Origin of the sequence: Kribbella sp. NPDC023972, from assembly GCF_040639075.1 — a bacterium.
Classification (GTDB): Bacteria; Actinomycetota; Actinomycetes; order Propionibacteriales; family Kribbellaceae; genus Kribbella.
On record NZ_JBEZZH010000008.1, the window covers coordinates 74,091 to 189,433 of the forward strand.

The following is a 115,343-nucleotide window of genomic DNA, read 5'->3' on the forward strand; positions in this document are numbered from 1 at the left end:
CTTTTTGGTGACCTCGCTCCGCTCCGTCACGGCACGTCCTCGCTTCGCTCCGGGCGCGGATGAGGCACCAGACGCGCTGTGCTTTTTGGTGACCTCGCTCCGCTCCGTCACGGCACGTCCTCGCTTCGCTCCGGGCGCGGATGAGGCACCAGACGCGCTGTGCTTTTTGGTGACCTCACTCCGCTCGCTCACGCACGTCCTCGCTTCGCTCGGGGCGCGGATGAATGGCCGCGTTCTGAGATGAACTCGCTTCGCTCGTTCATGCCTGCCCCATTCAGGCCTCGTGGTCGCCGCTGTGCTCGTCCATCAGGATCCTGCCGTCGTGCCGCACGGTCTGGATCCGCACGCTGCCGTCATGGAACTCGTGCCTGATCCGGCGGCACCCACACGCATACCGGACGTCGTCCATCCGGAAGCCCTCGAAGTCGTCCTCCTCGCTCCGGTCCGCGTCACCCATCCGCCCACACGGCGCCCGCTCCGCGGTCAAGTGCGTTCTGGTCCCGGACATCAGCCACCTCCAGACCCATCCAGGTGTTTGTGACTCACATCACACCTCGATAGTGCGCCTCTGGCTCCCCAGCGGGCAATGCCTCGGACTCAGCGGGAGAACTGCCAGCGGATCTGGTCGCTGTCGGGGAGCACGATGACGGTTCCCTCGCCCACCTTCCAGCCGTCGTGCACGAAGAACATCCGCCCGCCTGAGCTGATCAGCAGCCGCAGGCCGGTCGTTCGGTAGTGGAGCACTTTGCCGCCTTCGGTGACCGGTGTCTCGGTCACCCCGCCTGCATCGAGGCCCAGCGGCGAACTGCTGAATGCGGTCACCCTGGGCAGCTCGGGCACCTTTCGCTCAACCTGCGCCGCATACCCCCGGCCGACGATCGTCGCGTAGTCGGACACCGCCCAAAACAGCGCCGAGGTCACGACGCCACCCACCAGCAGCAACCGCAGGGCCCGATGCCACGACGGCTGGGCGGAGGTCTCGGCGGAGGCACTCGTCGCACTCCGGAGCGAGGCGCCGTACGCCGCGACGACGGTGCCGCCGGCGATCGCGAGCGGCGCGAACAGTTCCGCCGATCCGAACACCAGCGCCAAGCCGACCGTGACCAGGCCGGCGATGAACGCGAGCCGACCAGCTCTTCGCAGGACTGATCGACTCTCGGTACGACGAAGTGCGCTGCCGATGCGCCGATGCAGGGCCAGGCCGGCTAGTGCGAGCGCGGCGATGGACAGCAGCGGGAGATAGAGAGTACTGATGCTGTGCAGGGCGTAGTCCTGTGTCGAGTAGCCGAACAAGCTGACGTCCAGCCCCATCTCGGCGGCCTGTGTCTCACTCCGCGCCCAACCGAAGTAGAACATCAAAGCGGTCGCGATCGTGAGCGGCGGCCCCAGGGTCGTCACGACCGACAACACCGCCCGCAGCGGCGACTCACCGTCGGATTCCGGCGGATCCGAACGCGCGGCCGGTGGCGCGGGCTGCTGCGGCGTGCTCGACGGCTCAGTCATCCGGTCTGCTCGGCCGTCTCGGCAGGCGACGATTCCTCGGTGGGCTCGTCGGTTGGCGACGCCTCGTCGGTCGTCGTGGGCTCGCCCGTCGGTTCCTCGGTGGGCTCACGATTCTCGTTGTCCTTGGCGCCGCACTTCGTCTCGCCTTTGAGCCGCTGGAACTTCACCTTCGGCTTCTGACCGGGGTGCGCCTCGTGCCACGCCAGCGCGCGGTTCATCAGTCCCTTGACCAGCGGCGTCAGACAGTCGTGGCCCAGCGCACCGGGATCGGCGTTGGCCTTGGCTTCCAGGATGGCCCAGTCCTTCGCCTTGCCGTCCACCGCGGCCCGGCACAGCGCCACCATGGCCTGCCCGAACTCCGACTTCCCGCCGTCGCCCGGGTCATCGCGCAGGTAGCTCCTCAAGTCCGAACACTTGCCCTTGGCAAGGTAGTTGTACGCCGGCCAGGTCGGCGTCGGGAAGGTCGGATCCTTCGGGCCGAAGGGCACCCACGAAAGCCAACCCCCGCCGTCATCCTTGCCCCCGCCGTCCCCCTTGCCGCCGCCGTTGCTCCCGGAGCCCGGCGGACTGCCTCCCTCCGGCAGCGTGTCCTGACCGCATCCAGCCAGTACACCGAGCACCACGACCGAGATGACCCATACGCGAACCCGATGCCCCATCGTGACCAACCCCCAGAAACCGTCGAAGTCCCAGGGTGCCCGGGCGGTTGCGGAGCGTCAACGCCCTTTTGGGCAATGTTGGGGCACTAGGGCTTGGACTCGCGCCACTCGCGCTCGAAGGGGAGGCGCCAGGCGCGAGGGGCGATCAGTTGGTGGATGGCGTTGGGGCCCCAGGTGCCAGGCTGGTACGGCTTGACCGGGGGTGGGTCGTCCAGCAGCAGGGCGGACCGGTCCCAGAGGGATTCGATGCCCTCGGCGGTGGTGAAGAGGGTGTGGTCGCCGCGCATCGCGTCCAGGATCAGACGCTCGTACGCTTCCAGTACGTCGCCCGCGCTCTCCGTCTCCTGGGTGGAGAACTGCATCGACAGCTTCTCCAGCCGCATCCCGGGGCCGGGGCGCTTGCCGTAGAAGGACAGCGACACCCGGGACGAGTCGGCCAGGTCGAAGGTCAGGTGGTCCGGGCCTTGCGACCCGACGCCGGAGCCGGCCGGGAACATCGTCTTCGGGGCCTCCTTGAAGGCGATCGAGATGATGCGCATCCCCTCGGCCATCCGTTTGCCGGTGCGCAGGTAGAACGGCACCCCGGCCCAGCGCCAGTTGTCGACCCCGACCTTCAGCGCGATGAACGTCTCGGTGTCGGAGTCCGGTGCGACCCCGTTCTCACCTCGGTACCCGCTGTACTGGCCCCGGACCACGTCGGCCGGGTTGATCGGCAGCATCGAGCGGAAGACCTTGTTCTTCTCCTCCGAGATCGCCCGCGGCTCCAGCGCGGTCGGCGGCTCCATCGCGACGAACGACATCACCTGCATGAGGTGCGTGACGACCATGTCCTTGAACGCGCCGGTCGGTTCGTAGAACGTGGCCCGCTGGTCCAGCCCGAGCGACTCGGGGATGTCGATCTGCACGTGGTCGATGAAATTGCGGTTCCAGATCGGCTCGAACAGCCCGTTCGCGAACCGGAAGGCGAGGATGTTGAGCGCCGCCTCCTTGCCCAGGAAGTGGTCGATCCGGAAGATCTGCGACTCGTCGAACGTCTCATGGACGAAGTTGTTCAGGTGGATCGCGGTGGCCAGGTCGTCGCCGAACGGCTTCTCCATCACCACCCGGGCCCGCTCGACCAGGTCCGCGTCGCGCAGCATCGCGATCACAGCCTGCGCGGCCTTCGGCGGCACGGACAGGTAGTGCAGCCGGCAGGTGTCCGGCCCGAGCAGCGCCTCAGCTTCCTTCACCGCGGCCGCGAGCGCCTCCGGCCCGGCCGTCACGGGCACGTACTCGAGCCGCTCGGCGAACTGCGTCAGCTCCTGGTCGCTCATCCGGTGCGTGCCGAACGTCTCCACCGCCTCGCGCGCCCGGGCCCGGAACTCGTCCGACGTCAGCTGCTCGGTGGCCATCCCGATGATGCGTACGTCGGGCGCGAACCTGGACAACTGCAGATACGCCAGCCCCGGCAGCAGCTTGCGCTTGGCCAGATCCCCGGTCGCCCCGAACAGCACGATCACATGGGGTGCGAGCGGCTCCTGGTCCCGGCGCGACGGGCGCGATCCCGCCGCCGGGTAGGCGATGGTCTGGATACGGTCAGGCATGCAGTCCTCCCACGGACACCGAGCCACGTACGCCGAAGCCGACACCGAAAGTGTAGGCATCCCGCCGGTCAGCTCGACCATGCGCAGCGGCCCGCCGTTCACCACGGCGCCATCGACCACGTACGGCTGGATCCGGTCGTTGCCGTCGGCACCGTCGCGCCCGTCCCCGGCCGGGTCGGCGTACCGCTCAGCTGCTGGGGGCGGACTGCCACAATCCGAGCATGTTGCCCTCGCAGTCCTCGAAGTACGCGGCGAAGCCCATCTCGCCGACCGCGAACTTGGCCGCGACCGTCTTGCCGCCGCGCTGCTCGATCGCTTCCAGGGCCGCGTCGGCGTCGTCGACCTCGATGGTGATCACCGGCCGCGTGGCCGGCGCTCCGGCCCGCTCGAACATGCCGCCGTTGATGTAGCCGGGCTCGCTCGGGTAACCCTCCTCGGTCACCGGCCCGGTCGACACACTGGTGTACTTCAGCTCCGGCATCGTGTTGACCTGCCACCCGAACACGTCGGCGTAGAACGCTCGGGCCCGGTCGCCGTCGTCGTACGGAACCTCGAAATGCACTACTCGTCCGGTCATCGTGTCGTCCTCCCCTTGCTGCCGGCGATCCGTCCCCTTCGACGCTAGTCCGCCGCGGATGGAAAGCGAACAGACACCGGGCGGAAAGCGCTGACCGATTCACTGCCGGGTGTTCGGACAACCGACTCGGGAGGGCATATGACATCGAAGCGATTGCTGGCGAGCGCGGGCGCCGTACTGCTGGCGGCCACCGGTCTGACGATCGGCGTTGACCAGAGCGCGAGCGCCGCGACCTGCTACGGCGGTGCCGAGACGTTCAAGAAGGCGGAAGGCGCCAAGTACGTACCCGGCTCGGGCTGGTACAAGACCACGAGCAGGTGCAACGACATCAACATCAAGGTCGCGCGCGAGGGGATGTCGCGCGGCCGCAATGTCAGGGTCTGCTTCGAGAACGGTGGCTGCCAGTCGGCCTACAAGCTCGCCACCGTCAACGAGTGGACGGTGATCGCGACGAACGTCAAGGACGGCACCACGTTCCGGTTCCAGTTCGAGACCGCTCCCTCAGCCGCCGGCGCGTGGGCGGCCTGACCGACACGGCTGAGGCGGCCTGAGCTGCGGGGCCCTCGGGTAGGACGTGCTCGGGGCCGCCGGCGTTTACCTTGGGGGTGTCTGTTTCCGGCGGGCTGTTCGTCGGTGGGGTGAGACGCTCCGGAGGAGGACCGTGAAGTACTTGCTGATGATCTGTGGTGACGAGACGGCCGAGGCGCACGCGAACGACGGATGTGGCGGCTGGTCGGAGGAGATGGAGCAGCGCGGCGTGGTCGCGGGCGGAGCCGGGCTGCGGCCGCCGTCGGAGGCGACGACGGTGCGGGTCCGGAACGACGAGCTGCTGCTGACCGACGGACCGTTCGCGGAGACCAAGGAGCAGATCGGCGGGTTCGTGATGATCGACTGCGCCGACTTGGACGAGGCCATCGAGATCGCGGCCAAGCATCCGGCGGCGGGCTACGGCACGATCGAGATCCGCCCGATCCTGGAGCCGCCACCGGGGGTTGCGTGACCTTCGAGCAGATCTACCGGCAGGAGTGGGGCCAGGTGGTCGCCACACTGATCCGCCTGACCGGTGACTGGGAGCTGGCCGAGGAGTGCGCGCAGGAGGCCTTCGCCGCCGCCCTGGAGCGTTGGCCGCGGGACGGCGTACCGGACAAGCCCGGTGCCTGGCTGACCACCACCGCACGCAACCGTGCGGTCGACTGGCTGCGCCGTGAGACTGTCGGCGCCGCCAAGCTGAAGGAGCTGGCTGTGGTGGGATACGAGTCCGGCCAGCCGTACGACGTACCCGATGACCGGCTGCGGCTCATGTTCACCTGCTGCCATCCGGCGCTGGCGATGGAGGCGCGGGTGGCGCTGACGCTGCGGACCCTGGCCGGACTGAGTACGGCGGATATCGCACGCGCGTTCCTGGTCCCGGAAACGACCATGTCGAAGCGACTGACCAGAGCCAAGCAGAAGATCCAGCACGCCGGCATCCCGTACCGCGTCCCGCCGGCACACCTCCTGCCCGAGCGGACGCCCGCCGTACTGGCTGTGCTGTACCTGCTGTTCAACGAGGGGTACTCCGACGTCGTCCGCAGCAACCTGAGCGGTGAGGCGATCAGACTGGCCAGACTGCTCGTGCAACTCATGCCGGACGAGCCAGAGCCCGCCGGACTGCTCGCACTCATGCTGCTGCATGACGCACGGCGTGAGACCCGGCTGACTACGGACGGCGTACTGGTAACCCTGGAGGACCAGGACCGCACCCGCTGGGACCACGCAGCGATCACCGAGGGCGTCGACTTGCTGGACGCAACCCTCCGCCGAGGCTCACCGGGTCCCTATCAAGTGCAGGCCGCCATCGCCGCCTGTCACGCCACCGCGCGTACGGCGGCCGACACAGACTGGCCGCAGATCGCCGCACTGTACGGCCAGCTCAAGCAGACCCCAGTGGTTGCCCTGAACCGCGCAGTCGCCATCGGCATGGCGGACGGCCCCGCAGTCGGGCTGAAGCTGGTTGACGAGCTGGCAGCTGGTCCACTGGCCGATTACCACCTCCTCCCCGCGACCCGAGCCGACTTCCTCCGCCGCCTCGGCCGCCACTCCGAGGCCGCAGCGTCGTACCGGCAGGCGATGGAACTGGCGTCGACGGACGCCGAGCGCCGCTACCTGAGGAAACGGCTGGAGGAAGTGTCTGTCTGAGCGGGACCCGTTCGTCGGTGGGGTATGACAGATATCAGAGTCGCCATCGCGGGGGAGCGGACCGACCTCGCCGCGCTGCTGGCCGGCCTGCCTGCGGAGGACTGGGACAAGCCGACGTTGTGTGCCGGCTGGCGGGTCCGTGAGGTGGTCGCCCACATCACGATGCCGTTCCGGATGTCCATGCCTGGGTTCGTGCTGGGAATGATCAAGGCCCGGGGAAACTTCGGCCGCCTCGCCGACCGCCAGGCCCGCCGGGACGCCGCCGAGCTGTCGGCGGTCGAGCTGACGGAATCGCTGCGGCAGAACATCGACCATCCGTGGAAGCCACCGGGCGGCGGGTACGCAGGCGCGCTGTCCCACGACGTCATCCACGGGCTGGACATCACTGTTGCCCTAGGCATCGACCGCCGGGTGCCGGAGGACCGCCTGCGCCACATTCTCGACACCATGAAGCCCCGCCAGCTCCAGTACTTCGGCGTGGACCTCAGCGGGATCCAGCTCCGCGCCACCGATCTCGACTGGAGTCACGGCACCGGCGACGAGCTCCTGACCGGCACGGCCCAAGACCTCCTCCTCGTCCTGTGCGGACGAACCCTCCCGACGGGCCACCTAGCCGGCACCCCTGCCGACCGCTTCACCAAAGAACTCGTCGGATGACCATCAGCTCGCTCGGGGCGATCTGAGAGCTCAGTGGGGGAGACCCTGCCAGAAGTCGCAGTTGTGATTGGCGGCGTACGGCATGGGGCGATGCCGCTGCTGGACAGGCCCGGTACCGTGTCGGACCGGTTGAGAGTAGGCCAATGTGGACGGACAGGTCCGTTGGGGTTGCCGGTAAGCAGCGAAGGCCGACCAGGAGCCGATCATCTGTGCCAACAGGCGTTGCTGCTCTCCGGTGAGCCGCGGGTAAGGGTTCTGGGGCATGTTGACGGTCCAGAGGTACGGCAGGTCCTGGCTGTGATACGCACCCAGCGGGAACCGTCAGGTAGGCCCCCGCTGTCCTCGGCGAACTCGTAGGCAGACACCGGCAGACGTGCGGCAGCCGCCTGGGCGGTACCCGGCGCAGCAGCAGAGCAGGTTTCCGGAAGAAAACTTGCGCCCGGCGACCAAAATCCTCCGAAAAGCAGCGGGTAGGTGGCCGAAAAGTCAGCCCCATCGCCGCCCCACGACTCGATCCTCACCAACATGATCGCGTGGCCCCCACCACCCACAGCAACCCCAGCGCGCACCAGACAACCCACAGCAACCACAGACAAGGGGGGTCCGGGGGGCGAAGCCCCTCCGGGCGGGGTGTGGGGGTTGCACCCCCACAAAACACGACGGGCGATCAATCCCCGCGCTCTCCGCAGGCACAGATCGCCCAGATCGTCCGCGCCCCCGGCAGGATTCGAACCTGCGCACCCGCCTCCGGAGGGCGGTGCTCTATCCCCTGAGCTACGGGGGCTCAGGAACGTGCAGAACAGTAGCAGGAAACTCGGAGGAATCCCGAATCGGGTCACGGTGCGTCGGGTGGGTACCGGAGGCCGGGGCCGGGGTGACCCTGACGGGACCCTGGAAGGGCGGTGCGCGGGGATCGTGTCCGGTCAGGACGGAGTCATAGTGGTTGTAAGCCCATCAGTGAAAGGAATCGGTTCCCATGGCTAGCACTTTGGTCCGCCCGTCCAACGGTCGCATGATCGGCGGTGTCTGTGCCGGGCTGGCTCGCCGGTTCGGTATGTCGCCGAACAAGATGCGGCTCATCTTCATCGTCAGCTGCTTGCTGCCCGGCCCGCAGGTCCTCATCTACCTCGTGCTCTGGGTCCTGATGCCGTCGGAACGCTGACCCCGGCGGCCGCCTGCCCGGGCGCGACATGGCAACCTGCTCCTCATGAGAGCAGGCAGTTGGCGCTGGGTGGGTGCGACTGCAGCCGCTCTGCTTCTCGTCAGTGGCATAGCCGGCTGCCAGGTGGGTCCCGCGCCACCCGGTCCAGCTGAGCTCCGGACCGGGCCGCCGCCGTGGGACGCGCCTCGCGACGCGGTGTCGTACATCGACAAGGCCGGTTTCGAGCGACTCCCGCTCGATTTCTCCGGCCCCTCGCCGTACACCTTGACCCTGTCGGTCACCGTGGACGGCGCTCCGGTGCAGATCCCGGCCGGTATCGGGGTCGACCGCGTCCGGGCCGAGCAGGCCGCCGTACACACGCACACCACCGACGGCCTCGTGTACGTCGAGGCCAAGACCACGGCCGAGCGCCCGACTCTCGCTCAGTTCTTCACCCTCTGGGGCATCCGGTACGACGCGAAGTGCGTGGGCGACGCGTGCAAGGGCCTGACCGTCGTCGTCAACAACCAACCAGCTGCATGGGACGCACCCCTCAGCCCCAAAGCACACATTCAAATCACCGCCCGCCACTGAAAGTGCAATCACTGCTACTCTTTCTGCTAGCACCGTCCGCAGAGAGGAGCTCGAGTATGGCGGCAATCACTGTGCGAAGCCTCGACGACGACGTGAAGCGCCGGCTGCGCATCCGGGCGGCGCAGCATGGCCGGTCGATGGAGGCCGAGGTGCGAGCGATCCTCGTCGACGCCGTGGCCGAGGATGAAGAGCCCAAGAACTTCTTCCTCAGGCTCCACGAGCGGTTCGCCGCGATCGGCGGGGTCGAGCTGGACATCCCGCCGCGGACTCACGAACACCGAGTGGTCGAGTTCGACTGATGATCGTCCTGGATACCAATGTCGTGTCGGAGTTGATGAAGGAGTCTCCGGACGCGGCCGTCTGGCACTGGCTGAGCAGCAATCTGGGCGAGGAGATGTACACGACGGCGATCACCGCCGCCGAGATCCACCACGGCGTCGAGCGGATGCCGACCGGACGCCGGCGCAAACAGGTGCGGGAAGCCGCCGCGGAAGTCTTCGCGCTGGTCGAGGACGAGGTCCTGTCATTCACCGCGGAAGCCGCGATGGCCTATCCGGTCGTCATGGCCGACCGGCGTCGGGCCGGTCTGCCGATCGCGCCGCTGGATGCGCAGATCGCGGCAATCTGCCTGGTGGAGGAAGCGGCGCTCGCGACTCGGAACACCGAGGACTTCGCCCGGACCGGTGTGGAGCTGATCAACCCCTGGGAGTGACTTCCGTACCGGGCTGTGGATGGTGAGTCAAGGGTTTGGGCGCCTGGCCATTAGGCTGATCCGGTGACTCCGGAACAGCTCGCTGAGAAGATCCTGCAGGCCCTGGCCGCGCTCGCCGACGACGGCACCATCACCGTCGAGGGCGGGCTGCCGCGCGAGCTGAAGGTCGAGCGACCCAAGAACCCCGAGCACGGGGACTACGCCACCAACGTCGCCATGCAGCTGGGCAAGCGCGCCGGGCTGAACCCGCGCCAGTTCGCCGAGCTGCTGGCCGCCAAGCTCACCGACGACGACGCGATCACCGCGGTCGAGATCGCCGGGCCGGGTTTCATCAACATCCGGGTCGCGGCCGATGCCCAGGGCAAGGTCGCGCAGGCGATCGTGGACGCCGGCCCGCGCTACGGCTACACCGACACCCTGCACGGCCAGACGGTGAACCTGGAGTTCATCTCCGCCAACCCGACCGGCCCGCTGCACCTCGGTCACACCCGCTGGGCGGCGGTCGGCGACGCCCTCGCCCGGGTGCTCACCGCGGCCGGTGCCGTGGTCACCCGCGAGTTCTACGTCAACGACCGCGGCGCCCAGATGGACAAGTTCGGCGCCAGCCTCCAGGCGGCCGCGCACGGGCACAAGATCCCCGAGGACGGCTACCACGGTGAGTACATCATCGAGCTGGCGCAGCAGATCGTCGCCGAGGTCCCGGACCTCTTGACGCTGCCGGAAGCCGAGCAGACCATAGCCTTCCGCGAGGCCGGGTACGAGCGCCAGCTCAAGGAGCAGCAGTCCCAGCTCGAGCACTTCCGGACCAAGTTCGACGTCTGGTTCTCCGAGCGCAGCCTGCACGAGCAGGACGGGGTCGGCCACGCGATCGACAAGCTGCGTGCGCAGGGTCACCTGTACGACGCCGACGACGCGCTGTGGATGCGGACGACCGACTTCACCGACGACAAGGACCGGGTGCTGATCCGGTCGAACGGCGAGCCGACGTACTTCGCCTCCGACGCCGCGTACTACGTGAACAAGCGCGAGCGTGGTTTCGACGTCTGCATCTACCTGCTCGGCGCCGACCACCACGGGTACGTGAACCGGCTGAAGGCGATCGCGGCGTGCGCGGGTGACGACCCCGAGCACAACATCGAGATCCTGATCGGGCAGCTGGTGAAGATCCTCAAGGGCGGCGAGGAGATGCGGCTGTCCAAGCGGGCCGGCACCATCGTCACGCTGGCCGAGCTGGTCGAGGAGGGCGGTGTCGACCCGCTCCGCTACACACTCTGCCGCTACCCGGTGGACTCCCCGCTGACGCTGGACATCGAGGAGATGACCCGCCAGGTCAGTGAGAACCCGGTCTACTACGTCCAGTACGCGCATGCCCGGCTGGCCTCGATCCTGCGCAACGCCGACGAGTTCGGCATCAAGCTGGACGAGTTCGACCCGGGGCTGCTCAGCCACGAGCGTGAGGGCGACCTGCTTCGCGCGCTGGCCGAGTTCCCGCGCATCGTCGCCACCGCCGCCGAGCTGCGCGAGCCGCACCGGATCGCCCGGTACCTGGAGGACACGGCGTCGGCGTTCCACAAGTTCTACGACAGTTGCCGCGTGCTGCCACGCGGTGACGAGGAGGTGGAGCCGGTGCACAAGGCTCGCCTGACCCTGGTCGGTGCGACCAGGACCGTACTCGCCAACGGGCTGGGCCTGCTCGGCGTCTCCGCTCCGGAGCGGATGTGAGGGCGCACGAGGCGGGCGTGCTGCACGCGGACATCGGCCACCGCGGCCCGGGCTGGCTCCGCGCACCCCGTGACGTCAACGACCTGGTTCCGCAGCTGTGGTCGTCCACGGCCAAGAAGACCGCCGAGGGTTCGCTCGTCGTCGGTGGCGTCGATACCCGTGACCTGGTCGCCGAGCACGGCAGCCCGGCGTACGTGCTGGACGAGGACGACTTCCGCGCCCGCGCCCGCGCGTTCAAGCACGCCTTCAAGGACTTCGACGTCTACTACGCCGGCAAGGCGTTCCTGTGTACGACGGTCGTCCGCTGGGTGATGGAGGAGGGCCTGAACCTCGACGTCTGCAGCGGGGGAGAGCTGGCCGTCGCGCTCCGGGCCGGTGCCGATCCGAAGCGGCTCGGTTTCCACGGCAACAACAAGTCCGAGCAGGAGCTGGCCCGCGCGCTCGACGCGGGGGTCGGCCGGATCATCGTCGACTCGCTGTTCGAGATCGACCGGCTGATCGAGCTGGCCCGCGAGCGCGGCGTGGTCGCCACGGTGATGGTCCGGGTGACCGCGGGCGTCGAGGCGCACACCCACGAGTACATCGCGACCGCGCACGAGGACCAGAAGTTCGGTTTCTCCATCACCTCCGGGGCGGCCTTCGAAGCCGTTGCCCGAGTCAACGAAGCACCCGAGCTGGAGCTGCTCGGGCTGCACTCGCACATCGGTTCGCAGATCTTCGACTCGTCCGGGTTCGAGGTGGCCGCGAAGCGCGTGATCGCCTTGCACGCAAGGGTTTCCGAGGAGCTCGGCGTGGACATGCCGGAGCTCGACCTGGGTGGTGGGTTCGGTATCGCCTACACCACCCAGGACGATCCGTCCGACCCCGCGCAGCTCGCCACCGAGATGGGCAAGATCGTCGAGCACGAGTGCCGCGCCTTCGAGGTCGACGTACCCAAGGTTTCGATCGAGCCCGGTCGCGCGATCGTCGGCCCGGCCGTGTGCACCGTCTACACGGTCGGCACGGTCAAGGAGGTCGAGCTCGACGCCGGCGCCTGCCGCACCTACGTGTCGGTCGACGGCGGGATGAGCGACAACATCCGCACCGCGCTGTACGACGCCGACTACTCCTGCACGCTGGCCAACCGGTACTCCGACGCCGAGCCGACCCTGGCCCGCGTCGTCGGCAAGCACTGTGAGGCCGGTGACATCGTGGTGAAGGACGAGTTCCTCCCGTCGGACGTGCGGCCCGGCGACCTGGTCGCCGTACCGGGGACCGGGGCGTACTGCCGGTCGATGGCGAGCAACTACAACCACGTACCGCGGCCACCGGTGATCGCGGTCAAGGACGGTCACACGCGGATCGTCGTACGGCGCGAAACCGAAGACGACCTGCTACGCCTCGATATGGGGGACGAGTGAACGACAAACCCTTGAAGATCGGCCTGCTGGGCTGTGGTGTGGTCGGCACCGAGGTGGTCCGGATCCTCACCGACCAGGCCGACCACCTCGCCGCCCGCGTGGGCGCCCGCCTGGAGATCGCCGGCATCGCCGTACGACGTCCTGGACGCGCCCGCGACATCGCCGTCGACCCGGCGTTGATCACGACGGACGCCCAGGCACTGGTGTCGCGCGGCGACCTGGACGTGGTGATCGAGGTGATCGGCGGGCTGGAGCCGGCCCGCGGCCTGATCCTGTCCGCGCTCGAGCACGGCGCCTCCGTGGTCACGGCGAACAAGGCACTGCTGGCCGAGGACGGGCCGACGCTGTTCGCCGCGGCGGAGAAGTACGAGCGCGACCTGTACTTCGAGGCCGCCGTGGCCGGCGCGATCCCGATCCTGCGGCCGCTGCGCGAGTCGCTGGCGGGTGACGACGTGACCCGGGTGATGGGCATCGTCAACGGCACCACGAACTACATCCTGGACAAGATGGACACCACCGGCGCCGGGTTCGACGAGGCGCTGGAGGAGGCCCAGGCCCTCGGGTATGCCGAGGCCGACCCGACCGCTGACATCGAGGGCTTCGACGCGGCCGCGAAGGCGGCGCTGCTGGCCAGTTTGGCCTTCCACACCAGGGTTTCCATCGCCGACGTGCACCGCGAGGGCATCACCGAGGTGTCCGCCACCGACATCGCCTCGGCCCGCGAGATGGGCTGCGTGGTGAAGTCGCTGGCGATCTGCGAGCTGGACGAGGTGACCGACTCGGTCAGTGCCCGTGTCTACCCGGCGATGATCCCCGCGACCCACCCGCTGGCGAGTGTCCGGGACGCTTACAACGCCGTATTCGTGGAATCCAAAGCGGCCGGCCAGCTGATGTTCTATGGTCGTGGTGCCGGCGGCGCCCCGACGGCCAGTGCAGTCCTCGGGGATCTCGTGTCCGCCGCGCGCAACCGGCTCAAGGGTGTGCCGGGGGTCGGCGAGTCGTCGTACACCCAGCGAGCCGTGCGGCCGATGGGCGACGCGATCACCCGCTACCACGTGTCGTTGGACGTGGCCGACAAGGCCGGTGTGCTGGCGGCGGTGGCCCATGCCTTCGCGGAGCACGACGTGTCCATCCAGACCGTCCGCCAAGAGGGCCGGGGCAGTGACGCGCAGCTGGTGGTGGTCACCCACACCGCGACCGACGCCGCGTTGTCCGCGACCGTGGAGACCTTGCGCGACATGGACATCGTTCGGGAAGTCAGCAGTGTGATGCGGGTAGAAGGCGAGTAGACGGAATGGCCCAGCAGCGGCGTCATCAATGGCAAGGCGTGATCGAGGAATACCGGGACCGGCTGCCGGTGTCGGCGGACACTCCCGTGGTCACGCTCGGCGAGGGCGGGACGCCGCTGGTGGCCGCGCAGTGGCTCAGCGAGCAGACCCACTGCGAGGTCTGGCTCAAAGTCGAGGGCAACAATCCGACCGGCTCGTTCAAGGACCGCGGGATGACGGTCGCGATCTCACTGGCCGCCCAGGCCGGTGACAAGGCTGTCGTCTGCGCGTCGACCGGCAACACCTCGGCCTCCGCCGCCGCGTACGCCGTCCGCGCGGGGCTGATCCCGCTGGTGCTGATCCCGGCCGGCCGGATCGCGAAGGGCAAGCTGGCGCAGGCGATCGTGCACGGCGCGCAACTGGTCTCGATCGACGGCGGGTTCGACGACTGCCTGCGGATCGTCCGCGAGCTCGGCAAGCACTACCCGGTCGCGCTGGTGAACTCGGTGAACCCGGTCCGGCTGGAAGGCCAGAAGACGGCCGCTTTCGAGGTGTGCGACGCGCTCGGCGACGCGCCGGACCTGCACCTGTTGCCGGTCGGGAACGCGGGCAACATCGCGGCCTACTGGAAGGGTTACCAGGAGTACGCGAAGGACAAGCTCGCCACCAGGACCCCGCGGATGTGGGGTTTCCAGGCCGAGGGCGCGGCGCCGATCGTGCGCGGCGCGATCGTGGAGACGCCGGACACCGCGGCGACCGCGATCCGGGTCGGCAACCCGGCGTCCTGGACGCTGGCCGAGGCCGCCCGGGACGAGTCCGGCGGCCGGATCGAGATGGTGACGGACGAGCAGATCCTGACCGCGCAGCGTGAGCTCGCCGCCCATGAAGGCGTGTTCGTCGAGCCCGCGTCGGCGGCCGGCGTCGCCGGACTGCTGCACGCGAAGGCTCAGGGCTGGCTGGACGGCGGCTCGACTGTGGTGATCACTGTCACAGGCCACGGCCTGAAGGACATCGACACCGCACTCGACCACGCCAAGGTGATCGAGTCCCCGGTCACCCCTGCCGAGACCGACGCCGTCGCCCGCGTCGCCGGCCTGATCTGACGGGGGAGTGGTGGAGACCACGGACGACCGCCGGCCCTGCGACCAGGTCCGGGTTCGGGTTCCGGCGACCAGTGCCAACCTCGGTCCCGGCTTCGACGCGTTCGGGCTGGCTTTGACCTTGTACGACGACCTGATCGTCACGCCAGGTGGTTCCGGCGTCACGGTCGAGGTGACAGGCTGCGGTGAAGGCGAGGTGCCGCTGGACGAGTCGCACCTCGTGGTCCGGTCGATCCATCGCGGTCTGGAGGCGCTGGGCGCGACAGTGCCCGGATTCACGCTGCGGTGTGAGAACCGGATCCCGCACGGCCGCGGGCTCGGTTCGTCGTCGGCCGCGATCGTCGGCGGTCTCGCGGCGGCGTACGGTCTGGCCGGTGAACCGGTCGATCGGGAGCGGCTCGTCGTACTGGCGAACGAGATCGAAGGGCATCCGGACAATGTGGCCGCGGCCGCGCTGGGTGGGTTCACGATCGCTTGGACTGAAGGCGAGAGCGGGCGCGCCATTCGGCTGGGCACCGTGGACGGACTGGCCGCGGTCGCCTACGTACCCGACAACCGGGTGCTCACCAAGGAGGCGCGCGGGTTGCTGCCGGGCGTCGTACCCCACGGTGATGCGGCGGCGAACTCGGGGAAGGCCGCGTTGCTGGTGGCGGCGTTGACGGAGCGTCCGGAGTTGCTGCTGACCGCAACCGAGGACCGGCTGCACCAGGAGTACCGGGAGCCCGCGATGCCGGAGAGCCTGGCGCTGGTGCACAAGCTGCGAGGGACAGGCTTGCCGGCGATCGTGAGCGGTGCCGGGCCGACGGTCGTCGTACTGGGCCGCCCTGATGGGACCTCTGCCCGATCAGGCAAAACCGCAGGTCAGAGCTCGTTCCGCGGTGCGCCGCCGGCGCCGGACGGCTGGACACGGTACGACCTGGGGATCGATCCAGTCGGCGTGCAGGTCTGGTCCATGGAGGCGGGATAGCTCGCCGGCGGGGCCGGGAATGAGTCGGGACTGACACGCGTTGTACCCCTCGAGTCAGCGGAACGACCCGTAGTGGTGCTAGTCTCGACTCACCCGATCCCCTCCAGGTGATCGGTGAACTCTCGTCACGATCCGGGCTGTGCTCCCGGCACCCTGTGTTGTGTGGCGACCCTCCTGTGGATTTGAACTTGCGCCGCCTGCGCCGGAGCTGTCCGGGGGGACTCAGATCGAGCGAGAGCCTCTTGTACCCACGTCACCGCCGCCGCCGGAACTGTCAGCGCAGCGTCGGTCGTGGGTGATGAAACGGTCGATGGGCGGCATCCGTCATCGACGATCCGTGTGGGAAGGACCTCACGTGACAGAAACTGTTGAAGCCTCCAGCGGAGCCGGCACCACCCCGGCCCCGGGTACCGATGCTGCGGCCACCACCGCGACGCGTCGCCGGAAGGCCGGAGGCGGCCTCGAGGGCATGCTGCTCCCCGAGCTCAAGCAGCTCGCCGGGACGCTCGGCATCAAGGGCACCGGCGCACTGCGCAAGGGCCAGCTGATCGAGGCGATCAAGGCCGCCCAGGCCGGTGGCTCCACGGGTGCTTCGCGCCCGAAGGCGAGCCAGCCGACCCTGGACGAGGGTGCCGCCGAGGCGCCCGCGGCCAAGGCCGACGCCCCGGCCAAGCGCGAGGGCGGCAGCCGCCGGACCCGCGCCGCGGCCGAGAAGGACGCCGGTCAGAACGGCGCCGCGGTCGCCGAGAAGAAGGACGTCGCCGCCAGGAGCGCCGCCGCCGCGCCGGCCGTCGCCGCTGAGGCGCCCGCGGCCGAGGTCGCGACGCAGAACGGCACCGCCGTCGCCGAGCCGAAGGCCGAGCAGACCGCGGACAACCGCTCCGAGGACCGCGGCGACCAGAGCCGGGACGGCCGGAGCCGGGACCGCAACCGTGACAACCAGCGGGACAACCAGCGTGACGGGCAGACCCGCGACAACCGCGGCGACACCCAGAACCGCGACGACAACCGGGACAGCCAGAGCCGCGACGGCAACCGCGACAACCGGGGCGACCGCGGTGAGCAGAGCCGCAACCGGGACAACCGCAGCGACCAGAACCGGGACACCCAGAACCGGGACGGCAATCGCGACAACCGCGGCGACCAGAACCGCGACAACCGCGGCGACCAGAACCGTGACAACCGCGGCGACCAGCGGAACCGGCAGGACCAGAACGACCGCGGCGAGGACGGCGAGGGCCGTCGCCGGCGCCGCCGGGGCCGCGACCGGGACCGCAACCGCGACGGCAGCCAGACCGGTCGCGACACCGGCCGCAACCGCGGCCGCGGCGAGCGGTTCGACCCGGAGCCGACGATCAGCGAGGACGACGTCCTCGTCCCGGCGGCCGGCATCCTCGACGTACTGGACAACTACGCGTTCGTCCGGACCAGCGGCTACCTGCCCGGCCCGAACGACGTGTACGTCGCCCTGTCGATGGTCAAGCGGTACGGCCTGCGCAAGGGTGACGCGATCACCGGTGCGGTGAAGCAGCCGCAGGAGGGTGAGCGCAAGGAGAAGTTCAACCCGCTGGTCCGGATCGACACCGTGAACGGGTCGGACCCGGAGATCGCCAAGCAGCGGCAGGACTTCAACAAGCTGACCCCGCTGTACGCGACCGAGCGGCTCCGGCTGGAGACCGAGCCCGGTGTGCTCACCACCCGGATCGTCGACATCGTCAGCCCGATCGGCAAGGGCCAGCGCGGCCTGATCGTCTCGCCGCCGAAGGCCGGTAAGACGATGGTGCTGCAGGCGCTGGCGAACGCGATCACCACGAACAACCCCGAAGTGCACCTGATGGTCGTGCTGGTGGACGAGCGGCCCGAAGAGGTCACCGACATGCAGCGCACCGTCAAGGGCGAGGTCATCGCCTCGACGTTCGACCGGCCGGCCGACGACCACACCACGGTCGCGGAGCTGGCGATCGAGCGCGCCAAGCGCCTGGTCGAGCTGGGCCACGATGTCGTCGTGCTGCTCGACTCGATCACCCGGCTGGGCCGGGCGTACAACATCGCGGCGCCGGCCAGCGGCCGGATCCTGTCCGGTGGTGTCGACTCGTCGGCGCTGTACCCGCCGAAGCGGTTCTTCGGCGCGGCCCGCAACATCGAGGACGGCGGCTCGCTGACCATCCTGGCCACCGCGCTGATCGAGACCGGTTCGAAGATGGACGAGGTCATCTTCGAGGAGTTCAAGGGCACCGGCAACATGGAGCTGCGGCTGCGCCGCGAGTTCGCCGACCGGCGCATCTTCCCGGCCATCGACGTGGTCGCCTCCGGTACCCGCCGCGAGGAACTGCTGATGAGCAAGGACGAGACCCAGGTCGTCTGGAAGCTCCGCCGGGTGCTGTCGGCCCTCGACGGCCAGGCCGCCCTGGAGCTGCTGATCGGCAAGCTCAAGGAGAGCAAGTCGAATATCGAGTTCCTGCTCCAGGTGAACAAGACCACCCCGTCCACGGGCGGCGCCCGCAGCACCGACGACGGCAACTGAGCGCAACAGGTGACGGGTGCGGCGAGCCGCCGTACCCCTCACTTGCGCCTGGACAGAGGCCCGATTCGCCACTCCGAGGCTCCGAGTGGCAAACTTGTCTGTTGGTTCCGGTTCACGTTCGCACCGCGCGGGCGACCCGGGGCACCTGAGACCTAGGAGATCCCTTGAAGAGCGACATCCACCCGACGTACGTCGACACCACGGTGACCTGCACCTGTGGCGCCACGTTCACCACGCGCTCGACCGCGGAGAACGGCGTGATCCACGCCGACGTCTGCTCGCAGTGCCACCCCTTCTACACCGGCAAGCAGAAGATTCTCGACACCGGTGGCCGGGTCGCCCGCTTCGAGAAGCGGTACGCCAAGAAGTAGCTTTCTCACCGCGCGCCGGTCCGCGAGTTCACGCTCGCCGGACCGGCGCGCGGTTTGTATTGGCAGCACCGGTTTCGAAGGGAGGAGTGCGATGTTCGAGGCGGTTAAGACGCTCAAGGCCGAGTACGCCGAGCTGGAGCGGCAGATGTCGGATCCGGCGCTGCACTCCGACCAGGCCAACGCCCGCCGGGTCGGCAAGCGGTACGCCGCGCTCGCCCCGGTGGTGCGCACGTACGACGAATGGCTGCAGACCGGGGACGACATCGAGGCGGCGCGGGAGCTCGCGGCCGAGGACCCGGCATTCGCCGAGGAGGCCACCAAGCTGGCCGCCCGCCGCGAGGAGCTGGCCGAGAAGCTGCAGGTGCTGCTGGTCCCGCGCGACCCGAGTGACGACAAGGACGCGATCCTCGAGATCAAGGCCGGTGAGGGTGGCGACGAGTCCGCGCTGTTCGCCGGCGACCTGCTGAAGATGTACCTGAAGTACGCCGAGTCGCAGAACTGGAAGACCGAGGTGCTCGACTCGGCCGAGTCCGACCTGGGCGGGTACAAGTCGATCACCGTCGCGGTGAAGGCGAAAGGCACGCCGGAGCCGGGTGAGGCGCCGTACGCGAAGCTCAAGTTCGAGGGCGGGGTGCACCGGGTCCAGCGGGTGCCGGTGACCGAGTCGCAGGGGCGGATCCACACCTCGGCGGCCGGGGTGCTGGTGCTGCCGGAGGCGGAGGACGTCGACGTCGAGGTCGACCCGAACGACCTGCGCATCGACGTGTTCCGGTCGTCCGGCCCGGGTGGGCAGAGCGTGAACACGACCGATTCCGCGGTCCGGATCACCCACCTGCCGACCGGCATCGTGGTGTCGATGCAGAACGAGAAGTCCCAGCTGCAGAACCGCGAGCAGGCGATGCGCGTGCTGCGGGCCCGGCTGCTCGCGGCCGCGCAGGAGGCCGCCGACCAGGAGGCCTCGGACGCCCGGCGGTTGCAGATCCGGACCGTCGACCGGTCCGAGCGGATCCGAACGTACAACTTCCCGGAGAACCGGTTCTCCGACCACCGGGTCGGCTACAAGGCGCACAATCTCGACCAGGTCCTCGGCGGCGATCTGGCGCCGGTGATCCAGGCGCTGACCGAAGCCGATCTGGCCGCCCGCCTCGAGGCCGTCGACAGCCAGTGAGCACCGAAGAACCACGCCCCGACACTCCGTTCCGGGGCGGGGGAGTGAAAGTCTTGCTCGCCGAGGCTGCGGCGCGGCTGCGCGAGGCAGGTCTTGCGTCGCCCGACTTCGACGCCGCCGAGCTGCTCGCGTTCGTCACCGGCTCCAGCCGTCTGAACCTCGCTGAGCCGACCGGCGATCAGCTCCGCCGGTACGACGAGTTGATCGTCCGTCGCGCCTCCCGCGAACCACTGCAGCATCTGACCGGTACGGCGGCCTTCCGCTACCGGGAGCTGGCGGTGGGGCCTGGTGTGTTCGTGCCGAGGCCGGAGACCGAGGTGATGGTCGGCTGGATCCTCGACAAGCTGGCCGGTGTCGAATCGCCGCTGGTGGTGGATCTGTGCAGTGGCTCAGGTGCGATCGCCGGCGCGGTGGCGACCGAGCGGCCGGACAGCGTCGTACACGCCGTGGAGCTGTCGCCGGAGGCGTGTTTGTGGGCTCGTCGCAACCTGGCCGGGACCGGCGCTGTCCTGCATGAGGGTGACATCGACGGCTGCCTGCCTGAGTTCGACGGCCGGGTGGACGCGGTGATCAGCAATCCGCCGTACATCCCGCTGACCGCGTGGGAATCCGTTGCCGCGGAGGTCCGCGATCACGATCCGGCGCTGGCGTTGTGGTCCGGTGACGACGGCCTCGACGAGATCAAGGTGGTCGCGGCCACGGCGGGCCGGCTGCTGAAGTCCGGCGGATGGTTCGCCTGCGAGCACGCCGACGTCCAGGGCGAGTCCGCCCCGGCCGTCTTCACCGCGACCGGCCTCTTCACCGAGGTCCGCGACCAGCTGGACCTGTCCGGCCGCCACCGCTTCGCCACGGGCCGACGGATCTAGGCCTGGCCAGGTCCTGTTCGCGAATCATCCCGATCGGCCGCTCGGGCTGCTGACGCCGGATGATCCGGCAACCGACCAGGCAGTGTTCGGCGCCCGGCACTCGGACGACCTCGACGTCGCGCACGGCCAGATCGCGGGTCGAGAAGATCCGGTCGATCGACCGCCCGTCGGGCGTCGTCGCCGGCGGCGGATCGCCGAAGCCGTCGACCAGGCCGCCGGCCACGTTCGCGAAGGCGATCCGCATCCCCTATTCGTACACGACGAACTCCGGACGAGGCTTGAGGGCCAGCACCTGGGCCGGTGTCATCAGCGGGCCGTGGCGGGTGTCTTCGACCCGGAACAGCTTGAAGCCGGCGTGCACCCCGGCGGGCAGACGTTGGGTGAGCTTGGCCCAGGTCTGGAGCTTGTCCGCGCGGGCACCGATACCGTCCACCGACTTGATCGTGACCACGCCCGGATGCTTCTTCAGCGCCTGCTCACCGGTCACGATCCTGGGCGACAACTGGTGAAAGACGAACACCTTCTCCGGCAGCTTGTGCGTCCGCACCAGCTCCGAGAGGTACGCCGCGATGGCGTCGAGCTCGGCGCCCGTCGTCCGGCCGAACACGCGGCCGGGGACCTGGTTCGGCCCGACCGCCCACTCCGGATCGAACGCGAGCCCGACGTCGGGCTCCTTGAGCCAGCGCTCCAGCCGCTTCACCTCGGGCAGGATCTTGGCCCGGCCGGGCTGGACGTCGAGCAGCAACAGCATCCGGTGCTTGCGGGCGACGGTCAGGTACTCCTGGATCTTCGCGTCGGGTAGCCGGCCGCGATACATCCCGTCCTTGCCGGGTGCCGCCTTCGCGACCACCGTGATCAGCTCCATCACCGGCAGTGGTGTGCGGCCGGCGGCGTACGCGCGCGACACCTTCTCCAGCCTGGCCGCCTTCGTCTCCAGGTCTTTGTCCAGCGGGCCGAGGGCGGGGGAGCCGGGCAGACCGACGTACCCGACGAGCTGGTACTTCGGGAAGATCGTCCGGCCGCCTCGCGGCAAGTCCCCGCGAGCCGGTGGCGGCGGAGGCGGAGTGCTCACTGATGGACTGGCCGACGGCGTTGGACTCGTAGCACTTGGTGCAGCTGCTGCTGAACCCGGCTCGTCGCTGCAGGCCGCCGTGGCCAGCAACAACCCGAACACCGCCACTACTCCTGGAACACTCCGCACCCACCTAGGGAACCATGCGCGCCCCAAGAACCCGAGCTAACCCTTCGCGACGTACTCGTCGATCTCGGTGAGCAGCGCGTTCTTCACCGAGTCCTCGGCGAAGGACACCCGGACGGCTGTCTTGGCCAGCTCGGCCACCCCGGCCTCGTCCAGCTCCAGCAGCTCGGCGGCAACGGCGTACTCGTTGGTGAGGTCGGTGCCGAACATCGGCGGGTCGTCGGAGTTGATCGTGACGACCAGCCCGGCCTCGACCATCGCGCGCAACGGGTGTTCGTCGTACGACGCGACCGCACGGGTGGCGATGTTCGACGTAGGGCTGACCTCGAGCGGGATCCGGTGCTCGCCCAGGTAGTCGACCAGGGCCGGGTCCTGCATGGTCGACGTACCGTGGCCGATCCGCTCGGCCCGCAGCACCCGGACCGCGTCCCAGATGGTCTCCGGCCCGGTGGTCTCGCCCGCGTGCGGCACACTGTGCAGCCCGGACGCGATGGCAGCCTCGAAGTGGGGCTGGAACTGCGGCCGCGGTACGCCGATCTCCGGGCCGCCGAGGCCGAACCCGACCAGACCTTCCGGCCGGATCTTCGTCGCGATCCGCAACGTCTCCTCGGCGGACGGCAGGCCGGCCTCACCGGCGATGTCGAAGATCCACCGCAGCGTGATGCCGAGCTCCTTCTCGGCCGCGATCCGCGCGTCCTCGATCGCCTCGCAGAACGCCTCCGCCGCGATCCCGCGCATCACCGAGGTGTACGGCGTCACCGTCAGCTCGGCGTACCGCAGGTTCTGCCCGGTCATCTCGCGGGCGATCTCGTAGGTGAGCAGCCGGACGTCGTCCGGGGTCTTGATCAGGTCGACCACGGTCAGATAGATCTCGACGAACTTCGCGAAGTCGTCGAACTTGAAGTACTCCGCCAGCGCGGCCGGGTCCGCCGGCACCGGTGACTCAGGATGCCGGGCCGCGAGCTCGGCGACGATCCGCGGCGAGGCGGATCCGACGTGATGGACATGCAACTCGGCTTTTGGCAGGCCAGTCAGGAATTCACGCGTCACGGTCATGGGGCCTCCCGGCCTGGACTGAGGAGCGGAGGGAGCGAAGCGACTGGAGCGACGAGGGAAGGCCGGGAGTCAAGGCCCCATGACCCGCCGTGCCGGAGGCTCGGCAATTCAAAACAGTCATGACGGGGATCCTAGGGACGTCCGGCTCGTCGTGCCGGGAAGCTGACAATCATTTGTCAGGTCGGCCGTGGGCCAGCCCGAGTGGAGCCGCGAGGTGCGTGAGTGGCACGATTCGGTGCGTGAGTGAGCGCTTCGACTTCACCGGTGACGAGCTGGCACCGGCCTACCGCGCGGCCGTGGACGCCATCGAGGCCGGCGACCTGGTCGTCCTTCCGACCGACACGGTGTACGGGATCGCCGCGGACGCCTTCAAGTCCGACGCGGTCCAACGGCTGCTGGACGCCAAGGGCCGCGGCCGGGACATGCCGCCGCCGGTGCTGATCTCGGTGGTCGAGTCGCTGGACGCGCTCGCCACCGACGTCCCCGAGTCGGGGCGCAAGCTCTGCCAGGAGTTCTGGCCCGGGCCGCTGACCGTGATCTGCCACGCGCAGACGTCGCTGATGTGGGACCTGGGGGAGACCCACGGCACCGTCGCGCTGCGGGTGCCCGACCACGAGAACACCCGCGAGCTGCTGTCCCGTACCGGTCCGCTCGCGGTCAGCTCGGCGAACCTCAGTGGTCAGCCGGCCGCGCTGGACGTGTACGACGCCGAGGAGCAGCTGCAGGACTCGGTCGCGGTCTACCTCGACGGCGGTACGGCGACCGGCGGCCAGCCGTCGACAATCGTCGACATCACCGGCGACACCCCGCACGTGGTCCGCCTCGGCGCTCTCACCCTCGCCCAGCTCCGCGCCGTCGTCCCCGAGGTCACCACCGACCTGGAGGACGAACAGGACGAGAAGCCCGCGGAGGAAAAGTCGGCGGACGAGAAGCCTGTCGACGATGAGAAGCCCGCGGACGACAAGCTGGTCGAGGACGAGAAGCCCGCTGACGAGAAGCCGGTCGAGGACGAGAAGCCCGCGGACGAGAAGCCGGTCGAGGACGAGAAGCCCGCTGACGAGAAGCCGGTCGAGGACGAGAAGCCCGCTGACGAGAAGCCGGTCGACGACGAGAAGTCGGCCGACGAGAAGCCGGTCGAGGATGAGAAGCCAACCGAACCGGCGGCTGCGGCGTCCAAGTCCGAGGAGAAGGACGAGAAGCCGACGGAACCCGATGTGAGGCCTGCGGACTAGTGCGCGAATACCTGCTGGTCCTGTTCGTGGCGATGGCCACGACGTTCCTGCTGACCGGTGTGGCCCGGCAGATCGCGCTGCGGTACGGCGCCGTCGCGAAGGTCCGGGCCAGAGACGTGCACAAGGTCCCGATCCCGTACTTCGGCGGCATCTCCATCCTCGGCGGCCTGATCGCCGCCTTCGCCGTCGCCTCCAGCCTGCCCTTCCTCGGCGACAGCCTGCAGGTCGCCCACGACGCACGCGCGATCCTGATCGGCGGCGTGGTGATCTGCGCCGTCGGCGTGGTTGACGACCTGTACGAGCTGGACGCGATCACCAAACTGGCCGGCGAGGTCCTCGCCGTCGGCGTGATGGTTGTCCAGGGCATCCAGTTGTTCTGGCTCCCGCTGCCCGGCGGCGTGATCTCACCACCGCCCGCGCAGCTCGCGGTTCTCACCGCCGGCATCCTGCTGGTGTCCTGCAACGCGGTGAACTTCGTCGACGGCCTGGACGGCCTGGCCGCCGGGGTGACCGCGATCGGTGCGACCGCGTTCTTCACCTACTCGTACCTGCTGAACGTCGAGCAGAACCTCGACCGGGCGACCACCTCGACCCTGATCACCGTCGCGCTGGCCGGCGCCTGCCTCGGCTTCCTGCCGCACAACTTCTTTCCGGCCAGGGTTTTCATGGGCGACTCCGGCGCCCTGCTGATCGGCCTGATGCTGGCCGCGTCGACGATCAGCCTGACCGGCCAGATGGATCCGAACGCGGTGCCCTACGAGCCCGGCGGCTCCAGCCTGCTCCCGGCGCTGCTCCCGCTGATCCTCCCGATCGCGGTCCTGGCGATCCCCGCGCTCGACCTCACGCTGGCGTACATCCGCCGTACCAAGGCCGGCCGCTCGCCGTTCGCCGCGGACAAGCTGCACCTGCATCACCGCCTGATGCAGCGCGGTCACTCGCACCGCCGGGCCGTCCTGCTGATGTACCTGTGGACCGCCTTGATCGCGTACGGCGTGGTGGTCCTCGGGCTGGTGCTGTTCTGGTGGACCGCCCTCATCGTGCTGGCCGTCGCGGTCACCGCGGTGCTCCTCACCACCGGCGTTCCCCGCCGCTCCCGCAAGCCGCTCGCCAAGGTCTGACCAGGACCGGACGGGGACCTGGCGGGGACCAGACCACTGGGCATCGTGGCCTACCGATAGGGTGTGGCTGTACAGCGGCAGGGACCTGGTTTTGCTGACCGTGCAGACTTTGTGCTAGTTTTCACAAGCACCAGCAAAGAACAGTGACACCCCTGACCCCGCCCATCGACGACCGGGCCGCGAGCCCCGGTCGCCAGCAGGACGGAACCACCAGATGGCTCCCTCGGCCCACAGTCCGAAAGTCGCCGGCCAGGCCACCAGGCACCCGGCGCTGGCAATGCTGCGTGGCGCACTCGTCGCCGCGACCGTCGTCGGCGTGAACGCCGCGGCCGTTTCCACCGTCGCGGCCGGCTTCGAGGGGCTGTGGGGTGCGCTGCTCGGCCTGGTGATGGTGATCGTGTTCTCCGGCGCCGGCCTGCTCGCGCTGCACCTGTCCCGTCGTACGACGCCGACCGTGCAGCTCGCGGTCGCGATGGCGTCGTACACCGGCCGGATCGCGATCTTCGGTGGCCTGCTCGCCCTCGCGCTGAACTCCGAAGGCCTGGCTGAGCACGTGAATCTGACCGTGCTCGGCATCTCCGCGATGGTGGTCGTGATGGGCTGGATGGCCGGCGAGATCTGGGCCTGGTCCCGGCTGCGCGTCCCGATCTACGACCTGGACCGGGAAGTGACCGCATGAGCACCGTGGGTGACCGTTTTCCTGCTGTCGTGGAGGTTACGGGTGCCGATGTGACCGGATCTGTTGCGTCCTGGTACCTTTCGGATGCCAATGAGCGAGCATCAGGATCCGAAGCCATCACCCGGGAATGCGGGCGACGGCTGGCGGGTCCTGTCCTACTTGATCGGCGGTGTCGCGGTGTACGGCGGCATCGGGTTCGGGTTGGATCGCCTGCTCGGCACCCAGTTCCTGCTTCCGGTGGGCATCGTCCTCGGTGCCGGGCTCACCATCTTGATGTTGCACTTCCGGTACGGGTCGCGGTCCTGATCCCCGCGGGGATCGATCGCATCCACGCCGGGTCTGACGTTGTTGACCGCCATGCCCTGAGCCGCCCTGCCCTTAGCCACAAGGCGTCCGACTTGAGCACGACGCGAGAGGAGACCCGGTGATTGCCGGCGTTTCAACCGAGTTCAACCCGCCCGGTCCGCAGAACTTCGAGACACCCCCGATCTTCCACGGTGTCGACTGGTTCACCAAGCCTGTGCTGGTGGCCGCGTTGTCCGTCGTGGTGATCGTCTGGTTCTTCTGGGGTGCGTCCCGCAAGGCCGCGATCGTGCCGAGCAAGCTGCAGTTCGCCGGCGAGCTCGGCTACAACTTCGTCCGGAACTCGATCGCCCGCGACGCGATCGGCAGCAGCCAGCACATGAAGTACGTGCCGTACCTGTGCGGCCTGTTCTTCTTCATCCTGCTGAACAACGTCGCCGCGTCGATCCCGCTGATCCAGTTCCCGACCTTCAGCCACATCGGCTGGGCCTACGTGGCCGCGGTGATGAGCTGGGTGATCTACAACGCGGTCGGGATCAGGAAGCACGGCGCCTGGGGCTACTTCAAGCACCAGACCATGCCGGCCGGTGTGCCGATCTGGCTGATGCCGCTGATGATCCCGATCGAGTTCATCTCGAACATCCTGGTCCGGCCGATCTCGCTGAGCCTGCGGTTGTTCGCGAACATGTTCGCCGGTCACATCCTGCTGCTGGTGTTCGTGCTCGGCGGCGAGTACATGGTCCTGCACTCCGGCAGTATCGCGATCGGCGGCGTCGGCATCATCACCTTGCTGATGGCGCTGGCGATCGCCGGGCTGGAGCTGTTCGTCCAGTGCATCCAGGCCTACATCTTCGTTGTCCTGACCGCGCAGTACATCGGCAGCGCGATCGCCGACGACCACTGATCCGCACCACCGGTTCCACCCACTGACCCGTAGTAACGGAAACCCGGATAGCCCCTATCCGTACCGAAAGGAACACACTGCAATGACCGCACTCGAGATCTCCGGTGACATCGCGGTTCTGGGCTACGGCCTTGCGGCCATCGGCCCTGGCGTCGGCGTCGGCCTGATCTTCGCAGCAGTCATCAACGGCACCGCGCGCCAGCCGGAGGCACAGAGCAAGCTGCAGTCGATCGCGTGGATCGGCTTCGGCGTCACCGAGGTGCTCGCGATCATCGGTATCGCCCTCGCCTTCGTGTTCAAGGGCTGACCCAACCCCCTGACTGACAGGACTCAGAGATGCAGACCTTACTTCTGCCGCTGACAGAGGCCGCGGACGAGGCGCCGAGCCCACTGCTGCCGCACACGGCTGAGATCATCTTCGGTTTCGTCTTTCTGGTCCTGCTGGCCATCGCTTTCGCCAAGGTCGTCGTCCCGAAGTTCGAGAAGGCGTACGCCGATCGGACCGCGGCCATCGAAGGCGGGATGAACGAGGCCAAGCGGGCCCAGGCCGAGGCGAAGGCGGCGCTGGACAAGTACAACGCGCAGCTGGCGGAAGCCCGCCAGGAGGCTGCGAAGATCCGTGAGGACGCGCGTGAGCAGGGTGCGCAGATCATCGCGGAGATGCGTGAGCAGGCGAACGCCGAGGCCGAGCGCATCGTGACGCACGCGCGGACGCAGATCGACGCCGAGCGGGCCCAGGCGGTCGCCTCGCTGCGCAGCGAGGTCGGCCACATGGCCACCACCCTGGCCGGCCGGATCGTCGGCGAGTCGCTCGAGGACGAGGCGCGTCAGCGCCGCACCGTCGAGCGGTTCCTGGACGAGCTCGAGGCGTCGGAGTCCGCACGTCAGGCCGTCGGAACGGACGGCTGATGCGCGGCGCGTCGCAGGAGTCACTCGCCCGGGCCGAGGAGGCCCTGGCGGGTGTCACCGCCACCGAGGAACTGGGCGCCGAGCTGTTCTCGGTCGCCAAGGTGCTGGACGGCAACGGCGCGCTCCGGCGGGCCCTGACCGACCCGTCCCGGCAGGCGGCGGCGAAGGCCGCCCTGGCCGAGCAGTTGTTCAGCGGCAAGATCTCCGCCCAGGCGCGGGAGATCCTGACCGCCGCGGTGTCCGGCCGCTGGGTCGGCAGCCGCGATCTCGGTGACGCGCTGGACCGGCTCAGCGTCGAGGCCGAGATGGCGTACGCCGACAACCGGGGCAAGCTGGACGACGTGGAGGACGAGCTGTTCCGGCTGGAGCGGGTGGTCGCGGTGGAGCGGGCGCTCAGCGAGAAGCTCAGTGACCGCAACATCCCGATGGCGCCGCGGCAGAAGCTGATCCGCGGCTTGTTGCAGAGCAAGGCCGACGCCACCACGGTCCGACTGGCCGAGCGTGCGGTCGACGGCCGGGGCCGGAGCTTCGCCGCTTCGCTCCGCTCGTACCAGGTCGCCGCGGCGGCCCGGCGCAACGCCAGCGTCGCCACCGTGCGGGTCGCCACCGACCTGTCCGAGGCCGACCGCACCCGGCTCGCCGAGGCGCTCGGCCGGCAGTACGGCCGGGCGATCCAGCTGAACGTGATCGTCGACCCGAACATGGTCGGCGGCGTCCGGGTGGACATCGGCGACGAAGTGATCGACGGAACCATCGCGGCCAGGCTCGACGAAGCGCAGCGGCGCATCGCGGGCTGACCCCTAACGACATAGCCAGGCGCTAAGGGTCGGCAAAGCCTTTAGAGCCCACAACAGGCCAGCAAGGTCAAGGAAGCAGGAAACACAATGGCTGAGCTCACGATCAGGCCGGAGGAGATCCGGGACGCCCTGGATCAGTTCGTCAACGAGTACCAACCGGCCGAAACCAGCCGGGAAGAGGTCGGCACGGTCGTCGACGCCGGTGACGGCATCGCGCACGTCGAGGGACTGCCCTCGGCGATGACCAACGAGCTGCTCGAGTTCGAGGACGGCACCCGGGGGATCGCACTGAACCTCGACGTCCGCGACATCGGTGTCGCCGTCCTCGGTGAGTTCGACGGGATCGAGGAGGGCCAGCAGGTCCGCCGGACCGGCGCGGTGCTCTCGGTGCCGGTCGGCGAGGGCTACCTCGGCCGCGTCGTCGACCCACTGGGCAAGCCGATCGACGGCCTGGGCGAGATCAAGGACCTCGAGGGCAACCGTGCCCTCGAACTGCAGGCGGCCGGCGTGATGGACCGCCAGGAGGTTCGCGAGCCGCTGCAGACCGGCATCAAGGCGATCGACGGGATGATCCCGATCGGCCGCGGCCAGCGCGAGCTGATCATCGGCGACCGCAAGACCGGCAAGACGGCGATCGCGGTCGACACGATCATCAACCAGAAGGCCAACTGGGAGTCCGGCGACCCGAAGAAGCAGGTCCGCTGCATCTACGTCGCGATCGGCCAGAAGGGCTCGACCATCGCCGCCGTCCGCGGCGCGCTGGAAGAGGCTGGCGCGATGGAGTACACCACCATCGTGGCCGCCCCGGCGTCCGACCCGGCCGGCTTCAAGTACGTCGCGCCGTACACCGGCTCGGCCATCGGCCAGCACTGGATGTACCAGGGCAAGCACGTGCTGATCGTCTTCGACGACCTGACCAAGCAGGCCGAGGCCTACCGGGCGATGTCCTTGCTGCTGCGCCGCCCGCCGGGCCGCGAGGCCTACCCGGGTGACGTCTTCTACCTGCACAGCCGCCTGCTGGAGCGCTGCGCGAAGCTGTCCGACGAGCTCGGCGCCGGTTCGATGACCGGTCTGCCGATCATCGAGACCAAGGCCAACGACGTGTCGGCGTTCATCCCGACCAACGTCATCTCGATCACCGACGGCCAGATCTTCCTGCAGTCCGACCTGTTCAACGCCAACATCCGTCCCGCCATCGACGTCGGTATCTCGGTGTCCCGGGTCGGTGGCGCCGCGCAGGTCAAGGGCATGAAGAACGTGTCCGGCTCGCTGAAGCTGGACCTGGCCCAGTTCCGCGCGATGGAGGCGTTCGCGATGTTCGCCTCCGACCTCGACGCGACCTCGCGCCGCCAGCTCGACCGTGGCCAGCGCCTGGTCCAGCTGCTCCGCCAGCCGCAGTACTCGCCGTACCCGGTGGAGGAGCAGATCGTCTCCATCTGGGCCGGTACGAAGGGCCACTTCGACGAGGTGCCGGTCGACGACGTGCTCCGGTTCGAGCGTGACTTCCTCGACTACCTGCGGCGGGAGAGCAAGGTCCTCGACAGCATCCGCGAGTCCGGTCTGTTCGACGACGACTCGGCGCAGGCCGTGACCGAGGCGCTGGACGCGTTCAAGCCGACCTTCCAGACCTCCGAGGGCAAGCTGCTCGGCACCGAGGCTCCGGCCGAGGCGATGGCCGAAGAGGACGTCGAGCAGGAGCAGATCGTCCGGCAGAAGCGGGGCTGATCGACCGTGCCAGCCAGTCTGCGGGAGCTGCGTGAGCGTCGGGCCTCGGTCTCGACGATCAAGAAGCTCACCCGTGCGATGGAGCTCATCGCGGCGTCCCGGATCGTCAAGGCGCAGCAACGCGCCCAGGCGGCCGGTCCGTACGCGCGCGAGCTCACCCGTGCCGTGTCGGCGGTGGCGACGTTCTCGAACGTCGACCACCCGCTGACCACCGAGAAGCCGAACCCCAAGCGGGCCGCGGTGCTGCTGATCACCTCCGACCGCGGTCAGGCGGGGGCGTACTCGGCCAACGTGATCCGCGAGGGCGAGCGGCTGAACCAGTTGCTGCGCGACGAGGGCAAGGAGATCGTCCCGTTCATCAGCGGCCGCAAGGGCATCGCGTACTACACCTTCCGGCAGCGGGAGGTCGCGCAGTCGTGGAGCGGTGACTCCGACAACCCGGGCTTCGCCCGGGCCCGGGAGATCTCCGACGCGCTGATCGAGGCCTTCCTGACCCCGACCGAGGAAGGTGGCGTGGACGAGATCCACGTCGTCTTCACCCGGTTCGTGTCGATGCTGACCCAGCGCGCGGACGTGATCCGGTTGCTGCCGCTGGAGGTCGTCGAGGGCGAGGAGCCGCCGGCGGCCGACGACGTACTGCCGCTCTACGAGTTCGAGCCGTCTGCCGAGGACGTGCTGGACGCATTGCTGCCGAGGTACGTCGCCAGCCGGATCCACTACTGCATGCTGCAGGCGGCCGCCTCCGAGTTGGCCAACCGGCAGCGGGCGATGAAGTCGGCGACGGACAACGCGCAGGAGCTGATCGAGAAGCTGACGCGCGACTTCAACCAGGCGCGTCAGGCGCAAATTACCCAGGAAATCAGCGAGATCGTCGGTGGCGCCGGTGCGCTGGCCGACGCTTCCGCCGGGAGCGAGTGAGAGAGATGACTGCCACGGTTACCGAGAAGAACAACGAGGCCGGCGCCGCGGGCGTCGGTCGCGTCGCCCGGGTGATCGGCCCGGTCGTCGACGTCGAGTTCCCAGTGGACGCGATGCCCGAGATCTACAACGCGCTCGAGGTGGACATCACCCTCGGCGAGGACACCCAGACCATCACCCTCGAGGTGGCCCTGCACGTCGGCGACAACATCGTCCGGGCCATCTCGATGAAGCCCACCGACGGCCTGGTCCGCGGCGTCGAGGTGCGCGACACCGGCTCCGCGATCTCCGTGCCGGTCGGCGACGTCACCAAGGGCCGGGTCTGGAACGTCACCGGCAAGTGCCTGAACCAGGACGAGTCCGAGTTCGAGGTCACCGAGCGCTGGCCGATCCACCGCAAGGCGCCGGCCTTCGACCAGCTCGAGTCGAAGACCGAGATGCTGGAGACCGGCATCAAGGTGCTCGACCTGCTCACGCCGTACGTGCAGGGTGGCAAGATCGGCCTGTTCGGCGGTGCGGGTGTCGGCAAGACCGTTCTGATCCAGGAGATGATCTACCGGATCGCCCACAACTTCGGTGGTACGTCGGTGTTCGCCGGCGTGGGCGAGCGGACCCGTGAGGGCAACGACCTCATCAACGAGATGGAAGAGGCCGGGGTCTTCAAGGACACCGCGCTGGTGTTCGGCCAGATGGACGAGCCGCCGGGCACCCGGCTGCGGGTCGCGCTGTCGGCGCTGACGATGGCGGAGTACTTCCGCGACGTCAAGCAGCAGGACGTGCTGCTGTTCATCGACAACATCTTCCGGTTCACCCAGGCCGGTTCCGAGGTCTCCACCCTGCTCGGCCGGATGCCGAGTGCGGTCGGCTACCAGCCGAACCTGGCCGACGAGATGGGTGTGCTGCAGGAGCGGATCACCTCGACCCGGGGTCACTCGATCACCTCGATGCAGGCGATCTACGTCCCCGCGGACGACTACACCGACCCGGCGCCGGCGACCACCTTCGCCCACCTCGACGCGACCACCGAGCTCTCCCGCGACATCGCGTCGCGTGGTCTGTACCCGGCCGTCGACCCGCTGGCCTCCTCGTCGCGGATCCTCGACCCGCAGTACATCGGCCAGGAGCACTACGACGTGGCCGTCCGGGTGAAGCAGATCCTGCAGAAGAACAAGGAACTGCAGGACATCATCGCCATCCTGGGTGTCGACGAGCTCTCCGAAGAGGACAAGATCACCGTCGCCCGCGCGCGCCGGATCGAGCAGTTCCTCTCCCAGAACACCTACATGGCGGAGAAGTTCACCAACATCCCGGGCTCCACCGTGCCGCTGAAGGACACCATCGAGTCCTTCAAGAAGATCACCGAAGGCGAGTGCGACCACATCGCCGAGCAGGCGTTCTTCAACGTCGGTTCGCTCGAGGACGTCGAGCGCAAGTGGGCCGAGCTTCAAAAGGAACAGTGACTGACATGGCTGTTTCTGATACTGAGAGCGGCAAGCACCTCGAGGTTGCCCTCGTCGCGGCCGAGCGGACGGTGTGGCAGGGACAGGCCAAGATCGTCATCGCCCGGACCACGGACGGTGACGTCGGGATCCTGCCCGGCCACGCGCCGCTGCTGGGCCTGCTGCAGGGTGGCACCGTCCAGGTGCGGACCGTCGACGACGAGTACTTCGTCGCGGCCGCACCCGACGGCTTCATCTCGGTGGCGAACGACCGGGTCTCGATCCTGGCCGAGAACGCCGAGATGGGTCACGACATCGACCTGGAGGAGGCCCGTCGTGATCTCGAGCGGGCGCTGGCCACCGGTAGCGACACCGAGGGCGCCCAGGAAGACCTCCGGCTCGCCGAAGCGAGGGTGATGGCCGCCGAGAAGGCGGACTGACCGGGGCGGTGGGGTGGGGCCGGATTGGCTCAGTACCCACCTGTCATAATTGAACATCGTCACTGACAGTACGGTTCTCCGGCAGTGCCCGGGGCAGTAGCGGACCATGGGCACTGGGAATGGGGTCGGCAAGGTATGAGGATAGTCCTCGATGTCGTCGGGGTCTGTCTGCTTGCCGCCGTACTGCTGATCATCGCCTTCGCGTGCCGCCGTCGCTGGTTGTCCAGGGACGGCGGCACGTTCGATTGCAGCCTCCAGCTGGCGGAGAAGGAGCACGGCCGCGGCTGGGCCCTCGGCCTGGCCCGGTACGTCGGTGACGACCTGCAGTGGTTCCGGGTCTTCAGCCTCGCCTGGTGGCCCAAACTCGTGGTCAACCGCCGCCAGCTGGAAGGCGTCACCACCCGCCGGCCGATGGGCAACGAACCGCTGGTCACCTACGCCGGCCACGTCATCGTCGACGCGAAACTCCGCGACCGCACGGTCCATTTCGCCATGACCGAGGAAGCCCTCACCGGCGTCCTCGCCTGGATGGAATCCGCCCCACCCAGCAGCCAGACCTACCACTGAGGGCAGGTCCGGCCGCCGCCGGGGTGGGGTCTCAGCGCACCGCGCCGTAGATGTTTTGGTCGAGGCCTCCGGCGTTGGGGCAGGTGTCGGGGCCGAAGGTGCCGTCGGGGTTGGCGGCGCGGCATTGGAGTACGTCGAAGCCGTCCGTGCCGTCGATCGGGTAGCGCGGATCGGTTCCGGGGACGACGTCGCGGTGGTCGGTCCAGGTCATGAACGCGGTCGTGCCCGAGGCGGCGATGTAGTTGTAGTCGCCGAAGAACGGCACGTCGCGGTCACCGAACTGCTCGTACTGCGGCATCGTGCGGACCGTGCTCACCTCGCCGACGGTCCAGGTCGCGCCGGCGTTCGCCGAGCGGGCGTAGAACGCGGCCAGCCCCGGGCCTGCCGCTACCGCGCCCGGTGGGTTCGCTGCCGTCGCGATGTTCCCGACCGGCACGCTGCGGAAGTCACGTCCGCCGGGGCCCCTCGCGCCGTCGAAACGGCTGTCCTGCCAGACGGCGTGCAACCGGCCGGACTCGGCCGCGATGTCGGGGAAGTACTGGTGGCCGCGCGCCTGCGGATCGATCCGTGCCGGCGTGGACCAGGAAGCACCGCCCGTCGTCGTACGCAGGAGGTAGATCGCCGCCTGGCTGCCGACACCTTGGCTGATCGTGCCGTACGTCGTACCGGTCGAGGTCTGCGAGCCGGGGACGCTCCCGTCGTACACCACGAACACTTCGTTCGGATTGCCGGAGGTGGTCGGGTCAGCGGTGATGCGGACCTGCGAGTTCACCCGGTGGAACACGTACCCGGACTGGCAGGCGAGCGGTCCGTCACCGCAGTCGCGCGCGAACGCCCGTGGCTCCGGGCTCGCACACGCGCCCAGTGTCCCGTCGCCGCGCAGGCAGGCGGCGTACTTCGCCTGGCCGTAGGCGGGAGCCGAGACCGTCTGGTCGCCCGGGTCCCAGCCGATGAAGCCGGTCGCCACGGCCGGCTTGGTGAACGACGTGCCGCCGTTGGTCGACTTCACCCACGCGACCGCGTTGCCCTGCATCTGGCCGCTGGTGGGACGGAACTCGAACTGCCGCCAGGCGACGTACACGTGACCGCTTCGGGTGACCGCGATGTCGCAGAACTGGCTGCCGTGCACCGACTCGGAGATCTTCTGGCTGCGGAATGTCTGACCGCCGTCACTCGACCGCGCCAGGAACACGCCGTTGTTCGGGCCGCTGGCGGTGAACCGCGCCCAGCACACGTAGACGTTGCCTTCGTACGGGCTGTCGGCACCGCGGTCCACTTCGAGCTGGATCTTGTCGTGGAACAACCCGCGGAAGATCGGGCTGGGCGTACCGCGTTCGACCAGCGTCGTGAACTGGTACGACGGAGCCGGACCACTCGGCCACGCGTACCGGGCGACCCAGATCGAGCCGAGCGCGGGCCGGTCCCGGTTGAAGCCGATGCCCGCGTAGTACAGGTGCCTGTCGTTGTCCCAGGCCTGCACCGGGTCTCCGGCGTTGCTGACACCGATCCGCTGGAGCGGCGACGTCGTACCGGCTGGTGACGTGTCACCCGGGTAGCCCGGCAGCAGGCTGTTGGTCCAGGACGTGCCGCCGTTGCCCGAGTAATAGAAACCGGCCCAGGTCCCGCCGGTTGTAGGGACGGTGCAGTAGTCGTTGGACCCGGACGACATCAGCAGCGGATTGTGCGGGGCCACGCTCGCGGCGGGCTCGTTCTGCTGCCTGTTGTTCGTCGAGCAGGCGGCCAGCACCGGATCGGTGCCCCCGTCGTACCGCACATACGCGCGGTCGCTGACTTTCACGTCACCCGGTGCCGCACCGGCTGGTACGGACGCTAGCGACGCCACCACCCCGGCGCATACCACACCGGCCACCACGAAACGCCTCACGACCTCACCCCCTGTGAAGGAACCCCTCCTCACAGGAGACGTCTGGCCCTAGGACCTGTCAACGGCCCAGAGTGAACCGGAAACGGTGCCGACGAGCCTGCAGGTCGTACGGCGGCAGGATCGGTGCACCGCTGGTCGGGCTGCCAAGGCCGTGCTGGAGAGCGTCGAGTGTCACCCATACACGATCACTCGGCGTGAGGTCATCAGTATGCTCCGCAGCCGCGAGTTCGGCGGTGGTCCACCGCCTGACGGTCAGTGCGAAGACCGGGTCACCGGTCAGCGTCAGTTTCCCGGCGATGCCTGACAACTCGGCCCAGCGAACGTCGGCCCGCGCACCGTTCTCCTGCGGGTAGAGGTAGGGGATCTGGAGGTCGTCGACGGTCGACGTGTAGCGCCCGACGCGCGCCGCCGCCCGAGAGTCCGGATAGGCCTGCCCCGGCCCCAGCCCAAACCACGTGACCTGTCTGAAGCCCGCGGGCAATCCAAGCGTCACCCCCACCCGAGCCCACGGCACCGTCCAGGGCCCAACCGGCTCCACCTCGACGTCCGCGCTCAGCCGCTCGCCGTCCGACGTCCAGCGGTACGTCGTCAGCACGCGAGCGTCGGTCGCGGCCGCCCCCACCATCGTCACCACCACCAACGCGTCACCGTCTGCCTCGACCGAGACAGTCCGATACCGCAGCCGATGCACCCCCGCCTGCGCCCACCGAGTCTTCCGGTCCAGCGTGGTCGCATCCCAAGTCCGCGCATCGTGCTGAGTAGGCGCCCGCCACAGTTCGAGAGGCACATGCTCGACATCCCACGCCTGCAACCGGATCAATCGCCCACTCCGCTCACAGAACTGCCCCGGGCCGAGCCCGATCCGGCCGCCGCGCTGCCGTTCCGGCCGCGCCGCGGGAACGGAGGAGAGGGGCGAGGCCGCCGTACCACCGAGCGGCGGCTCCGCCGGCTGGACTCGCGCCTGGGTGAAGGCGACCTCGTGGCCTGCATTGGCCCAGGCGGTGTCATCGGTGAGGACGGCTCGGATTGTCAGCCACCGCTCGCGGTTCTGCATCGGAGTGCGGAAGGCGGGCAACGTGACGCTCGCCTCGCCGCCGGCCGGGATGGCAGGCAGCTCGAACGATCCCCGCTCGACCGCTTCACCCTCGTCGGCCAGCTCCCACTGGAATGACAGGTGGGTCGTGTCCAGGACGTCGTACCTGTTGACGATCCGGAGGGCGTCCGCATCGATGTGCAGGTGCACCGGCTCGAAGGCTTTGCGGACCTCCAGCAGGACGGGCTGTGGGGCGAGGTCCGGGAAGACCAGGCCGTCCAGGACGTAGGTGCCGTCGTGGAGTTCCTCGCCGAAGTCGCCGCCGTACGCGTAGCTGCCGTCCGGCCGCTGGATGCCGTGCTCCATCCACTCCCACAGGAAGCCGCCCTGGCAGCGTTCGTACCGGTGGAAGAGTTCCTCGTACTCCGGCAGCCCGCCCGGACCGTTGCCTCCGGCATGCGAATACTCGCAGAGCACGAACGGCATCGCCCGCCGCCGGGCATCCAGCCGGGGATCGTCCAGCGGCTTCTCGGCCCGCTTCCCGATCGCCTCGACCTCCGCGTGCGACGCGTACATCCGGCTGTAGACATCGACGTCCGCACAGGAGAGATCGCCCTCGTAGTGCAGTGGCCGGGACGGATCACGCTGACGCGTCCACTCGGCCATCGCGGACAGGTTGCGCCCGACGCCGGCCTCGTTGCCGAGCGACCACATGATCACCGACGGATGGTTCTTGTCCCGTTCGACGAGGCGGCGCATCCGGTCCACCGACGCGGCCTCGAACGCCGGGTCGTCGGCCGGGTTCCCACGCCACCCGAGCAGGAAGAAGCCGTGCGTCTCGTAGTCGCACTCGTCCATCACCCAGAACCCGAGCTCGTCGCACAACTCCAGCAGCCGCGAGTCCGGCGGGTAGTGACTGGTCCGGATCGCGTTGATGTTGTGCTGCTTCATCACCAGCAGCTCCTGCCGCAGCCGGTGCTCCGGTACGACGCGACCCAGCATGGGATCGTGCTCATGCCGGTTCACCCCGTGGAACAGCACCCGGCGGCCGTTCACCGTCAGTACGCCGTCCACGATCGCGACGGTGCGGAACCCGATCCGCAGTGACACGGTCTCGTCCGGCGTCTCGACCACGGCGTCGTACAACCGCGGCACCTCGGCCGACCACGGCTCCACATCCGGCACGGTCACCGACTCACCCGCAGCAAAATCGAGCCCCAACGAAGGCACCCGCACCACAGCACCCGGCACCGACTCGACCAGCAGCGTCCCAGCGCCGGTCCGGTGGTCGTAGTCCGCGTGCACGAACACGTCGGTGATCGAACGGCGCGCGAGCAGCGTGACATCGCGGAAGATCCCCGGCAGCCACCACATGTCCTGGTCCTCGAGGTAGCTGCCCGACGACCACTGATGCACACGCACCGCCAGCACGTTCCGTCCAGGCCGCAGTACCGCGCTCACGTCGAACTCACTCGGCAGCCGGCTCCCACGGGTCACCCCGAGCTCCACACCGTTCAGCCACACCCGCGCACAAGAGTCGACGCCGTCGAAACGCAGTACCGAAGGCCCATCCCATGGCGCCTCGAACACCAGCCGATAGTCCCCGGTCGGGTTCTCATCCGGCACGTACGGCGGATCAACCGGAAACGGATACGGCTGGTTCGTGTAGATCGGCCGCCCGAACCCATGCATCGGCCAACTCGACGGCACCGGGAGCGTGGCCCATTGAGAGTCGTCGAAGTCCTCCCGCTCGAACCCGTCCGCCGCCTCGGCCACCGACTCCGCGAAGTGGAACCGCCAACTCCCGTTCAGGCTGATCGAGGGTACGTCGGAGCGGACAGCGGCCCGTGGCGGCAGCACGCCGTACCCGGGTCCAGCGTTTTCGTAGTAGGTCATGGGGCCTCCCGGCCTGGACTGAGGAGCGGAGGGAGCGAAGCGAGTGGAGCGACGAGGGAAGGCCGGGAGTTGAGGCCCCATGACCCGCCGCGCCGAAGGCGCGGCCATAAACACAGCTAGCATGCTGGGCATGACGACGGCGAGTGCGGGACAGGGGCCGCGGGCGGGCCTCCGGCGGCAGCCGTCGGCTGATCACTTGAGGCTGCTCACCAAGGTCGCGAAGCTCTACCACGAGCAGGGCGTCCGCCAGCCGCAGATCGCCGCGCAGCTGCACATCTCGCAGCCGCGGGTCTCCCGGTTGCTCAAGCAGGCCGTGGTGGCCGGCATCGTGCGTACGGTCGTCATCCCGCCAAGCGGTGTCCACACGGAGCTGGAGGACGCGGTCGAGCAGCGGTACGGCGTGCGGGAGGTGATCGTCGTCGATGCCAGCGGTGAGGACGACGCACACATCATCCCGGCGCTGGGCGCGGCCGCCGCGGTGTACCTGGAGACGACGCTCACCGGCGGCGACCGGATCGGCATCTCGTCCTGGAGCTCCACGCTGCTGGCGACCGTCGAGTCGATGACACCACGGCCGACGCAGGTCGCCGAGGAGGTCGTTCAGGTTCTGGGTGGCGTTGGCAATCCGGCCGCGCAGGCTCGTGCGGCCCGGTTGATCGGCCGGCTGGCGGACCTCACCGGCGCCGCGCCCGTCCTGCTGCCGGTGCCCGGACTGGTCGGCAGCGTGAGCGCCAAGCGAACCCTGGTGAAGGATCCAGCGGTCAGCGAGGTGATGGAAGCCTGGTCCAGACTCACCCTGCTGCTGGTCGGGATCGGCAGCCTGGAGCCGTCGCCGTTGCTCCGGGAGAGTGGCAACGCGATGACCGCCGAGGACCAGAAGATGCTGCGCGACCAGGGCGCGGTCGGTGACATCTGCCTGCGCTTCTTCGACGAGCACGGCAAGCCGGTCCGGTCCGAGATCGACCAGCGCGTGCTCGGGCTGTCGGCGGCTCAGGTGCGCAGCGACGACGTCCGCAGTGTCGGCGTCGCGGGTGGCATGCGAAAGTACGCCGCCATCCGCGCAGCCCTCCTCGGTCGCTGGGTCGACGTCCTCATCACCGACCGCACCGTCGCCGAGCGGTTGGCGGCGGACTGACCTAGCGAGCATCGATCCACACAGTCATCGGACCGACCGTCCGGTTCGCCCACGCGTAGTAGGGGATCGCGGTCAACGTCCGCCCGTCCCGCGCCGGTACGTCGACTGTCGTCACCCCACCGAGCAATTCCGGCCGCTCCCGCTCCACCAGGTCACCGGGCACGACAGCGGTCTGATCGAGTACGACGTCCTGGTCGAGCTGCTCGAAGCAGTACACCAACGGCCCACGCTCGATTGCCACACAACCCCGCACCGAGTCGATGCGACAGTCGGGCGTCGTACGACGTGCCTGCACCGGCAACTCCAGCACCACCGCGTCGCCGACCGACCAGCTCCGACGCAGCGGACCCGCCGGCTGCTCGACCCCGTTGACCGTCAACGTGCAGCCGTCCGCCCACGCGGGAATGCGAAGCCCTAGCGTCCACGGCTCCCCGGGCGACTCGGTCACGCGCACGGTCACCGTGCCGTGCCACGGATACCGCGTCTTCATCTCGAACGCCACCGGCCCAGCCGGGAGCTCCGCGGTCACCGACGCCGGCGCATAGAGGTGCACCTGCACCCCGTCGTCGTCCGAAGTCGCGACCAGTTGGTCGAGGGCCGACAGGGTCCGCATCACGTTCGGCGGGCAGCACGCCGTACCGAACCATGGCTGCCGCCCGGCCACCGCGGAGCGCTGGTCGTCGGCGAAGGCGTGCTGACGCACCTTCAACGTGTTCACGTAGAAGAACTTGTCACCGCTCAACGAGACGCCTGAGATCACCGCGTTGTAGAGGGTCCGCTCGATCAGATCGGCGTACTGGCTCTCGCCGGTCGCGAGCAGCAACCGCCAGCTCCACTGGACGCTGGCGATCGCCGCGCACGTCTCGCAGTACGCCGCATCCGGCGGCAATTCGAACGGGTCGCCGAACGCCTCGCCGTACCAGCGCGACCCGACTCCGCCGGTCAGATACAGCTGGCTCTCGACCATGGTCCGCCAGGTCAGTTTCAGGGCCTCCAGCAAGGCTTCGTCCCCGGTCTCGACCGCGACATCGGTGGCACCCGCGGCGAGATACAACGCCCGTACCGCGTGACCGGCGAGTGTCCGCACCTCCCGCACCGGCAGATGGTCCTGGAAGTACGCCGGCCCGTGGTGACCCGGCGGCTCGAGCAACCCGTGACCACGTGCTTCGACGAAGTACGACGCCAGTTCGAGGTACGCCGGCGTACCCGTCTCGCGGTACAGGTCGACAAGCGCCATCTCGATCAGCGGATGACCGTCGATCCCCTCGAGCCGGCCGGGACCGAACGTCGTGCAGAGCAGATCGGCGAAACGGGTCGCGACCTCCAGCAACGTGTGATCCCCAGTCGCGCGCGACTGCGCGACGGCGGCCTGCAACAGATGGCCGGCGCAGTACAACTCGTGGCCTTTCTCCAGGTCCCCGAACCGCTTGCCGCCGAGCACCAGGCGCGTGTAGCTGTTGAGGTACCCGTCCGGCTCCTGCGCCGCGGCCACCAGCGCGCTCACAGACTTCTGCCAGTCCGCGAGCGCGGCAGACGGCGACCGGGTCTGTTCCCAGGCGACCGCCTCGAGCCACTTGTAGACATCGGTGTCGGCGAAGAGCTTCCCGGCGAACCCGTCACCGGCTGGTTCGTGCCCGGCGGCCCGGCGCAGGTTCCGCAGCGTTCCGGTTTCCTCCAGCCGGCGAGCCGCGGCCGGGATCGTCACGTCGCGGTTGATGTCCTGGCGCTCCCGCCAGAAGCCGCCGGTGATCTTCACCGCGCCGAGGGGGAGTCGGTGCTGTGCTGGATTGATCCTTCGCTGCGCTCGGGATGACATGAGGGAAGGTAACCACTGCCCGCCAGCATCGAGCAAGAGTTCAGTGCAAACGATTGCCGTCGGATGAGTCGCAGACTGCAAACGATTGCGGAAAGCCGTTGTCATGCTCTTGACATCGTCGCGAAATCTCCGTGACCATGAGGCCGTCGTTCCATTCGAAGCTGACTAGATATTCAGATTCTGGTCAGTGCAGCAGCCGCCCCCTGCCGAAAGTGAGGCACGGAAACGATGACCGAAGCTTCCACCGGCTGGACCCGCCGCGGGTTCGTTGCCACCTCCGCAGCCGTCGGAGCCGCCGCCTCCCTGGGCATCACGGTGCCGGCGCAGGCCCGGACCGCCAGAGACCGGGTGCCCGCGTTCCCCGGTGCCGAAGGTGCCGGCAAGTGGTCGACCGGAGGCCGCGGCGGAGCTGTCTACGAGGTGACCAACCTCAACGACTCCGGGCCGGGCTCACTCCGCGACGCCGTGTCCGGCTCGAACCGCACCGTGGTCTTCCGGGTCTCCGGCACCATCGAGCTCGAGACCGGCCTGGAGATCGCCGGCAACAACCTGACCATCGCGGGTCAGACCGCCCCCGGCGGCGGCATCTGCTTGTCCGGACGCGGCACCAGTATCAAGGGCGGTGCCCACGACATCGTCATCCGCTACCTGCGGTTCCGGCTCGGCGATCGCAACGCGGCCGCCGACGACGCGTTCAACACCAACGTGCCCGGCTCGGTCAGCCCGCAGATCCGCAACCTGATCATCGACCACTGCTCGTTCAGCTGGGCGGTCGACGAGTGCCTGTCGCCGTACGGGAACTTCGACGTCACCATCCAGTGGTGCATCATCGCCGAGGGTCTCGCGCTGTCCGCGCACCCGAAGAGCCGGCACGGGTACGGCGGGATCTGGGGTGGCGAGCGGAACAGCTACCACCACAACCTGATCGCCCACCAGGGCGGCCGGCAGCCGCGGTTCGGGTACACCGAGAACATCAACCTCGAGGTCGACCACCGCAACAACGTCGTCTACGACCACGGCCACACCTCGGTGTACGGCGGTGAGTGGGCCAACGGCATCAACATCGTCGGCAACTACTACAAGCCCGGCCCGAGCACCCTGGCCGAGGTCGCACCGGTCATCGTGAGCGCGAACCGCGGTGGCCAGTGGTACGTGGCCGGCAACCAGGTCGTGGGCCATCCGGACGTCACCGCGCACAACCGTCGCGGCATCCGCTACCCGATCGGCGGCATCAACGAGCTGTCCCGGCCGCAACCGTTCGCGGACGAGCTCGACACCCAGTCCGCGGCCAAGGCGTACGACGCCGTACTCCAAGGTGCCGGGGCCACCCTGCCCAGGCGCGACGCGGCCGACGCCCGCATCGTCAACGACGCCCGCAACGGCACCGGCCGGCTGATCAACTCGCAGAAGGAGGTCGGCGGCTTCCCGGTGCTGGTCTCGACCGAGCCGCCGGTCGACTCCGACCACGACGGCATCCCGGACTGGTGGGAGAAGGCGAACGGCCTCGATCCCAACGACCCGACCGACGCCCAGAAGATCGCGCCCAACGGTTACACCTATCTGGAGAACTACCTCAACTCGATCGTTCCCGACCCGGTCGGCAACCCGACGGTCCGGATCACCAGCCCGACGCACAACGAGGTGATCGCGGGCCGGACCGCGCCGACCCTGACGATCGATGCATCCGCAGCCGCGGACAAGGGCGGCGAACTGGCCGCGGTCGAGTTCTTCGTCGGCGACCAGCTCATCGGCACGGCGAACGCGGCGCCGTACCGGGTCGACTGGAAGAACGTTGCTGATGGCACCTACTACCTGACCGCGCGGGCGACCGACCGCAACGGCACGTCGACCCAGTCGACGCCGGTGCCGGTGCACGTCAACGTGCAGGCCGGGACTCCGGGCTGGACCTCGGCGTCCGTGGGCAAGCCCCCGCTCGCCGGCTCGGGCAGCATCTCGAACAACGTTCTCACCATCAAGGGCTCCGGCCGGATCCGGGACCGGTCCAGCAACTTCCACTACGTGTACCGCAAGCTGCAGGTGGGCGGACAAGGGTCGGTCTCGCAGATCACCGCGCGGCTGGACAAGCTCCACAAGGTGGCCAACGGTCTCGTCGCCGGCCTGATGATCCGGGACAGCCTGGACCCGGCCGCACCGTTCATGTTCGGCGGCATCGGGTACGGCGTGGCCGGCCCGGGCAGTGTCGCCGACGACGGCGGGATGAAGGCCCAGGCGATCCGGATCCAGACCCATGGGGCGGAGCCGAGTATCGGCCCGTGGCCCTGGTCCGACGACTACATGGATGCCACCAAGCAGTACTGGCTGCGGTTGCTCCGTCGCGAGCGTCCGCAGGCACGGGAGGTCGAGTTCGAGGCCTTCATCTCGACCGACAAGGTCAAGTGGGACCGGTTCGGCTATGAGCGGATCGCGATGCCGAGCCGGACCTTCTACATCGGCTTCGCGATCGACGGGGGCAAGGAAGACAACGGCCTCGTCGACTACGGGACCGCGCAATTCAGCAACATCACGGTCGAGCAGTGAGGAAAGTGACGATGTCCCAAGAGCTACGCAAGGTCGACCGGCGACGGGTGCTGCAGGGTGGTCTCGGCTTGCTGGTCGCGGCCACCGTGCCCGGCTGCAGCTTCTTCGACACCAAGCCCGCCGGCGCCGGCGCTCAGGCCGCCACCGCCGATCAGCTGGAGTCGCCGATGCTGAAGGCACTGGTCGACAAGGGCACGCTGCCGCCGCTGGCCGAGCGGCTGCCGAAGAACCCGCCGGTGATCAAACCGCTGGCCGGCAAGTCGATGTACGGCGGAACCTGGCGGTCGGCGATGCTGACCCAGGAGGACACCCAATGGCTGTGGTACGCGCTGGCCTACGAGCCGCTGATCCGCTGGAAGGCGGACAAGACCGGCAAGCCCGGGTACGACGAGATGGAGGCGAACACCGCCGAGTTCACGGTCGATGCCGACAGCAAGGTGTTCACCTTCAAGCTCCGCGAGGGCCTGAAGTGGTCCGACGGCAAACCGTGCACCGCGGACGACCTGCTCTTCACGGTGCTGGAGGTCCAGTGTGACTCGGGGCTGCACCCGGACGGCATCTACGACGCCTTCCTGTCGCCGGACACCGAGAAACTGGCGACGATCGAGAAGGTCGACGAGCGGACGGTGAAGTTCACCTACACCGCACCGCAGCCGTCGCTGCTCGGTCAGATCGCCGACGCCATCTTCCTCCGCGAGGGCGCCTACGGGATGCTGCTGCCGAAGCACTACTTCCAGCAGTTCCACCTCAAGTACAACCCGAACGCGAACGCGCTCGCGAAGAAGGCCGGCGTCGGCAGCTGGACCGACCTGTTCGCCCAGAAGCAGAACCCGTGGACGAACCCGGACCAGCCGACGCTGGCAGCGTGGAAGGTGGTCACCCCGCTGGGCAAGGGCTCCGCGGTCACCCTGACCCGGAACCCGTACTACTGGAAGGTCGACGACCAGGGCCGCCAGTTGCCGTACATCGACGCCTGCCGGGTCGAGGTGGTCCAGGACGCCCAGGTCGAGCTGCTCAAGGTGATGAACGGCGAGTTCGGCATGCAGTACCGCAACTTCGGTACGCCGCAGAACAAGCCGGTGGTGGCGCAGAACCGGGAGAAGGGCACCTACCGGATCTTCGAGGTGCCGACCCAGCTCACCAACACGATGATCATCGGCATCAACCAGACCCACAAGAACCCGGTCAAGCGGGCGCTGTTCGCGAACAAGGACTTCCGGATCGGCCTGTCGTACGCGATCAACCGCAAGGAGATCATCGACGCGGTGTACGCCGGTCAGGGTGAGCCGTGGCAGTGCGCTCCGCCCAAGGATTCGCCGTACTACAACGAGCAGCTGGCCACGCAGTACCTGGAGTTCGACGAGGCGAAGGCGAACGAGCACCTGGACAAGGCCGGGCTGACGAAGAAGGCGGCTGACGGCCGACGGCTCGGTGCGGACGGCAAACCGGTGTCGGTGACCGTGCTGGTGAGTGAGTCGTTCCCGGACCACGTCGAGGCGATCGAGTTCGTGAAGAAGCGCTGGCGTGCCGTCGGTGTCGAGTTGCGGACCCAGGCCGTCAGCGAGGACCTGGCCAAGGAGCGGGTCCGGGCCAACGACCACGACGCGGGGACCTGGACCGGCGGCACCTTCGTGCTGCCGACCGGTACCGGCGGGGACCACTACTGGGTGCCGACCAACGACGGCAGCGCACGGTACGGCATCGGCTGGGCGCAGTGGTACCAGTCCGACGGTGAGGAAGGTGTCGAGCCGCCGGCCGAGGTCAAGAAGCAGCTCGAGCTGTTCACCAAAGGGCGGCAGGAGCCGGACCCCGGGAAGACCCTCCAGCTGGGCAAGGAGATCCTGCAGATCGCCGCCGACCAGTTCTACTACATCGGCACCAGCAGCGTGCCGAACACCTACGGGATCGCCAAGAACGACTTCCACAACGTCCCGGAGAAGATGATCGAGGCCGTTGCCCCCGGCATCGTCCACCCCGAGCAGTTCGCGATCGGTTCGTAGATGCTGCGCTTCCTCGCCCGGCGGCTGATCTGGATGGCGGTGACGCTGGCGGCGATCTCGTTCGTCACCTTCGTCGTCATCAAGCTGCCGCCGGGCGACTACACCTCCACGGTCATCGCGAACGCCGAGGCCCGCGGCCAGGACATCCCGGACTCACAGATCGCCGAGCTCAAACGGCACTACGGCCTGGACAAGCCGTTCCTGGTGCAGTACTGGACCTGGATCTCCGGCGTGGTCCTGCACGGCGACCTCGGCCAGTCCTTCGCCTGGAACCAGTCGGTGGCCAGCCTGATCGGCAACCGGGTGCTGCTCTCGATCCTGCTGTCGATCGGCAGCCTGCTGTTCGTCTGGTCGATCGCCTTCCCGATCGGTATCTACAGTGCGCTGCGGCAGTACTCGCCCGGTGACTACGTCGCGTCCTTCCTCGGCTTCATCGGGATGGCCGTGCCGGAGTTCATGCTCGCGCTGGTGATGATGTACATCGGGTTCAAGTACTTCGGTCAGAGCGTCGGCGGACTGTTCTCACCCGAGTACGCCGACGCGGCCTGGAACCTGGGCAAGCTGCTCGACCTGATTTCGCATCTCTGGGTGCCGATAGTCGTGGTCGGCGTGGCCGGCACCGCCGGGCTGATCCGGATCACCCGGGCCAACCTGCTCGACGAGCTGCACAGGCCGTACGTCGCGACCGCACGGGCCAAGGGGTTGCCGGAGTGGAAGCTGCTGCTCAAGTACCCGGTCCGGATGTCGCTCAGCCCGTTCTTCAGCACGGTCGGCTGGCTGCTGCCCGGCCTGATCAGCGGCGAGACGATCGTCTCGGTCGTGATGAGCCTGCCGACGAGTGGCCCGCTGCTGCTCGGCGCGGTGAAGAGCCAGGACATGTACCTGGTCGGCAGCTTCGTGCTCATCCTCAGCGCGCTGACGGTGATCGGCACGATGCTCAGCGACCTCGCGCTGGCCTGGTGGGACCCGCGGATCCGACACCGGCTGTCGAAGGGATAGGCCCGGATGCTTCAGCAGACAGAGACCGTCGAACCGGACGCGCAGCACGAAGCCGGCCCGGAGGTGGTGAAGAGCCTGCGAGACCATGGCGCACTGCCGCAGTGGCGGCTGATGTGGCGCCAGTTCCGCCGGCACAAACTAGCGTTGATCGGGCTGATCGTGCTGGTCCCGATCTACTTCATCGCGGTCTTCTCCGGGTTCTTCGCGCCCGCCGCCAGCGACTCGGCGCACACGTCCCTGCCGTACGCACCGCCGCAGCGGGTGCACATCTCCGGCGAGCACGGCCTGTTCGTCTACGGGTACTCGTCCACGCGCGACCAGGAGACGTTCGAGCAGACCTTCACCGTCGACAGGAACAAGATCGTCGACGTCGGCCTGTTCGTCCGCGGCGACGAGTACAAGGTGCTCGGCCTGATCCCGTCCGACATCCACCTGATCGGACCGGTCCAGGCCGGCGACCCGTTCTTCCTGCTCGGCGCCGACCAGTCCGGCCGGGACCTGCTGTCCCGGCTCATCCACGGTGCCAAGGTGTCGTTGTCGATCGGTCTGGTCGGCGTGTTCGCCAGCTTCCTGCTCGGCATCCTGATCGGCGGCATCTCCGGGTACTTCGGCGGTCCGGTCGACAACGCGATCCAGCGCGTCATCGAGTTCATCATGTCGATCCCGACGCTGCCGCTGTGGATGGCGTTGTCGGCGTCCTTGCCGAACAGCTGGGGACCGCTGACCAGGTACTTCGCGATCACGGTGATCCTCTCGCTGATCGGCTGGACCGGACTGGCCCGCGACGTCCGCGGCCGGTTCCTCAGCCTGCGTGAGGAGGACTTCGTGATGGCGGCCCGGCTGGACGGGGTCAGCCGCGGCGGGATCATCGTCGGCCACATGGTTCCGTCGTTCGCCAGCCACATCATCGCGTCGGTGTCGATGGCGGTGCCGCGAATGATCCTCGGCGAGACCAGCCTGAGCTTCCTCGGCCTCGGCCTGCAGGCACCGGCGGTCAGCTGGGGTGTGCTGCTCGAGGGAGCGCAGAACATCCGGGCGGTCGCCACCGCACCCTGGCTGCTCGCGCCGGGTCTCGCGGTCGTGGTCGTCGTACTGGCCATGAACTTCGTCGGCGACGGCCTCCGCGACGCGGCCGACCCCTACAAGTAGGAGGACTTTCATGCAGCCTTTGTTGGAAGTCCGGGATCTCAGGACTCACTTCGAGCTGGAGGACGGGGTGGTCAAGGCCGTCGACGGTGTCAGCCTGACCGTTCCCCGGGGGCGCACGCTGGCCGTGGTGGGGGAGTCGGGGTGCGGCAAGAGCGTCACCGCACGATCCATCCTGCGCCTGGTCGAGCGCCCGGCCCGGATCGTCGGCGGCCAGATCCTGCTGTACGGCGACCAGCCGTCCGACGACCCGCTGGACCTGCTGGCCGCGAAGGACAAGCGACTGCGCCAGGTGCGGTGGTCGGAGATCGCGATGGTATTCCAGGAGCCGATGGCCTCGCTCAGCCTGGTGCACACGATCGGCAACCAGATCATCGAGGCGGTCCGGTTGCACGAGAATGTCGGCAAGGCCGAGGCCCGCGAACGGGCGATCGAGATGCTCGGCCGGGTCGGCATCCCCGACCCGAAGCGCCGGGTGGACTCGTACCCGTTCGAGCTCAGTGGGGGCATGCGGCAACGCGCGATGATCGCGATGGCGCTGTCCTGCCGGCCGCGGTTGCTGATCGCGGACGAGCCGACGACGGCCCTGGACGTCACGACGCAGGCGCAGATCCTCGACCTGCTGCAGGATCTCCAGCAGGAGCTCGGCATGGCGATCATGCTGATCACGCACGACCTCGGGGTGGCCGCACAGGTCGCCGACGAGGTGGCCGTGATGTACCTGGGCGAAGTGGTCGAACACGGACCGGCCGCGTCGGTGCTCACCGAGCCGAAACACCCCTACACCCGGGCGCTGGTCCGATCGGTGCCTCGGCTGGGTCAACGCGGCCAGGGCCGGCTGGACGCCGTACGTGGGACTGTGCCGCCGCCGTACGAACGCCCGTCGGGGTGCCGGTTCCATCCACGCTGTGACGCGTTCATGGCCGGGAAGTGCGACCTGACCGTGCCGGCCCGGGTGCGGAGCGACGACATCGACGTCGCCTGCCTGCTGTACGCCGAGGAGGAACGATGAGGAGCGACTTGCTGACCACCGAGGGCCTGACCATGCATTTCCCGTTGCACACCGGGTTCTTCGGCCGGAACCGCGGCGTGGTGAAGGCGGTTGACGGGGTCGACCTGTCGATCAAGGCGGGCCGGACGCTGGGACTGGTGGGGGAGTCGGGCTGCGGTAAGACGACGCTCGGCCGCTGCATCGTCCGGGCGTACGAACCGACGGCGGGCAGCATCCACTACGACGGCGTGGACCTGGCGAAGCTGTCCGAGAAGGAGCTGAAGCCTTACCGCGCCGAAGTGCGGCTGATCTTCCAGGACCCCCACGCGTCCCTCGACCCGCGCAAGACACTGCGCGACATCATCGCCGAGCCGCTGCGGGTCCAGGAGCGCGGATCGCGCGACGCGATCGACGACAAGGTCGCGGCCCTGCTCGAGCGGGTCGGACTGCGAGCGGAGTACGCGCATCGCTACCCGCATGCTTTCAGCGGTGGTGAGCGGCAGCGCGTGGTGATCGCCCGGGCGCTGGCGACCGATCCGCGGCTGGTGGTCGCGGACGAGGCGGTCAGCGCGCTCGACGTGTCGGTCCGGGCCCAGATCCTCAACCTGCTCAAGGACCTGCAGGAGGAGTCCGGTCTCACGTACCTGTTCGTCTCCCACGATCTCGGCATCGTCGAGCACGTCGCCGACGACGTCGCGGTGATGTACGTCGGCAAGCTGGTGGAGAGCGCTTCGACCGAGGAGCTCTACGGCAAGCCGCTGCACCCGTACACCGAGGCGCTGCTGAGCGCCGTACCCGATCCTGATCCGGCGTCGCGCGGCAAGCGGTCGCGGATCATGCTGCGCGGCGAGATCGCGGATCCCTCCAAGGTGCCGCCCGGCTGCCCGTTCAGTCCGCGCTGCGGCTACGCCGAGGAGCGCTGCCGCACCGAAGTACCTCAGCTGCGGGAGATCGGCGGGCGCCGCGTCGCCTGTCACTTCGCCGAGCAGCTCGACCTGAAGGGTGTCACCACGGCCGCCCGTCAACCAACAACCGCCTGACACCACCGCCCCATACGAAAGGCCCACCATGTCTGACAACCAAGGTATGTCCCGCCGCGGGTTCGTGCGAAACAGCGCCCTGCTCGGCGGTCTCGCCGCATTCGGCGGCGCGCTCCCCGGCACGGCCGCCGCCGCGACCACCAGCTCCACCTCCGCCGTCCCGCGCGCCGGTACGCGCTCCGCGGCCGGCACGGTCGACATCCCGAACAAGTACGGCAAGCCGTTCTCGGTGGCCGATGACGAACTGTTCATCTTCGCGGCCAACTTCAAGCCGCTCGAGTACGGCGCGAACGCCGACCGGCAGGCGAGCCGGTACTTCGACACCGTGCTCGGCGACGCGATCCGGGCCAGGTTCCCCGGCGTGAAGATCAAGTACGCGACCTGGGACTTCCCGATCCGCTACGAGGACATCGCCAGGGCCGGCCGGGTCCCGGACCTGATCATCGAGGACCCGCGGCTGCGCATCGACCGCGACCTCGAACCGCTCGGCTGGGTCCAGGACATGACGCCGCTGGTCCAGCAGGCCGGGATCGACCTGACCGCGCTCAACGTCGGCTCGGTCGAGCAGGTGAAGTCCCGCTCCGACGGCGGCCTGTACGGCGTCCCGTTGTTCATCGACGAGAGCCTGCTGTTCTACAACAAGCTGATCTTCGACAGGTTCGGGGTCCGCTACCCGGCCCTCGGTTCGACCTACGACGACGTCTACAAGGTGGCGCAGCGGCTGACCCGGCAGGACGGGATCGACCACTACAAGGGCTACATGCAGCACCCGGACAACTACCTCGCGATGAACCAGCTCGGGCTCTACCCGTTCGTCCCCGGTTCCAGCGAGCAGCCGGCGCCCGAGGACGTCAAGGTGAACCTGACCAGCGCGGAGTGGAAAGCCGTCGCGAACAACCTGTACCGGTTCCTGATGATCCCGCGGAACAACTTCACCACCGTGGACGACTTCTTCAAGGGCGACATGTCCTTCCCTGGTCATCTGGCGATGGCGGTGAACAACCTGTCGAAGCTGAACGCGTACGCCCTCAGCCCGCTGTACGTCGAGGACGACGACGCGGAGGAGTACGCCGAGTGGGCCAAGAGCGTCAAGATCGGCGTCACCTCCATGCCCGTGCTGCAGCGCGGTTCGAAGGCCATCTACCAGCCGGACACCCGGGCCGCGTTCGTCCCGCCGCAGTCCGCGCACAAGGAGCAGGCGCTCGACATCGTCAAGTACCTGGTCTCGGAGGAGATGCAGACCCGGATCTCGTCGTACGGCATGAAGGCGGTGCTGAAGACCGACGCGGTGGTGAACGCGTTCGGCTCGGCGATCCCGCAGCTGAAGGCGATCGACACCTCCGCGGTGTACTGGGGTGAGAACGCGGTGGTCAAGAACTACCAGAACACCGAGTACTGGGACATCCCGCTGTACAAGGTCTTCCGGCAGCACGTGCTCAAGGACGGCATGGACGTCGACTCGTCCCTGCTGGTCACCGAGCAGCAGGACATCCCCAACTACATCAAGGCGCAGGCGGCCGCGGGACTCACATGGTGACGGATCCCCGTTTCGACGGACGTCTCCGGTCATCCGGAGACGTCACGGAGGCTCTGCTGCCGACCTTGCACCCCGGCGACAGCCACGCCGCCACCCTCGTCGAGACTCCGGCGGGCGACCTGCTGTGCGCCTGGTTCAACGGTCCGGGGGAGGGGGAGCCGGAGACGAGCATCGTCTTGTCCCGGCTCCCCGCCGGGTCTTCCACCTGGACGGTGCCGGAGCCGATGTCCGCCGACCCCGACCGCTCGGAGCAGAACCCACTGCTGTTCGTCCTGCCGTCGGGTGAGGTCTGGCTCCTGCACACCTCCAACGAACCCCACGACCAGAGCACCTCGCACGTGATCCGCCGGATCTCGCGCGACGGCGGCCTCAGCTGGGACCCCGGCACGGTGCTCTTCGACCGGCCCGGAAGCTTCATCCGCAACCCGGTCGTTGTCCTGAGCAACGGTGACTGGCTGCTTCCGGCGTACCACTGCGACAAGGACGGCGAGACCACGGTCGTCCAGCTCAGCACCGACCATGGCGCGACCTGGACCCAGGTGGACCTTCCCGACGCGCTCGGCCAGGTCCAGCTGAGCATCGTCGAGCTCGCCTCGGGCGAACTGCTCGGCTACTTCCGCAGCCGGGCCGCCGACCGGATCCACCGCTCGGTCTCCAAGGACGGCGGCCGGACCTGGTCGGCGCCGGAGCGGACCACGCTGCCGAACAACAACTCCGCGATCCAGCTGCTCCGGCTGACCGACGGCCGGCTCGTGCTCGTCTTCAACGACTCGTCGGCCGAGCGCGACCAGTTCCGGTGGGTTCCGGACGGCAAGGGCGGCATACGGCGGAAGACTCTGCGCACCCCGCTGACGCTGGCGTTGTCCGAGGACGACGGCGCCACCTGGCCGTACTGGCGAAACCTGCAGGTGCAGGACGAGGAGTATCGCGACAACGAGTTCGGGTACTCGTACCCGACGATGCTGCAGACCCGCGACGGCCGGCTGCACGTCGCGTACTCGTACCTGCGCAAGACGATCAAGCACGTGATCCTGACCCCGGAGTGGATCGAGGCGGGAGACCGACTGCCATGAGCAGTGCTAAATACCTTTCCCACCCCACCGCCCCGGCCGCGGAACGGTGGGGCGTGCACGAGCTCACCTGGTCCGGGCCGTCCGACGGCAACCCGTTCCTGGACGTCGAGCTGCGGGTCGCCTACACGTTCCGGAATCGGGTCGTCACCGTCGACGGCTTCTACGACGGCGACGGTGTCTACCGGGCCCGGTTCATGCCGGATCGGGTCGGCCGCTGGGAGTACGTCACCAGCAGCTCGGCACCGGAGCTCGACGGTCATCGCGGCTCGGTCGAGTGCGTCCCGCCCGGCCCGTGCAACCACGGGCCGGTCGGGGTGCACGGCGCCCACCACTTCGCGTACGCCGACGGCACCCGGTACGACTGCATCGGTACGACGTGCTACCACTGGACCTACGAGTCGAAGGAGATCCAGGAGCTCACGCTCGACTCGTTGCGCTCGGCACCTTTCGACAAGGTGCGGATGTGCCTGCTGCCGACGGACGGCATGCGGCCGGAGCGGCTGCCGTTCGCCGGGACGTTCGGTGCGGTGGACGTGGACCGCTTCGATCCGGCGTTCTTCCAGCACTTCGAGAGCCGGATCGCGGATCTGCTCGAGCTGGGCATCCAGGCCGACCTGATCCTGTTCCACCCTTACGACCGGGGTGTGTGGGGCTTCGACCGTCTCACGCCTCAGCAGGATTCGTCGTACCTGCGTTACGTGGTCGCCCGGCTCGCGGCGTACCGGAACGTCTGGTGGTCGCTGTCGAACGAGTACGACTTCAACCGGGAGAAGACGATCGCGGACTGGGACCGGCTGCTGCAGCTCGTGCAGCGGTTCGACCCGTACCAGCGGCTGCGGTCGATCCACAACGGCACCAAGATGTACGAGGTCTTCACGCCGTACGACTTCGGCAAGCCGTGGATCACTCACCAGAGCGTGCAGCACTGGGACGGCGCCGAGGTCGCCGCGTGGCGGGCGTGCCCGAAGCCGGTGGTGATCGACGAGATCGGCTACGAGGGCAACGCCGGCCGCCGCTGGGGCAACCTCACCGCGACCGAGCTCGTGCACCGCTTCTGGCAAGGCATGTCGGCCGGCGGGTACGTCGGCCACGGCGAGTCCTTCGTCGACAAAGAGACGCGGGCCTGGATCTCGGTCGGAGGACGCCTGTACGGCGAGAGCCCGGCGCGGATCGCGTTCCTCCGCGACGTGATGGCCGGCCTACCGCGTCTCGCTGATGGCGATGTGGACCCTGACCGGTGTGTTCTGCACTATCTGGGCGACCGCCAGCCCTCAGCCGTCGACCTGGATCTCCCACCCGGGGACCCGTACCACTTCGACCTGATCGACACCGTGGCCATGACCATCACGGCGCTCCCGGACCCCTACTCCGGGCGCTGCCGCGTGCCTCTTCCGGGCCGCCCGTACCTAGCCCTGCGAGGAACCCGATGACCGAGATAGAACGCTGGGGCCTCCTCGAGCTAGCTGTCGGCAACGCCCCCGCCACGGTCCAGTTCCACCACGAGTCCGGGCACACCGCCTATGTCGAATCCTTCACCGATACCGATGGCGAGCTACTACGGTTCATGCCCAGTCTGGAGGGCAACTGGCACTACACACTCGCCGATGAAACCCGGACGTTCACCTGCACCCCGGCCACGACTCGCGGGCCGATCCGTCGACACGGCACCTCGTTGCGCTGGTCCGACGGCACGCCGTACCACCCCCTGACCACCACGTGGTTCGGCCTGGACGGCTACTGGTCCGAGGCAGGCCGCGCCCTGGCCGCTTCTCCCTTCAACCGCGTCCGCCTCCGCGCGCACCCGGACTCACTCACTCACCTCGACACCCAGATCCAGGACCTCTTGGCGATCGAGGCCGCCGCCGAGGTCCTTATCCCACCTTCCGATCAGTCCTTCGTCCGCGAACTGGTCAATCGCCTGGCCGCCTACCGCAACGTCACCTGGTGCCTGGAGGCGACGTCCGACGTACGAGCTCTGGCCGAACTGATCGCCGAGCAAGACTCCAGTCAGCACCTCATCTCCGTCCACGCGGCACCGACGGCTGTCGACCCCGGCACCCCCTGGTTGACCCATCTCAGCGTCCCATTGGAGAACCTGCGTGCTGTCTCAGCACTCCGCCGGGACTACTGCAAGCCAGTCCTCGTGGATGCCTGCGGCTACGAAGGCAACGGCACCACACCGGACACCAGCCTCACCCCGCAGGAACTACTCACCCGGATCTGGGAAGGGACGGTCCGCGGCGCGCACGTCACCCACGGCGAGTGGTACGTCGACGCAGACGGCGGACCGTGGTCCGGTGGGGGAGCCAGGCCGATCGGTGTGGTCGCGCAGCGCTTGCGACTACTGCGTGAGGTGCTGGACGAGCTGCCCGAAGGTGTTGAGCCGATCGACGACTACCGGGACGCGCCGACACTCGCCGTACCAGGGAGCTATTACCTGCAGTACCTCGGCGAGCACCAGTTCCCGGACCGCACCTTCAGTCTGCCGTCCGGGACCTACCAGGTGGAGGTCCTGGACGTGTGGAACCACAGCGTCCGCCGTACGCACGAGACAGTTACCGACGCGCTCACCGTCCGGCTGCCCGGCACGCAGTACCAGGCCATCCAGATCCGCCGGACCACCTGATGCCCGCGCTCACCTCAGGCGACCGCACCGCGGAGCTGCGCAGAACCCCCGACGGAGTGGTCCTTCACCTCGCCGCGACCAGTTCGCCGACCTCCCCAACCACCTCGGCGGTCATGACGTATGTCGAACGCCCAATAGCTGACCTTCTGACCTGCTCGGCCGGCCGCCCGTGGCAACCGAACGCCATGCAGCCCGAGGGCTGGTGGATCTCCCGGCGACCCGGCGAGCATCGAGCCGGGTGCCGCACCGGACCAGTCGCCGTTGAAGTGCGCCTGTCCTTCGACCCGGCCGACCGCTTGAACCTCGAGCTCCGCTGGCGCAACACCGGCCAGCGCCGGCTGGGTGACCTCGCCGTCGGGCTGCTGCTCGACCTCGGCCGCCTGACCGACTGTCAGCTCACGCTGCCCGGCCTGATCTACAACGACAACCCGTCGGCCGACCCGGCTCGCGCCGTACCGCGTCTCGGACCGGCGCCCGGCGGCGGCTTCGTCGCCGAGGAGGACCGCCTGCCGATTCCCGGGGTGAACCTCGAATGGCGTGCCGGCCGCGAACGTCGCTGGCTGAGCGTCTTCTCCCGGCCGGCCGCGCGCCGTTCGGCCGACGGACTCGTGCGGTACGGCTCGCTCGGCCTCATCCGCCGCGAAGGACCGGTCGTCGCGGCACTGAGCGGCGTATTGATGTTCGACGGCAAGCAGGACGTGCGCTACGTCAGCAAGGCCGAGACCGAGTCGACCGACGACGGCTACCTGACCCTGTTGCCGGGTGAGGTCTACACGCAGCGGTTGGTCCTCGACTGGGGGCCGCAGGAGTATCGCGGTCATGCTTTCCGGCACCTTGTCCGGAGCGGTCGCTCACTGTTCGGCGAGCCCGGCGCACGACCGCTCGACCTGGACGAGATCATCGCGCGGAAAACCATTGCGCTGGACAACCGTTGGTACCGCAACGGGACGGTGGCCGGCTACACCAAGTTCAGCGATGTCACCGGCAACGGTCCGGTCAAGGCACGACACTTCCTCTACGGCTGGACCGGACAGGCGCTGAAGCTTGCCTGGTGCGACGCCCGGATCGGCTTCGAGTCCGGGGACCGTTCCCGGATCGACCGCTGCCGCGCGGCCGTCGAGTTCTACCTGGCCGGAAGTTCGACACGCACGCCAGGCCTGCGGCACAACGCGTACCAGGTCGGCAGCCGGCGCTGGACCAGCTTCCGCTCCGGCGGCCGCGCGATGGTCTCCAGTCGCGCCTACGGCGAGACGATCAACGACCTGGCCGAGATCATCGCCCTGTTCCGATCGCACGGCGAACCGGTGCCGCCGTCCTGGCCGGACGCGCTGGTCGCGTCGCTGAAGTTCCTCCGTACGGCGTTGCTGCCGGACGGCACGTTCCCGATCGGCTGGCGACTGGACGGTGCGCCCGTGTCCACCGCGGTCTCGGCAGCCGGGATCCCGTGTGTCCTCGCCGCGCTGAAGGCGTCCGCCGTACTCCACGACTCGTGGCTGTTGTCAGAGGCAACGACGTGGCTGACCCGCTACCACGGCCAGCACGCGCGCACCTTCGACCGCCCGTTCGCCCGCTCCACCCTCGACGCCGCCTGCGAGGACAAGGAAGCCGGGATGTACTTCTTCCTCGCGGCGTACGAACTCTTCCGCCTCACCGGCGACCACCTGTACGCCTCCTGGGCCGAGGTCGCGGCCGCCTGGCTGCTCACCTGGGTCTACGTCTGGTCCCCCGAACAGGACCTGGACGCACCGCTGCGCGCGGCCGGCTTCAACGCGATCGGCTGGCCGACGGTGAGCGTCCAGAACCACCACCTGGACGCGTTCTTTCCCAGCTACGAACTGAGGGAGTTCGGCACCTTGACCGGCAGCCCCGCGTACGTCGCCGCCGCGGAAACGACGATGAACGCCCTGGGCCAAGGCATCTGCGCCGCCCCGGGCGACTGGGGTTTCCAGATCATCGGCGAACAAGGCGAAGCCGTCTTCCAAACCCACTGGCAACGCCGAGGCCACGCCAACACCTGGAACCCCTCGTGGGTCATCGCCGTCCCCCTGGCCAACGCCCTCCGCCTCCGCGAGTCCACAAGATGACCGACCACCTGGTCCTGGGGCGACTGCGATGACCGAGCATCTCATCACCGAGTACGGGGCTCGGCCGGGGTTCGACTGCACGGCGGCGCTCGGGCGCGCGATCCAGGCGTGCGAGCTGACCGGCGGTCGGGTCGTCGTCCCCGCGGGCCTGTTCCTCACCGGCCCACTCCGCCTCCGCAGCAACGTCGACCTGCACCTCGCCGCCGGCGCGACACTGCGGTTCCACGCCGACCCGGCGACGTACCCGATCGTGCGCACCCGCTGGCAAGGCATCGAATGCCTCAGCCACTCCCCACTGATCTACGCGTACGACGAGGTGAACATCGCCGTCACCGGACCCGGCACCCTGGACGGCGGCGCCTCCCTGGAAACCTGGTGGCGCGACACGAAGCCGGTCGACGACTGGAACCGGCTGCTGCGGATGGTTCGCGACGACGTCCCGGTCGAGGAGCGGATCTTCCCACCGGGCCACGGCTTCCGTCCCAGCTTCATCCAGCCGTACCACTGCCGCCGCGTCCGCATCGAGGACGTCCGCATCATCAACGCCCCGATGTGGGTCGTCCACCCGGTGCTGAGCTCCGACATCGTCATCCGCGGCATCACCGTCGACACCCGCGGCCCGAACAACGACGGCTGCAATCCCGACTCCTGCCGCGACGTCGTCATCAGCGGCTGCTCCTTCGACACCGGCGACGACTGCATCGCGATCAAGTCCGGCCGCGACGCCGACGGCCGCCGTGTCGCACAGCCCTGCGAGAACATCATCATCGAGAACTGCCGCTTCGGCACCGGCCACGGCGCCGTCACCATCGGCAGCGAAACCAGCGGCGGCATCCGTCACGTCCTCGCCCGCGACCTCCACATCACCGGCCCCCACGTCGACCACGCCCTGCGCCTCAAAACCAACTCCCACCGCGGCGGCCTGATCGAACACATAACCCTCCAAGACTGCACCGTCGACTCCCTCACCGCGGCCGCAGTCCTCATAGACACCCACCACGCGGATCCGGAGCTCACCGGCTCCCACCCCCCGACGCTCCGCAACATCACCATCTCCGGCCTCCAGGTTCACCACGCCCCGAAAACCCTGGAAATCCGCGAATCCCCGCAAACCCCGATCCACCACTTGACCTTCACCACAACCCACACAGCCGCCGCCCCCAGAAGCTCCTAAACCCCCGGACCTCATCCACCCTGACTTTCAACCTCAGCGCCGTCAGGTGCTTGTGAGGATGACTAGTTGTCGGGTGGCTCGGGTCATGGCTACGTAGCGGTCGACGGCTCCCTCGATGCCCTCGCCGTACGTCTCCGGGTCGATGAGAACGACCAGGTCGAACTCGAGCCCCTTCGCCAACTCCGGAGTCAGCGACCGTACTCTGGACGCCGTACCGGATGCGCCCACCACACCGTCTGCCGTCCCGTCGGCGGTGATGATGCAGGCGACTCCGTCGGCGTGTTCGGCGAGCCAGCCGTCGAGGATCGAGCGCAGCTCGGCAACAGATCCGTGGAGGACCGGGAGGTCGCTGCGGCGGATCGACGTCGGCACGTTGGCGTCCGGGAGCGCGGCGCGGATGACCGGCTCGGCTTCCGCCATCACCTCTTCCGGCGTCCGGTAGTTGATGGTCAGCGACGCCAGGCTGATCCGGTCGAGCCCAACCCGCGCGAGCCGTTCCTCCCACGACTCCGCGAACCCATGCCGAGCCTGGGCCCGATCACCCACGATCGTGAAGCTCCGAGACGGGCAGCGCAGCAGCAACATCTGCCACTCCGCGTCGGTCAGCTCCTGAGCCTCGTCCACGACAATGTGCGCGAACGGCCCCGCCAGCAGATCCGGGTCGGCGGTCGGCAGCGCGGTCGCGTCGACCAAGGCCTCCCGCAGATCCTGCCCCCGCAACATCGGCACCCAGCCCTCGTTGTCGTCATCGGCCTCGAGAATGTGGTCGATGACATCGGACATGCGTTCGCGTTCGGCGGCCGCGGCAGCCTGTTGCCGGCGCGTCCGTCGTGACGCCTCCGGATCGCCGAGCCGCTGCCGCGCTGCGTCCAGGAGCGGCAGATCGGACACCGTCCACGCCTGAGCATCCTTCCGCTGCAGCTTCTTGACCGCATCGGGTTCAAGCCACGGCGCACACCTGCGCAGGTACGCCGGAACCGTCCACAGGTCGCCGACGAGATCGGTCGGTTCGATCAGCGGCCACGCTTTGCTGAAGGCATCGACCAGATCCTCGTTCTGCTGAAGGGACCTGCGCAGCAGCTCATCCGAGACGTCATCGTCGTCGTACTCGTCGGCGTGCTTGTCCATCAGGATCGTCAGCAGCTCTTCCCACACCTGGTCGCGCGCCTCGTTGTGCGGCGTACCAGGATCCGCTGACCCGAACGCCTCAGCCCAATCGGCAGCGCTCAACCAGATTTCGGACCAGTGCGTCTCGACCGTCATCGGTTTGCCGGGCGGCTCCTCGTAGAGCCTGACAGCCGGCTCGATCGCCTTCACCATGTCGGCCGACGACTTCAGTCGAGCCACCTCCGGGTCGGTCTCGGCCGGCGCCGCGGTTCCCTCGGGCAGAAGATCGCGCAGTGTGCAGGTCTGCACACCCTCTTCACCCAAGCTGGGGAGAACGTCGGAAACATACGCCAGGTAGGGCTCGTGCGGACCAACGAACAGTACGCCGCCACGACGGTGACCGAGCCGCGGATCGGAGTACAAAAGGTAGGCGGTGCGGTGGAGTGCGACGACGGTCTTGCCGGTGCCCGGACCGCCGTCGACCACGAGCGCCCCGCGCGAACCAGTTCGGATGATCGCGTCCTGGTCGGCCTGGATGGTGCCGAGCACGTCCCGCATCCGGGGCGAGCGGGCGCTGCCGAGGCTGGCGATGAAGGCGGACTGGTCGTCGAGCGATGCGGAATGCCCTTCGAGCCCGTCCGGGGTGAACACCTCGTCCCAGTAGTCGGTGATCCGGCCGTGGGTCCAGCGGTACCTGCGGCGGCTCGCCAGTCCCATCGGGTTGGCGTGGGTCGCGCCGAAGAACGGCTCAGCCGCGGGGGAGCGCCAGTCGATCAGCAACCGACGTCCGGTGCTGTCGGTGAGGCCAAGGCGCCCGACGTACAAAGGCTCGGGGTTGTCCGCGCTCACGATGTGGCCGAGACACACGTCCAGGCCGAAGCGGCGCAGGGCGCGCAGACGCGCGGTCAGCCGGTGGATCTCCAGGTCCCGATCCAGCGCCTCCTGCCCGCTGCCGCCGGGTGCCTTGCGCGCAACATTGAGGCGCTCGGACAGATCGGCGATCGACTGCGCGAGGCTCTCCGCGATCGCCACGAAGTGCTGCTCGTCACCGGCGATCAGCGAAGGATCTGCCTTGGCGGTCAGGTTGTCGGGAAGGTCAAAGGCACTCGTCTTCAGGTGCTTCAATGCCGTGGCTCCTTTCGGGCAGCAGCTTCGCGGCCACCGCCGGTCGACACCGACACCCGCATCTTCGCGACTCTCGATCCGCAGATTCCGTCTTCGGCCGACGATTGTGCGCCACGAACTGGGCCTTGCGGCAAGTCCCCCCATGCGCTATATCCTGAAAGTGGCAGGGAGATGTTGTTCTCCTTGCCTCTTTTATGTCCCCTGTCCAAGCCCTTGTCGGCGGAACCTCTCGAACAGGTCCGGGCTGCCCATCTGGCCACCTTTCAGGAGCACCTGCAGGCCATCCACGGCCGGGTCCGAGCTACTGACCAGGCACAACGCGGTCCCGGGACCTAGCTGGTCCGCATCTGGCACCAGCTCAAGCGCACTGACTCCGAGACTGCGCACCACTCGGCCGGACGTATCACCTCCAGCGATCACCACCCGCCGCACCCCGGTCCTGCCCACAACCTCCCGCACAATCCCCGCCAGAGCCTGCCCCAACACCCCGACCAACTCCCGGTCGGCGGAGCCGCTACTGGGGGCGGTGGGGTTATCGGTGTGGATGATGATGCCGGGCGTGCCGGCTTGGAGGGAGATGATGGCTTGGTCTTGGGCGGGGGTTGGATCGTGGAGGGATAGGGCGGTCCAGCCTGCGGTTACGGCGTGGTGGATTTGGGTTCTGGTGTGGGGCGAATGGCTGCCTGAGACGACCAGGGTCTGGGCGGCCGTGGGTTGTTCCGGTGGGCGGCGCGGGGTGGGGGACTTGGGCGGAGAGGTGGGGGACAGGTTTAGGGTCAGGGCTCGGGAGAGACCGCCAGATCCTATGGCGAAGAGTGGGCGGTTGTTGCTGGACGCAACGATGGCTTGGCCCAGGAGGCGGAGGTCGGTGTCGGTCAGGGCGTCGAGGATGAGGGCGTGGTCGGAAGCACTGGCGTAGTAGCTGTGGGGGAGGTCGGCGTAGGACGTGAGGTGGAGGGCGCCCATGGTGAGGGTGGTTTGGTGGGCGAGGTGGCGGCGGAGGTCCGACTCGGGCATGGGGGTGGCGGGGTGGTTCGCCATGGTGGGTTGGCGGTCCAGGCGGTGGATCGTGCCGGCCTCGGCGGCGAAGTGGTGGCTGAAGACGGTGTAGCGGCCGAGCTCCGGTTGGGCTGCGAGTATCGGTACGACGGTGGGGCCGAAGATCGAGCGGCCGACTTCCAGTGCGCGGCCGATGCTGCCGAGGTGTGGTGAGGAATCGGCTGTTGAGCAGATCTTGTACTGGACGACGTGTGGACCCAGATCGCGCAGCGCGGTCAGAATCGGACGGATTTCCGCCTCCTGCTCGTCGGGACCGAGCGATCGCGCGATCCCGGCTACTCCGATCACGTCGTAGCGGCTTGCCAGGTCGTGCAGCTCGCCGGCCGGGGGGAGATCCACCAGCAGAACCGACCGTAGTCCGCACCGCTGGAACTGCAGCAGAGCGTCCGTTGAGCCGGTGAAGTCGTCTCCGTAGAACGCAGCCTCAAGCATGGTCAGCTCCTTCTCCGTCTCCGTAGAACGCAGCCTCAAGCATGGTCAGCTCCGTCTCCGTCGAACGCGGCGTCAAGCACGACGGGGTCCGAAGGTTTCTAGTGCGCGTCGTAGGGCTGGTTCTGTGTGCGCGGCGGCGTCCAGGTCCTTGCCTTCGACTGCGCACGTCCAGGCTGTGCGCATTGCTTGGACTCCGGCGGCGGGGCCGTCGGGGTGGCCGTGGATGCCGCCGCCGGCCAGGACCAGGAGGTCTGTGGTGGCGGCCCGGCGGTAGGTCTCGGGGGCGAGGCCTGGCCACTGGCCTGAAGAGAGGACGGGGAGGGTTGAGTAGCCGCCGAACAAGGGTTGCCGGACCGCGGCGATCGAGCGGACGACCTCCTCGTCGGTCTCGTAGAACTTGTTGGACAAGCCGTTCGTGTGCAGGTGATCAGCGCCCGCCAGCCGCGCCAACTTCGACCAGGCGACGAAGTCGATGCCCAAGCCCGGTGCTCTGGTGAACACACCCGTCATCGCGCGGTGTCCGTGGATCGGCAGCTCGCACCGCTCTCGCAACCACGCGAGACCGGCGAGACCGACCAGATTCACGCAGACCATCACGCAGGTGCCGCCGGCCGCGCGGACGAGGTCGTGGTTGGCCGCCATCCGGTCGAGGTCGTCGGTGATGTTGAACGCGTACATCGGCCGTCGTCCGGTCCGCGCGGCCACCTTGTCCAGCTCCTCGGTCACCACGGCAACGCGATCCGCCAGCGGTGAGTGTGCCGGATTGCCCATCAGCTCGTCGTCCTTGATGAAGTCGATCCCCGCCTCGGCCAGCTCGCGGACGACGAGCCGCAGCTCCTCGACCGGCAACCCGATGCTGGGCTTCACGATCGTCCCCAGCAACACGCCACCCGGCCGCCGCAACAGCCCACGCGTACCACGCACGCCAAACCTCGGCCCCGGATAACGTGCGGCGAACTCGGACGGCAGGTCGAGGTCCAGCAGCCGGATGCCGGCCACCTGCCTGAGCTCGAACAGGTTGCCAGCCACGGCGGCCAGCAGGTTCGGCAACGAGGGACCGAAGTTCTCCAACCCGAACGCGATCCGCACCCGCCCACTGCGACGCCGAGCCCCGGACGGCCGGATCACCCCTGGAAGGTCGCTATGATCGGTCGGCGGCAACTCCTCGACCGCCACCACCCGGGCCGCGAACCGCTCCCGCAGTTGGGCAGTCTCCCGCGCGACCGCCACGAACGTCCCCGTCGACTGCTCACCCGCGATCACCTCCGCGGCGTCCTCCAGCGGCAGATAACTCTCCACCAGGTACGTCGCCACCACCTCGGACCGGCCGTTCATCGGGTCGGGTCAATCTGGATCTTGAGGTGATCGGCACCGGCGTCGATGGCTGTCAGCACCTCAGGAGTCCGGTCGAGCGGGACGACATCGGTGATGTACGGGCGTACGTCGAGCAGGCGGTCGTTCACCAGCCGGGCGGCGGACCGGAAGTCGGCTGGAGTGTAGATCGTCGAGCCCTGAATGGTGATCTCCTTGAGGACGGCAGGGTTGAGATCGACGGACAGAGCGTCGGCGAACATCGGCAGCAGTACGACGCGGCCGCGAGGTCGAGCCAACGCCAACGCCTCGGCCAGGCAACTCGGATGACCGGACGCGACCACGACGACGTCGAACCCGTCGCCGGTGAGGTCAGCGCCTACTGCGGGCAGGTTGTCCGCGGAAGGGTCCACGACGTGCGGCACGCCTTGCCGGCCAAGGAAGTCACGGTTGTAGGCCTTCACATCACTCACCAGCACGGTCGCGGCTCCACGGATCTGGCTCACCGCAGCGAGCAGGCTTCCGATCGGACCGCCACCGAGCACCGCCACCGAGTCCCCGGCGCTCACCGAACCACCGCCCGTGCAGTGCCAAGCCACGGCCAACGGCTCGATCAAGGCGCCCTCGTCGTACCCGATCCCGTCACCCAACGGCACCAGCACCCGGGCTGGAGCAGCGAAGTACTCGCTGAGCATCCCCGGCCATCCGCCACCAGGCACCCGCTTGTCGGCACAGAGATGTGGATGACCGGCCTCACAACGTCTGCACTCCCAGCACGACAGCGCAGGCAGTACGGCGACCCGGTCGCCCGCGCTGAAGGCGGGATCGGCCGATGACACCACTTCACCCGCACCCTCATGCCCCAGCACCACCGGCGGTTTCCGGAACGGATGATGCCCCCGCCAAGTGTGCAGATCCGATCCGCACAACCCGACCGCGCGCATCCGGAGCAGCACCTCGCCATCCACCACCGGATCCGGTACGTCGACCACGACAACCTGTCGCGGCTCCTGCAGCACAGCTGCTCTCATCAGCGTCCTCCTTCGAAAACGACGCAGTCAGTCTCCGCCCGCAAACGTCAAGAAAACAAGGCGGATCCGCCAGCCTGTGGATAGAGCGTTGACATCGCCCGTTCCGAGGGTAAAGGTTTTCCCCATGGCAACGATCCCGGCGACCCTGCTGCTCGAGGAGCGGGCCGCGCTGGCGATGAACGCGGTGACCGGCCTGGCCGACGACGACCTGGACGGCATCCCGTTCTTCAGCGCGAACCTGCTCGCCCGTCCTGCCCGGCTCGACCACGGAGACTGGGACTACGGCTCCAGCCACGGGAGGCTCACCGACGCGATCCTGCTCAGCCGGCAGATGACCGGTGCCCGGGACTGGGATCCGCAGTGGGAGAAGATCGCCGACCGCTATCGGCAGACCCTGTTCGAGCTCCTGCAGGACGACGGCCTCACCTACCGCCGCGAACACCCCCGCGGCCACTGGAAGGCGAACGCCAACCTGATCGACCAGCGCGCCACCCTGCTCGCACTCACGACCACCGTCGTCGCCACCGGCGATCCGGCAGCCAAGCACGCCGCGGACAAGCAGGTCGCAGCGCTCAAGCGGATCGCGATCAAGGAACGCGACGTCTGGTTCTACCCCGCCTCGGAGTACACCGGCGAAGGCTGGCCGTCCGCCAACGCGATCGATCTGCACCTGGCGCCTGACCCCGCGTCGTTCTCCGGCCGCCTGATCATGCCGTTGCTGCGCTACCACCAGGCGACCGGCAACCAGGACGCGCTGGAGCTGTGCGAGTGGTTCGCCTGCCTCATCGTCGACAAGAGCGGCGTGTACCTGCCCGATGGCAGCTTCAACCCGGCCCGCGCCTACCGCAGCGGCCACTTCCACACCCGGGTCGGCACACTCGAAGGCTTGGCTCGCCTGGCCAGGCACACCGGCGACCATGGCTTGACCGAGTTCACCCGGCGCAGCTACGACTGGGTGCTCGCCCAAGCCACCCGGTTCGGCTGGACTCCGGGCGACCTCGCCGACCAGCGCTACGAGCACGAGACCTGTTCACTCGTCGACCTCATCGGCCTCGGTACGACGCTGGCCGGCAGCGGGCTCACGTCGTACTGGTCGGTGGTGGAGCGGTTCGTCCGCAACCACCTGGCCGCGTCGCAGTTGCGTGACGTGAGCTGGGTCGAGTCCGCCCCCGACCGATCCCACGACGAGGTGGGCTGGCGGACGTACGTCGACGTGGGTGAGCGCGTCCTGGGCGCGTTCTGTGGATACGGCGCTCCGAACGACTACGTGTCCGACGTACCACTCGGCCGCGGGCACACCAACGACGTCCAGGCCTGCTGTGTCGGCTCCGGCGTACGCGGCCTGTTCTGGGCGTGGAACAGCATCGTCACCGGCGACAGCACACTGACCAGAGTCAACCTGCTGTTCACCCGTGCCCACCACACGGTCGACGTACTGAGCCACCTACCGGTCGAAGGCAAGGTGGAGCTGATCGTCAACGAGCCGGTCGAGGAGCTCCGCCTGAGAGTGCCCGAGTGGGCCGGGTACGCGCGCCTCAGGCTCCAGCGTGGTGACGAGGAGCGCACGGGTGCTGAGCGGATCTGGGCCCCTGACGGCTACCTGTCCATCCCGAAACCACACCAGGGCGAGCGGATCGTGGTGACCTTCCCGATGGTCGAGCACACCACCACCGAGCTGGCGGCAGGCAACGAGTTCCGGACCACCTGGCGAGGCGACGACGTGATCGCGATCGACCCGCCCGGCCGGTCCCGGCCCATGTACGGCGACCGCCCGGAACACGCCGGCGGTCTGCGTGACTACGAGCTCCACCGACCCGAAACGGAGTGGTCCTGGTGACAACAGGTTGGCTGCTGACCGATCCACCCAGCGTCCCGGCTCTCACGCCGTACGACCTGCGCTGTGAGCACCGGGTCGAGCCGCTCAGCATCGGGACCAACCGGCCGCGGTTGAGTTGGCGCCTGGCGTCGCCGGTGCGTGGCGACCGTCAGGACGCGTTCCGCGTGCGGATCCAGCGCGACGGCGTACAGGTGTGGGACAGCGGCTGGCGCGCCGACGAGCAGACGTACGTCGACCACGGGGGTGCACCGCTGACGTCGCTCACCGACTACGTGTGGCGGCTGGAGGTCCGTGACGCGTCCGGCAAGGTGTGTCAGGCGTCGGCTACGTTCGCCACCTGCATCTTTCACCCGGACGAGTGGCAGGCGCGCTGGATCGAGCACGACTACGACACCGACCCGTACTTCGAGCCACCCGTCGACCGGGACGAGCCTCGCTCGGAACGCTCCGCCACACTTGCGGCACCGCGCTACTACCGCCGATCATTCGAGCTCACGAAGCCTGTCAGCAGAGCGCGGGTCTATGCGACCGCGCACGGGCTCTACCAGCTGAGCGCCAACGGCGAGCGCGTAGGCAATGACGAGCTGACTCCCGGCTGGACCGACTACCGCTACCGCCTTGCCTACCAGACGTACGACGTCACAGACCTGCTGCACGAGGGTGAGAACGTGCTTGGCGCAGTGCTCGGCGAGGGCTGGTGGTCCGGGTACGTCGGCTGGGACACCCGCAGCCAGGCTCACCACTACGGCAAGAAGCCGCAGCTGCTCGCACAACTCGTCGTCGACCACACAGACGGCTCGCAGACGGTCATCGCAACCGACAGCCGCTGGGTGGAGCGCACCGGACCCCTGCGCTTCGCCGACCTGCTGATGGGCGAGTCGTACGACGCCCGCCTCGGGCTGGGCGACTGGGCGAGCCCCGGGTACGACGCCACCGACTGGGCGCCGGCCGGCGACGTCGGAGCGGACATATCGACATTAGTTGCCGCAAGCACCGAACCGGTCCGGGTGACGGAGGATCTGCCGGCCGTCTCGGTGACTCGCCTCGAGGGCAACCGTTACATCGTCGACCTCGGCCAGAACATCGCCGGTCGCGTCCGGCTCCGGATTCGCGGTGCCGCCGCCGGTGACCGGATCCGGCTGCGGCACGGCGAGATGCTGGAGTCCGACGGCGAGCTCTACACCGCTAACCTCCGGACCGCGGACGCGACGGACTACTACGTCAGCGCCGGCCGCGCCGAGGAGTTCTTCGAGCCGATGTTCACCGTGCACGGGTTTCGGTACGTCGAGATCGACGGCTACTCGGGCGAGCTGACCACGGACGACGTCACCGGGCGGGCGCTGCACTCGGACACCCCGGTCGCCGGGCGGTTCGAGTGCTCCGATGCCGGCGTGAACCGGTTGCTGAGCAACATCCGCTGGGGGCAGCGCGGCAACTTCGTCAGCGTCCCGACCGACTGCCCGCAGCGCGACGAACGCCTCGGCTGGACCGCGGACGCACAGATCTTCCTGCCGACCGCGGCATACCAGGCCGATGTGCTGACGTTCTTCGACAACTGGCTCGGTGATCTCGCCGTCGCCCAGACTGATGAAGGCGCGATCCCGGACGTCATCCCGCACCTCATCACCGGCAGGCACGGCACGCCTGCCTGGGCGGACGCCGCGACGATCGTCCCGTGGACGCTGTACCGGACGTACGGCGACGAGCGCGTCCTACGGCAGGCGTGGCCGACGATGCGCCGGTGGGTCGACTACGTGCACGCGGCGAATCCGGATCTGATCTGGCGCAAGCGGACCAGCGGGCACTACGGCGACTGGCTGCAGGTCGGCGTACGGACGGATCGTGATGTGCTCGCGACGGCGTACTTCGCTCGGAGTGCCGAGCTCACCGCGGCGGCGGCACGGGTGATCGGGTTGGACGACGAGGCGGCGGCGTACGGCGAGCTGCGCGAGCGGATCGGGGCCGCGTTCGTCCGGGAGTTCGTGGATGCCGAGGGCAAGGTTCGGGGCGACACGCAGACCGGGTACTTGTTGCCCTTGGCTTTCGGGCTGCTGCCGGAGGAGTACGAGCAGGCGGCGGTGAAGCACCTGGTCGCCGATCTGGAGCGGCGGGGCCGGTCGTTGACGACCGGGTTCGCGGGTGTGGCCTTGCTGTGCCCGATCCTGGCCAAGTACGGGCATGTCGAGCTGGCGTACGACTTGTTGCACGATGACCGGTACCCGTCCTGGGGATACTCGATCCGGCATGGCGCGACGACGATCTGGGAGCGCTGGGACGGATGGACCGAGGAGAACGGGTTCGGTCCGGTGGCGATGAACTCGTTCAACCACTACTCACTCGGGTCGGTCGGGGCCTGGCTGTACGGCGATGTCGCCGGCATCGACCAGGCTGAGGACTCGATCGCCTTCCGTGAGCTGGTGATCAGGCCCCGGCCGGGTGGTCGGCTGACCTGGGCCGAGGGTGCGTACGACACACCCACCGGCAGGGTGTCCACGCGGTGGGAGCTCGCCGACGGGTCTCTCACCTTCGATGTGATGATTCCCCCGGGTGCGACCGCGACCGTGCACGTGCCGACGAGCGATGCGGAGTCGGTCCGGGAGTCCAAACGCCCGATCGCTGAGCAGGAGGAGGTCGACGTGCTGGAGTCCGCGGACCACACGTTGGTGTGCCGGGTGGGCTCGGGCCGCTACAGCTTCACTGCTCAGGCTTGAGGGGTACGGCGGCGGCGCGGAGGACGGGCCGTGGAGCCTCGGACAACCAGCTCACCGGTGAGGTGGGTGGTGTTGTTCGGGGCCGCCGGGTTGAAGTGTTGCCAGGCCTGACGGCCCAGCTCGACCGTTGAAACGGCGTACGTCGTGAGGCCGGGGTCGGTGTGGGCGCTCATCGGCGCGTCGTCGATGCCGGCCACCGAGAGGTCGTCCGGGACGGTCACGCCCAACTCGCGGAGACGACTGAGGACTCCGACGGCCACGTGGTCGTTGAAGGCGATCAGCGCGGTCGGTCGATGGGTGAGCGCCTCGTCGACCGCGTCGTACCCATCACGCAGCGCCGAGCCGCACGGGACGCGGATGATGGTCTGGCCCGCTGCCTCGGCGGTCCGGAAGCCGCGTTGCCGTTGCTGGTCGGACCAAGCGTTCGGCGGACCTTCCAGGTAGACGATCCGCTGGTGGCCGAGTGACCCGAGGTGCTCACACAGCTGCCGTACGCCGTGGTGATAGTCGACGACCACAGCTCCCACCGACGGATGCCGCAGTACCCGGTTGATCAGCACAAGCTTGCGGCTGGCCGCGGCGACCTCCTTCAGCCGCGGCGCGCTCATCCGTGGCGCGCACAGCAACAGTCCGTCGACCCAGCGGGCGAGCTCGATCGCCGAGCGGTACTCCCGCTCCGGGTCCTCGTCGGTCCCGGCAACGAGCGTGTGGTTGGCGTCGGCGGCGGCTTCGGCCGCGATGCCCTTGAGGATCTCGGCGAAGTACGGGTTGCCGAGATCGGGCGCGACCACCCCGATCGTCTGGCTGCTGCCGCGCAGCAGCGTCTGGGCTGCCGGATTCGGCCGGTAGCCGACCTCCTGCGCGGCCGCCCGCACCCGCTCAGCGACCTGCTCCGAGACCGGCTTGCCGCCGCTGAGCACCCGGGACACGGTCGCCGTCGAAACCTCCGCGAGCCGCGCCACGTCGTGGATCGTGGCCCGGCCGGCGCGATCCCTGGTCGACTTTCTCACCGGCTCATTGGACCACGCCACCGCCCGATTCGCTGCCACCGCACGTGTGTAAACCTTTTCCTCTTTCGGGCCAACTTGTCTCGGACGAGGTCTTGACGCGGCCTCGCCGCGCTGCGACGGTAGCCGAGGAAAAGGATTACCCGCCCACCGCCCCGGGCTTCTCCTCCCGGCGGTCCGCGCGAGGAGACCACGTGAGAAACCCCTCCCACCCGCGTCCCACCCGTTCCTACGCCGCCATCGTCTGCGTGGCCATGATCCTCGGGCTCGGCGTCTACCTCGCACCGCCCGGTACGGCGACGGCCGCCGCGAACCCGGCGACGTTCGGCCCGTTCGACCCGCGGATCGAGCTCGACGGGCACTGGGGCCGCGACGACGACGTGGCGATCACGGTGAACTCCGGCTCGTCGCTGCGCTTCCGCTTCACCGGCGACCGGCTCGGCGCCTGGTTCGATACCGCGTCGATCACCGCGCCCGCCCAGCTCTACGTCTCCGTCGACCGGGCCGAACCCGTCCTGGTCAAGGTCGACGAGGACCACAAGGTCTTCGTCGAAGGGCTCGACCCGAGTGTTGCCCATACGGCCGAGATCCTGGTCAAGGACGTCGACGAATACGCGAACCGGTGGATCGTCCCGTTGCAGTCCGGCGTCGTCCTCGAGAAGATCGAGCTCGCCCCGGCGGCCACGCTCATCCCGCTGCCGACCGAGGCCGAGCATCGCCTGGAGTTCTACGGCGACTCGATCACGCAGGGCGTGATGGCGCTCTGCCCGCGGCTCGGTGTCGACTGCGCCGACGGTACGAAGAGCTACGCGCACCTGGTCGGCAAGGCGTTCGGTGCCGACACGAATCAGGTCGGCTTCGGCAAACAGGGCATCATCCAGCCCGGTCACGGCAACGTCGGCACCGCGGCGGAGTCGTTCGGCTGGAACCTGGCGGGCTTCCCGGCCGCCCCGTTCGACCCCGGCGCCGTCGTGGTCAACTTCGGCACGAACGACGCGCCGTACCCGAGCAGCGAGTTCACGCCGGCGTACCTCGCCTATCTCCGCCAGATCCGGGCCGCGAACCCGCGCAGCCTGATCGTTGCCATGCGCCCCTTCAACGGGACCCATGCCGCCGACATCAAGGCGGCGGTCGTGGCGACCGAGGATCGCAGGATCGTGTACGTCGAGACGACCGGCTGGCTCGGCGCGGACGACTACAACGGCAGTACGCACCCGAACGTCAAGGGCCACCAGGTCGCCGCCGCCAAGCTCACGAAGGTGCTCGAACACCTCACCGGCTGGGCGACCGCAGGTCCGAGCACTCCGAAGCTGTCGCCGCAAGGGACGCCGGACGCCACCTGCTCGGACACCTCGCTCAAACTGACGTTCCACGGACCGGTGCAACTCGGTGTCCAGGGCAAGCTCCGGATCCACCGGGCCGGCGGCGAGGTCGTCGACACGATCGATCTCGCCGACCTCACGTCGTACCGGCGGTTCATCGGTGGCGCCCGCTCCGACTTCGGGCAGTTGCACACCTGGACGTATCAGGCGGTCACGGTCGACGGTGGCACGGTCTCGATCCATCCGCATCAGCGACTGGGGCCCGGTCAGGTGTACTACGTGACCGTCGACCCCGGGTTCGTCGTCGGTCACCCGGGCATCGCCGGCCCGTCGAGCTGGAGGTTCCGGACCCGCCACGATCCAGCGACGGACAGCAGGCTCACGGTTGGCCGCGCTGGGGACTTCTGCACGGTCCAAGGCGCGATCGACTTCGTGGCCGAGGGTCACGAGTCCCGGATCGACGTCGCCCCGGGCTTCTATCGCGAGCTCGTGTACGTTCCGCAGACCAAGCCGGGGATCACGATCGTCGGATCCGGCGCGGGCCGGACGGTCATCGGCTACCCGAACAACAACCTGCTGAACGGCGACTACGCGATGGCAGGAGTGCCGATCGAGCAGGCGTACTGCCCGCGCCGCGTGCTCGCCCAGCCGGACCGCTTCAACTGCTGGCGGGCCGCGTTCGGGGTCGACGCCGACGACTTCACCCTGACCGATGCGACCGTGCAGAACCTGACGCCGTACCGCGGATCGCAGGCCGAGGCGTTCCGGGGCAACGGCGAGCGGATCGTGCTCGGGCGGGTCCGGATCCTCGGGTACCAGGACAGTCTGCGGCTGCAGGGCAAGGGGTTCGTGACCGACAGCTATATCGAGGGGGACGTCGACTTCGTCTGGGGAACCGGCGGCGTCTTCATCCAGAACTCGGAGCTGAAGGCGCTGCACGAGGGCTACTACAACCAGGTCCGCAACAGCGACAACGGGCCGGGCAACATCTTCGTGAACGTGCGGTTGACCCGCGATCCCGACGTACCCGACGACAGCGTGTTTCTCGGCCGAGTGGAGCTGAACAGGTTCCCGACCAGCCAGGTCGTGTTCATCGACTCCGCTATGGACGCCCACGTGAAGAAGGTGGGCTTCCAGATCACCAACCCCAACGACTGCGCGGCCGCCGGTCAGGTCCGGTTCTGGGAGTACCGCAGTACCGACCTGTCCGGCCGGCCGCTCGACACCAGCGCGCGGCTGGCGTGCTCCCGGCAACTCAGTGACGACGAGGCGGCCTGGCTGCGCGACCCGTCGAACGTGTTCAGCGGCTGGCAGCCGGTCGTCCCCCGCCCCGAAAGGTGAACCCTCATGAACCCTGTCAACCGCAGGACCCTCCTCGGCGCCCTCGCTGCCGGCCTGCCCACCGCGGCCGCCACTGGCTGGCCGGCAACGGCGGCCGCCGCTGACACACCGGGCACGTCCACTACGCCCGATGCGCCGACCGGCGTGCGCCCGCATCCGGCACCTCGGCCGGTCGCTCCGGTGAACGCCGAGATCGCGGCGGCGCACAGTGCGGCGTACAAGACGCTGCCGCAGGTAGTCGTCGGCGTCGACGTCGAGGACCTGATGAAGATCCACACCGCGGCCGACGCGGAGGCCTTGCGTCCACAGCTCGTCGCGCAGGTGTGGAAGGACACTGGTGTGTTGCCGACTGGGCTTCCGACCGTACGCCGGGATGTCGGCGTACCGGCCGAGTTGCCCGCGTTGACCGGCGTACGGCGATATGACCGGCTCGAGGTGGCGATGCCGTTCGGGTATGTCGCCAGTGTCTTCGTAGTGGAGCCGGTACAGCGCACGCACCGCCGGGTCGCGTTCTACCACAACGGGCATGGCGAACCGCTCGACACGTTGCAGCGGGTGACGCAGGGTTTGCTGGACCATGGATACGTCGTGCTGCTGTTCGCGATGCCGTTCTACCACTGGAACCCGAAGACGCTGCAGGATCCGGTTGATCCGACGGTGCAGCAGCAGCCGTCGCACAACGATCTCAATCTGTGGGAGTCGGCGTCGTACTCACCGCTGGCGCTGTTCCTGGAGCCGCTCGCGGTCGCGATGAACCACGTGGAGGCGACGTACCGGCCGTCGTCGGTGCAGATGATCGGCCTGTCCGGTGGTGGGTGGGCGACGACGATCTACCCGGCGCTGGATCCGCGGATCACCCGGTCGTATCCGACCGCCGGCTCACTGCCGTTCTTCGTCCGGCCGGGGTCGCCGAAGCCGAGCCCGACCCGGGGCGACTGGGAACAGCGGGCGGACAAGCAGCCGGGGTTCTACGGGCTCGCCGACTTCCCGGACATCTATGCGCTCGGCTCGGTCGGGCGTCACCGCCGGCAGATGCAGATTCTGAACCGCTTCGACGACTGCTGCTTCAACGGTGTTGGGCATCGTTCGTACGAGGCCGTCGTACGGCAGCGGATCACGCTGATCGGCACCGATGCCGTGAGCAACGAGTCCAACGGTCACTGGGAGCTGCTGGAAGACGCCACCCACGGCGACCACACGATCAGCCCGTATGCGCTGTCGGTCATCCTGTGGGACTTGGACGTCCACTGCGCCCACCTGCCGTGAGGCGGGGGCTTCAGCAGGACTTGGGGAGAGGGCCAGGGCGTTGGGGGGTGGGACAGGACGGGGGACAGGACGTGGGGGTGGACCCGATGTGGGGGCTTGAACAGGACGTCGGGGGCTGGGATAGGAAATAGCCTGTCCCGGGTGGCCGGAGGGTGGTCAACGCCCCGGTAGTCGGCGGGGTTGGTGTCCGCCACCCCATCCACAGCCCCCGGACCGCAGTTCCCCCGGACCGTAGCCCCCGGACCACACCCCTGTGCCACAGCCCCCCGCCCCCCGGGATTGCGCCGTGAGCAGTCCCGCCGGCGTTGGTTTGGGTGGAGAAGTGAGTGTGGTATCGCGGGCTCCGCTGCGTGATGGTGCTGGTCGGTGCGGTGTGCGTCAAGGGCGCCTTCGGCGTCCGCTTCGCGGATCTTCGACCCTTGACCCACACCGCACCGACCAGGAAGGACGCAGCTATGCGGAGCCCGCGGGAGGTGTGACCCGGGGTAGGTGGATGGTTTTGGGTGATTTGGTTCCGGGCTGCCGGGCGGTTGGTCGGCCGTGTTGGAGGCCGACGGGGCGACTGGTCGGGCCGAGTTGGTGGGCTGGCGGGGCGGGTTGGTCGGGCCGAGTTCGAGGGCCTGGTTGCGGGCGGGCCGGCTCGCGCGGCTGGTTGCTGGGACGGATCGGGGTGTTCGTTGTCCCCGGGCTCGTGTGCCGGGGCTGGCTGCCCAGACGGATCGGAGTGTTCGTGGAGCGCTCCGGCGTCTGGACCGGGGTGGAGTTCATCGAGTCGTCGAAAATGGTTGTGGATGTGGGGGTTTCTCCACCGGAATTGACGACTCGATGATCGATCCGGGCTGGGAGTGGTGAACGGCGGGGGCTTGGACATCGGCTGGGGGCCGTGAACAGGAAATAACCTGTTCAGGGCCCCCGCTTGGTGTTCAAGGCGCCCCCTTGGTGTTCAAGGCGCCCCCACTTGGTGTTCGAGGCCCCCACTTGGTGTTCGAGGAGGCGTCTTCGGGCACGTAGGCCGCCGGAGGCTTGGGGTGGGGTTAGCGGAGTTGGTGGACGTTGGTGATGGGGTGGGTGTTGACGGTGACGTTGTCGAAGGTGAGGGTGGCGTGTTGGATGGTGCTGGGGGCTTCGACGGTGAAGTGGCAGTTGATCAGGCGGAAGTCTTGGATGGGGGAGCGGCGGTAGCCGCGGAGCATGAGGGCGTTGCGGGCGTGGTCGACGGTGGTGTCGCGGAGCTCGACGTTGCGGACGGTTGGGGTGAGCGGGCCGGTGTCGCCTTCGCCGCGGTCGAAGTTGCACTGGACAACTTCCTTCAGCAGGTTGGAGATCTGGAGGTCGCGGAGGTAGATGTTCTCGGCGAAGCCGCCGCGGATCGAGTTGGTCTTGATGTAGAGGCCGAAGTACAGCGACGGGCCGCCGATCGTGCAGTTGCGGACGAAGACGTTGCGTACGCCGCCGGTCATGTCGGAGCCAAGCGTGATCGCGCCGTACTTGACCCGCATCACGCAGTTCTCGATCAGGATGTCCTCCGACGGGACGTTGATCATCAGCCCGTCCGCCTCGCGGCCCGACTTGATCGCGATGCAGTCGTCGCCGGCGTCGAACGTGCAGCCGCGGATCACCACCGACCGGCATGACTCGACGTCCACGCCGTCGTTGTTCGGGCCCTGGGTGTCGATGACGACGTCCTGCACCGTCACGTTCCGGCAGAGTACCGGGTGGATCTCCCAGAACGGCGACCGGACGATGGTCACCCCCTCGATCAGCACGTTCATGCACTCGTACGGCTGGATGAAACTGGACCGAAGATAGTGCCCGTCGCCGTACACGCGCTGATCAAGGGGTACGCCGAAAGCGCTCTGGTCCCGCAGATTCGTGAAGTCCTCGTCGCACTGGTGGAACCAGCCCCACCAGTTGTCCCAGCTCGCCTGCCCGTCAAGCGTCCCCGGCCCGGTGATCGCGATGTCGGTGCAGCCGTACGCGTGGATGAACGGCGAGTAGTTGAGCACCTCCAGACCCTCGTACCGTGTCTGCACGATCGGCAGGTAGTCGGCGGGGTCTGTGCTGAAGCGCAGTGTCCCGACCACGTGCAGGTTGACGTACGACCTCAAGTGGATGGCGCCGGTGAGGAACGTGCCTTCCGGCACCACCACCCGCCCGCCGCCGGCGGAGTGGCAGGCCTCGATCGCCTCCCGGATCGCCTTGGTCGCATCGGTCCGGCCGTCACCGACCGCGCCGTACGCCGTGATCGGGAAGTCGGCGTCCGGGAAGGTCGGCGGGGAAACGTCCGCGAGGATGCGGTCGGCGTACTCCCAGCCCATCAGTTGTCGACCCGGACGCCGTTGATCCAGACCTGGTCGAGGCGGAGGTCATCGACGTACTGGATCGAGTTCGCCTCCTCCATCCCGTCGAACCGGCACGCGTGCAGCCGGATGTCGCGAAGCGGGTTGTCGGCCAGGCCGAGCAGGTTCAGCGCGCGTGGTGCGGCGGCCGCGGTCAGGTGGCTGATGGTGATGCCGTGCACGTCCGGCGGGTAGGCGCCGGTGATCACGTTCGCGTAGTTGAGCACGATCTCGATCACCGCGTCCGCGGCCTGCCCGACGGTCACCCGGCGTACGTCGATATTCGCGATCGTGCCGCCGCGCTGCGGGTTGCTCTTGATCCGAATCGCGCGTTCCAGCCGCGGGCTGCTCATCCGGCAGTCCCGCACGAAGATGTCCATCACCCCACCGGTGGTCTCACTGCCGGCCGTCACGCCGCCGTTCCCGTCGGCCATCTCGCAGTCGCGGACGACGGCGTACCGGGCCGGCACGTTCACCCGGCGGCCGTCCGCGTCCTTGCCGGCCTTGAACGCGATGCAGTCGTCGCCGGTGGAGATCGTGCAGCGCTCGATCAGTACGTCGGTGCAGGACTCCGGGTCGATGCCGTCGTTGTTCGGGCCGTGCGGGCTGTCGACGGTCACGCCGCGGATGGTGACGTTGCGGCACAGCACCGGGTGGATGTTCCACATCGGCGAGTCCTTGACCGTGATGCCGTCGAGCAGGATGTTCTGGCAGCGGTTGAACTGGAGCAGGTTCGGCCGGAGGTGGTGGCCCTCGCCGAACACGCGCTGCTCGACCGGTACGCCGTGCGCGGCCATGTCCAGCAGCAGGGTCTTGTCGGGTCCCTCGTTCGGCGGTGGGCCGCCGGTCCAGTCCCACCAGTGGGTGGCGTCCGCCCGGCCGTCGAGGACACCTGATCCCGTGACGGCGATGTCGCGCTGCCGGTAGGCGTAGACGAAGGGCGAGTAGTTGTAGCACTCCGTGCCTTCGTAGCGCGTCGGCACGACGGGCAGGTACGCCGCTGGATCCTGGCTGAACGCCAGCCTCGATCCGGCGGCGAGGTGCAGGTCCACGCCACTGAGCAGGTGTACGGCGCCCGTCCGGAAGTCGCCCGCTGGTACGACGACATGGCCACCGCCGGCTCGGTGACACGCCTCGATCGCGGCCCGGATCGCGGCCGTACAGTCGGTCGCGTCGTCGCCGACCGCGCCGAACCTGGTGATGTCGAACCAGCGATCGGGGAACCGCGGTGGACTGATCCGACCCAGGATCCGGGCGATCTGAGCATCCGCGGCAGCCTCGTCCGGTGCTGGTGGTGGTGTGGCGGTTGGTCCGTTCGAGGCGGCGGCCGGGGCGGTGCCGCCGCCTAGGACAGCACCGGCTGCGAACGCTCCGCTGGTGCGGAGCAGCGTGCGGCGGCGGAGCTGTTCGGACATCCGTGACCTCCTACGGGTGCAAACGATTGCAACCGATCGTGCCCGGGAGGGCTCATGGTGTCAACGGCTGGACGCCACGAAACCTTGACCGGTCCGAAATCTCTTGGATACTTGCGTGCAAAGGTTTACCCCTTCAGCTCTCTCCGGAAGGTACCCGCCCATGCCTCCCACTCGTCGTCAGCTGCTCGGTCTCGGTCTCGGCGGAGTTGTTGCTGTAGGCACCGGATTTCCAGCCGCCGCGGTCGCTACCGACGACCGGGAGTGGTCGGTGCGGTCCAGGATCCGGCCGCCGCGCTTCCAGGACGCGTGGTTCCCGATCACGGCGTACGGCGCTACGCCGGACAACGCGACCGCTGGCATCGCCCGCGCCATCCGGGCCTGTCACGACTCCGGCGGCGGCCATGTCGTCGTACCGCCCGGTGTCTGGCAGACCGGAGCGATCAACCTGCTCAGCAAGGTCGACCTGCACCTGGAGGAGGGTGCGACGCTCCGGTTCAGCACCGACCCGGCCGACTACCTGCCGGTCGTTCGGACCCGCTGGCAGGCCGTTGAGGTCTACAACTACTCGCCGCTGATCCGCGCCGAGGGCCAGACCGACATCGCGATCACCGGTACGGGGACTCTCGACGGCGCCGGCGACAACGAGCACTGGTGGTACTGGATCGGCAGTGGTCAGCACGGCTGGCGACCCGGCCTGCCGAACCAGCGGGCCGACTGGGGCGAGCTGGAGCGGATGAACAACGAGCAGGTTCCGGTCGACCAGCGGGTCTTCGGTGCCGGCCATTACCTCCGGCCGAGCTTCATCCAGCCGTTCCGGTGCACGAACGTCCTGATCGAGGGCGTGACCGTGCGCAACTCGCCGATGTGGACGATCCATCCGCTGGAGTGCCGCAACGTGACCGTCCAGGGCGTCACGGTCGACAACCTCGGCCCGAACGGCGACGGGTGCAACCCGGAGTCCTGCTCCGACGTACTGATTCGGCACTGCACGTTCAAGACCCACGACGACTGCATCGCGATCAAGTCCGGCAGGGACGCCGACGGCCGCCGGCTCGGGCTGCCTTCTCGCGGCATCATCATCGAGGACTGCACCTTCGTCAGCGGCGGCGCGGCGGTCGCGGTCGGCAGCGAGATGAGCGGCGGCGTGGAAGACGTCTGGGTACGACGCCTGTCCATGCCGGCGGATCCGGCCGCGGACGAGGCCTGGATGCAGTGGGTGCTGTGCGTGAAGTCGACCTCGACCCGGGGCGGGTACGTGCGCAACATCGACGTGCACGACGTCGACTCGCGCGCCTGGATGTATCGTCCCCTCGAGATCACCTTCAGCTACATGGGTGGTGGCAACCAGTCGCTGTTTCCGGAGGTGAGCGATATTCGCTTCGACCGGGTCCGGGTGGCCCGGGCCGAACGGGCGTATCGCATGCTGGGAGCGGAGAGCCGGCGGATTCGTTCCGTCGCTGTCACGAACAGCCGGTTCGACGTGGTCGCGGCGGAAGCTGTCGTACAGTACGCCGATGACGTGACGATCCGGAACGTGTGGATCGGAGGCGACCGGGTGGGGTGACGGCACCCCGCCCGTAGAAGGCAAGAGGTGAGCGTGGCGGAGCGGGTTCGGCTGATCGACGTGGCACGCGAGGCGGGCACGTCGGTGTCGACGGTGTCCCGGGCGCTGAACGGTTCCGACCTGATCTCACCCGAGGTGGTCGCGCATGTGCGGGCGGTCGCCGGTGAGCTGGGGTATCGCGCCGACAAGCGGGCACAGGAGTTCAAGCTGGGTCGCCCCCTGACGGTCGGGGTGACCGTGCCGGACCTGACGAACCCGTTCTTCTCCGAGGTGCTGAAGGGGCTCGCGGCCGCCGCTCGGGCCGGTGGTTACCGGCTGCTGATCGGGGAGAGCGGCGAGGATCCGGAGGAGGAGCTGCGGCTCGTCGAGGAGCTCGTCGACCACTCCGGTGCGCTGGTGCTCTGTAGCTCGCGGCTGAACCGGGCCGGGTTGGAGAAGGCGCTCGCGCTGCCGGTGCCGGTCGTGTGCATCAACCGGACGGTCAAGAACGCCGGTGTGGTCGCGATCGACTATCGCGCCGCGAGCCGGATTCTGCTCGAGCACCTCACCGGTCTGGGCCATCGCCGGGTCCTGTACGTCGGTGGGCCTTCCACGTCCTGGTCGGACGGCGAGCGCCGGCGGACGTTGCGTCGTACGGCGCGATCCCTCGACGTCACCCTGGACGAGATCGAGGGCGGCTGGGCCGGGCACCACGGGTACGACGCCGGCCCGACCGTACTGCGGAGCCGCGCGACCGCCGTGATCACCTTCAACGACCTGGTCGGCGTCGGCCTCCTCAGCTGGCTCCACGACAACGACGTCGACGTCCCCACCGAACTCTCCGTCGCCTCCTACGACGACATCCCCATCGCGGCGTACTCCCGCCCACCGCTGACCTCTCTCCGCAACGAACGCGCGCGGTTGGGGGAGCTGGCCTGGAGCCAACTGACGGCACGCCTGTCAGGTGAGGACTGGCCGCGTCCGGACCTGCTGACCCCGGAGCTGGTAGTCCGCGCCAGCACCGGCCCAGCCCGCCGCCGGGCCCGCATCCGCCCCAGCTAAGCGCTAGAACTCCGTTTGCAAACGATTGCACGACGCAGGTTGCATGAGTTAACTTCTTCTCATGCTGCCGCCACGTGTTGTGTTGGGGACGGCCTACTACCCGGAGTACCTGCCACGTGAGCTGGCTGATCGGGTCCCGACTGATCTGGACCTGATGGTGAAGGCGGGGATCAGCGCCATCCGGGTTGGGGAGTCGGTCTGGTCGACATGGGAGCCGCGGAATGGGGTGTTCGACCTCGAGTGGGTTCGGCCGGTGCTTGATCAGGCCGGTGAGCGTGGCATCGGCGTGGTACTGGGGACCCCGACGTACGCCGTACCCCCGTGGTTGCAGCGCGCTCACCCGGAGATCGCGGCCGAGCGTCGTACCGGTGAGCGAGTGCCGTGGGGTGTGCGGCAGGAGGTGGACTATCACCAGCCGGCGTTCACGTTCCACGCCGAGCGGGTGATCCGGCGGATCGTCCAGCACTATCGTGACCACCCGGCCGTGATCGGCTATCAAGTCGACAATGAACCGGGCTTGTTGCTGCCGCACAACGAGAGCACCTTCCAGGCGTTCGTCGCGCGGTTGCAGGAGCAGTACGGCGACATCGACACGCTAAACGAGGTGTGGGGCCTGACCTACTGGTCACATCGGCTGAGCGACTGGTCCGAGCTCTGGCGGCCGGACGGCAACAGCACTCCGTCGTACGACCTGGCCTGGCGGCGGTTCCAGGCCGAGCGGACGACGGAGTTCATCGGCTGGCAGGCCGACCTGGTCCGCGAATTGCGCAGGCCCGAGCAGTTCGTCACGACGTGTCTGGCGTACGACCGAGCCGCGGTCGCCGACGTACCTCTGTCGTCCCGGCTGGATGTTGCGGCGGGCAACCTTTACGTCCACGTCCAGGACGGGCTGGAGCGGCCGGCCCGACCGCCGCGGTTCGAGCCCGGCTGGATCGGGCGCAGTGTCGCCGAGCTGTACCTCGCGGCGGACCGCGTCCACGGATCGCGCGGTGAACCGTTCCTGATCACCGAGACGAACGCGACCTCGATCGGCGGCTCGCAGCTCAACCATCCGCCGTACGACGGCCAGCTCCGGCAACTCGCCTGGGCGATGGTGTCCCGCGGTGCGCGGATGGTGCAGTACTGGCACTGGCACTCGATCCACCACGGCGCGGAGACGTTCTGGGGCGGGATCCTCGGCCACAGCCTGCAGCCCGGATGGGTGTACGACGAGATCGCGGCGATCGGTGCGGAGTTGGCGCAGGCCGGGGCGACGGTGGCCGAGTTGCGGCCGGACGTCGACGTGGCGATCGTGTGGTCGACGGAGAGCGATTGGGCGTTGCAGTTCCAGCCGCCGCTCGCGCATCCGGGTGGTGCACCGGACAAGTCGTCGTACCGGACGATCGTCACCGTGTTCTACACCGGCGTGATCGACGCCGGGTTGCGTCCGGGCGTGCTGCCGGTCGAGCGGCTCGACGATCCGGTCGGCCTGGCTGAGCGTGTACCTGTGTTAGCTGTTCCCGCCTTGTACGTCGCGTCCGATGAGCAGCTGGACCTGTTGGTGGACTATGCGCGGGCCGGTGGTCATCTGGTCGTGGGGCCACGGACGGCGTACGCGGATCTCGAGGCGCGAGCACGTGCGGAGGTGGCGCCTGGACGGCTGCGTGAGGCGGCCGGCGTTCACTACTTGGAGTACGAGAACCTGCTGGACCCGCAGCCGGTGGTGGGCCTGGACGGGCGTGCGACGCGGTGGGCCGAGAGGTTGATCGTTGATCACGCCGAAGTGGTCGCGTCGTTCGAGCATCCGGGTGGTGGCCGCCGGCCGATCGTCACCACCAAGGAGTTCGGCTCCGGGCGGGTGACGCTGGTTGGCACAGTGCCGGATGCCGCGCTGGCTCGATCGATCTTCAGTCGGGCCGCGACCACCTTGTGGCCAGAGTTGCCCGCGTCGGTGACCGCGATGTCTGCGGTGAACCCCGCCGGGGAGCGGTTGTGGTTTGTGCACAACTGGTCTGGAGCGAGGGTCACGGTCCGGGCGCCGATGACGCTGACGGACGTGCTGCGGGACGTGGTCGTTGCGGCTGGCACGGAGCTCGAGCTGGATAGCCGGGATGTGCGCGTGCTGAGGGAGGAGCGGACATGAGGGCGTACTACGAGGACCTGTCGCCGGGGACCGGGATGCGCACGCCGCGGGCATGGTTGCGGTCGTCGAATCCCAGGCTCAGCCTCAACGGGCGCTGGCAGTTCAGGTTCTCCACCGATCCGGCCGAGCCGCTGAGGCTCGACGATGACGGCTGGGACGAGTTGGAGGTGCCGGGGCACTGGGTGCTGCAGGGGTACGACCGGCCGCGGTACACGAACACCGCGTTCCCGTTCCCGATCGAGCCGCCGCGGACGCCGGACGTCAACCCGACCGGCGATCACCGGCGATGGTTCGACCTGCCGGACGACTGGCCGCGGGACGGCGCCGTACTGCGTTTCGAAGGGGTCGACTCGTGCTTCAAGGTGTGGGTGAACGGGGCCGAGGTGGGTACGGCGAAGGGGAGCCGGCTGCCGAGTGAGTTCGACGTCGGTGAGTACTTGCGGCCCGGGCGGAACTTACTCGCGGTCAGAGTGCATCAATGGTCGTCGGGGAGTTACCTCGAAGACCAGGACATGTGGTGGTTGCCGGGCATCTTCCGCGACGTCACCCTGCTGGCCCGGCCGGTGGTCGAGGACGCGTTCGTGCACGCGGATTATGACCACGTCACCGGGAGCGGGACCTTGCGGGTGGACGTCGATCCGCCGTACGCCCGCATCGTCGTTCCGGAGCTGGGCCTGGATTGCGCGCCGGGCGAGACCGTGGACCTCCCCGGGGTCGAGCCGTGGTCGGCCGAGGTCCCGCGCTTGTACGACGCTCAGGTCGTGGCCGGCCGGGAGACGGCCGAGCTGCGGATCGGGTTCCGGACGGTCGCGATGGTCGACGGGCTGCTGACCGTGAACGGGCGACCGCTGTTCTTCCGCGGCGTGAATCGGCACGAGCACGATCCCCAGCGTGGCCGCGCGATCACCGTCGAGACCATGCGGCAGGACCTGGTGCTGATGAAACAGCACAACATCAACGCGGTCCGGACCGCGCACTATCCGCCGCACCCGGCGTTCCTCGACCTGTGCGACGAGCTCGGGCTGTGGGTGATCGACGAGTGCGACATCGAGACGCACGGGTTCATCTACACCGACTGGCGCGGCAACCCGGCCGACGATCCGGACTGGGCGCCGATGATGCTGGACCGGATGCGCCGGATGGTCGAACGCGACAAGAACCATCCGAGTGTGGTCATCTGGTCCCTGGCGAACGAAAGCCATCACGGCCGCAACTTCGGCACCCTGGCCGAGTGGACGCGGGAACGCGATCCCGGCCGCGCACTGTTTTACGAGCGGGACCGGAGCTACCAGCACTCCGACGTCTACAGCCTGATGTACACGCCGCTGGACGAGCTGGAACGGATCGGGACCCGCACCGAGGACGTGGTCGTCGACGAGCCCGCGCTGGAGGAGCGCCGGCGGGGGTTGCCGTTCATCCTCGCCGAGTACGCCCATGCCATGGGCAACGGTCCGGGTGGGCTGGCGGACTACCAGCGGGTGCTGGAACGGTACCCGCGGCTGCAGGGCGGATTCGTCTGGGAGTGGATCGATCACGGCCTGCTGTTGCCGGGAGCAACCGACTATGTGTACGGCGGCGACTTCGGCGAACGCGTGCATGGGTCGAACTTCTGCATCGACGGCTTGCTCTTCCCCGACCGTACGCCGTCGCCGGGGCTGATCGAGTACAAGAAGGTGATCGAGCCGGTCCGAATCACGCTTGCCGGCGACTTCACCATCCACAACCTGCAGGCCTTCGGCGCGCTGGACCATCTGGAGTTCTGGTGGGTGGAAGAGGTAGACGGCGTTGAGGTGGCCTCCGGGAGATTGGAGGTGCCCGAGATCGCGCCAGGGGCGTCGGTCGAGGTCGCGATGCCAGCAGGGCTGGCAATCGAGCGTGCTGGTCGCGAACGGTGGTTGACGGTTCGAGCGGTGCTGGCGAAGGATCAGGCCTGGGCTGCCGCGGGGCACGAGGTGGCATGGACGCAGTTCCAGTTGCCGAGCGTGCCGGCGGGAGATCGGCCAGGTGCGAGTGGTCGGGTGGCGGTGCGGCGTGACGACCTGCTTGTGCTTGGCGGCGGGGAGTTCGACGGTCGAACGGGGCAGCTGGCTCGGTTGTTCGGCGTTCCGGTTGAGGGGCCGTGGCTGGATCTTTGGCGCGCGCCTACGGACAACGACAACGGGCAGGGTGGGAACAACGCCGTGGTGACCGAGTGGCGGGCCGCGGGGCTCGATCGGCTTGAGCATCAGGTTGACGAGGTCGTGGTCGGGGAGGAGTTGACTGTTCGAGGACGCGTTGCGCCCGATGGGCTCGGACTCGGCGTGCGGGTGACGTATCGGTGGCGGGCCGTGGGGGACGGGTTGCGGCTGACTGTGGACGTGGTGCCGGAAGGGGAGTGGGACGGGACGGCGATCACACCGCGGTGTGGGAGCTGGCCGCGCCTCGGCGTGCGAATGGCGTTGCCCAAGACCATGCAGGACGTGCGTTGGTTCGGTGGTGGACCTGGCGAGGCGTACACCGACAGTCGGGAGGCCGCTCGCGTCGGACAGTACGCCTGCACGGTGGACGAGTTGCAGACGCCGTACGTCGTACCGCAGGAGAACGGGTCGCGGATCGACGTCCGGTGGGCAGAGCTGACGGATGCCGACGGCAACGGGTTGCGGGTCGAAGGAGCGCCGCACTTCCAGCTGACCGCTCGTCGGTGGACGACGCAGGATCTGGAGCGCGCTCGTCATCGCGGCGACCTGAAGCCCCGCGACCGCGTCTACATCAACCTGGACCTGGCCCAGCACGGCTTGGGCAGCGCCTCCTGCGGCCCGCAGGCAACACCTGGGCACACGCTGGAAGTCACCCAGCGCACCTTCACGCTGACGTTCGGGGAAGTCGGTGGTCGACATACCCCTCCGTCGGCGTGAGTGGCGACGGAAGACGGTGACCGGCAGTCTGCACCCGCCGGTTGTCGACTGCCCCGCATTCTCGTCGCTGAGCAGGCTGGCCCTCGGCGTTCGTGGCATAGTTGAAAATGAGGACGGGGAATGATGGGCCTGGGACGGCGAGCCGGCGTGGAAGGGCCTGTGGCGCGGAGGGCCGCGTTGCTGGCCGAGCTTCGGCGCGTCGTCTTCGAGGGGCCGGCTCGGTCCGATCCCGCCGTCCGGACGGCTGCTGGGAGTGGTGGTCCGCTGGCCGAGCCCATGCGGTCGTACGCCGCCAAAGTCCGGGACGATTCCTATCGGGTGACGGACGCGGATGTCGCGGAGCTTCGAGCGGCCGGCTGCAGCGAGGACGAGATCTTCGAGCTCACCGTCGCGGCCGCGCTCGGCGCTGCCTGCTACCGTCTGGACGCCGGGCTGCGGGTGCTCCGCGAGGAGGCCTGACGATGCGGTTGGCGATCCTGGAGAGCGGGCACAGATGGCGGGCTCGCTTGTTCATGCGGTCGGTCCGGCGACTGAGCGGCCAACGGCTGGACCCGGTCGCGCAGACGGCGCTCTACCGTCCCCGGTTCTTCGGCGCACCGATGTTTGCCTTCGGCAGCGACGTACTGCGCGGACCGTCGTACTGGACGGCTGCCGAGCGTGAGTATCTGGCAGTCTTCACGTCGCGGCTGAACGAGTGCCCGTTCTGCGTGCGAATCCACACGGAGACGACCCGGGTCGAGTCGGCCGGGCGGCTGGACGTCGACGACATCGGGTCGGTTCGGCCGCAACTGGCGGCGGTGCTGCCCTTGCTGGAGAAGACGACCCGCGATCCTGCCGGCATCCGTCGATCCGACGTCGATGCCGTCCGCGCCGCAGGCGTACCCGACGAAGCCATTGCCGACGCGCTGTACGTGAACCTGATCTTCAACGTCATGAACCGCCTGGCGAACGCCCTCGACTTCGAGTGGGACTCCGACGAGCACGTCCGCCTCGGCGCCCAGGTCATCCACCGCATCAACTACAAACTCCCCCGCCTCCTCATGAGGTAGTCGTCGGGGTTTGTGGTGGAACATCCGCGCGTTTCGTCTTGGCCGGTATGGTCGGAGGGTGGCCGACCACACCGGCGCGCGCCTGTCAGCGTGGGGTGACGAAGGTGATGTAGCTGGAGTTGCCCTTGCCGGCGATGCCTGCGTTCGGGCCGAGGGCCAACTCCCCGGCCGGCACGTCACGCTTGAAGAGGATCAGCCGTTGGTCAGTCGTGCCCACGGTTTCGCCCGTCCTTGTGAACGACCTGAGCCAGGTGGGCCACCAGTCGTTCTCGCCTCGGGGGTCGTAGGCGACGTAGACGGTGGCGGGGGCGGTGAGGTTGAGGGTGAGGTAGTCGGGTGGGGTGGTCGCCTTGGAGTCGTCGTTGGAGCCTGGGACCATCGCCTGGCCGGTCAGGTGGGCGGGCAGGTCGGTGATCTTGTAGCTGCGGTCGACATAGATCTCCGCACCGGGCTGCGCCTTCACGAGGTTGGACAGCTTGTCCGGCCTCCGCACGGTGACCAGCTCGCTCAGCATCGGCGGCTCACTGCGCGGTACGCCGAGCATGCGCGTGCCAACCGTCTTGACTGCCGACGCGTGCTCTCCGGTTAGCGTGACGTGCTTGAACGACGACAACGGCACAGCCACCCGCTCGACGACGTACGAAGCATGCGGCAGAACCGGGACGGTCACGACCTCCGCCGACGTGGCTTCGACGACAGTCCGGCCACGAGCGTCGATCACGCGCACCTCCTGCCCCGGCCACGGGTTGCGGACGCGGAGCGACTCCCGACTGCCGGCCTGGATCCCGACCAGACTCGGTACGCCGTCACGGACCTCAGTGCTGATCCGGTGACCACCTTCGATCTCCACCGACCCGGCTACGTCCCACTCCTTGGGCCAGGCCGGCGCGACCTGCACGACCCCGTCGTACGACTGGACCAGTGCCTCCTGCAGACCGGTCGTCAGCACACCGCCCCACTCGTTGTAGAAGCTCTGCTGGCGGACGGGTTCGCGGCCGGTCCGGTGCACGGTGAAGCCGTTCGGGAAGATCTGGAAGTCCTGGATCCCCTTCAGCATCAGCCGCTTCACCTCATCAGCCAGCCCGAGGCGTGCGGCCCAGGTGGTGTCCATGCCCCAGTCCTTGTCCTGCGGGTAGACCCGTTGCCGGTACGTCGCCTGCATCAGCTCGGAGGTCTCGTCGAACAGCCCCCACGGCCAGAGCACCTCCATCTCCGGGTTCTGTGTGTTGTGCGCTTCCTCGTCGGTGCCGGACCATGCCAGCACCTCCTCAGCGCCGCGCTGCACGGTCCGGAACGGCGGCAGCTTCCCAACGGCAGCCCGCAGTTGCCCGGCGAACTCGGCATCACCACGCGACTGGGCCAGGTCCGCGACGATCGGGAAGATCACCCGCATCGCGGCCAAGTCCGGCGCCGGGTCGTTGGTGTCCCACTGGACCTCGAGCGCGTTGACGTGCTCCAGGTGCAGGTACCCGTCCGCACCCGGGGTGAGCGCGGCCAGGTGGAACTCCGCGATCTCCTTCATCAACGGGTACGCACGATCCAGCAGGGCACGGTCGCCGGTGTATCGGTACTGCCACCAGATGTTGTTCACCAACTCCGGTCCACTGCTCAGGATGCGCTTCACCCAGCCCGGTTCGGACATGTTGTCGCAGCCGTCGCCGGTTCCGTCGTACCGCAGGAACTCCGGCACGCATGTCCCTTTCGCGCCGATCCAGTGGTCGTGGGTCCACTTCTTCATCAGCGCGGCGCGGTCGAGGTAGAAGCGGAAGTACGGCGCGTTGAACTCGCCGATACCCGCACCCAGGTTGGACGACACCAGCATTCGCAGGTTGAAGTGCCAGTACGAGTCCTGCGCCCAGTCGGCCTGGTCCTTGGCCGACGAGAACATCCGGACGACGGCTCCGTGCGTACTGGGCACCGACGACCGCATCGACGCGGCCATCGTGTAGAGCTGGAGGGTCCGCAGGTTCTCGACATACTCACCGGTGCCGTCGGATGAGGTGATCCGCATCGGCGCGGTCTTGGCCCAGAACGCGTGCCACCACTCCAGATGCTTGCTGGGCGACTCGACGATCGCCCGACGCGCGGCGGTGGCGACATCGCCACCTTTGTACGACGGTACGCCGACGACCAGCCGGAACGAGCCGTCGGAGTTGGGGCGGAAGGTGATCCGGACGGTCAGCGGGTCGACGACAGACGCCGAGACGTCCCGGGCCCGAGCGGTCAACGCGGCGACCGCGCCGGTGAGGCTACCCGCGGCGGCGTCGCGGAAGGTCTCGGCCAGTGCGGCGACAGCACCCGTCGCGGTGGCGGTCGGCGTGCGGCCCTCCCACAGCTTGAGGTCCGCGGTCTGCGTCTTGCCGGGATCGGCGCCGGTGACTTCCAGGACGAACTGGTCGGCGTCGGCGCGCACGTATGAGCGGGCCGACATACCGCCACCTCGCTGCACGAGCTGGCCGTCGTACATCGCGAGCCGGCCGGTGTAGTCGGCCGCACGCATCAGCGGATCGAGCCCGGGTACGACGAGGCGCCCGGCGGACTTGAGTTCAGGAAAGGTGTCGACGCGGTTGAGCTGGGCGCTGAAACCCTTCTCGGCCCAGACCGCGGCACCGAGTACGCCGTTGCCGAGTGGCATCGCCTGGTACGCGCGCCACGCTGGACCTTCCTGGACCAGGTCCGAGCGCGAGACGAGCCCGGCCGGGTCGGTCCGGAGAGCGCCGTCACGCCAGGCGGTGGTCGGCTGGTCGGCGGCCTGGCCGGCAGCAGCGATAGGGATCGAACTGGTGCCGACCGCAAGCAGTGTGGCGAGCAGAGGCAGGGTCAGGCGAAGCATGAGTGAACCTTTCGGGGCGGAGAAGGTTGCTAACGGCAAGCGTCATGCGCGGGGCTCGATGAAGTAATCGGTGCCGGCCCGGGTGCGGAACTCGACGACACCCTCTTCGGGGCGGGCTAAGGCGACCGGGCCGGCGGTGGACTTCACGTCGACGTGTACGCCGGTGCGGAGCTTGAGGCGGTTGCCCAGCAAGGAGTGGATACGGGCTCGGGTCAGCTTGCCGTCGGCCCAGGTGAGGTTGAGGTCGAAGCCGCCGCGGGCACGGAGGCCGCGGATGCTGCCGGTGGCGAAGGCGGCTGGGAGGCACGGGAGGAGGGCGACCTCGCCGGAGTGGCTTTGCATCAGCATTTCGGTGATGCCGGAGACGCCGCCGAAGTTTCCGTCGATCTGGAACGGCGGGTGCAGGTCGAAGAGGTTCGGCGCGGTGCGGCCAGGGGCCAGCAGCTGGGTCAGGTGCTTGTAGGCGTTGGCCGGTTCCAGCAACCTGGCCCGCATGTTCAGCTTCCAGGCGAGCGACCAGCCGGCCGTGACCGCCGGGCCGCGCAGTTCCAGCGACTTGCGGGCCGCGTCGGCGAGTTCCGGCGTACGGCGCGGGGTGATCTGGTCGCTCGGGAACAGGGCCCACAGATGCGAGACGTGGCGGCTGGTCTCCATTGCCGCCTCCTCCCAGTCGATCAGCCACTCCTGGATCTGCCCGAGGTACCCGATCTGGATCGGCGCCAGCCGGGATTTCGCCTCGGCCACCCGAGCAGCCATCGCGGCGTCCGTGCCCAGCAATGAGGCCGCCTGGCCGAACACCTTGAACAGGTCGTGCAGGATCTCGCTGTCCATCGTCGGACCCGCGCAGATGCTGACGCCCTCGTTGTCGTAGTCGTGATGCTTCAGCTCCGGCGAGTGCGACGGGCTGGTCACCAGATAGCCCGTCTTCGCATCGGTCTGCAACTGGTCGAGGAAGAACTCCACCGACCCACGCAGCACCGGGTAGTACTTCCGCAGCAGCGCCAGATCGCCGGTGTACTCGTACCGCTCCCAGAACAGCAGCGACAACCAGGCACCGCCGGTCGGCCAGACACCGTAGAACGCGAAGTCCACCGGAGCGGTACCCCGCCACCCGTCGGTGTTGTGATGCGCGACCCACCCGGGAGCGTCGTACATCGTCGCGGCCGTCCGCGCGCCGGACTCGGCCAGCTCGGCGATCATCTGGAACAGCGGGTCCCAGCACTCCGCGAGGTTGGCTGGGCCCGCGGGCCAGTAGTTCATCTCGCAGTTGATGTTCAGCGTGAACTTCGACTGCCACTCCGGCAGCATCTTGTAACTCCAGATGCCCTGCAGGTTGGCCGGCTGCCCCGGACTGCGCGAGCTGGAGATGAGCAGATAGCGACCGAACTGGTAGTACAGCGCGGCCAGCTGCGGATCGCCGCCGTTCCGGAACGCGATCACGCGCTGGTCGGTCGGCAGCGCGATCGCGTCCGACGTCCCGAGGTCGATGTCGAGCCGCCCGAACAGCCGCCGGTAGTCCTCCACGTGCGTCCTGCGCAGCAGACCGTACGCCGGACGCACCGAGGGCAACGGCGCCGTCGCCTTCGCCACCTGGTCGTCGCTGACGTCGAGGTAGTTCCGGTAGCTCGTCCCGACCGACAGCACCAGCGTGACCGCGTCCGCGCCGGCGACCGTGAGCTTGCCGTCGGCAACCTTCGTCGTCCCGCCCTCGGCGAAAGCCCGGATCAGCGCGCAGAACTTCACCGATCCCTTCAGGCCCTCGGCGTCCCCGCTGATCCCGTTCAGCGCCAGCGTCCGGTCGTCGAACCGATCGACCGTCGCCGCCTGCGGTGTCGTGAAGCTCGCGTCGAACGACACCGCACCGTCGTGGTCAGCGGCCAGCCGCATCACCAGCACCTGCGCCGGATGGCTGACGAACACCTCACGCGTGTAACGCACTCCGTCGGCGACGTAGCTCACCGAGGTGATCGCCGTGGTCAGATCGAGCTCGCGCCGGTACGACGTCACGCCGGCCTCGGTGATGCCTGGGAACGTGAGCCTCAGGTCGCCGACCGGTTGGTACTGCATCTGTTCGGTCGGACGGCCCATGAAGTGTTCGTCGGCGAGGTTCTGCGCGGCGAGGTACTCCTCCTCGGCGATCAGCCGGCGGATCTCCGGTAGCGCCTCCTTGCCGGCCGGGTCGTCGTACTGGTGTGGACCGCCGGCCCAGATCGAGTCCTCGTTGAGCTGGAGCTGCTCGGTCGCGATACCGCCGTACACCATCGCCCCCAGCCGACCGTTGCCGACGGCAAGCGCCTGCAGCCATTCGGTGGCGGGGCGGGTGTACCAGAGCTTCAGCGGGTTCGTGTCGCTCCCGGGCGATTCGGGTTCGGCGGCGGCGGTGAGAGGGTCGGTCAGGGCGCCGGCGACGACAGCGGTGCCGGCCGCGGCGCCGGCGGTGCGCAGGACCTGGCGTCGGGTGTACTCGGTCATGGGCGGTCTCCCTAGAGGCGGTAGGTGCGCTCGGCGGTGCCGCGGAACACGTCGTTGTGCGCGGCCGCCGGAAGCAGTTCAGTGGTACGGCGAATGACCTCGGCGCGCGTGCTGAAGAGCGTGCACACGGGCCAGTCGGAGCCGAACATCAACCGGTCGCTCCCGAAGAGGTCGAGGGCGACGCCGATGAGTTCGGCGAGGGTGTCGGAGGGGAGGTGGGCGGTGCCGGAGAGCTTGACGCTGACGTTCGGGCAGTCGGCGAGAGCTTTCATCCCGGTGTGCCAGTCGGCATCGGCGCTGACCGGGTTGCCCAGGTGGTCGAGCACGAGGCGGGCGTCGGGTACGGCGGTTGCCAGCCGTGCGGCGCCGGTGAGGGCGGGTGGTCGGAGGAGCAGGTCGATGGCGAGGCCGGCGTCGGCGGCGGCCTGCACGCCGCGAAGGAACGCGGGATCGGTGAGCGCGTCCGGATCGGCCTGGTCCACGGGCGGGCAGCGAATCCCGGCCAGCTTCGACCCAGTGCCGCCGCTCACGTCCGAAGAAGTGGCCACCCGTGTCCCCACTTCTTCGGACGTGAGGTCGAACCAGCCGACGACGCCGAGGACGGAGGGTGTGGTCGCGGCGAGGTCGAGCAGGTCGGTGACTTCGAGGGGGTCGGCGTCGGCCTGGACGATGATGGTGTCCGGGAGCCGGCCACCGGAAGCTTCGGCGAGGTCGGGGAGGGCGAAGTCGCGGCGCAACGGGTGGCCGGTGGGGAGCCAAGGAAGCCTGCGGCGCGGGGTGTCCCAGAGGTGGACGTGGGAGTCGAGGGGGATGTCGGGCGGGGGTGGGCGGTTGTCGGGTGCATCAGGCATGGCGGCCCGCGGGTCTGGTGATGGAGGACTCGCCACGGGCGTGGGCCGAGAACAGGCGGGCCGCGTCTTCGGGGTCGGTGCCGGCCAGCACCTCGACCAGGTCGATGTGCCGACGCGCCATCAGCCCCCAGTCACCGGCGTACATCGCGTTCGAGACGACCTGCAGGTTCCACAGCGCCGGCTCGAGCGTGCGCCAGACCTTCAGCAGCATCGAGTTGCCGCTGGTGGCGAGCACCTGCCGGTGGAACCGCAGGTCGGCCTCACGGAAGGCGCCGATGTCGTGGTGGTCGGCCGCTTCGGTCATCCGCTGCACCTCGATCCGCAGCAGGTCCAGCTCCTCCGGCGGCACGTGACCGGTGGCGCGCCGGGCCGCCGCGCTCTCGAGGAGCACGCGCACCTCACGCGCTTCCCGGGCCTCGACCTGTGAGATCTCGGTGACGAAGTTGCCCAGCCGCGGCCGGTACGTCACCAGTCCTTCGTGCGCGAGTCGTCGTACCGCTTCCCGGGCGGGGGTCTGGCTGGTGCCGAGGACGCGGGCGATCTCGGACTCGACCACACGCATCCCGGGTGCGAGCTCGCCGGACAGGATCCAGCCGCGGATCGCCTCGTAGACCCGGTCCGAGAGCAGCTCGTTGTCCGTCGACGGCGGCGGTGCGGGTTGCATCGAGCGCAACGCCAGTCCGCCGCCGGTGCGATGCCGGTGGATCTCCTCGCGGCGACGGCGCGCGACGGTCGACTGCGACACTCCGTGAGCGGCCGCGATCTCGCGCGTCGACAGCGGGTGTCCGGAATCGGCCATCGATCCGGAGCCGATCGCACCGAGCCGAACCCGGTCGACCATCCGCGGCCGGCCGCTGCGCATCCCGTCGTCGAGACCGGCCATCCCCATCCGCAGGAATCGCCGCCGCCACTTGCCGACCGTTCCCGGGGTGACCGCGAGCAGGTCGGCGACGTCCTTGTTCGACCGGCCTTCGGCGCAGGCGAGCACGATCCGGCTGCGCAGGCGCATCGCCGGGCTGGTTCCGTTCGCGGCGGCGAGGTCGGTGAGCGCGGCGCGCTCGGCCGCCGACAAGGTCAGCGGCGACTTGGGACGTCCGGCATCGGGCATGGCTGCATGGTGACCCGGGCCACAACGATCTGCCAACCCTTTATGGCGCGGACTTCTGACTCGGAGCGTCCACTTTGCCGTTTAAACGTTGACACTTCAGCGTGGCTCTCTGCATCGTCGATCGCTAACGACGCCCGGCCGCCCCCGACGCCGGGACGATCCGAGGAGGACCCGGAAATGGCTCGTTCGATACGGCGACAGTCGTCACGGCGACAGTTGTCACGGTGGAAGGCCGTCCTGCCGGCGGCGGTCGCGATCCTGGTGGGCGCGACGGGCTGCGGCGGCGGGTTCAGTGACGAGGGGTCGGCCGGTGGCAGCACCGGCGAGGTGCGGATGCTGGTGAACATCACCCCCAACCTGACCAAGGGCTACTGGGAGGAGCTGGTCAAACCGTTCGAGGACGCCAACCCCGGCGTCGACGTGAAGATCGAGGCGCCGACCGGCCAGGGCGTTAAGGACACGCTGCCGCAGTTGCTCGCGGCCGGCAACGCGCCGGACGTGGTCGAGACGCTGATGGTCGACAAGACGCTCGCCCCGCAGATGCTCGAGCTGACCGACCAGGCCTGGACCAAGGACACCCCGCTGGTCGAACAGGCCGCGCTGGACGGCAAGGTCTACACCGTCGGCGTCGGCCAGCAGGCGCAGTCGCTGGTGTACTACAACAAGGAGGCGTTCGCCAAGGCCGGTATCAGCGCCCTGCCGAAGAACCTCGACGAGCTGACCGCCGCGATGGGCAAGCTGAAGGCGGCCGGCTACCTGCCACTGCAGACCGCGGGCGACTACGTGACCGGGTTGCAGCTGCTGCAACTCAGCGACCCGTCGATCGCGACGAAGCACCCGGACTGGTACCAGCAGGTCAACTCCAAGCAGCTCAGCGTCGGCCAGACCATGCTGCCGCTGCTGCAGCGCTACGAGTCCTGGATCAAGAACGGATACGTCGACAAGAACGCGCTCGGCCTGGACGACGTCAACGCGCAGACCAACTTCCTGTCCGGCAAGTCCGCGATGTACATCATGGGCAGCTGGTTCGTCCGTACGGCGGAGACCCAGAAACCCACCTTCGACCTCGGTGTGTTCGCCGCCCCGACCGAGGCCGGCCAGACGTATCCGGGTCCGCAGGGCGTCACGATGGCCATGCCGTACATGGTGCTGAAGTCGACCAAGCAGCGCGACCTCGCGGTGAAGCTGGTCCAGTACCTGGCAACCGACGATAAGGCGGTGCAGAGCCAGCTCGCCCAGGACGGCAACTTCCGTAAGGGCTTCACCGACAAGCTGACGCCGCTCGGCAAGCAGGTGCAGGACATCCTCGACCAGGCGCCCAAACACGTCGCGCAGGGTGAGGGGTACGGCGCCAACACGCTGCCGCAAGGCTTCAACGGCGAATGGAACAAGGCGGTCCAGAGCCTCTACACCGGCAAGTCCGCGGCCGACGTCGCCAAGCGCATCGACAGCTGGATGGGGTCGAAGTCGTGAGCAGTCCCGCGGCAGCCACCCGCCTGCGGGACCGGCTGACCACGGCGAGCATGGTCGGTCCCGCGCTGCTGCTCTTCGTGGTGATGCTCGTCATCCCGGTCGGCCTGTCGATCTACTTGAGCCTGACCGACTGGAACGGGTACAGCGCCAGCCCGGCGATCGTCGGGCTGCAGAACTACCTCGATCTCGCCCGCAGCGAGGAGGCAATCCGTGCCGGGTGGGTGACCCTGCTGATCGCCGCCGTCGGCACCGTCCTGCTCAGCGTGCTGGGTCTCGGGTTCGCGCTGCTGGTGAACGGTGCGTCGCGGTTGAACGCGTTCTTCCGGGTCGTGCTGTTCTACCCGCACGTGCTGAGCGCGCTCGTGGTCGGCTTTCTGTGGAGCGCCGTACTCGGGACGTCCGGCGTGGTCAACGGCTTCCTGACCTCCAAGGGCGCCGAGGTGCTGCCGTTCCTGTCGAACCCGAACTGGGCCCTGGCGAGTCTGATCGGCGTACTGGTCTGGGCCGGGTTCGGTGTGAATGTGGTGCTCTACCTGGCCGGTCTGCAGACGGTCTCCCGTGATCTGCTCGAGGCGGCGCGGATCGACGGCGCCTCGCCGCGGCAGACGTTCTTCAACGTCACGTTGCCAGCGCTCGCGCCGGTGGTGACGGTCAACCTGGTGCTGTCGCTGGTCACCCTGCTGAAGACGTACGACCTGGTCGTGTCGCTGACCGGCGGTGGTCCGGCCGGCTCGACACAGACGGCGGCGTACCTGATTCTGTGGGACTCGTTCCACAACAACGCGCTCGGCTTCGGCTCGGCCCAGTCCGTCGTACTGATGATCGTCACCGCCGGTCTCGCCCTCACGGTCGCCCGGCTGCGGTCGAAGGTGGATCAGGGAGTGAAGGCATGAGTGTGATCCGCCTTCCTCGGGTGAAGACGCAGGTGGTCCAGCCGAGACCTGTGCGCATCAGGGGCGCCGGCCGGATCGCGTTCCTGGTCGTGACGAGTGTGCTGATGCTCGTGCCGATGTACCTGCTCGTGGTGAGCGCATTCAAGTCGCAGCAGGACATCCTGACCCACCCGTTCTCGCTGTCGCCGGACCTGCTGACCACCGAGTACCTGCAGAAGGCCTGGACCAACCCGGACTTCAACATCCTCAAGGGGTACGCCGTCACCGCGCTGTTCGTGGTCTCGGTGAACGTGCTGTCCGTCGCCCTCGCCGGCCCGGTGTCGTACGTGATCGCTCGCCGCGGCGAACGCCGGTACCGCGTGCTCCTGCTGCTGTTCGTGGCCGGCACGTTCATCCCCAGCCAGGTGCTGGTGATCCCGGTCGTCTACACGCTGAAGTTCCTCGGACTGATGGGGACGATCCCGGGGTTCGTGCTGTTCGAGACGACGCTGACGCTGCCGTTCTCGATCTTCCTGTACGCCGGTTACATCATGACGATCCCGGCCAGCTTGGACGAGGCGGCCGCGGTCGACGGGGCCGGCAAGCACCGGATCTTCTGGTCGATCGTGTTCCCGCTGATGAAACCGGCCGTGGTCACGATGGTCATCCTGAACACCTTCTCGGTGTGGAACGACTTCGTGAACCCGCAGATCATCCTCGGCCCGGGCAGCGGCCTCTACACCGTCACCACCGGCGTCTACGCGGCGGTCAGCCAGTACTCGACCGACTACACGGTCGTCTTCCCGACGCTGCTGCTCGCGGTGGCGCCACTGCTGGTGGTCTTCGTGCTGCTGCAGCGGCACGTGATCAGCGGCCTCACCGCAGGAGCGACGAAGGGATGACGACGATGACCGCCCACTCCGTCTCGACCACTGTCACAGCCACTGTCACAGCCAATGTCACAACCGCTGCCGCGGCTCCGCCCCGCGTCGTCGCGCAGACGCCGGTCGGCAGCCCGCCGGCGTGGGCGATCATGCAACGCCGCCTGTTCGACGTGATGGACGAGGGCTGGTGGCTGTTCCGGGAACGCTACTGCCTGCCGGACGGCAGTCTCCGGTACGCCGGACCCGTGCCGAGCCGTGACGGCGCGGACGACTTCTACGAGGCGTTCGTGAACTGGCCGGTGCTCTACCAGCTCGGTGGCGCGGACGACCTGATCGACGTCGCCAAGTGGCACTGGGAAGGCGTCACCCGCCAGCTCACCGATCTCGGTTTCCTCGTGGACGAGTTCGAGCGCGGCTACGACTGGTTCCACATCGGTGAGTCGATGATCTTCTTCTACTCGCTGTGTGCCGCCGACCCGGGTGACGAGGTCTTCCGGGAGCGCGCGTACCGGTTCGCCGAGCTCTACCTGCCCGGTTCGCCGGCCGGCAACTACGACGCCGCCACTCGCACGATCCGGGCCCCGCACAACGGCGGCGGTGGTCCGCGCTGGGGCATCAACGACGAGTGGCGTTCGTACGGCGCCGATCTCACCAATATGCGGATCTTCGGTCTGCCGCTGCCCGGCGTGCCGGGGATCCAGACCTGGGACGACCTCAAGGACCCGGCCAAGGCCGACCTGATGGGCGCGGAGATGATTCGGCGGCTCGGCGCCGGTGATGTGGCGGTCAACCTGGCCGCGACCACGCTGACCGCCAACGCCTGGCTCTACGACCACAACGACCGGTTCGCGGCCTGGACCCTGGAGTACCTCGATGCGTGGCAGGAACGCGCCGCGGCCAACGGCGGCCTGCTCCCGGACAACGTCGGGCCCAGTGGTGAGGTCGGCGAGCTGCACGGCGGACGCTGGTACGGCGGCAACTACGGCTGGAACTGGCCACATGGCGTCTACAGCGTCGGCTCCGCCGCCTGCATCGCGGCGCTGAACGGCGTACTGCTGACCGGCGACTCGCGACGGCTCGACATCGCGCGGCAGCTGCTGGACCACCTGTACGAGCGTGGCATCACGGGCAGTGTGGACGAGACCGAGTTGAGCATCCGGGACCGGTGGCAGGCCGAGCTCGGTGAGGACTGCGCGAATCCGACACTGCTGATCCCGAACCGACACGGCGACGACGGATGGTTCGACTATCAGCCGCCGCAGCTAGGCCTGCCGACCTGGTTGTGGCAGGCGGCTTTCGAGTCCGCGGATCGTGAACGGCTGCAGCGGCTCAGGCAGCGCAGCGGGTACGACTGGCGGACCGTGCGCGACTTCCGGAACAAGGAGGATGCCGGGCACGAGGCGCCCTGGCTGGCCTATCTGGCGGGTGACAACCCGGGCTATCCCGAGGCGATGCTCGGTGTCGCGCTGTCCCAGGTGCAGCGCCGGATGGACCTGATGGCCGTCGATACCGTCGATCCGGCCGAGCTGAACATCCACCACTGGCAACGGCACAACCCGGTCGCGACCGAGGCCTTGCTCCAGTTGACCACCGGTACGCCGCAACTCCTCTACAACGGTGGCCTTCTGCCGCTGCGGGTGCTGTACCTCGACCCCGAGCGGAGCCGTCCCGGTCTGCCGGCCGATGTCGCCGCCCTGGTCGACACGGTCGAGCCCGACCGCACCGGGCTGCAGCTGGTCAACCTGTCCGCGACGCAGACCCGTCGCGTGATCGTCCAGGCCGGCAGCTTCGGCACCGACCGTATAGACGAGGCGACGGTGACCACGGCGACCGGTGAGTACCCCGGCCCGGCCCCGGCGTACACCTCGCCGCCGCCGGCTCCCGGCACCGAGACGATCGTTGTCGGTGGCAACAGACTTGACGTCACGATGCCGCCGGGCCGGACCATCCGGCTCGACCTGCGGCTGACCCGTAACGCCTATCGCGCCGCGCACGTGGCGCTTGACTGAGGAGACATATGAGCAGCGGTATCGAACAAGCCCCGGTGGCGCCGGTCTGGGACCTGCCGGTGCGCGGCGAGGACCCGCCGGCACCGGATCCCGGCCTGGTGTCGCGGTTGTCCCAGATCGGGTCGGCCACCGCCTGCGCCCGGTTGCACGGACAGGGCATCCGCCGGACCTTCGTCGACGGACCGACCAGCATGTTCCCCGGCCAGAAGGTGGTCGGCCGCGCCCTGACCCTGCAGTTCATGCCCCAGCGCGAAGACATCGCCGACGGCCAGACGCAGGAGTACATCGAGCGCAGTACGGCGCTGTGGGCGGTGCTCGACGAGGTACAGCCCGGCGACGTGCTCGTGGTCCAGGCCTACGGCAGCCACACCACCGGCTGCTTCGGTGACATGCTGGTCCGCTACTTCAAGCTTCGTGGTGGCGCCGGCATCGTGGTGGACGGCCGGATCCGCGACGTGCCCCGTGTGTCGCAGCTTGACGTCCCGATCTGGTCCACCGGCGCCACCCCGCATTACGCATCCCAGTCCGAACTGTTCCCGTGGGCGTACAACGTCCCGGTCGCGGTCGGCGGCGTACTGGCGCTGCCCGGTGACCTGGTCGTCGCCGACGACGACGGCGCTGTCGTCGTACCCCGGCAGCGTGCCGAGGCCGTCGTCCAGGCGGCCGCCGAGCACGACGCGTGGGAGAAGTTCAGCCGTCGACGGATCGACGAGGGCGCGCCGTTGCGCGACTACTACCCCCTGACCGAGAAGACCCGCCTCGAGTACGAGCACTGGCGCGCCACCCAGAACGGCGCAGCCGGCGACTGACCTGAGAGGACCCCGCCCACCATGTCCAACAACAGAAGAACGCGTACGGCGCTGAGCGTCGGAGCCGGAGTGGTCGCGACTGCCCTGGTGACCGTCGCGGCCGTCCAGCTGAACACCCAACCCGCCGGTGCGGCGAGGTGCGACAGCTTCTACGTCGCACCCGACGGCGACGACGCCGGCAAGGGCACCGAGAAGGACCCGTGGAAGACCGTCACCCGGGCCCGCGACGAGATCCGGAACCGGAAACTCAACGACACCGCCCACATGGGCTGTGACATCACCGTCAATCTCAAGGCCGGTCAGTATCCGGTCAGCTCCACCATTCAGTTCGACCAGCGTGACTCGGGGGCCAACGGCCACCGCGTCGTCTACCGCAGCGTCGACGGACCGGGGAAGGCGACCCTGTCCGGTGCCGAGGAGATCACCGGCTGGACGCCGTACCGGAACGGGATCTTCAAGGCGAAGGTGGACCCGTCGAAGCCGTTCTACACGCTGTTCGAGGACGGCAAGAGGGCCACCAACGCGCGGTACCCGAATCGTGGCACCGAGGACACCTGGTCGCCGTACCTGACGTCCATCCTCTACGAAGAGGACAAGATGGACGTGCGCAACTGGATGTGGGGCAAGCCCGGTGACTGGGACCCCAGCTGGGACCTGAGCCAGGCGTCGGTCACCATCTGGTCGGGTGGTTCGTGGTCGTGGTTCACCGACACGATCCCGCTGCTGGACACGAACTTCAAGAAGACCCAGACGACCTTGAAGCACTGGACCCGCTACGCGATGGTCAACAGCCGCGGCGGCTCCCGGTACTTCTTCCACAACTCGCTCAGTTTCCTCGACCAGCCGGGGGAGTACTACCTGGACTACAAGGCCGGCGAGGTCTACTACAAGCCGCGCGGCGGCACCATGGACGGCGTCAAGGTGCTCCGGCCGACCGTGAAGACCGTGCTCGACCTGGCCGGCGCGTCGGCCGAGGACCGGCTGCACGACGTGACCTTCGACGGTCTCGGGGTGCAGTACTCCGACTTCGTCACCTGGTACCGCAACGGCTGGGTGTCCAGTGGCGACGCCGGGGTGGAGCACAAGTACCCGGAGTACGACCGCCAGATCGAGATGCCGCGGAACCGGTTCGGCGCGATCAGGCTGACCAACACCAGCAACATCGATCTGACCCGGTTGCGGCTGTCCGACACCGGCTTCACCGGGATCTACCTGCTGTTCGCCAATGACCACACCCGGATCACCGACAGCCTGCTGGAGAACATCGGTGCCGACGGCATCAAGGTGGAAGGCGGCTGGCCGGGTGAAGGCGACCTGAGCAACCACCACACGATCTCGAACGTCTTCGTCGACCACGTCGGTGAGCTGGTGCCGGGTGACGCGGCCGGCATCGAGCTGATGGACACCGGCAACAACACGATCTCCAACATCGTCGTGAAGCACAGCGCGCGCTACGGCATCAGCCTGGAGTCGCGGCCCGAGGTGAAGGACGGCGAGCAGTACGCGTCCGGCAACAGCTTCAAGTACATCCGGCTGGAGCAGACCGGCCTGGACAGCGGTGACATGGGTGCGTTCTACACCTACGGCATCGACAACCAGGAGCCGCATCCAGTGCAGAACACCGTGGAGCAGTTGGTTGTCGGCGACGTGATTCCCGACCCGTCGATGCCGGATGCCGGTGGCACCCGCGGTGTGCACATGGACGCCGGCGGCTGTGGGTTCTCCTTCGCCAACATCGAGGTCGGGAAGGTCTCCGACGACAAGTACCAGTCGTACAAGTGCAACCAGGTCAGCAACGCCAACTGGGTCGAGGGTTTCGACACCTCGAAGATGGAGTACGACAAGATCGGCGTACTGCCGAGCTTCCCGTACGACGTGGCGGGACGGTGATCCGGGATGTCGACACGTTCAGGATTGATCATCGGGCTCGCGGTCGGTCTTTTGGTGCCCGCGGCGGTCATCGGCGGCTCGGCGCTGGGTGCCGGCGCTGCGCCGGGTGCTGACCGGGCTGGGTGTACGTCGTTCTGGGTGTCGCCGGACGGGAACGATTCGGCACCTGGGACCAGGTCCAAACCTTGGCGCACGGTCGAACACGCTCGTGACACCATCCGCGCGCGGAATCTGAACCGGCAGCTGTCCTGTGACCTGGTGGTGAACCTGAAGGCGGGCACCTACCAGGTGGACAAGACGATCACCTTCGACGACCGCGACTCCGGGTCGAACGGCCACCGGGTCGTCTACCGGAGTGTGGACGGTCCCGCGAAGGCCGTCTTCGAGGCAGCCGAGGAGGTGACCGGCTGGACGCCGTACCGGGACGGGATCTTCAAGGCCCCGGTGGACGTGGACAAGCCGTTCTACACGCTGTACGCCGAAGGGAAGCGGGCGACCACCGCGCGCTACCCGAATCGGCGGTCGGACGACGAATGGGCGCCGTACCTGCGGTCGATCCTGTTCGACCCGACCAAGGAGGCCGTCCGGGACCAGATCGGCTTCAACACCGGTGACTGGGATCCGTCCTGGGACCTGCGGCTCGGTACGTCGTGGCCGGCCCAGGTCACGGTCTGGTCGGGCGGATCCTGGTCGTGGTTCACCGACACCGTGCCGCTGCTGGACATCAACTTCACCAAGCGGCGGACGACCCTGATCTACCCGGCGCGGTACGGGTTCATCAACTCCGGCGGCGGCTCCCGGTACTTCGTGCAGAACTCGCTCAGCCTGCTCGACCAGGCGGGGGAGTACTACCTGGACTACCCGGCCAAGATGCTGTACTACAAGCCCGCCGGCGGGACGATGGACGGCGTCAAAGTCCAGCGTCCGGTCGTCACCGAGGTGTTCAGGATCGCCGGCGCCTCGGCGAGCCGACGGGTGGAGAACCTGACCCTCGACGGTCTGTCGATCCAGCACAGCGACTTCATGGAGTGGTACCGGTACGGCTGGAACGGCACCGGCGACTCCGGGTTCAAGCACAAGTACCCGAAGTACGACACGCAGATCGAGCTGCCGCGGAACCGGTGGGGCGCGATCACGCTGACCAATACCCGCGGCGTGACGTTGACCCGGCTGCACCTGCGGAGGACCGGTTTCACCGCGATCCAGTTGCTGTTCGCCAACGAGAAGACGACTGTGTCCGACAGTCTGCTCGAACATCTCGGCAACGACGGCATCAAGGTCGAGGGCGGCTGGCCGGGTGAGGGCGATCTCGCTCACCGGAACACCTTCACCAACAACTACATCCACCACCTCGGCGAACTCGTCCCGGGCGACTCGGCCGGCGTCGAGATCATGAACAGCGGCCGCAACGAGATCAGTCACACCGTCGTCGAGCACGGCGCCCGGTACGGCATCAGCATCGAGTCGCGACCCGAGATCCCGAACGAGGACAACTACACCGGCGGCAACACCGTCCATCACGTGCGGTTGTCGCACCTGGCGAAGGACAGCGGTGACACCGGTCCGTTCTACGCGTACGGCGTACGCAACCAGCCGCCGTACACACCGGACGCGGCCGTGTCGCAGCTGATCATCGACGACGCGAACGCCGATCCCTCGATGCCCGACAGCAAGCCGTACGGCGTGCACATGGACTTCGGCGGCTGTGGATTCGCGTTCTCCGACGTGAAGGTGACCAACACCGAGAGCGACCCGTACCACGGGCCGTCGGCCGGACCGTGCTCCACGTTCGAGAACGTCAGCTGGGAGGACGGGTTCGACGACTCCCGGATGCAGTACGACCGGATCGGCGTACTGCCGTCCTTCCCCTACGAGAAGCCCTGAGGTTCCCGAGTAGCTATGGACAAGGAACGATTTGCGGGCAAGGTCGCGCTGATCACCGGAGGTGCCTCCGGGATCGGCGCGGCCACCGCCCACCGGATCGTCGCCGAGGGCGGCACGGTCGTCGTCTGCGATCGCGACGGCGAGGCTGCGGAGAAGGTCGCCGCCGAACTGGGCGGCGCCGCGCGCGGCTATCGGCTGGACGTGACCGACCTGGACCGCACCGAGGAGGTGGTCGCGGAGGTGACGGCAGCTCTTGGCAGTGTCGACGTCCTCGTCAGCGCTGCCGGGGTCGACGTGTGCGACACCGTGCCGAACACGACGCCGTCCGAATGGCAGACGATCCTGGAGGTCGACCTGACCGGCGTCTACAACTCCTGCCGAGCGGTGCTGCCCCGGTTCATTGCTCAAGGCAATGGTGCGATCGTGACGATCTCGTCGGCGATCGGCACGGTCGGGGAGCGGAACCGGTCGGCGTATTGCGCGGCGAAGGCCGGCGTGGAGAACCTGACCCGCGCGATGGCGCTGGACCACGGCCGGGACGGCGTCCGGGCGAACTGCGTGGCACCCGGGCTGATCGACACCCCGCTGATCCGCAACGGCAAGGTCGGCGGTGAGGACGATCCGGGTGCGATGCAGGCGATGGTCGACCGGCATCACGCGCTCGGGCGGATCGGGCAACCGGACGAGGTGGCCGCCGCGATCGCCTTCCTGGCCAGCGACGACGCCTCGTTCGTCACCGGCGCCGTACTGCCTGTGGACGCCGGGTGGACCGCCCAATGAGCGTCTTGAACGGCTACCGCGTGCTCGACCTGTCGGTGGCGATGGCCGGCCCGCTGGCCGCGATGCGGCTCGGCGATCTGGGCGCGGACGTGGTCAAGGTCGAGCCGATCACCGGTGAGTGGCAGCGCCACACGGCCGCGGGCGGTGCGACCGGTGTCGAGGTGAACGCGTCGTTCCTGTCGCTCAACCGGAACAAGCGCAGCCTGGCCGTGGACCTGAAGTCCGACGAAGGTCGGGAGTTGTTGTACGAGTTGGTGCGCACGGCCGACGTGTTCCTGCAGAACTATCGGCCCGGAGTCGCCGCCCGGCTGGGCGTGGACTACGAGACCTTGCGTGCGCTGAAGCCCGATCTGGTGTACGTCTCGGTGTCGGGGTACGGCGAAACCGGTCCGTACGCATCCTGGCCCGGTCAGGATCTGCTCGTGCAGGCGATGAGCGGTGCGTTGTTCAGCACTGGTCGTCCCGATGAGCCGCCGGTCGCGGCGCCGTACTTCCTGGCTGATGCTGTCACCGCCTACAGCTCGTTCGAGGGCGTCCTGGCCGCCCTCCTTCATCGCGAGCGCACTGGCGAAGGACAGCTGGTTCAGGTCAACATGCTCGATGCCGTCATCGCCCTGCAGATGCAGGAGCTGTCCGTGCACACCGTCGGTCACGTCGCCCAGACACGGTCCGAGGAGGTGCACGCACACAGCTACATCCGGGCGCCCTACGGCATCTTCAGCACCGCCGACGGTTACCTCTCCCTGGCCTTCGCCGATCTGCCAGTCCTGGCTGAGGTGCTCGATGTGCCTTCATTGGCTGAGCTCGATGCGGAGCGGGATGGGTTCGCCCGGCGGGACGAGATCTCGTCGGCGGTGTCGGCGGCGCTGAGAACAGAGTCGACGGATCACTGGCTGCACAAGCTGCGAGAACGCGGCATCTGGTGTGGTCCCGTCTACTCCTATGCCGATCTCCAGACCGATCCGCAGGTGCTGCACAACGGGTCGTTCGTGACGTACGAGCATCCGACCGAGGGGACGGTGACGACGCCGGGATTCCCGTATCGGTTCAGCCGGACACCCGCGGAAGTACGACGGCCCGCTCCGCTGACCGGTGAGCACACTGCCGAGTTGCTGGCTGAGCTTGGTGTGCCCGCCGAACGTCGTGACGAGCTCGTGCGGCGGGGCGTGGTGGTGTCGCGATGACCGTTCAGTTGCGCGGACTGACCTGGGACCATCCGCGGGGCTATCGACCGCTGGAGGCGTTCGAGGCGCCCGGCGTACAGGTGGTCTGGGACCGGCAGCCCTTGACGGGCTTCGAGTCAACGCCGCTGTCCGAGTTGGCCGAGCGGTACGACTTGCTGGTCGTGGATCATCCGGGGCTCGGAGCGGCGATCGAGGCCGGGGCGATCCTGCCGGTGGAGGACGTGTTCGCGGCGCGTGATCTCAAGGTGTGGCGGGAGCGCGCGGTCGTACCGACGTGGGAGAGCTACCGGATCGACGGGTATGGCTGGGCGTTACCGCTGGATGCGGCCACGCAGACCTTTCTCTACCGGCCTGATCGGTTGAGTAAGCCACCGGGTGACTGGGCTGAGGTGCTGTCGATGTCCGGCGTGGTGTTGTGTGTTGCCGGCCCACATGCCGGGTTGATGCTGCTCGGTCTGGCCGGGGACCGGACTGGTGCCGGTCTGCTCGATCGGTCCCGTGCGATCGAGGCGCTCGAGGTGCTGCGCGCCGTGTGGCGGCGGAGCGACCAGAGTGCGGCTTCGCTCGACCCGATCGGCATCCACGAGCTGCTTGCTGACAGCAACGAGCTGATGTGTTGCCCGCTGGTCTACAGCTATGCGTACTACGGCGGCGTGTCGGAGGACCGGGTGCCGCTGGCGTGGTCGGCCGCGCCGCGGCTCCGTGCTGACGATCGGTTGGCCAACAGCACGCTCGGCGGCACCGGGCTGGCGGTGACGCCGCGGGCGTATGCACGCGTGCTGGCCGTGACGAAGTACGTGCGGGGCCTGCTCGACATCGGCGTCCAGCTCGACCTCGTGTCGGCGGTCGGTGGGCAGTCGGCGACCGCGGCCGTGTGGGCGTCCGATGTGGTGGACAAGGCCTGGAACGGGCACTACTCGGCGACCCTCGGCACGCTGACGACGGCGTACATCCGGCCGCGGTTCGACGGCTGGATCGCCTTCCAGGACGAGTTGTCGGTGCGCGTGCGCGAGGTGCTGCAGAGCTCGGTCGATGCCGCCGCGGCGGTCGATCGGATCGAGGACGACTACCGGAGGGCGAGCCATGGATGACGGCCGGATCCGCTTCGACCAGGACGGCCGGGTCGGCTTGCTGACGCTCGACCGGCCGGCGAAGTTGAACGCGGCCACCCGCGCGATGAGCACCGAGTTGCTCGAGTTGATCCCGCGGATCGACGAGGACCCCTCCATCCGTGCGGTGGTGCTGACGGGAGCCGGTGACCGGTCCTTCTCCGTCGGCAGCGACGTGGGGGAGCTCGATGCCTACGACGGCCCCTGGCAGTTCCGCAACCGCCGCGACTACTGCGACGCCCTGCGCAGCCTGCGGACGCCGGTGGTCGCCGCGATCAACGGTTATGCGTACGGCGGCGGCCTGGAGCTGGCGTTGTCGTGCGACATCCGGCTGGCCGCGTCGACGGCCAGCTTCGCCGCCGCGGAGATCAAGTTGGGGTGGATCGGTGGCGGCGGAGTGACCGCGTTGCTGGCCGCGAGTGTGCCGGCGAGTGACGTGGCGATGATGCTGCTGACCGGTGACCCGATCGATGCCGCCGAAGCGCTGCGGATCGGATTGATCAGTCGTGTGCTGTCGGCTGACGAGTTGTTGCCGGCAGCAATCGAGTTGGCACACCGGATCGCGGAGCGGCCGCCGATCGCGGCCCAGGCGGCGAAGGCGAACCTGCGCGCCGCCCTGTCGATGGGTCTCGAGCCGGCCATCCAGTACGAGCGGGAGTTGCAGGCAGTGGCTCTCGGCACCCGGGACGCAGCCGAAGGCCGGGCAGCCTTCGCGGAACGTCGTACCGGCGACTTCGAAGGACGGTGAGCTTGTGCCCGTGCAGATCGCACCCGGAGTGCATCGGTTGGGGACGGACTATCCGCACGTCTGCGGGTTGCCGTTGTGGTTGCACGTGATCGAGGCCGGGCCGGAGCTCGTGCTGCTGGATGCCGGAATCGCGTCCACGCCCGAGGCGGCGACGGCGCCGGAACTGGCCAGGCTCGGGCTGGGCCTGGCGGATCTCACGCTGGTGGTGAACAGTCACGCGCATCCCGACCACATGGGCGGCAACGCCGTACTGAAGCGGATGAGCGGTGCGCGCGTGGCGGCTCCGGCGGCTGAGGTGGGCTGGCTGGAGGACAACGAGACGTTGCTGACCGAGCTGTGGGGGTCGGATCCGGCGGCGCTCGATCTCTCCCCGACCGAGCGTGACGAGCTGCTCGGCATGCTCGACGAGCGGGTCCGGGTGGACGTCCTGTTGCGTGACGACGATCTGCTCCCGGCTGAGCGTCCACTGCGGGTGGTGACTACAAGTGGTCACAGTCCTGGACACATCGCCGTACTGGACGAGACGTCGCGGACCCTCTTCTCGTTCGACGACGTCCAGGGCCGTGGGCAACCGTTCCTCGACAACTCGGTCTGGTTGGCGCCGCTCTACACCGACGTCGATCGATACGTCGCCGGCCTGAATCGCCTGCTGTCATTGGACTTCGACGCGTTGGTCCCGTCGCACGGCGACGTACTGGACGCGGACGCCGGACGCAAGCGCATCACCGACAGCCTGGAGTGGGTCGACGAGGTCCACACCTTCACCACCAACCTGTTGCGCACCAAGGGATCGCTGACAGTCCGTGAGCTGGCCGGCGAGATCGGCACCCAGCTGGGCGACTTCGGCGGCCTCTGCCTGCAAACCGTCCGGATGGCCCGAGCCCACCTCGAACTCCTGGCCCGCGAGCGCACTGCCGAACCCCGCTGGCACCTGAGCTGACCCGCAAGACTGCCGCACGCACCGCCCGCTGGGCAGTGCGTGCGGCGTTCTTCAGTTGCAGCGGAGGGTGTCGAGGTCGGCGGCGTTGCCCATGGCGTGGTTGCCGGCGTCGTTGGGGTGGAGGCCGTCGCCACCGTCGTACGCGGCTTGCAGGCGGGTGGGGTCGGCGGGGTCCCGGGTGGCGGCGTCGAAGTCGACCACGCCGTCGAACTCACCGCTGGTCCGGATGAACTCGTTGACGGCCTGCCGCGCCGCCTCCTTCTCCGGCGTGTAGACGAACGATCCGCCCACCGGTGTGATCGTGCCGCCGACGATGCAGCGACCCGACGCGTGCACTCGGGCAATCAGCTGCCGGTAGCCGTCGATCAGCTCGTCCGCGGTCGCGCCGGCGTAGATGTCGTTGATCCCTTCCAGCACCAGAACCGTGCGTACGCCGGGCTTCGTGAGCACGTCCCGATCGAGCCGGGCGAGTGCGCTCGGCCCGGCGCTGCCGGCCTTCGCGATGCCGTTGAGCACCCGGTTGCCGGAGATCCCTTCGTTCGAGATCGCGAGCCGCCGGTGCTCGGGCAGCTTGGCGTACCGATCGGCGAGGACGTCCGGCCACCGGCGGTTCGTGTCGATCGTCGTACCGACCGACGAGGTGATCGAATCGCCCAGGGTGGCCACGGTGTCGACCTGCCGCGGCGCGGTGACGATCGCCGCGTTGAGGAAGAACCACGCCGAGGACTCAGTCTGGTACGCCGTTGCCGACTCGTCCGCGGCGTGATCACCAGAGGTCGACTTGTAGCTGTGCTGCATCGCCCGGTTGTGCGCGGTGATCACACCGGTCGTGCCCACCACGTGCACACTCACGGTGAGACTTGTCTGCGCGGGCACCTGACCAGGCAACGCATCGCTGATCGCCATCCCTCCCGGCGGAATTCGCAGCGACGTCTTCCCGCCGAACGTCAACCGCCGGCTCGTCCCCGGTACGACACTCGCCCCGGCTTGATGCCGGCCGACGTACACCGAATCGGTGACCAGCGGCTGATCGCCGTACGCGTTCGACAACCGGATCCGCAGATCCGACCCGCCGACACTTGTCCGCACGATGTTCCGCACCGTCATGTTGCTCAACGTCCCGCCGGCGATGTCGTCACTGGCACCCCAGGTCGTCACCAGTTCGGTGCCCTGACCGCCGTCGTCCGCTCCGTCCGGGGCCGCGGCGTCCACCAGGCCCGCCGCCCCCACCGCCATCACCAGCACACTCGCGCCCGCTCGGCGCCACCAGGAAGTATTCATTCTGCCAAGTCACCGCTGAATAGATATAACCTCAACGAGTTGCAGCTGTTGCAGCGCCGAACGGCCGGTTCCCCGAGCCGAGCGGTCGTCGTTCCAGCGGGTAAGGGACAATGGTTGGTGATGACGCTGACTGAGCAAGTTCCTGCGGGGGCTGATGCCGATGCCCTGTACGACGCCTTTGCGAGCTGGGTGGGGGAGCAGGGGATCTCGTTGTACCCGGCGCAGGAGGAGGCGCTGATCGAGGTGATGACGGGGTCGAACGTGATCCTGTCGACGCCGACCGGCTCGGGGAAGAGCCTGGTCGCCACCGGGTCGCACTTCGCGGCGCTCGCGGACGGCCGGCGGACCTTCTACACCGCCCCGATCAAGGCGCTGGTGTCGGAGAAGTTCTTCGCGCTGTGCGACATCTTCGGGGCCGAGAAGGTCGGCATGCTGACCGGCGACGCGTCGGTGAACGCCGGTGCCCCGATCATCTGCTGCACGGCCGAAGTACTCGCCAACGTGGCGCTGCGCGAGGGAGCCGCCGCCGACGTCGGCCAGGTGGTGATGGACGAGTTCCACTTCTACTCCGAGCCCGATCGCGGCTGGGCCTGGCAGGTGCCGCTGCTCGAGCTGCCGAACGCCCAGTTCATCCTGATGTCGGCGACCCTCGGCGATGTCGAGCGGTTCAAGATCGACCTGTCGAGAAGGACCGGTCGCCCGACCGCGATCGTGTCCAGCGCCGAGCGCCCGGTGCCGCTGATCTACAAGTACGTCACCACAGCGCTGCACGAGACGCTCGAGGAACTGCTCACCACGCACCAGGCGCCGGTGTACGTCGTCCACTTCACCCAGGCCGCCGCGCTCGAACGCGCCCAGGCGCTGACGAGTATCAACGTCTCCTCGAAGGAGGAGAAGGACAAGATCAACGAGCTGATCGGCAACTTCCGGTTCAGCAAGGGCTTCGGCCGGACCCTGCAACGGCTGGTGAAACACGGCATCGGCGTCCACCACGCCGGCATGCTGCCGAAGTACCGCCGCCTGGTCGAGCAGCTCGCCCAGGCCGGCCTGCTCAAGGTCATCTGCGGAACCGACACCCTCGGCGTCGGCATCAACGTCCCGATCCGCACCGTCGTCCTGACCGCGCTGAGCAAGTACGACGGACGCCGGCAGCGGATCCTGAAGGCGCGGGAGTTCCACCAGATCGCGGGACGCGCGGGACGGGCCGGCTACGACACCTCGGGGACTGTCGTCGTACAGGCGCCGGATCACGTGGTGGAGAACGTGAAGGCGCTGGCCAAGGCGGGTGACGACCCGAAGAAACAGCGCAAGGTGCAGCGGAAGAAGCCGCCGGAAGGGTTCGTCACCTGGGGCGAGGACACCTTCGACCGGCTGGTCGCGGCCGAGCCCGAGGCGCTGAAATCGCGGATGCGGGTCAGCCACGCGATGCTGCTCAACGTGATCGCCCGCGACGGCGACGCGTTCGCGAGCATGCGACGCCTGCTCCGCGACAACCACGAAGACGCCAAGACCCAGGTCCGGCTGATCCGCCGGGCAATCCAGATCTACCGGACGCTGCTGACCGCGGGCGTGGTCGAGCGGCTCGACGAACCCGACGAGTACGGCCGGACGCTGCGGCTGACCGTCGACCTGCAGAAGGACTTCAGCCTCAACCAGCCGTTGTCGACGTTCGCGCTGGCGGCACTGGACCTGCTCGACCCGGAGAGCCCGGAGTACGCGCTGGACGTGGTCTCCATCATCGAGGCGACGCTCGAAGACCCACGCGCGGTGCTCTGGGCCCAGGAGCACCACGCCAAGGGTGAAGCGGTCAACGCGATGAAGGCCGAGGGCATCGAGTACGACGAGCGGATGGAACTGCTCGAGGACGTCACCTGGCCGAAGCCGCTCAATGAGTTGCTCGAGGCAACGTTCGAGATGTACCGGCAGACGCACCCGTGGATCGCCGACGCCGGGCTGTCGCCGAAGTCGGTGGTCCGGGACATGTTCGAGCGGGCGATGACGTTCGGCGAGTTCATCGGGTTCTACGGGCTCGCGCGGTCCGAGGGCATCGTGCTGCGCTACCTGAGCGACGCGTACAAGGCGCTGCGCCAGACTGTCCCGCCGGACAAGGTGAACGAGGATCTCACCGACATCATCGAGTGGCTCGGTGAGGTGGTCCGGCAGACCGACTCCAGCCTGCTCGACGAGTGGGAGGAGCTGACCAACCCGACGGTCGAGGAGGTCGCCGAGCCGACCCCGGCCGGGCCGCGCCGGATCACCTTGAACAGCAGGGCATTCCGCGTCCTGGTCCGCAACGCGATGTTCCGCCGCGTCGAACTGGTCTCCCTGCACCGCTGGGCCGAGCTTGGCCAACTCGACGCCGACTCCGGCTGGGACGCCGCCCGCTGGGCCGAGGCAGGTACGGCGTACTACGCCGAACACTCCACCCTCAACACCGGCCCGGCAGCCCGCGGCCCGGCCCTGTTCATCGTCGAGGAACACTCCGGCTACTGGGAGGTCCAGCAGATCATCGACGACCCGGAAGGCAACCACGACTGGCGCATCACCGCGACCGTCGACCTGGCCGCCTCCGACGAGGCCGGCGACCTGGTCCTCGAGATGGTCTCGTTCAAGCCCTTGTAGGCCAGCTGACGTCGACCTCGGTGGGAGCCTCGTAGTCGACCTCCGGTACGTCGAAGCCGTACAGCCGCCGGACCTCGGCGAAGAACCAGGCGGTGTCGGCGACGTCCGCGATGTTGCCCTGCGTCGCTGCCTCCCACTGGGCGCGGACGGCTGCCTGCACCTCCTCGGCCAGCTCCCACCGGTCGAGACGGATGCGACCTTCCTCGTCGAGGTCCCATGGCGTGTCGCCGGTGAGCTGGTCCCACAACGCGGTCGACTGCTGGATCGGGGTCTGCAGACCGTCTCCGAGGACCTTGTGCAAGAGGCTGACGTAGAGGCCGATGCCGGGGATCGCCGAGGACGCCTGGGTGACGGCGGCACCGTTCACCGACGTCATCGCCTGGACGCCGTCCTTGCCGAGCGTCAGCGCGGTCTGCTCGAGGTCGGCCTTCGCGGCGCCGATCGAGCCCTGGCGGTAGATCGGGCCGGTGAGCTCGGAGCCGATGTAGGTGAGGGCGACGGTGCTGAAGCCGGGCTTCAGCAGGCCGCGCCCGGACAGCGCCTCGACCCAGCGGGCCCAGTCCTCGCCGCCCATCACCTTGATCGTCTGGGCGATCTCGTCGTCGGTGGCGACCTCGATGCCGACCTCCTGCAGGATCGGCTGACCGTCCTCGAAGGCGAGGCTCTTGGTGGTGTGCGGGGCGCCGATCGCCTTGATCGCCGACTGGTACGTCTCGCCGTTGCGCGGATCCACGCGACGCGGTGCGGCGACGCTGTAGATCAGGTGGTCGATCCCGGACCACCGCTCGGCGATCAGGTCGAGCACCTCGGTCTTCGTCGTGTCCGCGAAGGCATCCGCGTTGACGAAGTGGAACTCCCGGCCGAGCTCCGAGGCCAGCGCCGCGGTCTCGGCCGTGCGGTACCAGCCGGCGGTCGCGGTGCGGCGAGCGGTCGGCGCCTTCTCGAACGACACCCCGACCCCGTCGATCCCGTAGCGGGCGAGACCCGCGATCGTCGCGGCCAGGCCGTAGCCCGAGCTGGACCCGATCACCAGCGCGACGCGGCGCTCCGGCGTACGTCGCTCCACCTGGCCGGCCAGGTCACGGACGACCTGGGCACAACCTGCCGGATGCGAGTCCAGGAAAAGGAATCCACGGCCCAAGGGCTTGATCACGCGCTCACTCATGCGGACGACCCTAACCCGCTCGAACGCCCCGACCGGCCGGAGTGCTCAGAGAATGCGCGGAAAATGCCGGTTCAGTTCCAGTACATTTCCACGTCGTCCGGCTCGACCGTGACATCCGCGCCGAGGCGGCGGAGGTTGCCGGCGAAGTCGGTGTAGCCGCGGTGCACGTGGTGCGCGGCGGACACCAGCGTCTCGCCCTCGGCCGCGAGACCCGCGAGCACCAGGGCCGCGCCGGCCCGGATGTCCGAGGCGACGACCGGAGCACCCGACAGCCGCGGTACGCCGCGGACGACCGCGTGGTGGCCGTCGGTCTGGATCTGGGCGCCGAGCCGGGTCAGCTCCTGCGCGAAGGTGAATCGGCCCTCGAACAGGTTCTCGGTCACCATCGCCGCGCCGTCGCTCAGCGCGTTCAACGCGATCACGAACGCCTGCAGATCCGTCGCGAAACCGGGATACGGCAGCGTGACGACGTCCACCGGCTTCGGCCGGTCGTGCATCTGGACCCGGAAACCGGAGTCCAGCACGCTGATCTCCGCGCCGGCCTTGTGCAGCTTGTCCAGCGGCAGCTCGAGATGCCCGGCATGGCCGTTCGTGATCGTCACGTCGCCCTTGGTGATCGCGGCCGCGAACGCCCAGCTACCGGCCACGATCCGGTCCGGTACGACGACATGCTCGACCGGCTTGAGCAGCCCGGTCACGCCGGTGATCTCGATCCGCGGCGACCCGGCGCCGTCGATCTGGGCGCCCATCGCGACCAGCAGCGCGGCGATGTCCTGGATCTCCGGCTCGCGGGCGGCGTTCTCGATCACCGTCGTACCGCGGGCCAGCACCGCCGCCATCATGATGGTCTCGGTCGCGCCGACGCTCGGGAAGTCCAGCCACACCTCGGCCCCGTGCAGGCCCTGCGGCGCCTCGGCGATCACGAAACCGTGCTCGATGTGCACCTTCGCGCCCATCGCCTCCAGCCCGGCGACGTGCATGTTCAGCCCGCGGGAGCCGATGTTGTCACCGCCCGGCAGCGCCACCTCCGCCTGGCCGCAGCGGGCCAGCAGCGGTCCGAGCACCGAGATCGACGCCCGGAGCTTGCGCACCAGCTCGTAGTCACACTGGTGCCCGACCTCGCCCGGTACGGCGATCGTCGCGGTCCGCTCGTCCGCGTCGACCGTCACCTCGCACCCGAGCGTGTCCAGCAGTTGAGCCATGAAAGT

The 115,343-nt window shown here is 68.3% G+C and carries 91 protein-coding genes and 1 tRNA gene (1 of these 92 only partly in view); 66 read left to right on the plus strand and 26 right to left on the minus strand.

The features are described 5' to 3' along the window. Positions 1 to 274 precede the first annotated feature (274 nt). The 5 genes from AB0F43_RS28615 to AB0F43_RS28635 all read right to left on the minus strand — a co-directional run bounded on the left by AB0F43_RS28615 (position 275) and on the right by AB0F43_RS28635 (position 4,322). Positions 275 to 508: a hypothetical protein gene (locus AB0F43_RS28615; RefSeq protein ID WP_360483418.1), complete on the minus strand. Its 234-nt coding sequence runs from the start codon at positions 506 to 508 to the stop codon at positions 275 to 277. 89 nt (positions 509 to 597) lie between these two features. After that, positions 598 to 1,503, minus strand: a complete 906-nt coding sequence (locus AB0F43_RS28620; RefSeq protein WP_360483421.1) for a hypothetical protein — start codon at positions 1,501 to 1,503, stop codon at positions 598 to 600. Then, positions 1,500 to 2,162: a hypothetical protein gene (locus AB0F43_RS28625; protein ID WP_360483424.1), complete on the minus strand. Its 663-nt coding sequence runs from the start codon at positions 2,160 to 2,162 to the stop codon at positions 1,500 to 1,502. Before AB0F43_RS28625 ends, AB0F43_RS28620 begins: the two co-directional genes overlap by 4 nt. Positions 2,163 to 2,248: 86 nt before the next feature. Beyond that, positions 2,249 to 3,745, minus strand: coding sequence for a glucose-6-phosphate dehydrogenase (zwf, locus tag AB0F43_RS28630; RefSeq protein ID WP_360483427.1), 1,497 nt, complete (start codon positions 3,743 to 3,745; stop codon positions 2,249 to 2,251). Positions 3,746 to 3,932: 187 nt separating this feature from the next. Beyond that, positions 3,933 to 4,322: a VOC family protein gene (locus tag AB0F43_RS28635; RefSeq protein WP_360483429.1), complete on the minus strand. Its 390-nt coding sequence runs from the start codon at positions 4,320 to 4,322 to the stop codon at positions 3,933 to 3,935. A gap of 138 nt (positions 4,323 to 4,460) precedes the next feature. Between AB0F43_RS28635 and AB0F43_RS28640 the strand changes: the two genes are divergently transcribed. From AB0F43_RS28640 to AB0F43_RS28655, 4 genes are all read left to right on the plus strand, one after another. Next, on the plus strand, positions 4,461 to 4,850 hold the full coding sequence (locus AB0F43_RS28640) for a hypothetical protein (RefSeq protein ID WP_360483432.1): 390 nt from the start codon (positions 4,461 to 4,463) through the stop codon (positions 4,848 to 4,850). Positions 4,851 to 4,983: 133 nt separating this feature from the next. Continuing rightward, positions 4,984 to 5,322: a YciI family protein gene (locus AB0F43_RS28645; protein WP_360483435.1), complete on the plus strand. Its 339-nt coding sequence runs from the start codon at positions 4,984 to 4,986 to the stop codon at positions 5,320 to 5,322. Beyond that, positions 5,319 to 6,500 carry an RNA polymerase sigma factor gene (locus AB0F43_RS28650; protein ID WP_360483438.1) on the plus strand — a complete coding sequence of 394 codons (1,182 nt, stop codon included), beginning with the start codon at positions 5,319 to 5,321 and terminating at the stop codon, positions 6,498 to 6,500. The genes AB0F43_RS28645 and AB0F43_RS28650 overlap by 4 nt, the downstream gene beginning before the upstream one ends. Positions 6,501 to 6,524: 24 nt before the next feature. Continuing rightward, positions 6,525 to 7,157 carry a maleylpyruvate isomerase family mycothiol-dependent enzyme gene (locus AB0F43_RS28655; RefSeq protein ID WP_360483441.1) on the plus strand — a complete coding sequence of 211 codons (633 nt, stop codon included), beginning with the start codon at positions 6,525 to 6,527 and terminating at the stop codon, positions 7,155 to 7,157. Between the two features lie 712 nt (positions 7,158 to 7,869). On the opposite strand, the gene AB0F43_RS28660 is transcribed toward AB0F43_RS28655, so the two are convergent. Then, positions 7,870 to 7,941: transfer RNA gene (locus tag AB0F43_RS28660), tRNA-Arg, on the minus strand. Between the two features lie 192 nt (positions 7,942 to 8,133). Between AB0F43_RS28660 and AB0F43_RS28665 the strand changes: the two genes are divergently transcribed. The 13 genes from AB0F43_RS28665 (at position 8,134) to prmC (ending at position 20,990) form a co-directional block, all read left to right on the plus strand. Then, positions 8,134 to 8,319 carry a PspC domain-containing protein gene (locus AB0F43_RS28665; RefSeq protein WP_360483444.1) on the plus strand — a complete coding sequence of 62 codons (186 nt, stop codon included), beginning with the start codon at positions 8,134 to 8,136 and terminating at the stop codon, positions 8,317 to 8,319. A 45-nt stretch (positions 8,320 to 8,364) separates the two neighbouring features. Continuing rightward, on the plus strand, positions 8,365 to 8,892 hold the full coding sequence (locus AB0F43_RS28670) for a hypothetical protein (protein WP_360483447.1): 528 nt from the start codon (positions 8,365 to 8,367) through the stop codon (positions 8,890 to 8,892). Between the two features lie 56 nt (positions 8,893 to 8,948). Then, on the plus strand, positions 8,949 to 9,191 hold the full coding sequence (locus AB0F43_RS28675) for a plasmid stabilization protein (protein WP_360483450.1): 243 nt from the start codon (positions 8,949 to 8,951) through the stop codon (positions 9,189 to 9,191). Continuing rightward, positions 9,191 to 9,604, plus strand: a complete 414-nt coding sequence (locus AB0F43_RS28680) for a type II toxin-antitoxin system VapC family toxin (RefSeq protein ID WP_360483453.1) — start codon at positions 9,191 to 9,193, stop codon at positions 9,602 to 9,604. The genes AB0F43_RS28675 and AB0F43_RS28680 overlap by 1 nt, the downstream gene beginning before the upstream one ends. Before the next feature lie 63 nt (positions 9,605 to 9,667). Next, positions 9,668 to 11,326, plus strand: coding sequence for an arginine--tRNA ligase (gene argS / locus AB0F43_RS28685; protein WP_360483456.1), 1,659 nt, complete (start codon positions 9,668 to 9,670; stop codon positions 11,324 to 11,326). Continuing rightward, the gene (gene lysA, locus AB0F43_RS28690) at positions 11,323 to 12,726 is read left to right on the plus strand and encodes a diaminopimelate decarboxylase (RefSeq protein ID WP_360483458.1); all 1,404 of its coding nucleotides are present in this window, start codon (positions 11,323 to 11,325) and stop codon (positions 12,724 to 12,726) included. The genes argS and lysA overlap by 4 nt, the downstream gene beginning before the upstream one ends. After that, positions 12,723 to 14,015 carry a homoserine dehydrogenase gene (locus AB0F43_RS28695; RefSeq protein WP_360483461.1) on the plus strand — a complete coding sequence of 431 codons (1,293 nt, stop codon included), beginning with the start codon at positions 12,723 to 12,725 and terminating at the stop codon, positions 14,013 to 14,015. The genes lysA and AB0F43_RS28695 overlap by 4 nt, the downstream gene beginning before the upstream one ends. A gap of 5 nt (positions 14,016 to 14,020) precedes the next feature. Next, complete coding sequence (gene thrC, locus AB0F43_RS28700; RefSeq protein WP_360483464.1) at positions 14,021 to 15,097, plus strand: threonine synthase; 1,077 nt, start codon at positions 14,021 to 14,023, stop codon at positions 15,095 to 15,097. 10 nt (positions 15,098 to 15,107) lie between these two features. Further along, positions 15,108 to 16,061, plus strand: a complete 954-nt coding sequence (gene thrB, locus AB0F43_RS28705) for a homoserine kinase (protein ID WP_360483467.1) — start codon at positions 15,108 to 15,110, stop codon at positions 16,059 to 16,061. Between the two features lie 355 nt (positions 16,062 to 16,416). Beyond that, positions 16,417 to 18,585 carry a transcription termination factor Rho gene (gene rho, locus AB0F43_RS28710; RefSeq protein WP_360483470.1) on the plus strand — a complete coding sequence of 723 codons (2,169 nt, stop codon included), beginning with the start codon at positions 16,417 to 16,419 and terminating at the stop codon, positions 18,583 to 18,585. A gap of 164 nt (positions 18,586 to 18,749) precedes the next feature. Beyond that, positions 18,750 to 18,956: a 50S ribosomal protein L31 gene (gene rpmE, locus AB0F43_RS28715; protein ID WP_130387310.1), complete on the plus strand. Its 207-nt coding sequence runs from the start codon at positions 18,750 to 18,752 to the stop codon at positions 18,954 to 18,956. Between the two features lie 91 nt (positions 18,957 to 19,047). Continuing rightward, the gene (gene prfA / locus AB0F43_RS28720) at positions 19,048 to 20,124 is read left to right on the plus strand and encodes a peptide chain release factor 1 (protein ID WP_360483473.1); all 1,077 of its coding nucleotides are present in this window, start codon (positions 19,048 to 19,050) and stop codon (positions 20,122 to 20,124) included. 44 nt (positions 20,125 to 20,168) lie between these two features. Then, positions 20,169 to 20,990: a peptide chain release factor N(5)-glutamine methyltransferase gene (prmC, locus tag AB0F43_RS28725; protein ID WP_360483476.1), complete on the plus strand. Its 822-nt coding sequence runs from the start codon at positions 20,169 to 20,171 to the stop codon at positions 20,988 to 20,990. On the opposite strand, the gene AB0F43_RS28730 is transcribed toward prmC, so the two are convergent. From AB0F43_RS28730 to AB0F43_RS28740, 3 genes are all read right to left on the minus strand, one after another. Further along, positions 20,923 to 21,234, minus strand: a complete 312-nt coding sequence (locus AB0F43_RS28730) for a hypothetical protein (protein ID WP_360483479.1) — start codon at positions 21,232 to 21,234, stop codon at positions 20,923 to 20,925. The two genes, prmC and AB0F43_RS28730, sit on opposite strands and share 68 nt — an antisense overlap. 3 nt (positions 21,235 to 21,237) lie before the next feature. Then, positions 21,238 to 22,062, minus strand: a complete 825-nt coding sequence (locus AB0F43_RS28735) for a hypothetical protein (RefSeq protein ID WP_360483482.1) — start codon at positions 22,060 to 22,062, stop codon at positions 21,238 to 21,240. Between the two features lie 165 nt (positions 22,063 to 22,227). After that, positions 22,228 to 23,244: an adenosine deaminase gene (locus tag AB0F43_RS28740; protein WP_360483485.1), complete on the minus strand. Its 1,017-nt coding sequence runs from the start codon at positions 23,242 to 23,244 to the stop codon at positions 22,228 to 22,230. A 239-nt stretch (positions 23,245 to 23,483) separates the two neighbouring features. On the opposite strand from AB0F43_RS28740, the gene AB0F43_RS28745 reads away from it, so the two are divergent. From AB0F43_RS28745 to AB0F43_RS28805, 13 genes are all read left to right on the plus strand, one after another. Continuing rightward, complete coding sequence (locus AB0F43_RS28745; RefSeq protein WP_360483487.1) at positions 23,484 to 24,476, plus strand: L-threonylcarbamoyladenylate synthase; 993 nt, start codon at positions 23,484 to 23,486, stop codon at positions 24,474 to 24,476. Then, positions 24,476 to 25,594 (plus strand): MraY family glycosyltransferase, encoded by a 1,119-nt coding sequence (locus AB0F43_RS28750; protein WP_360483490.1) that lies wholly within the window; start codon positions 24,476 to 24,478, stop codon positions 25,592 to 25,594. The genes AB0F43_RS28745 and AB0F43_RS28750 overlap by 1 nt, the downstream gene beginning before the upstream one ends. A gap of 214 nt (positions 25,595 to 25,808) precedes the next feature. Further along, entirely contained in the window at positions 25,809 to 26,273 is a 465-nt protein-coding gene (locus AB0F43_RS28755) for a hypothetical protein (RefSeq protein WP_360483493.1), read from the plus strand. A gap of 90 nt (positions 26,274 to 26,363) precedes the next feature. Then, positions 26,364 to 26,579, plus strand: coding sequence for a hypothetical protein (locus tag AB0F43_RS28760; RefSeq protein WP_360483496.1), 216 nt, complete (start codon positions 26,364 to 26,366; stop codon positions 26,577 to 26,579). 118 nt (positions 26,580 to 26,697) lie between these two features. Beyond that, positions 26,698 to 27,480, plus strand: coding sequence for a F0F1 ATP synthase subunit A (gene atpB, locus AB0F43_RS28765; protein WP_360483499.1), 783 nt, complete (start codon positions 26,698 to 26,700; stop codon positions 27,478 to 27,480). An 82-nt stretch (positions 27,481 to 27,562) separates the two neighbouring features. Then, positions 27,563 to 27,787: an ATP synthase F0 subunit C gene (gene atpE / locus AB0F43_RS28770; protein WP_134010638.1), complete on the plus strand. Its 225-nt coding sequence runs from the start codon at positions 27,563 to 27,565 to the stop codon at positions 27,785 to 27,787. A 29-nt stretch (positions 27,788 to 27,816) separates the two neighbouring features. Then, on the plus strand, positions 27,817 to 28,389 hold the full coding sequence (locus AB0F43_RS28775) for a F0F1 ATP synthase subunit B (RefSeq protein ID WP_360483503.1): 573 nt from the start codon (positions 27,817 to 27,819) through the stop codon (positions 28,387 to 28,389). Further along, complete coding sequence (locus AB0F43_RS28780) at positions 28,389 to 29,186, plus strand: F0F1 ATP synthase subunit delta (protein WP_360483506.1); 798 nt, start codon at positions 28,389 to 28,391, stop codon at positions 29,184 to 29,186. Before AB0F43_RS28775 ends, AB0F43_RS28780 begins: the two co-directional genes overlap by 1 nt. An 87-nt stretch (positions 29,187 to 29,273) precedes the next feature. Beyond that, positions 29,274 to 30,911 (plus strand): F0F1 ATP synthase subunit alpha, encoded by a 1,638-nt coding sequence (atpA, locus tag AB0F43_RS28785; RefSeq protein ID WP_360483509.1) that lies wholly within the window; start codon positions 29,274 to 29,276, stop codon positions 30,909 to 30,911. A gap of 6 nt (positions 30,912 to 30,917) precedes the next feature. Further along, positions 30,918 to 31,829 (plus strand): F0F1 ATP synthase subunit gamma, encoded by a 912-nt coding sequence (locus AB0F43_RS28790; RefSeq protein ID WP_360483512.1) that lies wholly within the window; start codon positions 30,918 to 30,920, stop codon positions 31,827 to 31,829. A 5-nt stretch (positions 31,830 to 31,834) separates the two neighbouring features. Further along, complete coding sequence (atpD, locus tag AB0F43_RS28795; protein ID WP_360483515.1) at positions 31,835 to 33,289, plus strand: F0F1 ATP synthase subunit beta; 1,455 nt, start codon at positions 31,835 to 31,837, stop codon at positions 33,287 to 33,289. A gap of 5 nt (positions 33,290 to 33,294) precedes the next feature. Beyond that, positions 33,295 to 33,708 carry a F0F1 ATP synthase subunit epsilon gene (locus tag AB0F43_RS28800; RefSeq protein WP_360483517.1) on the plus strand — a complete coding sequence of 138 codons (414 nt, stop codon included), beginning with the start codon at positions 33,295 to 33,297 and terminating at the stop codon, positions 33,706 to 33,708. A gap of 135 nt (positions 33,709 to 33,843) precedes the next feature. Beyond that, the gene (locus AB0F43_RS28805; RefSeq protein ID WP_360483520.1) at positions 33,844 to 34,275 is read left to right on the plus strand and encodes a DUF2550 domain-containing protein; all 432 of its coding nucleotides are present in this window, start codon (positions 33,844 to 33,846) and stop codon (positions 34,273 to 34,275) included. A gap of 31 nt (positions 34,276 to 34,306) precedes the next feature. On the opposite strand, the gene AB0F43_RS28810 is transcribed toward AB0F43_RS28805, so the two are convergent. Together AB0F43_RS28810 and AB0F43_RS28815 are read right to left on the minus strand one after the other, a co-directional pair. Continuing rightward, the gene (locus AB0F43_RS28810; protein WP_360483523.1) at positions 34,307 to 36,160 is read right to left on the minus strand and encodes a hypothetical protein; all 1,854 of its coding nucleotides are present in this window, start codon (positions 36,158 to 36,160) and stop codon (positions 34,307 to 34,309) included. 58 nt (positions 36,161 to 36,218) lie between these two features. Next, the gene (locus AB0F43_RS28815; protein ID WP_360483526.1) at positions 36,219 to 39,089 is read right to left on the minus strand and encodes a glycoside hydrolase family 2 TIM barrel-domain containing protein; all 2,871 of its coding nucleotides are present in this window, start codon (positions 39,087 to 39,089) and stop codon (positions 36,219 to 36,221) included. Positions 39,090 to 39,219: 130 nt separating this feature from the next. Here AB0F43_RS28815 and AB0F43_RS28820 point away from each other — a divergent pair, with 130 nt between their 5' ends. Further along, entirely contained in the window at positions 39,220 to 40,224 is a 1,005-nt protein-coding gene (locus AB0F43_RS28820) for a sugar-binding transcriptional regulator (protein ID WP_360483529.1), read from the plus strand. Between the two features lies 1 nt (position 40,225). On the opposite strand, the gene AB0F43_RS28825 is transcribed toward AB0F43_RS28820, so the two are convergent. Further along, entirely contained in the window at positions 40,226 to 42,040 is a 1,815-nt protein-coding gene (locus AB0F43_RS28825; protein ID WP_360483532.1) for a beta-L-arabinofuranosidase domain-containing protein, read from the minus strand. Between the two features lie 228 nt (positions 42,041 to 42,268). Here AB0F43_RS28825 and AB0F43_RS28830 point away from each other — a divergent pair, with 228 nt between their 5' ends. From AB0F43_RS28830 to AB0F43_RS28885, 12 genes are read left to right on the plus strand one after another with little or no spacing between them, the layout of a single operon-like run. Then, positions 42,269 to 44,578, plus strand: coding sequence for an Ig-like domain-containing protein (locus AB0F43_RS28830; RefSeq protein WP_360483536.1), 2,310 nt, complete (start codon positions 42,269 to 42,271; stop codon positions 44,576 to 44,578). Further along, positions 44,575 to 46,578 carry an ABC transporter substrate-binding protein gene (locus AB0F43_RS28835; RefSeq protein WP_360483539.1) on the plus strand — a complete coding sequence of 668 codons (2,004 nt, stop codon included), beginning with the start codon at positions 44,575 to 44,577 and terminating at the stop codon, positions 46,576 to 46,578. Before AB0F43_RS28830 ends, AB0F43_RS28835 begins: the two co-directional genes overlap by 4 nt. Beyond that, positions 46,579 to 47,577: an ABC transporter permease gene (locus AB0F43_RS28840; protein ID WP_360483542.1), complete on the plus strand. Its 999-nt coding sequence runs from the start codon at positions 46,579 to 46,581 to the stop codon at positions 47,575 to 47,577. It abuts the gene before it with no gap. 6 nt (positions 47,578 to 47,583) lie between these two features. After that, a complete protein-coding gene (locus AB0F43_RS28845; protein WP_360483545.1) occupies positions 47,584 to 48,726 on the plus strand; it encodes an ABC transporter permease in 1,143 nt (380 codons plus the stop codon). Positions 48,727 to 48,736: 10 nt separating this feature from the next. Beyond that, a complete protein-coding gene (locus AB0F43_RS28850) occupies positions 48,737 to 49,735 on the plus strand; it encodes an ABC transporter ATP-binding protein (RefSeq protein WP_360483548.1) in 999 nt (332 codons plus the stop codon). Continuing rightward, the gene (locus AB0F43_RS28855) at positions 49,732 to 50,754 is read left to right on the plus strand and encodes an oligopeptide/dipeptide ABC transporter ATP-binding protein (RefSeq protein ID WP_360483551.1); all 1,023 of its coding nucleotides are present in this window, start codon (positions 49,732 to 49,734) and stop codon (positions 50,752 to 50,754) included. Before AB0F43_RS28850 ends, AB0F43_RS28855 begins: the two co-directional genes overlap by 4 nt. A 28-nt stretch (positions 50,755 to 50,782) precedes the next feature. After that, positions 50,783 to 52,291 carry an extracellular solute-binding protein gene (locus AB0F43_RS28860; protein ID WP_360483554.1) on the plus strand — a complete coding sequence of 503 codons (1,509 nt, stop codon included), beginning with the start codon at positions 50,783 to 50,785 and terminating at the stop codon, positions 52,289 to 52,291. After that, a complete protein-coding gene (locus AB0F43_RS28865; RefSeq protein ID WP_360483557.1) occupies positions 52,285 to 53,364 on the plus strand; it encodes a sialidase family protein in 1,080 nt (359 codons plus the stop codon). The genes AB0F43_RS28860 and AB0F43_RS28865 overlap by 7 nt, the downstream gene beginning before the upstream one ends. Next, complete coding sequence (locus AB0F43_RS28870; protein WP_360483560.1) at positions 53,361 to 54,794, plus strand: DUF5060 domain-containing protein; 1,434 nt, start codon at positions 53,361 to 53,363, stop codon at positions 54,792 to 54,794. Before AB0F43_RS28865 ends, AB0F43_RS28870 begins: the two co-directional genes overlap by 4 nt. After that, complete coding sequence (locus AB0F43_RS28875; RefSeq protein ID WP_360483563.1) at positions 54,791 to 55,990, plus strand: DUF5605 domain-containing protein; 1,200 nt, start codon at positions 54,791 to 54,793, stop codon at positions 55,988 to 55,990. The genes AB0F43_RS28870 and AB0F43_RS28875 overlap by 4 nt, the downstream gene beginning before the upstream one ends. Beyond that, positions 55,990 to 58,074, plus strand: coding sequence for a hypothetical protein (locus AB0F43_RS28880; RefSeq protein ID WP_360483566.1), 2,085 nt, complete (start codon positions 55,990 to 55,992; stop codon positions 58,072 to 58,074). Before AB0F43_RS28875 ends, AB0F43_RS28880 begins: the two co-directional genes overlap by 1 nt. 28 nt (positions 58,075 to 58,102) lie before the next feature. Next, positions 58,103 to 59,248, plus strand: coding sequence for a glycoside hydrolase family 28 protein (locus AB0F43_RS28885; protein WP_360483569.1), 1,146 nt, complete (start codon positions 58,103 to 58,105; stop codon positions 59,246 to 59,248). 42 nt (positions 59,249 to 59,290) lie between these two features. On the opposite strand, the gene helR is transcribed toward AB0F43_RS28885, so the two are convergent. The 4 genes from helR to AB0F43_RS28905 all read right to left on the minus strand — a co-directional run bounded on the left by helR (position 59,291) and on the right by AB0F43_RS28905 (position 65,313). Continuing rightward, complete coding sequence (helR, locus tag AB0F43_RS28890) at positions 59,291 to 61,480, minus strand: RNA polymerase recycling motor ATPase HelR (protein WP_360483572.1); 2,190 nt, start codon at positions 61,478 to 61,480, stop codon at positions 59,291 to 59,293. A gap of 192 nt (positions 61,481 to 61,672) precedes the next feature. Next, positions 61,673 to 62,971 (minus strand): four-carbon acid sugar kinase family protein, encoded by a 1,299-nt coding sequence (locus AB0F43_RS28895; protein ID WP_360483575.1) that lies wholly within the window; start codon positions 62,969 to 62,971, stop codon positions 61,673 to 61,675. Positions 62,972 to 63,043: 72 nt separating this feature from the next. Continuing rightward, entirely contained in the window at positions 63,044 to 64,306 is a 1,263-nt protein-coding gene (locus AB0F43_RS28900) for a RuBisCO large subunit C-terminal-like domain-containing protein (RefSeq protein WP_360483578.1), read from the minus strand. Next, positions 64,303 to 65,313, minus strand: a complete 1,011-nt coding sequence (locus tag AB0F43_RS28905) for an alcohol dehydrogenase catalytic domain-containing protein (RefSeq protein WP_360483581.1) — start codon at positions 65,311 to 65,313, stop codon at positions 64,303 to 64,305. The genes AB0F43_RS28900 and AB0F43_RS28905 overlap by 4 nt, the downstream gene beginning before the upstream one ends. Positions 65,314 to 65,437: 124 nt before the next feature. Here AB0F43_RS28905 and AB0F43_RS28910 point away from each other — a divergent pair, with 124 nt between their 5' ends. Together AB0F43_RS28910 and AB0F43_RS28915 are read left to right on the plus strand one after the other, a co-directional pair. Then, the gene (locus AB0F43_RS28910) at positions 65,438 to 67,150 is read left to right on the plus strand and encodes a hypothetical protein (RefSeq protein ID WP_360483584.1); all 1,713 of its coding nucleotides are present in this window, start codon (positions 65,438 to 65,440) and stop codon (positions 67,148 to 67,150) included. Beyond that, positions 67,147 to 69,861, plus strand: coding sequence for a family 78 glycoside hydrolase catalytic domain (locus AB0F43_RS28915; protein WP_360483587.1), 2,715 nt, complete (start codon positions 67,147 to 67,149; stop codon positions 69,859 to 69,861). Before AB0F43_RS28910 ends, AB0F43_RS28915 begins: the two co-directional genes overlap by 4 nt. Here the strand turns inward: AB0F43_RS28915 and AB0F43_RS28920 are convergent. Further along, positions 69,852 to 70,871, minus strand: coding sequence for a LacI family DNA-binding transcriptional regulator (locus AB0F43_RS28920; protein WP_360483590.1), 1,020 nt, complete (start codon positions 70,869 to 70,871; stop codon positions 69,852 to 69,854). The genes AB0F43_RS28915 and AB0F43_RS28920 overlap by 10 nt on opposite strands. Positions 70,872 to 71,062: 191 nt before the next feature. On the opposite strand from AB0F43_RS28920, the gene AB0F43_RS28925 reads away from it, so the two are divergent. Continuing rightward, positions 71,063 to 73,531, plus strand: coding sequence for a pectinesterase family protein (locus AB0F43_RS28925; RefSeq protein WP_360483593.1), 2,469 nt, complete (start codon positions 71,063 to 71,065; stop codon positions 73,529 to 73,531). A gap of 6 nt (positions 73,532 to 73,537) precedes the next feature. Continuing rightward, the gene (locus tag AB0F43_RS28930) at positions 73,538 to 74,797 is read left to right on the plus strand and encodes a hypothetical protein (protein ID WP_360483596.1); all 1,260 of its coding nucleotides are present in this window, start codon (positions 73,538 to 73,540) and stop codon (positions 74,795 to 74,797) included. A gap of 1,034 nt (positions 74,798 to 75,831) precedes the next feature. On the opposite strand, the gene AB0F43_RS28935 is transcribed toward AB0F43_RS28930, so the two are convergent. Both AB0F43_RS28935 and AB0F43_RS28940 read right to left on the minus strand, forming a co-directional pair. Continuing rightward, a complete protein-coding gene (locus AB0F43_RS28935) occupies positions 75,832 to 77,115 on the minus strand; it encodes a glycoside hydrolase family 28 protein (RefSeq protein ID WP_360483599.1) in 1,284 nt (427 codons plus the stop codon). Continuing rightward, positions 77,115 to 78,551 carry a glycoside hydrolase family 28 protein gene (locus AB0F43_RS28940; protein ID WP_360483602.1) on the minus strand — a complete coding sequence of 479 codons (1,437 nt, stop codon included), beginning with the start codon at positions 78,549 to 78,551 and terminating at the stop codon, positions 77,115 to 77,117. The genes AB0F43_RS28935 and AB0F43_RS28940 overlap by 1 nt, the downstream gene beginning before the upstream one ends. A 160-nt stretch (positions 78,552 to 78,711) precedes the next feature. On the opposite strand from AB0F43_RS28940, the gene AB0F43_RS28945 reads away from it, so the two are divergent. From AB0F43_RS28945 to AB0F43_RS28970, 6 genes are all read left to right on the plus strand, one after another. Continuing rightward, positions 78,712 to 80,115 carry a glycoside hydrolase family 28 protein gene (locus AB0F43_RS28945; RefSeq protein WP_360483605.1) on the plus strand — a complete coding sequence of 468 codons (1,404 nt, stop codon included), beginning with the start codon at positions 78,712 to 78,714 and terminating at the stop codon, positions 80,113 to 80,115. A 33-nt stretch (positions 80,116 to 80,148) separates the two neighbouring features. Then, positions 80,149 to 81,156: a LacI family DNA-binding transcriptional regulator gene (locus tag AB0F43_RS28950; protein WP_360483608.1), complete on the plus strand. Its 1,008-nt coding sequence runs from the start codon at positions 80,149 to 80,151 to the stop codon at positions 81,154 to 81,156. 61 nt (positions 81,157 to 81,217) lie between these two features. Next, complete coding sequence (locus AB0F43_RS28955; protein ID WP_360483611.1) at positions 81,218 to 83,278, plus strand: beta-galactosidase; 2,061 nt, start codon at positions 81,218 to 81,220, stop codon at positions 83,276 to 83,278. Then, entirely contained in the window at positions 83,275 to 86,172 is a 2,898-nt protein-coding gene (locus AB0F43_RS28960) for a glycoside hydrolase family 2 TIM barrel-domain containing protein (RefSeq protein WP_360483614.1), read from the plus strand. Before AB0F43_RS28955 ends, AB0F43_RS28960 begins: the two co-directional genes overlap by 4 nt. 159 nt (positions 86,173 to 86,331) lie before the next feature. Beyond that, entirely contained in the window at positions 86,332 to 86,631 is a 300-nt protein-coding gene (locus tag AB0F43_RS28965; protein ID WP_360483617.1) for a hypothetical protein, read from the plus strand. A 2-nt stretch (positions 86,632 to 86,633) separates the two neighbouring features. Further along, positions 86,634 to 87,221 carry a hypothetical protein gene (locus AB0F43_RS28970; protein WP_360483619.1) on the plus strand — a complete coding sequence of 196 codons (588 nt, stop codon included), beginning with the start codon at positions 86,634 to 86,636 and terminating at the stop codon, positions 87,219 to 87,221. Positions 87,222 to 87,306: 85 nt separating this feature from the next. On the opposite strand, the gene AB0F43_RS28975 is transcribed toward AB0F43_RS28970, so the two are convergent. The 4 genes from AB0F43_RS28975 to AB0F43_RS28990 are packed head-to-tail and all read right to left on the minus strand — an operon-like array spanning position 87,307 to position 94,485. Continuing rightward, on the minus strand, positions 87,307 to 90,054 hold the full coding sequence (locus AB0F43_RS28975) for a hypothetical protein (protein ID WP_360483623.1): 2,748 nt from the start codon (positions 90,052 to 90,054) through the stop codon (positions 87,307 to 87,309). Positions 90,055 to 90,096: 42 nt separating this feature from the next. After that, positions 90,097 to 92,526 carry a glycoside hydrolase family 95 protein gene (locus AB0F43_RS28980; protein ID WP_360483626.1) on the minus strand — a complete coding sequence of 810 codons (2,430 nt, stop codon included), beginning with the start codon at positions 92,524 to 92,526 and terminating at the stop codon, positions 90,097 to 90,099. An 11-nt stretch (positions 92,527 to 92,537) separates the two neighbouring features. Then, positions 92,538 to 93,377, minus strand: a complete 840-nt coding sequence (locus AB0F43_RS28985) for an amidohydrolase family protein (protein ID WP_360483629.1) — start codon at positions 93,375 to 93,377, stop codon at positions 92,538 to 92,540. Continuing rightward, positions 93,370 to 94,485: an FCD domain-containing protein gene (locus AB0F43_RS28990; RefSeq protein WP_360483631.1), complete on the minus strand. Its 1,116-nt coding sequence runs from the start codon at positions 94,483 to 94,485 to the stop codon at positions 93,370 to 93,372. Before AB0F43_RS28990 ends, AB0F43_RS28985 begins: the two co-directional genes overlap by 8 nt. A gap of 177 nt (positions 94,486 to 94,662) precedes the next feature. Between AB0F43_RS28990 and AB0F43_RS28995 the strand changes: the two genes are divergently transcribed. The 12 genes from AB0F43_RS28995 to AB0F43_RS29050 are packed head-to-tail and all read left to right on the plus strand — an operon-like array spanning position 94,663 to position 109,067. After that, a complete protein-coding gene (locus tag AB0F43_RS28995; RefSeq protein ID WP_360483634.1) occupies positions 94,663 to 95,958 on the plus strand; it encodes an extracellular solute-binding protein in 1,296 nt (431 codons plus the stop codon). Further along, complete coding sequence (locus tag AB0F43_RS29000; protein ID WP_360483637.1) at positions 95,955 to 96,851, plus strand: sugar ABC transporter permease; 897 nt, start codon at positions 95,955 to 95,957, stop codon at positions 96,849 to 96,851. The genes AB0F43_RS28995 and AB0F43_RS29000 overlap by 4 nt, the downstream gene beginning before the upstream one ends. Then, the gene (locus AB0F43_RS29005) at positions 96,848 to 97,732 is read left to right on the plus strand and encodes a carbohydrate ABC transporter permease (protein ID WP_360483640.1); all 885 of its coding nucleotides are present in this window, start codon (positions 96,848 to 96,850) and stop codon (positions 97,730 to 97,732) included. The genes AB0F43_RS29000 and AB0F43_RS29005 overlap by 4 nt, the downstream gene beginning before the upstream one ends. After that, positions 97,729 to 99,723 carry a hypothetical protein gene (locus AB0F43_RS29010; RefSeq protein ID WP_360483642.1) on the plus strand — a complete coding sequence of 665 codons (1,995 nt, stop codon included), beginning with the start codon at positions 97,729 to 97,731 and terminating at the stop codon, positions 99,721 to 99,723. The genes AB0F43_RS29005 and AB0F43_RS29010 overlap by 4 nt, the downstream gene beginning before the upstream one ends. A gap of 8 nt (positions 99,724 to 99,731) precedes the next feature. Then, entirely contained in the window at positions 99,732 to 100,532 is an 801-nt protein-coding gene (locus AB0F43_RS29015; RefSeq protein ID WP_360483645.1) for a hypothetical protein, read from the plus strand. A gap of 21 nt (positions 100,533 to 100,553) precedes the next feature. Continuing rightward, entirely contained in the window at positions 100,554 to 102,422 is a 1,869-nt protein-coding gene (locus AB0F43_RS29020; protein WP_360483648.1) for a right-handed parallel beta-helix repeat-containing protein, read from the plus strand. A gap of 6 nt (positions 102,423 to 102,428) precedes the next feature. After that, positions 102,429 to 104,306 carry a right-handed parallel beta-helix repeat-containing protein gene (locus tag AB0F43_RS29025; protein WP_360483650.1) on the plus strand — a complete coding sequence of 626 codons (1,878 nt, stop codon included), beginning with the start codon at positions 102,429 to 102,431 and terminating at the stop codon, positions 104,304 to 104,306. Positions 104,307 to 104,321: 15 nt separating this feature from the next. Next, complete coding sequence (locus AB0F43_RS29030) at positions 104,322 to 105,086, plus strand: SDR family oxidoreductase (RefSeq protein ID WP_360483653.1); 765 nt, start codon at positions 104,322 to 104,324, stop codon at positions 105,084 to 105,086. After that, complete coding sequence (locus tag AB0F43_RS29035) at positions 105,083 to 106,270, plus strand: CoA transferase (RefSeq protein ID WP_360483656.1); 1,188 nt, start codon at positions 105,083 to 105,085, stop codon at positions 106,268 to 106,270. The genes AB0F43_RS29030 and AB0F43_RS29035 overlap by 4 nt, the downstream gene beginning before the upstream one ends. Then, a complete protein-coding gene (locus AB0F43_RS29040; protein ID WP_360483659.1) occupies positions 106,267 to 107,361 on the plus strand; it encodes a hypothetical protein in 1,095 nt (364 codons plus the stop codon). Before AB0F43_RS29035 ends, AB0F43_RS29040 begins: the two co-directional genes overlap by 4 nt. Beyond that, entirely contained in the window at positions 107,354 to 108,127 is a 774-nt protein-coding gene (locus tag AB0F43_RS29045) for an enoyl-CoA hydratase/isomerase family protein (protein ID WP_360483662.1), read from the plus strand. Before AB0F43_RS29040 ends, AB0F43_RS29045 begins: the two co-directional genes overlap by 8 nt. 4 nt (positions 108,128 to 108,131) lie before the next feature. After that, positions 108,132 to 109,067, plus strand: coding sequence for an MBL fold metallo-hydrolase (locus tag AB0F43_RS29050; RefSeq protein WP_360483664.1), 936 nt, complete (start codon positions 108,132 to 108,134; stop codon positions 109,065 to 109,067). 51 nt (positions 109,068 to 109,118) lie between these two features. Here AB0F43_RS29050 and AB0F43_RS29055 read toward each other — a convergent pair whose 3' ends face one another. Continuing rightward, complete coding sequence (locus tag AB0F43_RS29055) at positions 109,119 to 110,348, minus strand: SGNH/GDSL hydrolase family protein (RefSeq protein ID WP_360483666.1); 1,230 nt, start codon at positions 110,346 to 110,348, stop codon at positions 109,119 to 109,121. 120 nt (positions 110,349 to 110,468) lie between these two features. On the opposite strand from AB0F43_RS29055, the gene AB0F43_RS29060 reads away from it, so the two are divergent. Beyond that, positions 110,469 to 112,970 (plus strand): DUF3516 domain-containing protein, encoded by a 2,502-nt coding sequence (locus AB0F43_RS29060; protein WP_360483669.1) that lies wholly within the window; start codon positions 110,469 to 110,471, stop codon positions 112,968 to 112,970. Here the strand turns inward: AB0F43_RS29060 and fabV are convergent. Together fabV and murA are read right to left on the minus strand one after the other, a co-directional pair. Next, complete coding sequence (gene fabV, locus AB0F43_RS29065) at positions 112,957 to 114,135, minus strand: enoyl-[acyl-carrier-protein] reductase FabV (protein ID WP_360483672.1); 1,179 nt, start codon at positions 114,133 to 114,135, stop codon at positions 112,957 to 112,959. The two genes, AB0F43_RS29060 and fabV, sit on opposite strands and share 14 nt — an antisense overlap. A gap of 71 nt (positions 114,136 to 114,206) precedes the next feature. Continuing rightward, positions 114,207 to 115,343: the 3' portion of a UDP-N-acetylglucosamine 1-carboxyvinyltransferase gene (murA, locus tag AB0F43_RS29070; protein WP_360483675.1), read on the minus strand. It continues 150 nt past the right edge of the window; only the last 1,137 of its 1,287 coding nucleotides appear in the window; its start codon lies beyond the right edge, outside the window — the gene reads right to left on this strand; the stop codon is at positions 114,207 to 114,209.

Excerpts from the sequence above, each read along its gene's own strand:
- AB0F43_RS28615 (WP_360483418.1), bottom strand. The coding sequence starts at position 508 with ATGTCCGGGACCAGAACGCACTTGACCGCGGAGCGGGCGCCGTGTGGG.
- AB0F43_RS28620 (WP_360483421.1), bottom strand. The coding sequence starts at position 1,503 with ATGACTGAGCCGTCGAGCACGCCGCAGCAGCCCGCGCCACCGGCCGCG.
- AB0F43_RS28625 (WP_360483424.1), bottom strand. The coding sequence starts at position 2,162 with ATGGGGCATCGGGTTCGCGTATGGGTCATCTCGGTCGTGGTGCTCGGT.
- zwf (WP_360483427.1), bottom strand. The coding sequence starts at position 3,745 with ATGCCTGACCGTATCCAGACCATCGCCTACCCGGCGGCGGGATCGCGC.
- AB0F43_RS28635 (WP_360483429.1), bottom strand. The coding sequence starts at position 4,322 with ATGACCGGACGAGTAGTGCATTTCGAGGTTCCGTACGACGACGGCGAC.
- AB0F43_RS28640 (WP_360483432.1), top strand. The coding sequence starts at position 4,461 with ATGACATCGAAGCGATTGCTGGCGAGCGCGGGCGCCGTACTGCTGGCG.
- AB0F43_RS28655 (WP_360483441.1), top strand. The coding sequence starts at position 6,525 with ATGACAGATATCAGAGTCGCCATCGCGGGGGAGCGGACCGACCTCGCC.
- AB0F43_RS28665 (WP_360483444.1), top strand. The coding sequence starts at position 8,134 with ATGGCTAGCACTTTGGTCCGCCCGTCCAACGGTCGCATGATCGGCGGT.
- AB0F43_RS28670 (WP_360483447.1), top strand. The coding sequence starts at position 8,365 with ATGAGAGCAGGCAGTTGGCGCTGGGTGGGTGCGACTGCAGCCGCTCTG.
- AB0F43_RS28675 (WP_360483450.1), top strand. The coding sequence starts at position 8,949 with ATGGCGGCAATCACTGTGCGAAGCCTCGACGACGACGTGAAGCGCCGG.
- AB0F43_RS28680 (WP_360483453.1), top strand. The coding sequence starts at position 9,191 with ATGATCGTCCTGGATACCAATGTCGTGTCGGAGTTGATGAAGGAGTCT.
- thrC (WP_360483464.1), top strand. The coding sequence starts at position 14,021 with ATGGCCCAGCAGCGGCGTCATCAATGGCAAGGCGTGATCGAGGAATAC.
- prfA (WP_360483473.1), top strand. The coding sequence starts at position 19,048 with ATGTTCGAGGCGGTTAAGACGCTCAAGGCCGAGTACGCCGAGCTGGAG.
- AB0F43_RS28730 (WP_360483479.1), bottom strand. The coding sequence starts at position 21,234 with ATGCGGATCGCCTTCGCGAACGTGGCCGGCGGCCTGGTCGACGGCTTC.
- AB0F43_RS28740 (WP_360483485.1), bottom strand. The coding sequence starts at position 23,244 with ATGACCGTGACGCGTGAATTCCTGACTGGCCTGCCAAAAGCCGAGTTG.
- AB0F43_RS28755 (WP_360483493.1), top strand. The coding sequence starts at position 25,809 with ATGGCTCCCTCGGCCCACAGTCCGAAAGTCGCCGGCCAGGCCACCAGG.
- AB0F43_RS28760 (WP_360483496.1), top strand. The coding sequence starts at position 26,364 with ATGAGCGAGCATCAGGATCCGAAGCCATCACCCGGGAATGCGGGCGAC.
- atpE (WP_134010638.1), top strand. The coding sequence starts at position 27,563 with ATGACCGCACTCGAGATCTCCGGTGACATCGCGGTTCTGGGCTACGGC.
- AB0F43_RS28775 (WP_360483503.1), top strand. The coding sequence starts at position 27,817 with ATGCAGACCTTACTTCTGCCGCTGACAGAGGCCGCGGACGAGGCGCCG.
- AB0F43_RS28780 (WP_360483506.1), top strand. The coding sequence starts at position 28,389 with ATGCGCGGCGCGTCGCAGGAGTCACTCGCCCGGGCCGAGGAGGCCCTG.
- atpA (WP_360483509.1), top strand. The coding sequence starts at position 29,274 with ATGGCTGAGCTCACGATCAGGCCGGAGGAGATCCGGGACGCCCTGGAT.
- atpD (WP_360483515.1), top strand. The coding sequence starts at position 31,835 with ATGACTGCCACGGTTACCGAGAAGAACAACGAGGCCGGCGCCGCGGGC.
- AB0F43_RS28800 (WP_360483517.1), top strand. The coding sequence starts at position 33,295 with ATGGCTGTTTCTGATACTGAGAGCGGCAAGCACCTCGAGGTTGCCCTC.
- AB0F43_RS28805 (WP_360483520.1), top strand. The coding sequence starts at position 33,844 with ATGAGGATAGTCCTCGATGTCGTCGGGGTCTGTCTGCTTGCCGCCGTA.
- AB0F43_RS28815 (WP_360483526.1), bottom strand. The coding sequence starts at position 39,089 with ATGACCTACTACGAAAACGCTGGACCCGGGTACGGCGTGCTGCCGCCA.
- AB0F43_RS28820 (WP_360483529.1), top strand. The coding sequence starts at position 39,220 with ATGACGACGGCGAGTGCGGGACAGGGGCCGCGGGCGGGCCTCCGGCGG.
- AB0F43_RS28825 (WP_360483532.1), bottom strand. The coding sequence starts at position 42,040 with ATGTCATCCCGAGCGCAGCGAAGGATCAATCCAGCACAGCACCGACTC.
- AB0F43_RS28830 (WP_360483536.1), top strand. The coding sequence starts at position 42,269 with ATGACCGAAGCTTCCACCGGCTGGACCCGCCGCGGGTTCGTTGCCACC.
- AB0F43_RS28840 (WP_360483542.1), top strand. The coding sequence starts at position 46,579 with ATGCTGCGCTTCCTCGCCCGGCGGCTGATCTGGATGGCGGTGACGCTG.
- AB0F43_RS28845 (WP_360483545.1), top strand. The coding sequence starts at position 47,584 with ATGCTTCAGCAGACAGAGACCGTCGAACCGGACGCGCAGCACGAAGCC.
- AB0F43_RS28850 (WP_360483548.1), top strand. The coding sequence starts at position 48,737 with ATGCAGCCTTTGTTGGAAGTCCGGGATCTCAGGACTCACTTCGAGCTG.
- AB0F43_RS28855 (WP_360483551.1), top strand. The coding sequence starts at position 49,732 with ATGAGGAGCGACTTGCTGACCACCGAGGGCCTGACCATGCATTTCCCG.
- AB0F43_RS28860 (WP_360483554.1), top strand. The coding sequence starts at position 50,783 with ATGTCTGACAACCAAGGTATGTCCCGCCGCGGGTTCGTGCGAAACAGC.
- AB0F43_RS28865 (WP_360483557.1), top strand. The coding sequence starts at position 52,285 with ATGGTGACGGATCCCCGTTTCGACGGACGTCTCCGGTCATCCGGAGAC.
- AB0F43_RS28870 (WP_360483560.1), top strand. The coding sequence starts at position 53,361 with ATGAGCAGTGCTAAATACCTTTCCCACCCCACCGCCCCGGCCGCGGAA.
- AB0F43_RS28875 (WP_360483563.1), top strand. The coding sequence starts at position 54,791 with ATGACCGAGATAGAACGCTGGGGCCTCCTCGAGCTAGCTGTCGGCAAC.
- AB0F43_RS28880 (WP_360483566.1), top strand. The coding sequence starts at position 55,990 with ATGCCCGCGCTCACCTCAGGCGACCGCACCGCGGAGCTGCGCAGAACC.
- AB0F43_RS28885 (WP_360483569.1), top strand. The coding sequence starts at position 58,103 with ATGACCGAGCATCTCATCACCGAGTACGGGGCTCGGCCGGGGTTCGAC.
- AB0F43_RS28895 (WP_360483575.1), bottom strand. The coding sequence starts at position 62,971 with ATGCTTGAGGCTGCGTTCTACGGAGACGACTTCACCGGCTCAACGGAC.
- AB0F43_RS28900 (WP_360483578.1), bottom strand. The coding sequence starts at position 64,306 with ATGAACGGCCGGTCCGAGGTGGTGGCGACGTACCTGGTGGAGAGTTAT.
- AB0F43_RS28905 (WP_360483581.1), bottom strand. The coding sequence starts at position 65,313 with ATGAGAGCAGCTGTGCTGCAGGAGCCGCGACAGGTTGTCGTGGTCGAC.
- AB0F43_RS28910 (WP_360483584.1), top strand. The coding sequence starts at position 65,438 with ATGGCAACGATCCCGGCGACCCTGCTGCTCGAGGAGCGGGCCGCGCTG.
- AB0F43_RS28930 (WP_360483596.1), top strand. The coding sequence starts at position 73,538 with ATGAACCCTGTCAACCGCAGGACCCTCCTCGGCGCCCTCGCTGCCGGC.
- AB0F43_RS28935 (WP_360483599.1), bottom strand. The coding sequence starts at position 77,115 with ATGGGCTGGGAGTACGCCGACCGCATCCTCGCGGACGTTTCCCCGCCG.
- AB0F43_RS28940 (WP_360483602.1), bottom strand. The coding sequence starts at position 78,551 with ATGTCCGAACAGCTCCGCCGCCGCACGCTGCTCCGCACCAGCGGAGCG.
- AB0F43_RS28945 (WP_360483605.1), top strand. The coding sequence starts at position 78,712 with ATGCCTCCCACTCGTCGTCAGCTGCTCGGTCTCGGTCTCGGCGGAGTT.
- AB0F43_RS28955 (WP_360483611.1), top strand. The coding sequence starts at position 81,218 with ATGCTGCCGCCACGTGTTGTGTTGGGGACGGCCTACTACCCGGAGTAC.
- AB0F43_RS28960 (WP_360483614.1), top strand. The coding sequence starts at position 83,275 with ATGAGGGCGTACTACGAGGACCTGTCGCCGGGGACCGGGATGCGCACG.
- AB0F43_RS28970 (WP_360483619.1), top strand. The coding sequence starts at position 86,634 with ATGCGGTTGGCGATCCTGGAGAGCGGGCACAGATGGCGGGCTCGCTTG.
- AB0F43_RS28975 (WP_360483623.1), bottom strand. The coding sequence starts at position 90,054 with ATGCTTCGCCTGACCCTGCCTCTGCTCGCCACACTGCTTGCGGTCGGC.
- AB0F43_RS28980 (WP_360483626.1), bottom strand. The coding sequence starts at position 92,526 with ATGACCGAGTACACCCGACGCCAGGTCCTGCGCACCGCCGGCGCCGCG.
- AB0F43_RS28985 (WP_360483629.1), bottom strand. The coding sequence starts at position 93,377 with ATGCCTGATGCACCCGACAACCGCCCACCCCCGCCCGACATCCCCCTC.
- AB0F43_RS28990 (WP_360483631.1), bottom strand. The coding sequence starts at position 94,485 with ATGCCCGATGCCGGACGTCCCAAGTCGCCGCTGACCTTGTCGGCGGCC.
- AB0F43_RS28995 (WP_360483634.1), top strand. The coding sequence starts at position 94,663 with ATGGCTCGTTCGATACGGCGACAGTCGTCACGGCGACAGTTGTCACGG.
- AB0F43_RS29005 (WP_360483640.1), top strand. The coding sequence starts at position 96,848 with ATGAGTGTGATCCGCCTTCCTCGGGTGAAGACGCAGGTGGTCCAGCCG.
- AB0F43_RS29010 (WP_360483642.1), top strand. The coding sequence starts at position 97,729 with ATGACGACGATGACCGCCCACTCCGTCTCGACCACTGTCACAGCCACT.
- AB0F43_RS29015 (WP_360483645.1), top strand. The coding sequence starts at position 99,732 with ATGAGCAGCGGTATCGAACAAGCCCCGGTGGCGCCGGTCTGGGACCTG.
- AB0F43_RS29020 (WP_360483648.1), top strand. The coding sequence starts at position 100,554 with ATGTCCAACAACAGAAGAACGCGTACGGCGCTGAGCGTCGGAGCCGGA.
- AB0F43_RS29025 (WP_360483650.1), top strand. The coding sequence starts at position 102,429 with ATGTCGACACGTTCAGGATTGATCATCGGGCTCGCGGTCGGTCTTTTG.
- AB0F43_RS29030 (WP_360483653.1), top strand. The coding sequence starts at position 104,322 with ATGGACAAGGAACGATTTGCGGGCAAGGTCGCGCTGATCACCGGAGGT.
- AB0F43_RS29035 (WP_360483656.1), top strand. The coding sequence starts at position 105,083 with ATGAGCGTCTTGAACGGCTACCGCGTGCTCGACCTGTCGGTGGCGATG.
- AB0F43_RS29040 (WP_360483659.1), top strand. The coding sequence starts at position 106,267 with ATGACCGTTCAGTTGCGCGGACTGACCTGGGACCATCCGCGGGGCTAT.
- AB0F43_RS29045 (WP_360483662.1), top strand. The coding sequence starts at position 107,354 with ATGGATGACGGCCGGATCCGCTTCGACCAGGACGGCCGGGTCGGCTTG.
- AB0F43_RS29055 (WP_360483666.1), bottom strand. The coding sequence starts at position 110,348 with ATGAATACTTCCTGGTGGCGCCGAGCGGGCGCGAGTGTGCTGGTGATG.
- AB0F43_RS29060 (WP_360483669.1), top strand. The coding sequence starts at position 110,469 with ATGACGCTGACTGAGCAAGTTCCTGCGGGGGCTGATGCCGATGCCCTG.
- fabV (WP_360483672.1), bottom strand. The coding sequence starts at position 114,135 with ATGAGTGAGCGCGTGATCAAGCCCTTGGGCCGTGGATTCCTTTTCCTG.